The sequence below is a fragment of the Propylenella binzhouense genome (assembly GCF_009866965.1).
In the GTDB taxonomy this organism is placed as follows: domain Bacteria; phylum Pseudomonadota; class Alphaproteobacteria; order Rhizobiales; family Afifellaceae; genus Propylenella; species Propylenella binzhouense.
In genome coordinates, this window is record NZ_SPKJ01000003.1 from 1 (window position 1) to 111,371 (window position 111,371).

The following is a 111,371-nucleotide window of genomic DNA, read 5'->3' on the forward strand; positions in this document are numbered from 1 at the left end:
TAGAGCGTTACCCGACCTAATTGAATCGGGATTCCCAAATCAGCGCTGAGATGATTCAAGCTGTCTGCCGGATTGGAGGCCGGCGGACATGTCGAAAGCTTTGTCAGTCGATCTTCGGGAACGTGCGGTGGCTGCGGTGCGTGACGGCGCGACGCACCGGGAGGCGGCCAAGCGGTTCGGGGTGAGCGCTGCCAGCGTGAGCCGCTGGCAGGTTCTGGAGCGCGAGCAGGGTGACGTTCGCCCCAAGGCGCTGGGCGGCGACCGCAAGTCGGCTCGAATCGACGCGCACAAGGAAGCCGTCCTCGATGCTCTCGGCCCGGAAGCCGATCGCTCGATCGAGGAGGCTCGCCTGGTGCTGAAGGAACAGGGCCTTGTGTTCAGCTTCGGAGCGCTGCAGCGCTTCTTCAAGCGGCACGCCATCACGCGCAAAAAAAGACCGCGCACGCCGCCGAGCAGGACCGCCCCGACATCGTGAAGCGGCGGCAGGCCTGGTTCGACGGCCAGCTCGATCTCGACCCGGAGCGGCTGGTCTTCATCGATGAAACCTGGGCCTCGACGAACATGGCTCGACGGCATGGCCGATGCGCTCGCGGCGAGCGGCTCAGGGTCGGCGTGCCGCACGGGCACTGGAAGACGACGACCTTCGTCGGCGCGCTCACCCTTCGCGGCTTCATCGCCCCGTGGGTTCTCGACGGCGCCATCAACCGGGCGGCCTTCGAGACCTACGTCGCCAAGGTCCTCGTATCCGAACTCAGACCCGGCGACGTCGTCGTCATGGACAACCTGTCGAGCCACAAGGGGCCGCAGGTGCGGGAGATGATCGAAGCGGCCGGCGCCGAGTTGCGCTACCTGCCGCCCTACAGCCCCGACTTCAACCCGATCGAAAATGCCTTCTCAAAGCTCAAGGCGCTGCTCAGGAAAGCCGCCGAGCGAACCGTCACGGGCCTCTGGAGCGCAATCGGCCGCCTCATCGATCTCTTCCCACCAGCCGAATGCGCCAACTACTTCAAAGCGGCAGGGTATGATGCAACCTGATCGGATTCCGCTCTAAGCCTCATCGATCTCTTCCCACCAGCCGAATGCGCCAACTACTTCAAAGCGGCAGGGTATGATGCAACCTGATCGGATTCCGCTCTAGAATAGGCGCGAAAAGCCATTGGATGACCGTACAAGAAGACCAGAAAACCGGCCTGAGCGATCAATGTGCGGGCGGATCGCTCAAAGCGAGGACATTTCAGGGGAGCACGTCGGATGCTCGAACCGACCCGCCGCTGAGGATGGAGCGAGGTTGGCAGCATCAGCGCCGGCAGATTGCCGACAAAGCTACGGCTCGGGCTTCACAGGAGTCAGGCATCGGCCAACGCCATGGCGACTGCAGCGCGACAGTGAAGTTCCGTCGTGGAAAATGCTGGAAGAGGAGAGTCTTGCGCCGCCAAGAGGAGCGGAATCTCGGTGCAGGCCAAGGCAACGCAGTCTGCACCACGTGCGGCTAGCTCTGAGATGATCCGTTGATACGCTCTTCTCGTTTCATCAAGGAAGCGATTCTGGACCAGTTCCTGATAGATGCTCTCCTGAATAAACCGCTTCTCGTCCTCGTTCGGAATCATCGCGCCGATTCCGTTGTCTGTAAGAATTGCGGGGTAGAAATCACCCTCCATTGTCTTGCGAACCCCAAGAACAGCCGCCGTTTTAAGCCCCTTGGCCTTGATTGCCTCAGCCGTGACCTCGGCAATATGCAGAAAGGGTATGTCGAGCTTGGGCTGAAGCGCGGGTACGAAACGGTGAACATCGTTGCAGGCAATCACGATGAAATTTGCCCCGGCGGCTTGCAGAGCATGCGCCGAACGCTCGATCTGCGCACAGGCAGCCTGTTCGTCCTGCCTGTCGATAACAGCTTCGACATAGTCCTGTCGGTTCACGCTCTCCAGAACAATGCGGGCCGAGTTCACCCCGCCCGCGACGGATTGCGTGATCTCATTGATCCGCTTGTAGTATTCGGCAGTCGACAGCCAACTCAATCCACCGATCATTCCGATTTTCTTCACCGTGATCCTCCTCTTGTCGATCCGCTACCTGCAAGACCAATGGCCACATCGGATCGACATCGATCTTCCCGTGAAGGTGCCAGTCGGTGGAGTTCCCTCACGAAGCGTCCAGCAAGGCCAACCCGACGGACGCCACCAGCATGATTGCGAAAAGGACATTGGCCGCTCGTCCGATTGCGGGATTCGTCAGTACCCTTGAGAAGACCGCGCCGAAGGCGAGCCACACCGTGTTGACGATCACGATGACGAGCGCGAGCGCGGCCAGTTTGTAGACTGCATCGGCCGTGAGGTTATCCGCGACGAGGGTGTGACCCGCATAGACGGCCCCGATCGCGGCAAAGGCCTTCGGATTCGCAATAGCCAGACTGAAGCCCGGTATGAAGGCCGGCGCATGCTCCGAGCGCGGAGCGAGCGGGCCGACGGGCGCGGTGGCGATTTTCCAGGCGAGATAAAGGATATAGATCCCGGCGAGGATCGTCAGCGCCGTGAGAAGGATCGGCTGGGCAAGGACAAGGGCGGTCACGCCTGTGGCGATCATCAGCAGGACAATGGTGGTGCCTGTGATGATGCCAAGAAGGTAGCTGAGGCTGGGGCGGAAACCGAAGGCCGTGCCGAGGCCGGCAAGGCTCATGGTCGCCGGCCCAGGACTTCCCATGAGCGGAAACGCTGCAAGCCAGAGCAGAAGAAGTTCATTCGCCATAGGCGAGGCCGGTGCGGGGCGCCGCACGCTCCTGAACGAGAAGATGTCCGAGGGCGGAGAGGACGCCGAGGGCGATCGCCAGGTACCAAACCTGATCGTAGCTGGCGTAGCGATCAAAGAAGACGCCGCCGAGCCATACCCCGGCGAATCCGCCGAGCTGGTGGCTCAGGAAGACGAAGCCGAACAGGGTTCCCATGGCGCGCGGACCGAACATGGTCAAAACCAGCGCGCTTGTCAGCGGGACGGTCGACAGCCAAAGCCCGCCCATGACGAGCGCGAAGATCATGACCGAGGTCGGCGTCACCGGCAGCGAGATGAAGATGAGGATCGCGAGTGCCCGGAGCGCGTAGATTGCGGCAAGCACATAGGGTTTCGGGAATCTGGTTCCCAGATGCGAGGCGAAAAGCGTGCCGAAGATGTTGGCAAAACCGGCAAGCGCAAGTGCTTGAAGACCCAGCGCACGCAGCTCCGCCGCAGACGCTGTCGAGACACAGAAGTTCTGGACGTAGTTCGGAAGGTGCGCGGTAATGAAGGCGAGGTGAAAGCCGCAGACGAAGAACCCGGCGCTGAGCAGCGTATAGCTGGAATGCCCGAACGCCTTTCCGACTGTCTGCGTGATCGAAGCGCTGTCCGCATCTGCCGTCGTCTGGCTCACATTCGTGTGAAGAAACGGAATGCACAGCGCCATGGGGGCGAGCGCGAAGGTGATGACCAGCAGTGTCATCCGCCAATCAAGCCATTCGACCAGCCAGGATACCAGAAGCGGCAGGACGACCTGTCCGGTGGACCCCATGGCTGAGGTAATACCGAGATAGCGGCCGCGTTTTTCTTCCGGCGCGGCCCGTCCGACCACAGCCAGAACAACTCCGAACGCGGTCCCTGAAATCCCCATGCCGACCAGTACGCCAGCGCCGACATGCTGGGCCAACGGCGTGGTGCCGACAACGCAGACCAGCATGCCGGCGACATAGCAGATAAATCCGAGCCACAAGGCGCGCCGGTCGCCGAACTTGTCGGCGATGATCCCGAAGCCCGGCTGCGCAAGGCCCCAGACCAGGTTCTGAATTGCGATCGAAAGCGAGAATACCTCGATCCTGCCGTCAAACAGGTCGTTTGACAGAGGCTGGACAATGCCGCCGAAGACCGCACGCACGCCGAAGGCCAACGCAAGCACGACACTGCCGGCAAGCACGATGGTCAAGCCGCCACGATGGTCACTGCCGATTGTCGTTGAATTCGCGGTCATCTCGCGCCCGCCTTCTCACACTTCGTTGTTGAGCCGCGGTTGCGGGCTGATCCGCGCAGGGGATTGGCGTCGAAGCTAGCAGCGCCATACACTTTTTAATAACGAGTATTGCTGAAATGAGGATTTCGTTTTTGTGAAGTTATGCCGATTTTCCAATCGTGCGGGAGATAGGCTGCCTCGGGCCGTCGCTAACCGAGTACTCCTCGCTCTATCTCTGGCGTGAGAAAGACGCTTTTCGGAGGTTTCTGAGCGATGGTGGATTTGACGTCGTGACCCGGTCATTCGGTCGTTCGTCAATACGTACCTACGTCGCATTGGAGGCCCGGCGCGGCGCCGGTACGGCCCCGAAGTTTCTTTCGACGAGAGAGAGCGAGATTCCGGTGGACGCCGATCTGACGGCAGCCCTGGCAGCCGAGGGGGTGTGGTGCCGCGAGGCAGCTTCGGACCGTGGTACCGTGGCGGCGACGGTAGGGATGGACACTCGGTCTTGGCGGATGGTTCGCCTCTTGATTCGTCCTGACAACAAACAAGGGGAGGTAGGATTGCCTGTAGCCGTCCGGCACGAAAGGCTGTGGAGCCGACTGGCAAGGTTCGGGATCGCGATGAGGACAAGCGCATGTTCAGCCACATAACGCTCGGAACCAATGACATTGAACGTGCGGCCATCTTTTACGATGCAGTGCTCGCGCCGCTCGGGTTGCGACAACGCGCCATTGATCCTGACGGAGGACCGGAGGCGCGTTGCTGGATTGCTGAAGCGCGTCAATTGCCTCGCTTTTTACATCTATACGCCGTTTGACGGAGCACCAGCGACTGCGGGCAATGGAATGATGGTTGCCTTTGAAGCACCATCCAACGCGGCCGTCGACAGGGCATATGAAGCAGGGTTGTCTTCGGGCGGAGTGGATGCCGGAAAGCCGGGCCTCCGGCTGCATTATGGCGATGGATATTGCGGCGCATATCTCCGCGATCCCGATGGCAACAAAGTGCACGTCGTTCATCGGGGGGATCCGCGATGACCGATGACTCGCCGGTCCGGACGTCACGCTTCAAGGCGCTGCCGATGAAAGCGGGCCATGACGATATGTTGAGGCCAGAGGCGATGAAGCCGCGGTACCACGGTGGCGACTACCAGCTAGACCGATAGGTCAGGATCTTGAATGCGGCGGCGCCGAATAAAGCGCCAAGCAAGCCATCGATCGGGCGTCGGACCCGGAGGTAGAAACGCGAGGCGGCCTGCGTGGAGAACAGAAAGGCGTAGCCGACGAAGACCGTCACGGCAACGATAGCGCAAAGCAGAATGGCGATCATCAGGAATGCGGCGGGTGCCGTTTCGCCGACACCAACGGACAGGGTCGCCAGCCAGACCAGGGGCGCCTTGGGATTTGTCAGATGCAGCAACAGCCCCTGCGCGAAGCAACGCCTCAGGCTGCCCGTTCCTGCCGATCCTGGTGCGGCTGTCGTGCCCGCTGTGAAGGCCGAACGCCATGACCTGGCGGCGAGGAAGATCAGGTAGAGGCCTCCGGCCAGTTTCAGTGCCATGAAAAGCCCGGCGGATGCCTGGAGCGCCGCCACAAATCCCCATGCCGCGATGGAGGCCCATGCCATAGACCCCAGAACCACGCCAAAAGACAGAGCGACGGCCGGCGCGCGTCCTCTTGCCATGGCGGTTCCCAGGATCATCAGTGTCGCGGGGCCTGGGCTGGCAACACCGACAGTGAAAATCACCAGAATGGCGACGAGGTTCGGAAGATGGTCCCAAAGCGCATCAGGCGTCATGGGACGGAATTCCGGTGCCAGCCGATGCGCGTTCGGTTCGTGCCTCGATCGCGCGGAGAACTGATATCATGTCGTCTTCCGCGAACCCAAGGTCTTCGGTCTCGCTGTAGAGGGACAGGCAGGCTTCCATCAGCGGGGAGGCGATACCGGCATGACGGGCGGCCTCGACCACGAGACGGTTGTTCTTCTGCACGTCCGATATCCCCGCTTGGCGGCTGAAGTCGTGCTGCGCGAGCTTTCCGATCTTGACCCGGGAGACGTCGCTCGCCATGGGGCCCGCGTTCAGAATGTCTGAGAAAAGGCTCATGTCGAGGTCATGTCGCTCAGCGAAATGGGCAGCCTCGGCCAGGCCCGTGACCATCGTGATCAGGAAGGTGTTGATCGCGAGTTTCATGTGGAGAGCGGCGGGCACCGCGCCGCAGTCAAAGATCTCCTTGCAGACCGGGGCGAGGATCGCCCGCAGACGCGCGATATCCTCCGGCTCGCCGGCGAGCATGCCGACCAGTTGTCCGGCTTCGGCCGGCTTGCGCGAGCCCGAGACCGGCGCTTCGACGTAGCGCCCTCCGGCGGAGCGGATGTCGTCGGCTAGATGCTTCGAATAGTCGGCCGATACGGTGCCCATGGAGATGATGGTGTGGTCGGCGACGCGGGCTGCGAAGTGCTGGCTGCGACGGCAAAGCACCGCGTCGGTCGCGACATCGTTTTCCAGCATGAGGATGATCGTTTCGCATCTCGCGAACAGTTCCGCAGCGCCAGGGGCAATCGTCGCACCTGCCTGTTCCAGCGGCGCGCAACGGTCCCTTGTCCGGTTCCAGACGACAAGGGGCGTTCCCGCCCGGACAACGTTCATCGCCATAGGCGCGCCCATCGTGCCAAGACCGATGAAACCGACGGGTGAATCCGGAGGCATGTTCGCAATTCCGATTGCCGCTATCACAAGCCTACACGCCGCTCCCTCTTTGGAAAAATGAATGTTCATCGATTGTCAGTTCAAGAAAACGGGTATGTTTCCTGCCTTCTTTCCGGCAGTTGACAAGGGCCGGACCGGGTCGCAGTCTTTGCGCATTCACCCGGGGGGTCCCGACAAGGGGCTGAGATACTGATCGCCGGTCCGGCAGGTCCGCGCAGCGCAGTGACCCGATGAACCTGATCCAGTTCATACTGGCGTAGGGATGGTGCACCCGCTGCGGCCAGGGCCAAATCGCCTCGGCGCAACTCACGCAGCTCCTCTCCATTCATTACGGCGAACTGGGTCTCCTACGCATCGAGCACTGGAGGCTCCGACCGATGAAGGACCTTTCTCCCACCGTCACCACGGGACCGCTGCCCGCGTCACGTCGCGTGTGGCACCGAGGAGCGCTGCATCCCGATATCCGCGTGCCCATGCGCGAGATCGATCTGCATCCGACAGCGGGCGAACCGCCCGTCACCGTGTATGACAGTTCCGGCCCCTATACCGATCCCGGGATCGAAATCGCCATCGAACGTGGCATTTTGCGCCTTCGTGAGGCCTGGATTGACGCGCGGGGCGACACGGAGCCGTACGAAGGCCGCCATGTGAAGCCCGAGGACAACGGCTTTGCCGAGGGCACGCGTTTGACGCCGGAATTCCCGGTGTGGAACCAACCGCGGCGGGCGAAGAACGGCCGCGCCGTCACCCAGATGGCCTATGCCCGGGCCGGGATCGTCACGCCCGAAATGGAATTCGTCGCCATCCGCGAGAACCTCGGTCGGCAGGCGGCAAAGACGGCGCTCGAACGCGATGGCGAAGCCTTCGGTGCCGAAATCCCTGATTTCATCACCCCGGAATTCGTGCGCGACGAGGTGGCGAAGGGTCGTGCGATCATCCCGGCCAACATCAACCATCCCGAGGCCGAACCGATGGCGATCGGCCGCAGTTTCCTCGTCAAGATCAACGCCAATATCGGCAACTCGGCCGTGACCTCGTCGATGGCCGAGGAAGTGGAGAAGATGGTCTGGGCGATCCGCTGGGGCGCGGACACGGTGATGGACCTGTCCACCGGCCGCAACATCCACAATATCCGCGACTGGATCATCCGCAATTCCCCGGTGCCCATCGGCACGGTGCCGCTTTATCAGGCGCTGGAAAAGGTTGGCGGCGTCGCCGAGGAGCTCTCCTGGGAGGTCTTTCGCGACACGCTGATCGAGCAGGCCGAACAGGGCGTCGACTACTTCACCATCCATGCCGGCTTGAGGCTGCACATGATCCCGATGACCGTCGACCGGGTGACGGGCATCGTCTCCCGCGGCGGCTCGATCATGGCCAAATGGTGCCTGCACCACCACCGCGAAAGCTTTCTTTACGAGCATTTCGATGAGATCTGCGACATCGCCCGCGCCTATGACGTCAGCTTCTCGCTTGGTGACGGGCTGCGGCCCGGCTCCATCGCCGATGCCAATGACGAGGCGCAGTTCGCCGAACTCGAAACGCTCGGGGAGCTGACGCAGATCGCCTGGGCCAAGGATTGCCAGGTGATGATCGAAGGCCCCGGCCACGTGCCGATGCACAAGATCAAGGCCAACATGGAGAAGCAGCTCGCGGTCTGCGGCGAGGCGCCGTTCTATACCCTCGGGCCGCTGACGACCGACATCGCGCCGGGCTACGACCACATCACCTCCGGCATCGGCGCGGCGATGATCGGCTGGTTCGGCACGGCGATGCTCTGCTACGTGACGCCCAAGGAGCACCTGGGCCTGCCCGACCGCGACGACGTCAAGACGGGCGTCATCACCTACAAGATCGCGGGCCACGCCGCCGATCTCGCCAAGGGCCACCCGGCGGCGCAGATCCGTGACGATGCGCTCTCCCGGGCGCGGTTCGAATTCCGCTGGGAAGACCAGTTCAACCTTTCGCTCGATCCGGACACGGCGCGCGCGATGCACGACGAGACCTTGCCGAAGGAGGCGCACAAGGTGGCGCATTTCTGTTCGATGTGCGGGCCGAAATTCTGCTCGATGCGCATCTCTCACGACATCCGCGCAGAGGCCCAGAAGGAGGGCATGGCGGCGATGGCCGAGAAATTCCGCGAGGGCGGAGACCTCTATATGCCGCTGGAGGATGTGCGATGACCGAGGCCCCCGGACACTTGCTTGCTGCGCTCAGGGCCGAGCCGCCGCTGGTGCAATGCATCACCAATTACGTCGCCATGGACTCCATATCGGGCAGGGCGACATGAGTGCCGCCGAGGCGCGAGCGCTGATCGGGCCGGCGCTTGTATGAACGATGGGCCGATGGGGGAGCCGCGCTATCGCTCATTGGTGAAGTGCACACAACGGCTCGCGCACCGCGGCGACCGCATCCGCATCGAGCAGGGCGTGCCCGCTCGGTGCCGGCAATGGTCAGAATATTGGCGATCATGATTGACCGTCCTTCTGCTTGGCGATGTCGGCCGCCAGACGGGCAACTTTGGCGACGTCGAGGCTGAGGGCGAGACGGGCATCGTCCAGTTCATCGAGACGAAACCACTGCGCCTCGAGGGCGTCGTCGCCCGCGACGGGATCCCCCGGCAATCCAATCGCAGAAAACCGCGATCAGGACGAAATGCCGGTGAAGCCGGCCGTTTTCGTCGCGATCGAGCGCATCAACCGCCGTGAAGACGCGGCGCGCTTGCCCGCGGATCCCCCGTTTCCTCGAAGAGTTCCCGGACGGCGGCCGTTTCTATTGGCTCGCCGGCTTCGATCTTGCCGCCCGGAAACCCCCACCTGCCGGCATCCGGCGGATTGGCCCGACGCACCAGGAGAATCCTTTCTTCATGGAAGACGGCGGCAATCGTGGCGGCGACAGGATGAGTGGCTGAAACGTGTTCCGTCGTTGCGGGCATAGCGGCCCCTCTAGCGAGGCCGGCAAAGGCGCGAGGCTGTGAAACCTGTCCCTTCGCCGGCATGATCCGGATCAGGTTCAAAGGGTCACTGTGCTGCCGTTCGGCTAACAGTATCTCAGCCCCTTGGCGGGGCACCCCTCGGTAGTGCGAGCTATAACAGACGCGATCCGATGACGCAGCACCAGGTTCTTCGGTCCGTGCGCCTCAACTCGGAGCGACCAGGCCGATCGTTTCTCGACGCAGCGCCTCACACAAATCGTTCGCGGCGGGCGTCGCGTTTTGCGATCTGAGCAATCTCAGTTCGATCGCCGGGAGTCTTGGCAGGTCGAGCTCATCGTCCGCGCAAACGATATCGTCCGGCACACCATGTCCGGTACGCACGGCGATGCCCAGTTTCGAACGCAACGCACCCCAGATGCCGGGCAGGCTTGGCGTCGTTACCGCCACTCGCCAGCGCCTGTCCACCCGGTCGAGTGTTGCAAGTGTCGCCTGCCGAAACAGACAGGGATGATCGAACATCACCAGCGGAACCCTGTCATGCGCCGTCTGATCGCCAAACGCTTTGTGCATAAGCCACTGCATCGGCAGCTTGCAGAGTCGCTCTCCCTCGCCGCCGGCAACTTCCGGGAAAAAGACAATCGCGCCGTCAAGTCGTCCGGCCTGAATCTCTTCACCCAAAGTGTGGTTCGGACCGGCGCGCACCTCGACATGAACCTGAGGATGATCGTGGGCAAATGCCGACAGCGTGGCAGGCATGACGTCGTCGAAGAAGTCCTGTGGAAGGCCGAGACGCACCGTCTCCGATGTCACGGCCGCGCCCAACGCCCGTGCGGCTTCGTCATTGAGGGCAACGATCCGACGGGCATAGGCAGCCAGAGCCTCGCCGGCTTCGGTCGGAACCAGGCCTCGGCCTTTCCGGACAAAGAGTTGAGTGCCGGCCTGTTGTTCGAGCTTCTTGAGCTGCATGCTGATCGCTGATTGCGATCGTCCGAGCTCCACGGCCGCTCGTGCAAAACTGCGCAACTCGATTCCGGCCACCACCGCACGCAGGGCATCGATATCGAAGGCTGGGTTCACTTCTCGATCCCTAAAACGAAACTTCACACCTATTCGTTATTCGAAAGTGTAAGGCGCTGCTAGTCTCAACGTCAATCCCGGTCAGCGGGATTGCGCCTGCGCGATCTTCGTGCACGCACCCACTGACCTGCCACTGAGTTTTTCCTTCAGAAGCGAATAGGGTCCGGCCCGAGGGAAGGGACGGACGGATGAAGCGGAAGCGGTTCACGGAAGAGCAGATCATCGCAGTTCTGCGCGAGCACGAGGCGGGGCGAAGACGGGGACCTCGCCCGCAGGCACGGGGTCTCCAAGGCCACTGTATAATTGGCGCTCGAGGAGGAGAACACGAAGCTGAAGAAGCTCCTCGCCGAGCAGATGCTCGATGCGGCCGCACTCCGGGAGCTTCTTTCAAAAAAATGGTAGGGCCCGCCGCCAGGCGCGAAGCCGTCGCTCACCTGCAGGCCGTGATGGATCTGTCGGAGCGTCGGGCCTGCCGCATCGTCGGCGCCGATCGCAGGATGATCCGCTACCGCTTGCGCCGTCCCGACGAGGCCGGGCTCCGCGGCCGGCTGCGCGAGCTCGCCAACGAGCGCCGACGCTTCGGCTACCGTAGGCTGTTCATCCTGCTGAGGCGCGAAGGCGAACCGTCGGGCATCAACCGGATCTGCCGTCTCTATCGCGAGGAGGCCTCACTCGGCCTTGGGCTACGCCACCTCGGCCGAGTTCGCCACCACCATCGCCGCAATCGGCACCGACGCTCCGCCGGATGAAAGCTCGGCGACGGCGCCGATTGCTCATGCCGCGCCGAATGGTGCGTCAACAGCCGAGACTCCAGCCGCCGCTGGATCAAGGTTCAAGGGCAGGTCAGCAGGTCACATAGGTCAAGCTATGCTTGTGCCCAATTCAGGATCTACGGGTATCAACACGCGTCCCTTCAGAGCTCATGCCCGGCGCCGAGTGCGTCTGTCAATTCGCCCTTACGACGCCGCTTGCCATCAGCCGGTCGATCGTCTCGGCGCTCAAACCGAGCGACAGGAGGATCTCTTGCGTGTGTTCACCAGGTCTGGGCGCGCTTTTCGCCCGACCTTGCGTACGCGAAAAGCGCGGGGCGGGGGCGGGATGCGGCACGCCGGAGACGTCGACATATCCGGACCGCGCCACCATTTGCGGATGCGATCGGGCTTCGCTCATGTCGAGAACCGGCGCAAAGCAGACGTCGCTTCCCTCCAGCAGGTCGATCCATTCCTGCCGCGTTCGCTGCCGAAAAATATCTGCGAGCGCTTCTCGCGCCTCGGGCCAGGCCGACCGATCGAACTGGCTTGATAAGAACCTGGCGTCAAAGCCGATCTTCTCCTGCAGGAGACGGAAGAATTTCGGCTCGATCGACCCTATGGTGATGAATTTCCCATCGGCGGTTTCATAGACATGGTAGTAGGGCGCGCCGCCATCGACCTGGTTGCTTCCCTTCTCGCGCCAGAGCCCGGCATTGTGCATGGCGATGGCGGAGCCGAAAAGCAGGTTAGCGCCGTCCAACATGGCCGCGTCGATTATTTGACCGATTCCCGATCGGGACGTCTCCAGCAGCGCGGCGGTGATGCCCAGCGCTACCAACATACCGCCGCCGCCATAGTCGCCGACCAGGTTGAGGGGGATGACCGGTTTCTGGCCTGCCGGTCCGATCGCATCCAGCAATCCGATCAATGCTATGTAGTTGAGGTCGTGCCCGGCCGCACCGGCAAGGGGGCCGGTCTGCCCCCAGCCGGTGATCCGCAGATAATTCAGCCGCGCGTTCTTCTCGAGGCATGCATCCGGCCCGATGCCCAACCTTTCGGCGACACCCGGTCGGTAAGGATCGATCAGGGCATCGGCTGTCTCCACAAGCCTGAAGAAGCAATCGCGGCCATCATCCGATTTCAGATCAAAGACGACCGAACGCCGGCTGCGCCCGTGGACGTCGTAGCGCGCGTCCTCGAAGCGGGGCGGCTCAGTGCCGTTCGCCCTCTCGACACGAATGACGTCGGCGCCCATGTCGCCGAGCATCATCGCACCCATTGGCCCTGGTCCGAATCCAGCCAGTTCGATGATTCGAAAACCCGTCAGCGGTCCCATCCGCAGTCCTCGCAATTGTCTGGATCGCTTCGGACCTATTTGGGTTCCGGCCAGAAGGCTGGCGGCCGCTTTTCGAAGAAGGCGCGCTGGGCTTCGCGAGCTTCTTCGCTCTCGACGAAATTGGGGGAAATCAAATGAGCGTAGCGCCGCACATCACCCGCCATCTCGTCGATCTCAAGGTCGAAGACCGCCTTCAGGATGCGCACGCAAGTCGGGCTGCCGTCCAGCACGTAGTCGCACCATTTGAGAACTTCCGCCTCGTGCTGGTCAAGAGGAACGACGGCGTTGACGAGGCCCCATTCAAGCGCCTGCTGGGCGCTGATCCGCCTGCGGGTAAGCCACATCTCTCTGGCGCGCTTGGCGCCAATGACGCGAACGAGATAGCGCACCATGTAGCCATCGGCCGGACTCCCGTGCCGGGACCCGATCTGTCCGAACACCGCGTTGTCGGCCGCGATCGTCAGGTCGCATGTATAGGCGAGATGGTTGCCGCCGCCGATCGCGTAGCCGCGGACAGCCGCAATCACGGGCTTCGATGAAAAGCGTACGACATGGTTTGGCGGCACGTCGAAGAACCAGTCGGCAGTCGTTCGCTCGCCTTCCCACTTCACGTCGCCGCCGCTGCAGAATGCACGATCGCCGCTGCCCTGAAGCACGACCACGCCCACGCTTGGATCGCGGTTCGCAACGTCGACCGCGATCATCAACTCCTTCATGGTGAAGGAGGTAACCGCATTCAGCACCTGAGGACGATTGATCGTGATGCGCGCTACCGACCCGCCGATGGACCGGGTGCAGCGTTCGTAGAGGACTTCCTTCAGTTCGGGCAAGCCAACCGGCACTTCCCAATCCGACCACGTCACTTTTGCAATTTCTGCCATTTCATCTCTCCTAGATGGTCAGAAAGCCGCCATTGACCGCCAGTGTCTGCCCCGTGATGAACTCAGCCTGATCGCTGCAGAGAAACGTGACCGCATGTGAGACGTCGCTTCCCTTCCCGACCCGGCCCACCGGATAGGCGCGAACGATCTTCGCCATCATCTCCGGCGGGCGGTCACGCGCGTTCTGCATGCTTTCGGCTCCGATATCCTCAGGGGACTGCGGGACGATCATGGCCGGCGCGATGGAATTCACCGTGATGCCGAATTTGCCGACTTCCTGCGCCAATGTGCGGGCGAAGCTCAGGAGGCCACCCTTGGCGGCCGAATAGACCGCCTGGCCCCGCTGGCCGCCACGGGCGGCGTCGGACGAGATGTAGACGATGCGCCCGTATTTGCGCTCGACCATGATGGGCAGCACAAGCCGCGTGAGAGCGATCGGCACGTGAAGATTGAGCTGGAGCTCAAACTCCGTTTCCGCAGGTTTCTTTTCCATGAACGGCAGGGTGTTGACCCATCCTGCATTGCTGACCAGAAGGTCTATCCCCTTGCCCCGGGCCTTCAACGCGTCGACGGCCCGCGCCAGCGCGGCTTCGTCCATCAGATCGAAGGCGATATAGGACATCCGGTCGGGATGGACCGAGGCCGTCCGCGCTGCCTGATCGCCATCCCGGTCAAAGATGACCACGTCGGCACCGGCCTCGGCCAGCGTGATGGCGATGGAACGCCCGATGTTCGATGCACCGCCCGTTACCACGGCGGTCCGGCCGCTGAGATCTATGTTCATGGCGCGCCCCTATGCCCGCTTCTCGGCAAAATGGGCGACACCCTTGTCCATGGCGTCGGAGGCGTTGCGGTAGCGATATTGCGTCCACCGCTCGAGCCAGAGGCCTTCGCGAAGCGGCAATTCCAGCCCACGACGGACCAGTTCCTTGGTCATCGCGAGCGCCTTTGCGTCGGTTTTTGCCAAGGACCGGGCCAACTCCAGAGCCTTGTCTTCCACCTGGTCGGTGGGAACGGCGGCGCAGGCGAGTCCGTATTCCGCCGCCTGGCGCCCGGTCATCCTCGCGCCGCTGAGGAGATGATAGAGGCCCCGCGCCAGCCCGATCTTGCGGGGCAGCCGCTGCGTGCCGCCACCGCCGGCGATCAGATTGCGGCGGATGTGCTCGTCGCCCATCTCGGCGCTCTCGGAGACGACCAGCATGTCGCAGGCGAGAGCTAATTCGAGACCGCCGGCCAACGCGAAGCCCTGGATGGCGCCTACGGCCACCTGAGGCGCTGCCTCGAGCGAATTGCACAGATCGGCCAGATCATCCTGGAAAGCCAGATGGGCATGGTGGTCGGCGAGCGTTCCCTCGTTCAGCCACTTCAAATCCGCGCCCGCGCAGAAGGCTCTGCCGGTAGCCTTGACCACGATGACCTTGATCGTTTCATCGGCGGCGGTCTCGCGGACGGTCTCAAGCAGCCGCCGGGTCAGTTCGCCATCGAGGGCATTGAGCCGATCCGGCCTGTTCAGCGTCAGACACCGCACGCCGGGCGAATTGTCGTCTACGATAAGTATTTCAGAATTTGCCATTCACATCTCCTGTGGGACACGGCTCATCACCGCCCGAATCATGTCAGGTGAGCAGTCGTGCTCACGCAGCACTTCTTCGGTGTGCTCACCGAGCCGCGGCGGCAACCGGCGGATCGAAGCCGGCGAGTCGGATAGGGTCAGGGGCAGGCCCGCCATGCGCAACATGCCTTCCGTCGGGTGCTGATGCAGCGACCAGAAATTGACGCTGTTGAGATGCGGGTCGTCGACAAGATCCTTGATCGAATTGACGAATCCGATCGGGACATCGAGCCCGCCAAGCAGATCGAGCCACTCCTTGCTCGTCCGTCCTACGAGCTCCTCCTTCACCATGCTCCAGATGACGTCGGCATTCTCCTGCCGTCCCCGGAAGGTCGCGAAGCGCCGGTCGGTCAGAAGATCGTTCCGGCCTATGGCTGTGAGGAACCGCTCCCAGTGGGCGTCGGTATGAGGGAGGAACGCGAGATAGCCATCCTTCGTCCTGAACGGGCGCCGCGTGGCGTTGGCGATGGTCGGATAACCGAACCCGCCCTCGAAGGGCTCGAATGACCCGCCCCAGAGGTGCTCGATGACGTTGAAGGACGCCATGGTTTCGAACATGGGGACGTCGACGCGCTGGCCACGGCCTGTCGCGAGCTTGTGATAGAGAGCGAGGGCGACAGCATAGGCCGCATGCACGCCCGTCAGCTTGTCGGCGATGATCGCCGGTATGTATCGGGGCTCTCCGCCGATGGCCGATTGCAGCGCAGCCAATCCTGACAGGCCCTGGATAATGTCGTCATAGGCCGGCTTTCCCGCGTAGGCACCCTCGTCGGAAAAGCCCTTCACGTGGCAATAGACGATGTTCTCGTTGATCTTCCTGACGGAGTCGTAGTCGAGCTGCGAGTTCTGGGCCGCCCTGGTGCGGATCGAGTGAATGAAGACATCCGCCCCCTGGAGCAGCTTGACCAGAGCGGCGTGCCCCTCCGGCTGGCGCAGATCAAGCACCACGCTTCGCTTGTTCCGGTTGCAGGACAGGAACAGGGCGGACATCTTGTCCGAACGCCGCGGGCCTTGCACGCGGGTGACGTCGCCTTCCGGGGCCTCGACCTTTATTACGTCAGCGCCCATGTCGCCGAGATACTGGCCTGCCAACGGCCCGAGAACGATCGATGCGATCTCGACGATTTTGATGCCGGCGAGCGGACCAGTCATTTCAGAAGGACTCTCCCTGTGTGGGGGATGCGAGCTCGCATCCGCATATTAAATCCGAAACTGGATGCAAAACGGATCTTTGTCAACTTGCAATGCGCTTTCGCATAACCCCCTGATATCAATGACTTAGGCGTAGCGACGGCTGCGGGACCATCGCCTCCATCGTCGCTTTCGGCCGATTTTACACGCGACAGATATTTACACAAATGCGCTCCCTGTGTAGAACGATATGCAAGAAGAAATGAACCGCAGACCAATTGCGGGCCGCGGGTTCAGGCGGTTGCGTCGCATCCCTCGTCGGGGTGCGGGGGAGGTTGTTGATGGACGGTTTGTCGACCCTGCCCGGGTTCGGGCGCGCGCGCATGACGTTCGGAGGGCGACCCGTCGACGCGCCGACGACATTCGGCGTCGTCAATCCCGCCACCGGCATCGAATTCACCTCCGTGCCCGACTGCTCGCCGGAGCAGTTGGAGGAGTGCATCGGCACGGCGTTGTCCGGTTTTGCGACCTGGAGCCGTCGGCCCATCGCTGAACGGCGTCACGCACTCAGGCGCATGGCGGACATACTGAGCGAGAACGCGGATTTTCTGGCTACCCTCGTCACCCTGGAGCAGGGCAAGCCACTGCCGGCCTCGGCGCGCGAGATCGCGGACACGGCCGCAAGCCTCCGGGCAGCCGCGGAAATAGAACTCGACGATGAAATCATCCAGGACGACGACCGTTATCGCGTGCGCGTGCAATATCGGCCGCTCGGTCCGGTGGCGATCATCACGCCCTGGAACTATCCGGTCTTTCTGATGGGAATGCCGCTGGGGCCAGCCTTGCTGGCTGGCAACAGCGTGATCGTGAAGCCGTCTCCCTTCACGCCGGTAGCCACGCTCGAAGCATGCCGCCTGATGTCGGCGGCGCTGCCGGAAGGTGTGCTCAGCGCCGTCTCGGGCGGCAATGATCTCGGTTCACGGCTGACCTCCCATCCCGGCATCCGCAAGATCAGCTTCACCGGCTCCGTCGCGACGGGGCGCAAGGTCGCGCACGCCGCGGTCTCAGACTTCAAGCGCTTCACGCTCGAACTGGGCGGCAACGACGCGGCTATCCTGCTCGACGATGTCGATCTTTCGCTGGTGGGGAAGGGCGTCTTCTGGGGCGCATTTACCAATTGCGGCCAGATCTGCGCAGGCATCAAGCGGCTCTTCGTGCCCGATCAGCTTCATGATGCCGTCGTTGACGAACTGGTCGCGCGCACCGCCCGCGTGAGGATCGGCGACGGTATGGTTGCGGGTATGCACCTGGGTCCGATCAACAACGAGCCCCAGTTGCGGCGCGTGGCGGAACTGGTCGATGACGCGATCGCCCAGGGCGCGAAGGTTGTCACCGGCGCTGCCGGTACGAACGGGCCGGGCTACTTCTATCCCCTGACGATCCTGACGGATTGCACCGACGATATGCGCATCGTGCGGGAAGAGCAGTTTGGCCCGGTGCTGCCCATTCTTCGCTACCAGTCCGTGGACGAAGCCGTCACCCGGGCGAATGCCACCGAGTTCGGCCTCAGCGGCTCCGTATGGGGCAGGGACATAGCGCGCGCGGAAGATGTCGCCGGGCGACTCGATTGCGGCACCGCCTACGTCAACGCTCACCTGGCCCTCGAGCCCCACATCCCCTTTGGTGGACACAAGGCCAGCGGAATTGGCGTTTCCAACGGGCGCTGGGGTCTTGCCGAATTCACGAACCTCACAGTGAGACAGACCGCGCGCTAGTGGCCGGTTTGCATCCCCGACAAGATCAAGGACGCTCCATGGACATCGACGGCAAGGTTATCCTGATCACGGGAGCGGCGCGCGGGATAGGCCAGGCTTGCGCGCAGATATTCGCGGCAGCCGGCGCGAAGGTGGTGGCGGCCGACCTCAACGATTGCGCGGAGACCGTCGCGCTGGGAAGGGACGGGCCGGGCAGCATCATTGCGGCGCACCTTGACGTGACCGATGCGCAGTCCGCGCAGGAAGCGGTGGCCGTTGCGGTCTCGCATTTCAGCCGCCTCGACGCGCTCGTCAACAATGCAGCGCTCTATGGCGGCCTGAAGAGCAGCCGGTTCGAGAACCTTAGAGAGGCGGACTGGGATGCGGCGATGACGGTCAACGTCAAGGGCATCTGGAACTGCTGCAAGGCGGCAGTACCCGAAATGCGCAAGGCCGGTGGCGGAAGCATCATCAACATCTCGTCGATGTCGGCCACCTACGGCACGCCGTTCATGCTGCATTATGTGACATCGAAATCCGCCGTCCTCGGCATGACGCGCGGCCTGGCCCGCGAGCTGGGCCGCGACAACATCCGTGTGAACACCGTCGCGCCAACTGCGGTGACGACCGAAGGCACCAAGGAATTCTTCGGCGACAAGTCCGACCGCGCGCTGGAGCAGGTCAAGACGATCCAGGCGCTGCAGGGAAATCTCGATCCGAGCGACCTCGCCGGCACGATTGGCTGGCTCATTGGCGACGGCAGCAGGTTCGTCACCGGGCAGACGATCTCGGTCGACGGGGGAGCGGTCATGCTGTGACGAGCGCGGGAGGGAGGAGGCCCATGCGAGACATTTCAATCCAGTCGGCGGCATGTCGGTGCGGGCTGTGTTCCGGCGAGGCTGCCTCATGCTGAAGTCTGGTCCCTCGTCGGGAGAGCTTGGAGGCAGCGCACCTGTCGCGGCGGCGCGGGCGGGCCTGGAGGTGGCCAACGCGCAGATATTCTACGACAGCCATGTCGAGGCGGTCCGCGACATCTCTTTCGCCGTTCCGCCCGGCCAGATCGTATGTCTTCTGGGTTCGAACGGGGCTGGAAAGTCCACGACGCTCAAAGCCATCTCGGGCATCCTGTTCCCGGAGAAGGGCATGCTGGTGAGCGGCTCGATCACCTATGACGGCCGCCGCATCGACCGGGTGGAAGCGGACGAAGTCGTTCGGGGCGGTGTGGTTCTGGTGCCGGAAGGCAGGCGTCTTTTCATCAACCTCACTGTCGAGGAGAACCTGCTTGTCGGGGGCATATCCCGCAGCGCGGCAGACCGGCGCGCTCAACTCGAGCGCGTATACGATCAGTTTCCCGAACTGCCAGAGCACCGGCACCGCATTTCCGGTTACCTGTCCGGCGGTCAGCAACAGATGGTCGCCATCGGCAGGGCTCTGATGTCGAATCCCACCCTCCTCATGCTCGACGAGCCCTCCCTTGGCCTCGCGCCGAAGATCGTGGACTCGATTTTCGAGGCGATCGTGCAGCTTCGCAGCAACGACATGAGCGTCCTGCTTGTCGAGCAGAATGCTCATCTGGCTTTGAGCGTCGCCGACTTCGGCTACGTGATGGAGCGCGGGCGCATCGTCTTCGACGGCTCTGCCAATGACCTGATGGAGAGCCCTGAAATACAGGAGTTCTACCTGGGAATGAACGCCTCGAAGCAGCGGAAGTCGCTTCGCCACGTCAAGCATTATAAACGCCGCAAGAGGTGGCTGTCGTGACCGCTTCTCTGCTCCGTGTGGCGGGCCTGACGAAACGGTTCGGCGGACTCGTCGCAGTCGATCAGGCCTCCTTCGACGTCGCCCCTGGCGAAATCGTCAGCGTCATCGGACCGAACGGCGCAGGCAAGACCACGCTCTTCAACCTGATCTGCCGTCTCTATTCGGCGGATGCCGGGTCTGTTGATTTCGACGGGAAGAACTTGCTCGCATATCGCGCGGATCAACTGGCAGGAATCGGTATCAGCCGGACGTTCCAGAACCTGGCGTTGTTCGAACACGGCACGGTGGTCGAGAACATGCTCGTCGGCATGCACTCCCGGCTGAAGTCCGGCGTTCTCGCCGGGGCTTTCTATTGGGGCCCCTGTCAAAACGAAGAGATCGAGGCCCGCAAGGAAGTGGAGCGCATCATCGAGTTTCTCGAGATCGAGGAAATCCGCTCGCAGCCCGTCTCGATGCTTTCCTATGGATTGCGCAAGCGCGTCGAACTCGGTCGGGCATTGGGGACGCAACCCCGCTTGCTCATGCTCGATGAAATGGTCTCCGGAATGAACCAGGAGGAGACCGAGGACATCGCCCGCTTCATCCTCGACCTGCGCGATGAATTCGGCATCGCCGTCCTGATGATCGAACATGACATGAACGTCGTCATGGACATCTCGGACAAGGTCTACGTGTTGAACTTCGGCGTTCCGATCGCGTCGGGCACGCCGGCCGAAGTCTCCTCCAACCCTGCGGTTATCGACGCCTATCTTGGAAAGTCGGCAGCATGAACGCTGAACTCTACAAAACGGCGGTCGAGACGTCGTTCCCGGCGCGCCTGGCCCATTGGGCGCAGACCACGCCGGATCATGTGGCGTTCCGGGAGAAGGACCAGGGTATCTGGAAGCCAACGACGTGGCGCGAATACGAGCGGCGGGTGCAGCGTTTCGCCAGGGGCCTGCAGGCGCTCGGACTGAAGAAGGGCGACCGCGTCGCCATTGCGAGCGAGGACACGCCGGAATGGCTTATCAGCGACCTCGCGACAGAGACGATAGGAGGCGTCGTCGTCGGCATATATCCGACCAATCCTTCCTATGAACTCGGCTACATCGTACGGCATTCGGAATGCCGTCTCATAGTGTGTGGCGACCAGGAACAGGTCGACAAGGTCCTCGATCTGCCCGCCGGCCCGGATGGCGTCCCGACAATCGAACATATCGTCTGTGTCGATATGAAGGGGATGCGCCAGGCGACGGACCCGCGCATCATTTCCTTCGATGCCGTCTGCGAGATGGCGGACGCGGTCCCCGAGGACCAACTGCGCGAGTGGTGGCGCAACTGCCTGGCTGAGATCTCGCCCGGCGATGTGAACGTCATTGTCTACACATCGGGGACCACCGGCCCTCCCAAAGGAGCGCAGGGAACGCATCGCGGCGCGCTCTACACGGCCCACGTCGCCGTCGAGAAGCTCGGCCTCAACCAGAGCAACTACACCGTGCTCTGCTACTTGCCGCTTTGCCACCTGGCGGAGCGGATATTCTCCATCGCCATGCATCTGAGAACCGGCGGAGTCGTGAACTTTGCCGAATCGATCGACACCGTCCATATCGACCTCCGCGAGATCGCACCCACGGTCTTCCTCGGCGTGCCGAGAATCTGGGAGAAGATGCAGCAATCGGTGCTGGTCAAGTCGCAGCTCTCACCGCCCCTGGTGCGGTGGTGCTTCGACCGCATATTCGCTCGCGCCTATGCCCGGCTCGAAAAGCGCTATGCGCGGCCGCAACCATCCGGCGCGCCGGGCAAGATGGGAGCCTTCGAAGCGCTCGAGTATTTCGTGATGTGGCTGACAATGTTCAGGCCGATCGCCCGCTATCTCGGTATCAGCCACACCCGGGTCAGAATGTGCGGCGCCGCTCCGGTGTCTCCCGAGACGCTCAAGTTCTTCCAGATCCTCGGCCTGCCGGTCCGGCAGGTCTACGGGCTGACCGAAAGCGGCGGACTGACATTCATGCAGGATGACAGCGCCTGCATGAACGGATGCGTCGGCATTCCGCTGCCGGGCTTTTCGTTCAAGCTTGCCGATGACGGGGAAGTATTGATCAAGGGGCCGTCGGTGTTCGCCGGATACCTGAAAGACCCGGAAGCAACCGCGCGGACCTTCGATCCCGAACAATGGCTGAGAAGCGGCGATATCGCTGAATTCGCCACCGAAAAGGAAATCCGCATCATCGACCGCAAGAAGGAAATCATCATTACAAGCGGCGGCAAGAACATCGCTCCGTCGGAGATCGAGAACGCACTGCGCGAGTCAATCTATATCAAGGAAGCGATCATCGTCGGCGATGGCCGGAAGTTCCTGTCGGCACTGATCGTTCTCGACATCGATACGGTCGGACACTGGGCGCAGCAGAACCAGATCCCGTACACCACCTACAGGTCGCTGGCCGTCCATCCAGAAGTGCGCAAGCTGATCACCAAGGACGTCGATCGCGCAAACAAGCGTTTCGCGCGCGTCGAGAATATCCGCAAGTTCGAAATTCTGCAGAAGGAGCTCGATCACGACGATGGTGAACTGACGGCCACTCAGAAGGTCAAGCGAACCATCATCGAGAAGAAGTTCGCCGAAGAAATCGCGCGCATATACGACGAGGTTTCGGCATGAGCTACTTTTGGACTTTGCTGATCTACGGCGTATTAGTCGGGGCGCTGTACGGCCTGGTGGCTATCGCCTTCGCCCTGATCTACAAGGTCAGTCGGGTCATCAATTTCGCCCAAGGCGAGATGATGATGCTCGTGGCCTATATTGCCTATTCGATTGCGCTGGTCACCGACGGCAATTTGTACATTCAGATCGCGACGATCATCGCCGCGTCGGTCGTGATCGGGGCTATCATTGAGAGGGTGATCGTCAGGCCGATGCTCGGCCGGTCGACCTTCTCGATCGTGATGCTCACCATCGCGCTCGCCGTTTTCGTGCGCGCCTTCGTCGGCTTGTTCTGGGACACGGACTCGCATCGCTACCCGATCGCGGTCGGCGGAGAGATGGTGTCGATCTTCGGCGTCACCTTCCTGGTCTCGCAACTCGTGCTGCTGGCGATCTTCTTTGCGACCTGCATCGGGCTGTGGGCATTCCTCAAATACACGATTGCCGGCATCGCCATGCGCGCCACCGCCTCCGATCCCGCGGTCACGATGCTGATGGGCATCTCGGTCAAGCGCCTCTACTCCATTGCCTGGGTGATCTCTGCGGTCATCTCCGGCATGGCCGGCGTTCTCTATGCGAACATCTATCACGTCGGTCCGAGCATCGGATCGATCGGGACGAGGGCCTTTCCCGCAGCCATCCTCGGCGGGCTGGACTCCGTGCTCGGGGCAGGAATCGGCGGCATCATCATCGGGGTCGTGGAGAACCTGGCCGGGGGTTACATCGGCTCGGGCTACAAGGAGATCGCCGGCTTTGTCGTCGTGCTGATCGTCCTCATGTTCCGTCCCTACGGTCTGTTCGGCGAACGTCAAATCGAGCGCGTGTGATGCGTACCAGAACCTTCAAGCAAACCTATGGCGAACTGACGCGTCTGCTGCCCTATTCCAGCAGCTGGACCTGGTATGTCGCGCTGTTGGCCGCACTGATTGCGCTACCCCTGGTCGGACCGACCTATGTCAGCACCTTCGTGCTGCTGATACTCTCGGCGGCCGTCGGCGCGATCGGGCTCAACATCGTGACCGGCAGCGCCGGGCTGATCTCGCTCGGCCATGCCGGCTTCCTCGCGATCGGCGCCTATACAACGGCAATTCTCACGACCGACTACGGGTTCGACCTGATCCCCACTCTCGTCATCGCGGGCCTGGTCTCCGCAGCGTCGAGCCTCTTGGTGGGGATCCCGTCGCTGCGCCTGAAAGGGCTCTATCTGGCGATTACCACGCTGGCGTTCTCGATCATCGTCACGCAGCTGATCGTTGAGGCCGAATGGCTGACCGGCGGCTCGATCGGCAAGGCCGTCACGCGAACCACCGTGTTCGGCTATCCAGTGCGGTCCACGATCTCCATCTACTATATCGCGCTCGGCGTGCTCGTGCTGACGATATTCGGTGCGCTCAACCTGCTGCGCAGCCGGGTCGGCCGAGCGTGGATGGCGATACGCGACTATGACACGGCTGCGCGGATGATGGGCATCAACCTGGTGCAGTACAAGCTTTTCGCATTCGCAGTCAGCGCGTTCCTGACCGGTGTCGCCGGAGGTCTTTCCGCGCTCTACGTCCGCTATATCAACATCGACGGATTTACACTCATCGTCAGCGTGGAAGCTGTGGCGATGATCCTGGTTGGCGGGCTCGGAAGCGTCAGGGGCGCGATCCTCGGCGCCATCATTATAACGATTCTTCCGGATGTCAGCCGCTGGCTGATGAACACGATGTTCCGGTCGGTATTCGTACTGCCGGCCGCGAACTCGCAGGAGATCAAGGGCATAATATACGCCGTCATGATCATCCTGTTCTTGCGCTACGAGCCGGACGGTCTCGCGGCCCGATGGGCGGTGATCAAACGGTTCTGGTCCGAATGGCCTCTCGGCAAGGCAAGAGGCTAGCCAGAATAGCATGAAACAGAGGGAGGAAAGGTTATGAATAGAATTGCATGCAAAATTGCGCTAGGTGTTGCATGTACCCTGATGTGGGTTCTGCCGGCCGCGGCGGCTGATCCTGGCATCAAGGACGACGAGATCGTGGTCGGCGCCATCATGCCCTTCACCGGGCCGGCAGGCGCGCTCGGCTACGGCGCGTTCCTGGGCGAGCGCATAGCCATAGAGGAGGCGAATGCCGCAGGCGGCGTCAACGGCCGCAAGATCACGGTCATCGCCGAAGACGACGAGTACGTACCGGCCCGGACGGTGCAAGCCTTCAACAAACTGATGGAGGTCGATCAGATCTTCGCGCTGATCGCCGGTTCCGGCAGTTCGCACTGGCTGGCCATCATGCCAACCCTCGAGGCGGAGGGCATCCCGAACATCAATCCCCTGCTGGCCAGCATGAAGCCCTTCGAGGCCGGACCGACGACCCATTTCGGCATCGGCACCAGCTACCGTGACGGGGCCAATGAGGTCATGGAAATCATGGCCAAGCGCAATCCCAACCTCAAATGGGCCTCCATCGTCCAGGAGGATGAATCGGGGATCGATCGCGAGGTCGGTTTCAACGAGGCGGCGAAGAATCTCGGCCTCGAGGTCGTTGCACAGATGCGCGTAAACAGGACACAGACCGATTTTTCGGCCGAAGTCCTGCGTATGCAGCAGGCCGGCGCGACCGGCGTCTTTATCGGCGGCTTGCCGACGCTCGACGCGGGTGTCCTGAAGGAGATCCGCAAGCTCGACATGAAGGCCAAGGTCGCGACGCTGTGGCTCAGCCACAATGAGGCGTCGCTGAACCTTCTGCGCGAAGATGCGGGAGATCTCGTCCTCTACGATTTCGTCCCATCCATGACTGACCCGAAGCTCGACCATTTCCACGCTCTCGCCAAGGCGCATCTCTCGACAGAGGATCAGGGGCGGATCAACCGCTATTCGGTCACCGGCTATGCCACGATGAAGGCATTCATCGAGGCGATGAACCGTTGCGGACGTGATCTGAGCCGTGCCTGTGCGCTCGCGGAACTCAACAAACTGACAGACTTCGACACGGGTGTGATGGGCAAGATTACCTGGAGGCCCGATTCACATCTCGCCCCGGTCGCGGGCGCGCCTCTGGTAATCGACGCCAAGGCCGGGCGGTTCGTGCCGCTTGCCGCCGACTGATCGACGTCCATCTGTTCTGGAGAAATTTCCAATGAACATGACGAGAGCAATCGCAGTCATGGCCCTTTTGGGCGCCCTCGGCCTGCCGTCCGCGTCCCTTGCCGAATCCGGGGTCACCGATACCGAGGTCGTCCTCGGCGCCAGCCTGGCGTTCACTGGCGGGCCCGGCGCGCTCGCCTACGCCGGACTGCTCGGCGAGCGTATCGCCGTAGCGGAAGCCAATGCTGCCGGCGGGATTAGCGGACGGCAGATCCGCATCATCGCCGAGGACGATGGATATGTGCCGGCCCGGACCGTCCAGGCGGTCAACAAGCTGATCGAGCAGGATGACGTCTTCGCAATCACGGAGGCGTCGAGCAGTTCCAACTGGCTTGCCATCCTTCCCATGCTCGAGGAGCAGGGCATACCGTCGATCAATCCGCTCATGGCCAGTCTCGAGCCTATCAAGGCCGGACCAAGGACACATTTCTCGATTGGCATCGGTTATCGCGACGGCGCGCACGACCTCATGAAGGCCTTGCTAGCGAAGTATCTCGACAGGAAATGGGCGTCGATCACCCGGGAGGATGAAACGGGCATCGATCACGAGCGCGGCTTCCTGTCGGCGCTCAAAGAAGCCGGGCAAGCGCCGGTGCTCACCCAGCGTTTCCGCTCCGGCCAGACCGATTTCTCGGTGGAGGTGCTCAAGGCGAGGGAAGCGGGCGCGACAGCCCTGTTCGTGGGGGTGCTTCCGTCCGACGTGGCGACGATGATGTCGGAGGCAGACAAACTAGGCATGGATGCCATATTTGCGACACTCTGGATCAGCCACTTGAAGCCGATGCTGGATCTCGTCGGCGCCAATGGCGACCGGCTTCATTTGTATGATTACGTGCCGTCCCTGGAGGACGATTCGCTCGCGGACTTCCGGGCACTTGCCGCGAAGCATCTGTCGCAGGAAGACGTTGCGAAGATGAATCGGTACTCCATCACCGGTTACGCGACGATGAAGGTGTTCATCGAAGCGATGCGTCAATGCGGCAAGGACCTCACTCGCGCGTGCGCGATCGCGAAGCTGGAAGCGATGAAGGACTTCGAAACCGGCCTGACCCAGCCCGTTAGCTTCAGCCCGGACAATCACCTCGCGACCACCAAGGGCGCGCCGCTCGTCATCCGCGACGGCAAATTCGTTCCCTTGCCAAACTGAGAAGGCACCCTCCTTGGCTGCCCGCCGGCCACTTCCGGCGGACAGCCGCATTTTGTCTGCCCGGGACATGGCCTGAGAGGGTGCGGAAGTCGCGGAAGTCGCCCGACAAGCCGAGACCTGACACTACATGCTACATTGTTGTGGACAATGTTCTCATATTTGAGGTATGTATGGCGCAGATGCCTGACAAAAGGGAAGCGGCGCAATGAGCGACAACGCCACGGGGAGCCTGGACGGGTACGACATCTTTTCGGAAGGTTATCGGAACAGACCGGCCGACTATTGGGGCGACCTTGCGCAAAGCCGCTGCCCGATCTCCCGCACCGAGAAATGGGGCGGCTCGTGGATGCTGGTCCGGTATCAGGACGTCTATGACGTCATCCAGAACCCGGACACCTACTCTTCCCGCGCGGTAGAGGTAGCCGGAGAAATACCGGCGCCTGGTCGCGGCCTGATGATGCCGCCGATCACCTCTGCCGTACCTGAGCACGCCGACCACAGAGCGCTTATCGATCCCCTGCTGTCACCAGCCGCGGTGAAGGTGATGGAGCCCTTCATCCGGGAAACCGCAGCGCAACTCGCGGCCGATCTCGCTGCGAAGGGAGGCGGAGATGCCGCCGCTGAGTTCGCCAGACCGCTGGCCCTCTCGGTTCTAACCCGGATCATGGATCTGCCGCGGGACATGCAGGGCCAGTTTGTCGACTGGGCGACGCGCATCCTGCGTCTCGGCCCCACCGACCAGGCGCTACGGCGCGACACTCTTCTGGAGGTCATGGCGTTCCTCGAAGAGATGATCGCCGCCCGTCGCGGGCAGGGTGGCAGCGACGCCATCAGTGTGATGGCGGACGCCACGATCGACGGCGAGCCAATCGACCGAAAGCACATGCTGGGCACTCTTCTGGAACTTGTGATCGCGGGCGCGGACACCACCTGGAGCACGATAGGCGCGAGCCTGCTCCACCTGGCGTCCAGCCCCGAGGACCGTGCCAGGCTCGTTGCCGATCCCACCCTCATCAAATCGGCGGTGGAGGAATTCCTACGTGCCTTTGCGCCCGTGACGGTCGCGCGCATATCGACCACGGATGTGGAGGTTCATGGCCGGTGCATCCACGCAAATGACCGCGTGATCATGCCCCTGGCAGCAGCCAATCGCGATCCGGAGGTCTTCGAAGACCCCGACGTGGTCAAAATCGACAGGCGCCGCAATCGTCACATGGCCTTCGGCACTGGAACGCACAGATGCGCCGGTGCGCACCTGGCCCGGGCCGAACTCAATATTGCGATCGAAGAATGGCTGAAGGTGATTCCGGAATTCGAGCTTGTGGGGCCCGATGTCGAATGGGCGCAAGGGCAGGTCCGGGGACCCGAAAGCATCGTGTTCAAGGTGTCCGCATAGCATAGCCACATGATGCGGCCGACGAACGGAGTTGTTGGCCCAGTGGTCCGGTAACGTGGTTGACGATGACATGACAGATCAGATCAGCACTCGGTTACATGTCGTTGATGACATCGCGGACGGGGTACGGCTTTACGACTTCAGGCCGATGCCTGGCGCAACCTTGCCGGCATTTTCTCCGGGTTCGCATATCGATGTCGTTCTTGGGCCGGAACTCGTTCGCAGCTATTCGCTGTGCAACCTCGACGAGAGCGGGGGCCGTTATGTCATTGCCATTAGGAGGCAAGATGACGGCAAAGGCGGTTCGGTGACTGCTCACCGGACATTGCAGGTGGGGGACGAGGTCCGGATTCGTCCTCCGCGTAACAATTTCCAATTGATCGAGAATGCCGAGCACTCGGTGTTTATCGCCGGGGGAATCGGAATCACGCCGATCTTTGCGATGATACAACGGCTCGAGAAGCTGAAGCGATCGTGGGAGCTTCACTATTCTTCCCCAACGCGTCGACGGGCAGCCTTCCTGGCCGAGTTCGAAGCATTGGAGGAGAAGGAAGGGGGGCGCGTCCACTTCCATTCCGACGACGAACATGGCGGATCGATCATGGATCTGAGGCCCATCCTTGGCACGTATCGAGCCGGTTCGCATTATTACTGCTGTGGCCCGTCGGGCATGATCGAGACATTCGAGTCTCTGACCGGAGGCTTTCCTGCCGGCAGCGCGCACCTGGAGCGTTTTTCGAGCGATGTGCCGCTGTCGACCGCCGGCAGCTTCGAGGTGGAGTTCCGTCGCCTTGGAAAAAGTGTCCGGGTGCATGAAGGCGAGACGATCTTGCAGGCGGCCATCAACGCCGGTGCCGATGTGGCGTTCTCCTGCGAAGAGGGAGTATGCGGGTCCTGCGAAACGGCCGTGATCGAAGGCATTCCGGATCATCAGGACCTCGTGCTTTCGAAGCACGAACGGGAAGCAAACAGAAAAATGATGATCTGCTGCTCCCGTTCCAAGACGCCGAAGCTGGTATTGGACCTTTGAGCGGGATAAGGCGCTACAGGGCTGGCCGGGACCCTGGCGAAGTTGAGGTGCCTGCCAGCCTCGAACCAGTCGAAATCCTGCCTGGCGTCCTGTGGTTGCGGGTCGATCAGCCATTCGCGCTGGACCACGTCAATTGCTATCTCGTCGAGGATTACGGGGGATGGACTCTCGTCGACACGGGCATCGGCGGTGAGATCGGATCCCGGCAATGGGATGCATTGCTCAACGGACCGCTGCGTGGAACCAGGATCACCCGCATTCTGACGACCCACGCCCACCCTGACCATATTGGCGCCGCGGGCTGGCTCTCCAGGCGTTTCGACGCGGTCATCTACTCGAACGCCGACGAGCTCAACAGGCTACGCCACATGTTGAGATCGTTCGACCCGGCCGAGGCGAGCCGCAACGCCGCGTTCTATCGCATGCATGGACTGGCGGGCGAGGCAGCAGATGCCCTGTCCCTGCAGGACCACCGGTATGCCGCCTTCGTGGATGAATTGCCCGCAGACATCCGGCATTTGACCTCGTCCGAGGTCCTCGACATAGGCGGGCGCCAGTTCGCCGTCATCATCGGACGCGGGCATTCGCCATGCGGCATGCTCTATCGCTCGCTGGACGGGACAGTCTGCTTCAGCGGCGATCAGATTCTGAGCAGCATCACGCCGCTGATCGGCGTATGGGCTGAGAACGCCGACGAAAACCCGCTCGACGACTATCTATCCTTCCTCGCGTCGGTTCCGGTTCAGATTTCGGACGCGGCTCTGGTCCTGGGCGGACATCAGATGCCCTTCAAGGATGCCGCCGCGCGCGCCCTGTCGATCCGTCGGCATCACGAGGAAAGATGCGCAATCATAAGAAGCTTCTGCGGTGATGAAGGCAGAAGCGTCGGCGACATCATCCCGGTTCTCTTTCCCAAGGCGAAGGGCGAAATGTCTATCGGATTTGCCTTTGGCGAGGTCCTCGCGCATATGCACTACCTTGCCGCACGCGGGGAACTCGACACCGGGCGCGCAGGAGACTGGGCCATCCAATTCACGCGGACCAATCCCTGAGCCCAAGTGCCAATTCCATGCGCTGAGATAGAGCGGCGGCGCATTCGGCTCGGGGAAGGTTTTTGATGGCTGTCGCGGAAGAGATCCAGGAACAGAGCGACGAAGAAGGGGCCCCGGCCGCGTCTGCGACATCCGTCAGCGCGAAAGCACTGCTCTTCACGATTCTGGGCGAATATGTGTTTCCCGAACAGCGCCCGGTATGGACAGCAACGATCCTCAAGGCGCTGACCGCCCTCGGCGTATCCGAAAAAGCGGGGCGGCAGGCTATCAATCGCGCCAACGCGTCCGGCTGGATCGAGGGGCATCGCGAAGGTCGCCGCGTCGCCTGGCAGCTGACGGGGCGCATCCAGCAATCCATGCGCGAAGGATTGGAGCGCGTGAAGTCGATCGGGCAGGAACCTCAGCCCTGGGACGAGCGCTGGATGGTCTTGTATCTCAGCCTGCCCGAATCGCATCGCGGCGTGCGATCCAGGCTCTATAAGGCGCTGAGATGGGCGGGATTCGGAACGCCGACGCCCGGGCTGTGGATCAACCCTCATTCGCGGCGCCTGGACGAGACAAGGCGGATACTCGAACGATTTGGAGTCAGCGATCGCGCTTATGTTTTCTCCGCCCATTCGCTCGAGGCGGGCCAGGATCTGGAGACGATCGTGCGATCCGCTTGGGATCACGACGAGATCCTCGCCATCTATCACCGCCTGCTGGAGCGCTTCGGGAGAATAGATCCCGGCACCGACCGGGACATGTTCGCCGCTCATTTCGCCCTTGTCCATGAATGGCAGCAAATTCCATTCATCGATCCAGCGCTGCCGAAGGAGCTTCTTTTCGATGACCGGCGGGCTCAGCAGGCCGCCCGCCAGCTGGAAGCCCTGAAGGAAAGCAGCGGCAGGCAAGCGCGCCGATACTGGAGGAACCTGATGCTGACGGTCGATGCCCGGTAGAGGTGTCTCCGAGAAGCATATGCCCGTTGGCGGCGCCAGCCTCGATCGCTCGTCCGCGCTTCCTCCATCGTCCAAGCCCGTCGCGGTGCAGCACGCGATCCCCCCGTCAACCGTTGCGGAGGCGGCGATGCGCCAATTATTGTGAGGACTGTATGCGCATATCGGAGTGCCGTTTTCATGCAGTGTGCACCAACTAGCGCTGAACGCCTGCGAAGAGTCGGAGCAGCACATGCTTAAGGGCGCCCGAAGACCAGTAAAGGGACGCTCGCCGAAGGCGAGCAGCTTGGCAGCGCCCTCGGTCTATGACCAGCTCAAGGCCGAGATTCTGGACAGGCACTTGAAGCCTGGCGTCAAGCTAACCCATCAAGGGCTGGCCGAGATGCTGGGCGTGTCGCGCACGCCCGTGCGTGAGGCGCTGGAGAGATTGTTCCAGGAGGGATACGTCATCCGGATTCCCCGGCGCGGCTTCTTCGTCGCGGAAATCGGCGTGGATGAGGTGATACATCTCTATCAGACCCGCGAAGCACTTGAGGTCTACCAGATCGAGCGCCTTGTCGAGAAGGGATTGAGCAGGCGGGAATTCGCCGAACTGAAGGCTATCAACGCACGCTATGGCAATCTCATTGATGCCAATCTGACGTATGAGCGGCTTCGCGTCGATCGCGACTTCCATGTGCGCCTGGCGTCGCTGACCGGGAACGCCTACCTGGTCGCGTCGCTCGAGGCCATCTTCGAAAAGGTCATCCTCAAGCGCCGTCTGGAAGGCGTCTCCGATCCGACGGGAAGGGGGCCGTACGAGGATCATCTCAGGCTGCTCGACGCCCTGGAGAAGGGTGACGGGGCCGCCATCTCGATCTTGCGGGCCCATATTCGCGGCGCCTGCGACAGGCTCATCCTGCATCTGCAAAGCTTCGAGATTCCGGGCGGGCGCCGAGATTCCGGCCTGTCGCCGGGAAAGCGCGTCTCGACACGGTGACGAGACGTCAATTGAAGCGATAGATCCGCCGTCCGTCGGCCGCCGCCTCGCAGATCGCCTCTCCGAGAGTGACAAGGTGGTTGATATGGGCAAGGGTCTCGCCCAGCGCCAACCGCCCCTGTCCTTTGCCTCGCGCCGTCGGAAAGAGGAGGTTCGAGATCTCGAACGCCGTGGCCGGAACTCGCATCAACTCCAACGTCGCCGCGAGACGCCTCTGATGGTGCTCGACCATGGCATGGATTCGATGATGCAGCCCGTAAAACGGACTGCCATGCCCCGGAAGAACCAGCAGATCGTCGGGTAACGCCAGCAGATTCTGGAGCGACGCCAGGAAATCGCCCAACGGGTTTTCCTCCGGCGCCCAATGGAACACCGAAACAAGAGGCGTGATACTCGGCAGTACCTGGTCGCCGGCTATGATGATCCGCCGCGCCTCATTGTAGAAGCAGGCATGCTCGTCGGCATGGCCACGCGTCACGATCACCCGCCATTCCTCTCCGTCGAGAGTGATGCTCTGGCCGTCCCGAATGCGCCGGATCGCGCCCGGGAGGCGTCCCAGATAGCGCGCCACCCTCGTCCTCTCGGTCGCGAATGCTTCTTCCATTTCAGGGCCACAACCCGCGATGCGCAGGAATCGAGCGAGTTCAACCGGACGCTCGCCGTGATTGCCAAGGCGAAGACAGGCCGATTGCCATTCGACGAGGGTGGAGGTGAAGCCTGCCTGGAAGGTGTCGCACAAGAAGCCCGCTGCCCCGACATGGTCGGTGTGACCGTGCGTGGCAATGATCCGATGGACCGGAGCGTTGCCGATCACCTCCTCCGCGATGCGATTCCAGGATAGGCCGGTTTCGCTGTCGTTGATGCCGCAGTCGACGATGCTCCAGCCGCCGCTGTCGGCCATCAACCAGCAGTTCACGTGGCTGAGCGCGAAGGGTAGGGGCATCCGGACCCATCCGATCCCTGGCGCGACCTCCTGAACCTTGCCTGGCGAAGGTATTCCGGCGAATGCCGTTTGTATTCGATTTATACTTGCATTCATCTCGATCCACACAGGCCCGCCGAAGGGTCGCGATCGGCCGCCCGGTCAGTCTTTTCGTTCGTGAAGGATGCGGCATTGAAGCGGGGAGTGCAAGGCCTTGTGTTGTGCAGAATTGCATGCAATATTGCCTGAAACCACACATGCAGAGACCGATATGACCAATTTGCCCACGACGCTTCTCGACAGTTCCAAGCAGGCGCCCGGCTTGTCGGACGAGCAGGTTGAAGCAGCGAAGCGGCTGATTGGAGTCTGGATGCGCCGCGACGTGCATACGCCGGCCATCTACGAGCCGATCTCCCTGCACGACATCCGGCGCTGGGCGCATTACAGCGTGGGCGACGACAACCCTCTGTTCTCCAGCGCGGACTACGCGAAGCGAACGCGGTGGGGCACGAACGTCGCGCCGCCGACCTTCCTCTACTCGATCGATTCCGGCATCGTGGCGCCGGGGCTTCCGGGCGTGCAGTGGATTTTCGCCGGTGGAACCTGGGAGAACTACAAGCCCGTCAAGGTGAACGACACCATTTCGGCGCGGGCGCGCCTGGTCGACGTGAAGGAAAAATCCGGCCGCGCGGTGTCGCGTTTCGTCAGCCAGGTCGGCGAAGTCCTGTATACGAACCAGGCCGGCGAACTGGTGTCGAAGTACAATGGCGAGATCTTCAGGATTCCCCGGGCGCGGAGCGGGTCGGGCTTGCGCTATACGGCGGAAAAGAACTCGGCCGAGGTGCCGAGATATTCCGCCGAGCAGCTCGAGGAGATCGCGCACGCCTACCGCACGGAGTTCCGCCGCGGCAGCGACGTCCTGTATTTTGAGGATGTCACAGTCGGAGAGCGGCTCCCCGTTCTTTACAAGGGGCCGCTGACGCTGGTGGACATCGTCGGATTCTATGCCGGGCGCAGGACGGTCTACAGCGTGCTCAAGCTCGCCTTCGAAGAGCGCGACCGGCATCCGAACAACGTCTACTACCACCCCCAGACCAATGTTCCATGCCATCCGGCGGCGGGCCATTTCGACATCGACATAGCCCGCGAGGTGGGCATGCCGGGCGCCTATGACCAAGGCTGGCAACGGATGAACTGGGCGGGTCACCTGTTGACGAACTGGGCGGGCGACGCCGGGTTCGTCAGCCGCCTGGAGGGCCGCGTCACCAAGCCGAACCTTGTCGGCGACCTTACCAAGTTGACCGGCGAAGTCACCGGCCGCGAGATCGTCGGCGACGTTGCGGTGGTCAAGATCAAGTGGTGGGGAGAAAACCAAAAAGGGATTCAGAACTGCAGCGGAACAGCTGAAGTTCAGGTGCCCTCCCGCAATGTCAAGGTAACATCATGAGCTCTGCTGCATTCGGTCCTCTTGCCGGCCTCAAGGTTCTGGATTTCACCCATGGAGTCGCCGGCCCGTATTGCACGATGGTGCTGGCCGACCTCGGCTGCGAGGTCATCAAGATCGAAAAGCCCGACCGCGGCGATCCAACGCGCTACATGAACGTGTCCGACCGTTTCGACACGGAAATCCCGAAGGTGGGCGGCGACTATTTTCTCTCCATCAACCGGAACAAGAAAAGCGTCGGCATCGACATGAAATCGCCAGCGGGCGTCGAGCTCTGCAAGGAGCTTGCACAATGGGCGGATGTGGCGGTGCAGAATTTCAGGCCGGGCGTGATGAAGCGCCTCGGACTCGGCTTCGAACAGCTTTCCGAGATCAACCCCCGTTTGATCTATGCGAACATCTCCGCCTACAGCGATGGGCCCCTCAGCGACAAGCCCGGTATGGATGTGGCCGTGCAGGCACGATCGGGCGTCATGAAGATCACCGGGCAGACTGGTTCGACAGACCCGTTGCGGCCGGGCGTATCGCTCGCCGACTTCGGCGGCGGCATCTACCTTACCACTGCCGTTCTCGCGGCGCTCTACGAGCGTGAACGTTCCGGAAAGGGGCAGGAAGTATCGGTGTCGCTGCTGGATGCCACCATGAGCATGCTGGTGAACTATTCGGTTGCGGTCATGGATGGCGGGGCCGAGCTGGGGCCAATGGGGTCCGGGCATCCGCAACTCGTCCCCTACCAGGCTTTTCCGACGTCGGACGGTCATGTCGTCATCAGCGCCGGCACCAACAAGATCTACCGTGAATTGTGTGCGGCCCTCGGCCGGCCCGAACTGGGCGAGGATGAGCGGTTCGTCACCAATCAGTCCCGCGTGAAGAACCGCTCGACCCTGGTCCCGGAGATCTCCGCTGTCACCTCCAGGAAGTCCACAGCGGAATGGATCGAGATTTTCGAGCGAGGCGGCGTGCCGTGCGCGCCGGTCAACAGTCTTGCCAGTGCCTTTGCCGAGCTTGATCACGGCCCTGGCGGCATGGTGCAGGAAATGGTGCATCCGGGTGCCGGAAAGCTCCATCTGCTAGGTGTTCCGTTCCGTTTCAGCCGTTCGCCTGGAAAGCTCGTGTCCCCGCCTCCGATGCTGGCGGAGCATACGACCCACGTGCTGCAGACCGTTCTCGGGCGGAGCGAGGGCGCCATTGACGACCTGCGGCGGCAACGCGTCGTGGGCTAGGTTCCTCGGTGATCGGATCCCGCATGCCGGTCCCGAGAAGGCAAAGGCGCCCGGCCTGATCATCGCGGCACGATGCAGCAAGCCGGGGACGGCGCGCTCGCAGCAGCTCCCGGCGTGTGACCGGGGATATGTTCCGATCATGGGTCCGATCCCTGGGCCAGAATCCGCAATGCATGCGGCGAGCCGTTCGGCGGGTCGTTCGGCCGGCCCCGGGCCAGCCCTTTGAAGGCCGTTTGCGAGGGGGTTGCGGCCAGTCAATCTCTGATGAATTCGCTGATAAAAATACCTCATATGAGGTGTTGATGGTATTGATTTCGTCAAATATGGGTGCGATCGTAAAGCCTATCTGCGCTCCGTAGCCGCCCGCGTGCCCTGTCTCGATCGGATAACGGGCAAGCAGATCGCACCGGTAACGAGCGGCCAGATCTACTGGGGCGCCGTGCCGTTTGTCTGCATACAGCTGATCATGGTGATACTGACCCTCTCTTTTCCGCAGATGGTGATGCACTACAAAAGCGAGGCGGCGAACCCCGGCAGCATCGAGATGATGATTCCGGACCTGCCGGAGTTCGAAGTCGAGTTGAAGTGACAGGCGCCCAGGCAAGGCCATCGTAGCGAGCGGACAACCTCCAGGGGTATAGATCTTGACGAGTTCCAGCCCTGCAACGAACTGGTCCGCCGAAACACATGTGCTGGATCGCCTTTTTCGCGCCCGGTCGGTCGCCCTGGTAGGCGTCTCGTCAGATCCGGCGAAACTCACAGGCGCGCCGCTGCGAAACCTTTTGAAGACGGGCTATCAGGGCGCGATCTATCCCGTCAATCCGCGGTACGAACGTATCGGCGACCTGCGCTGCTTCGGAAGCATCGAGGATTTGCCGGAGGCGCCGGACGCGGCGCTCATCATGCTCGGGGCCAAGCAAGTTCCTCAAGCGATCGAGGATTGCGGGCGGAAGGGCACGCAGGCGGCGATCGTGCTGAGCTCCGGGTTCGAGGAAACGACAGAAGGTGCGGCTCTCGCGCGGCAACTCGCGACAGCGGCTGCCGCCAATCGCGTGGCCGTCATCGGCCCCAATTGCGAAGGCATCTGGTCAGTGCGCAACCGCATGGTGTTGACGTTCGGATCGGCTGCCAACCGGGAACAATTGCACCACGCGCCGCTCGCCGTAGTCTCGCAAAGCGGCGCTATCGCAGGGGCCATCAGCCGGCATGTGCAGGATTCCGGATTCGGCTGTTCATATGTCGCGAGCGTGGGAAACGAGACCTGCCTCGACGCGGTAGATGTCATCGAATGGCTGCTCCAGCAGGACGACGTCAAAGTCATCGCGCTCTTTCTCGAAGGGTTGAAGCGGGGGCACAGGCTGGTCGAGGTAGCGAACCAGGCCAGGCGCCGCGGCATCCAGATCGTCGCTTTGAAATCGGGCAACACGGCACTGGGCAGGATCGCCGCTGGCTCTCATACCGGCAAGATCGCCTCGGCCGAAGCGATCTATCGTGACGTGTTCAGGCAGTGCGGCATCATTCAGGTTGAAGGGATCAACGAACTCCTCGAAGCCTCGGAGATATTGACAAGCCTGCGTCGGCCTCGCCGCGCGTCAGGCGCGAGTCCCGGGGTGGCCGTTTTCAGCATTCCGGGTGGCACTCGCGCACTGACCGTCGATCTCTGCGAGAAACACAACGTGCCGCTGGCGACCTTCGATACCGCCACGGAGAAAGGCTTAGCGGACCTTCTCCCGAGCTTTTCGCGGGCCGCCAATCCGACCGACCTCACCGGCCAGGTGCTAAGCGACCCGGATCTGTTCAGGAATACGCTGGCCATGGTCGCAACTGATCCGAATTGCGAAGCTTTATTGGTGCAGTTCGCCAATCGGGGCCCGGCGGATTTTCGCGAGAATTTCGACCGTATGGCGGCCGTGGCCGAGGATCTTGAGATGCCTGTCGTGGCGTCCTTCCTGGGCGACCTGCTGCCGGCGCATGAACGGCGAGCCGCCATGGAAAAAGGCGTCCTGCCGGTGCGGGAACCGGCCGATGCTGTCCGTCAACTGGGGTGGCTTTACGAAACGGCGCGTAACGCCGAAGCAAGTCGTCCCACGCGTCCGAGAAAGGTCATGCCGGGGCTGCCGGGAGGACTGGGATCGCTATCCTGGCCAACCCTCGTCAACCTGCTTGAGGCAGCCGGAATTGAAGTTCCCCGAACCGCCCTGCTGACCGGCAGGGTCGAACCCCTAGCTCTTGCCGGCCTCGCCTTTCCCCTGGTCGTCAAGGTCTTGCCCGAGCACGCAGACCACAAGACCGAACTCGGCCTGGTGGAAGTCGGCCTGCATTCCTTCGAAGTGGTCGAAGAAGCGGCAAACCGGCTGCGCAAGGCGCTCGGAAACCCCGATGCTCCGCTCTTGATCCAAGAGATGGTGAGAGGTGTGGAAGTCGTGCTCTCGGCGATTGCCGATCCCGATTTTGGGCCGATGCTGGCGGTGGGAACCGGCGGCACCGGCGTCGAGCTCTGGGGCGACCTTGCCTATCTCCCGCTACCGACAGACGAGGCGGCGGTGACGAGTTGCCTGGAGCGGCTGAAGCTGGGCAGGCTTCTCAAGGGCTTCAGAGGCCGACCGCCGGCGGATGTCGAGGCTCTGGTGAGAGCCTCCGTCCGGCTCGGCGACTTGATGCTGTCGTTAGACGGTAAGGTCATGCAGATCGAGATCAATCCGCTTTTCGTACTGCCTGCGGGCAGCGGCGTGGTCGCCGCGGATATTCTGGTTCGCGACCGCCAACCGGACTGACAGAGGGGGAAGGCGATGGCAGAAGCCGTCATGAACGAATTTGCGACGTTCGCCGCATCAGCCGACAACCGCACGTTTCCTCCGCTTGCCCGCAGCCGTGCCGTGGACGCGATCATCGACTGCATCGGCTGCATGCTGGCCGGCGTGGATGAACCGTGCGCGAAAAACCTGCGCGACATCATGTCGTTCGGCCAGCGCGCCGCCACCTTGTCCTTTGTGCCCGGCGCTGGCTACACGGCGGCGCCGGAGGCGGCACTGTGCAACGGAACCGCCGCGCACGCCCTTGACTATGACGATACCAATCATCCGGCCTATGCGCATCCGAGCGCCGTGCTCGTTCCGGCATTGCTGGCGATTTCGCCTCTGGCAAATGCCAGCGGAGCTGACATCGTCTCGTCCTACATCGTCGGCTTCGACCTGATCGGAAAGCTCGGTCGTGTCTTGAACACGGGCCACTACGCCAAGGGCTGGCACAGCACGAACACTTTCGGCGCCGTCGCAGCCGCTCTCGCCTGTGCGCGCCTGCTTTCCCTGCCGGCCGAAAAGATCAGCATCGCCATGGGGATCGCGGCCTCTGGCGCAAGCGGCATTCGCGCGAATTTCGGCACTATGGTCAAACCCCTTCACGCCGGCCTGGCCGCGCAGACGGGCGTGCGCGCGGCGCTGCTGGCGCGCGCCGGCTATGATGCGGCGGAAGATGCATTCATGGGAAAGGCGGGCTATCTGACCGCCTTCCGGGGCGAAGAGGAAGCTCAGCCCGTCTTCCTATCCATGCCAGGCGAACCGCTCGAGATCCTGACCGATTACGGCCTGGCACTCAAACCCTATCCGAGTTGCGGCGCGACCCACCCCGGGATTGAAGCCGGGATCATGCTCAATCGGCAGCTTTTTCCGCACGGCTATGCACCCGGAGACATAAGGCGGATCCGGATCGGCGTTGCGCGCATGGCCCTGAACCCGCTCATCCATCACGTGACGAAAACGCCGTTGCAAGGCAAGTTCTGTCTCGAGTATTGCGTGGCCGCTGCCCTGGTGGACGGCAAGGTTGACCTGTCGACCTTCAGCCCAGAGAAGATCGCTGATCAGGAGATACAGGCTGTGGCCGGCAATACGACGATGGTCGTGGACGAGCGCGTCGCCGAAAGTCCTGAATTTTCCACGGTCGTTCTGGTGGAAACCAATGCCGGCCGCGTCGAGGAGATCCTGGTGCCGCTGGCGAAGGGAAAACCCGAGCGCTGGATGAGCCGAGCTGAGCGGCTGGAGAAATTCCGGGACTGCATCTCATATGCGCACAGAACCGTTCCTAACGATCTTTTCGAACGGTTCGAAACGATGGATTCGGATATTCCGGTTGAAGCGCTCATCTCGACTTTGCGCAATCATCCCGCGCCTCGGCCAAATACAGCTCACGACGAAAGACGTCTCGCCCTGTAGACATTCGAGTTTGCCGGCCGGCCGAGTTCGCCGGAGATGAAGGCAACCGCATCCAGCAATTTCGAAAGGTTCACGTCGGTCCGCATGCCCAGACCGTCGAGCATGTAGACGACGGCCTCTGTCGCGACGTTGCCGCTCGCGCCCTTGGCATAGGGGCAGCCTCCGAGCCCGCCTGCCGCTGCATCGATCGTCTGGACGCCGTCCTCGATGACGGCAAGCAGGTTGGCGAGCGCCTGGCCGTACGTGTCGTGGAAATGGGCGGCGATGCACTCGATGGGCACGACCCCTGACACCGCGCGCACAAGATCGCGCGCCTTCTTCGGTGTCCCTGTGCCGATAGTGTCGCCAAGCGAAATCTCGTAGCAGCCGAGTGCCGCCAGCGCCGCCGCGACCTTCACCACGTCCCCGGGAGGCACCTGGCCCTGAGATGGGCAGCCAAGCACGCAGGACACATATCCCCGCACCCTGATGCCGGCCGCATGCGCCCGTTCCGCGACCGGACGGAAGCGGTCTATCGATTCGGCGATAGAACAGTTGATGTTCTTTTGCGAGAAGGCTTCGGAGGCTGAGGTGAAGATCGCGATTTCGCGTGCTCCGGCCGCAAGCGCGGCATCAAGTCCCTTCTCGTTCGGCACGAGGACAGGGAAGTTGACACCATCGCGGATGCCGAGTGCCGTCAGCACGACGTCCGTGCCCGCCATCTGTGGCACCCATCTGGGCGATACGAAGCTGCCGACCTCGATCGTTTTCAGCCCGGCGGCGAGCAACTTCTCCACGAAGGCGATGCGCACCTGCGGCGAGACCAGAGCCGCTTCGTTCTGCAGTCCGTCGCGTGGCCCGACTTCGACGATCCTGATCGTCCCCGTCATGGGTCGATCCCGTCGGCCTCGAATTCCACGAGTTCCACGCCTTCCTGCACGAAGTCTCCGGCGCCGCAGCGCAACGCAATCAGCGTACCATCGGCGGGCGCATGCAATGTGTGCTCCATCTTCATCGCCTCCATGATCAGCAGCGGCTCTCCGCGCTTGAGCCTGTCGCCGGGGGCGGCCAGGATCTGGCGAACCGAGCCTGGCATGGGCGCGCGCAGATGCCCCGCATCTGCGATGACCGTGCTCTCGCCGGCGAAGGGATCAGCGAATCCCAGCCTGCGGCTGCCCCGTGCGGTGGAGATGTCAACTTCGCGACCGAGCCAGACCCCGGAGACCACCTCCTTGCCGTCCCCGTAAAAGACATCCAGCCGGCCATCGAGTCTCGGATTTACGCGGAACGGACGAGTTCCCGAAGCCGTCTCCAGACTCAGGCCCGCGCGCTCGTAGGTCAGCGTAACCTCGGCATCGTCGAAGCAGAGCTTGCGGCGGCGGCGGCCCACCATCATCCAGCCGTCCGAAGTATCCCAAGGCGACGTGGCGCTCCGATTTTCCGCGGCGAGCACGGCGGCCGCAGCCGCCGCCAGATCGCGGTCGTCGATCCGGGCTTCTCCATGGCCGAGAAGCCGTGGAAGCTCGCGCTCTATGAACCCGGTATCCATCTTGCCCGCGCGGACGTCCGGATGCGCGGCCAAGGCCTTGAGGAAGCTTACGTTGGTTTTGACGCCCGCGACCTGGAAGCCGGCGAGCGCAGCCTCCAGCCGGTCCAGCGCCTGAAGCCGGTCGGAGCCGCTGACGATAAGCTTCGCCAGCATCGGATCGTAATGCGGGGTGACCGTATCGCCCTCGCGAAAGCCGCTGTCGATCCGGATCCCGTTGCCGACCGGCGGCTGGCGCCACCGTTCGATCCTGCCGATCGAGGGAAGGAAGCCGCTCTGGGGGTCCTCGGCGTAGATGCGGACCTCGAATGCGTGACCGGACCGCGTGATCTCGTCTTGTCCCAGGGGCAATTCCTCGCCAAAGGCGACGCGCAGCTGCCACTCCACGAGATCGAGCCCGGTGATCGCCTCCGTCACCGGATGCTCCACCTGGAGGCGGGTGTTCATCTCGATGAAATAAAACCCGTCATCATTCGCGACGAACTCGACCGTCCCGGCACCCGTATAGCCGACAGCCGCGCCTGCGGCGCGCGCCGCCGAGCAGACGCGCTCGCGCTCCTGCTCCGACAGCGACGAGGACGGTGCTTCCTCCACCACCTTCTGATGTCGGCGTTGTAGTGTGCACTCCCGTTCGAACAGGGACACGATATTGCCGTGGGTGTCACCGAAGATCTGCACCTCGATGTGGCGCGGCCGCGCGATGAACTTCTCGATCAGAACATGGTCGTCGCCGAAGGCGGCCTTCGCCTCGCGCTTTGCGGCCGTGAGGGCCGCCGCGAAACCGGCCGCATCCTCTCCCAGGCGCATGCCCTTGCCCCCACCGCCGGCAGAGGCTTTGACGAGCACCGGAAAGCCGATGCGCTCCGCCTCCGCGGCGAGCTTGTCCGTGCCCTGTTCCGCGCCGTGATAGCCCGGTACGAGCGGCACGCCCGATCCTTCCATCAAGACCTTGGCTGCCGACTTGGAGGCCATGGCGCGGATCGCCTCCACGGGCGGTCCGACGAAAATGATGCCAGCCTCGTGGCAGGCTGCCGCAAAGCTCTCGTTCTCGGAGAGGAAACCGTAGCCCGGATGGATCGCCTCGGCCCCGGTGCGCTGTGCGACTTCGATGATCCGGTCGATCCTCAGATAGCTTTCAGCTGCCGACGCGGGGCCGATCAGCACAGCCTCGTCCGCCATTGATACGTGCTGCGAATCGGCGTCGGCCTCGGAGAAGATGGCCACGGTGTGCAAGCCCATGCGTCGCGCCGTACGAATGATGCGGCAGGCGATCTCGCCGCGGTTCGCAATCAGAAGCTTCGTGAACCGCCGTTCGAAGCGTTGCGGTTTGGCTGGCATCACTCTTCGCCCCCGCAATCCCAGGCGGCGCGGCGTCGCGAGAGGAAGGCATCCAGCCCCTCCTTCGCCTCTTCACGCGCGCGAACCGCGGAGATCCGTACCGCCGTCATCTCGATCATCGCGGCGTCGATCGGCCGATGGCCGATATCGCTCACGAGCCGCTTGGCCTCGCGACGGGCGGCCGGCGCTCCCTTCCCGAGCGCTTGGACGATCTCTGCGACGCGGCGTTCGAGCGCGTCGGGTTCGACGGCCTCATGAACGAGGCCGATCGCCTGTGCCGTATGTGCTCCAAAGATTTCGGCGGTCTGGAAATAGCGTCGTGCCTGTCTCGGACCGATCGCGGCCATGACGTAGGGTCCGATCGCCGATGGGATCAGGCCGAGCTTCACTTCGGACAACGCGAACTTCGCCGCGGTCGAGGCAATGGCGATGTCGCAGCACGCGACGAGACCGACACCGCCGCCGTAAGCGGGTCCCTGCACGGCCGCTATCGTGGGCTTTGGGAATTCGTCGAGCACCCGCATGAGCTCGGCCAGCTTGCGTGCGTCTTCCAGATTCTCGTCCTCGCTGGCAGCGGCAGCGCGCTTCATCCATCCGAGCTCTGCTCCGGCACTGAAGCTTGGCCCTTCGGCCGCCAGGATCAGAATCCGCGCGGCCGGTTCGGCCTCAAGCTCCCGCAGTGCGGCCGTAAGGTCCGCGATCAGCCTGTCGTCGAAAGCGTTGTGCCTGTGCGGACGGGTAAGCGTCACCCGAGCTACGCCCTTTTCGATGTCGATACGGAACTGGTTCATGGGGCTACATCCTGAACACGCCGAACCTTGTCGGCTCGATTGGAGCGTTGCGACCGGCACTGAGCGCCAGTGCGAGTATCCGCCGCGTATCGGCCGGGTCGATCACACCGTCGTCCCAGAGCCGCGCCGTGGAGTAATAGGGGTGGCCCTGCTGCTCGTACTGTTCGCGGATCGGGGCGCGGAAAGCTTCCTCGTCCTCGGCGCTCCACACGCCACCCTTCGCTTCGATCGCTTCGCGCCGCAGCAGCGACAGCACGCTGGCAGCCTGCTCGCCGCCCATGACAGAGATGCGGGCATTCGGCCACATCCAAAGGAAGCGCGGCGAATAGGCTCTGCCGCACATGCCGTAGTTGCCGGCGCCGTAGCTCCCCCCGACAACGACCGTATATTTCGGCACATTAGTCGTGGAGACGGCGGTCACCAGCTTGGCGCCATCCTTGGCGATGCCGCCGGCCTCGTACCTCTTCCCGACCATGAAACCGGTGATGTTCTGCAGGAAGACCAGAGGAATCTCCCGCTGGCTGCACAGCTCGATGAAGTGGGCGCCCTTCTGCGCGCTTTCGCTGAACAGGATGCCGTTGTTGGCGACGATCCCGACCGGATGGCCCCAGATATGGGCGAAACCACACACCAGCGTCGCGCCGTAGCGCGCCTTGAACTCGTCGAACTCCGATGCGTCGACGATGCGGGCGATGATGTCACGGATGTCGAAAGGCTTGCGCTGGTCCACGGGAACGATGCCGTAGAGCTCTTCCGCCGGGTATAGCGGTTCGCGCGCTGGAATGAGGCCGCGCGCCGACTTCTCCGGATGACCCAGACCCGCGATGATCCGGCGGGCGATGCCGATGGCATGGGCGTCGTCGGTCGCATGGTGATCCGCGACACCCGACTGCCGCGTGTGGACATCCGCACCGCCGAGTTCCTCCGCGGTCACCACTTCGCCGGTCGCCGCCTTGACCAGGGGCGGCCCGCCCAGGAAGATCGTGCCCTGGTTGTGGACGATGATGCTCTCGTCACACATCGCCGGCACGTAGGCCCCACCTGCCGTGCAGGAGCCCATGACGATGGCGATCTGTGGGATGCCGGCCGCCGACATCCGCGACTGGTTGTAGAAGATGCGGCCAAAATTCCGCTCATCGGGAAAGATCTCGTCCTGCAACGGCAGGAATGCGCCCCCGGAATCCACCATGTAGATGCACGGCAACCGGTTCTGCATGGCGACATCCTGCGCCCGGAGATGCTTCTTCACCGTCAGCGGATAGTAGGCGCCACCTTTTACCGTCGCATCGTTGGCGACGATCATGCACTCCCGGCCGCTGACCCGACCGATGCCGGTGACGATGCCGGCGCTCGGTACCTCGTCGCCATAGAGGCCGAAGGCGGCCATGGCTCCTAGCTCCAGGAAGGGCGAACCCGGATCGACGAGGAGGTCGATGCGATCGCGGGCGAGGAGCTTGCCGCGCGATACGTGCCTGGCCCGGGCCTCCTCGCTGCCGCCACGGCCGATTCCTTCGAGTCGCGAATGGAAATCCTCGACGAGCGCACGCATTGACGCCGTGTTCGAAGAGAAGAAGGGGAGGCGGGGATCCACCCCGTTCGCAAGCACTGCCATACCCATTCCTCCCGTCGATGGCATCGTGTTCCGCCATTGTCTTCGCAGCCGAAGACCTGCGCAATAAAGAAACGGTTGGCCGGTTCATTATGAGTTGCGTTTTGAATGTCAAGCGTGCAGGTCGTATGCACCAAGCCAAACGGCGAACGGCAGGAGAGGGCCTAATGGTGCGACCCGTAGGTTCCGATGGCGTGCGGACGGAAGCCGCAATACGTGACGCTGCGATCCATCTCATCGCCGCCAAGGGGTTCGAGGCTGTCACCCTGCGCGGAATCGCGAAGCAGGTCGGCATCCAGGCAAGCTCGCTGTACCGCTATTACCCAAGCAAGAGCGAACTCCTCATGACGATCATTACCGCCCATATGGAGGATCTCCTCGAGCGATGGGCTGAGGCGGAGCCGGCTGGCGGCAGTGCTCTGGAACGTCTCGATGCGTTCATCGAATTCCATGTGAGCTATCATTCCTCCAAGCCGACGGAGGTCTTCATTGCCAACATGGAGATGCGCGCCCTTGCGGCGGAGGACCGGAAGACTGTCGTGGCGATGCGCAAGCGCTACGAGGCCATCCTGCTCCAGATCCTCCTCGACGGCGTCGAGGAAGGGGTGTTTTCCGTGCCGGATGCGCGGGTCGCCACCTTTGCCATCCTCGCAATGTTGACCGGGCTTACCGTCTGGTATCAGGAGGGAGGGCGACTATCGAAAGACGAATTGGTCGCCTGTTATTCCAAGCTCGTGACGACGGGTCTGAGCAGCGTCGCTTGACGTTCCACCGTCGCTGTACGGCATATACGAACAGCAAAATGAGGTGGGACGTCAGGCCAGACGACGTCCCTGAAGCACTGCAAGTCAGTAACCTGAGAATGATAAACTCGGGCGACCGTTAGATTTCTTGAATCAGCCAGTTCGCCCTCTGTGCTTGTGGGTAGGATCGAGGCTGTCAGCGGATCCGACTCGCCGGAAAGGATGCAGGCTATTCGTCCTGCTTCACGAATTCGCCGTCCTGCATGATGAACGGCATGTGGCGTCCCTGCTCGGTAAGCAGGCGCAGATCGCCCACCGGGTCGCCGTCGACCACGATCAGATCCGCTCGCGCTCCTGGCTCCAGAATCCCGATCTCGCCTTCCATCTCGAGCAGTTCCGCCGCGACAACCGTGGCGGAGCGGATCACCTCGATTGCCGGTAGCACTTCCGCGCGCAGCAGGAATTCGTGCGATTGGTGGCGGTGCATGACGCCCATGAGATCGGTGCCGAAGGCCATCGGCACGCCCGCGGCCGCGAGGATGTCCAGCGCCTCCTTGCCCCTGGCGAGCACAGTCTCCACCTTCGCGATGGCATGGTCGGGAATGCCGACCTCGCGGCCTTCGGTCTTGTTGGCCCAGAAGATCACCATGGTCGGGCAGGCATAGGCGCCCTTTTCCTTCATCAGCCGGGCGGTTTGCGGCTCGATCAGGCTGGCGTGCTCGATCGAGCGGACGCCGAGGCGAACCGCGCGCTCGATGGATTCGTCGGTATAGAGATGGGCGGCGACATAGGTGTGCGCCTTTTCCGCCTCCTCGACGATTGCGGCGATCTCGTCCTCGGCAAAACCAAGAAATTCGATGCGGTCGGTCGGCGAGGAGACGCCGCCATTGGCCATGATCTTGATGTAGTCGGCGCCCTTGCGGATCTCGTCTCGCGCTGCCTGCCGGCACTCGGCGATGCCGTCGCAGATTCGCCCCAGGGCACCCAGGCGGTCGGCCTGCACGTGGGCGGGCGTCGTGTCGTAGCGGCCGCGGAAATCGGCGTGGCCGCCGGTCTGCGACAGGGCCTTCCCGCCGATCACGAGGCGCGGACCGGCGATCAGACCGGATTTCTGGGCCTCGACCAGCGCATATGTCGCGCCGCCGGCATCGCGCACGGTCGTGAAGCCTCGATGGAGCATGCCTTGCATGATCTTCGCCGCGTGCAGCGCCACCAGCGCATCCGGCATAAGCCCGTTCAGGCCCAGATTGGTCATGGCCGCGCAGACATGCACGTGGCAGTCGATCAATCCCGGCATCAACGTTCGGCCCTTCAGGTCGATGGTGCGGGCGCTCTGAGATTTGATCGGGCGGTCGGAAATCTCCGCGAGGCGGTCGCCGGAAACCCGCAGATGGTGGTCCGGGAGGCCGTCCTCGGTGCGGCCGTCGAGAAGCCGCGCATTCGCGAAGATGATGTCCGCCATGTCGTTGATCGCCTCCTTTCGAATTCAGGCCCGAACCGTGCCGATAAAACGCTGTACCAGGATCAGGAGCACGCTGATGATCGATACCTGCAGCGTCGCCGCCGCCGCGATGGTCGGATCGTTGTTCCATTCCATCTCGGCGAGGATGCGGATCGGCAGGGTGGTCGTGTCGCCGGCAGAGAGGAACAGCGCGATGTTCACATCGCTGAAGGAAACGATGAAGGCGAAGACCGCCCCTGACAGCATGCTGGAGCGCAGCAGGGGCAGGGTCGCCATCATGAACGCGCGTGCCGGCGGCGCGCCGAGGTTGCGTGCGGCCTCCTCAATCCTCGGGTCGATCCCGCCTATGCCGGCGAGTACGGCGCGGATCACATAGGGCGTGCAGATCACGACATGGCCGATCCCGAGCGTCACCAGGGTCAGCGGGACATTGGCGCGCGCGAACAGCAGGAACAGCGCCACGCCCAGCAATATCTGCGGGAACACGACCGGTGTCAGGAAGAAGACCTCGAGCGCCGAGCGTCCGAGGAATCGGCCCCTGGTCAAACCCACGGCCGCCAGGGTGCCGACTACGAGCGAAGCCGCGGCCACGGTCAGCGCGAGCGGAAGGCTGGTCAGGAAAAGCGCGTTCAGAAGAGGCCCGGCATGAAGCAGGTTGGAGAACCAGTGGAGGGTCAGGCCGCGTGGCGGAAATTCGTAGGTCGCCGACTCGCCGAGTGCGATCAGCACTACCACCGTCATCGGCAGCAACATGAAGCACAGGACGGCAGCGGCCGGCACCAGGAAGAGCCGGCGGAGCGGCGAGAAGCGGCGGTCAGACATCGGTCGCTCTCCGCGAAGCGCGCAGGGCCGCGAAGATCAGGACGCTGAGCAGCACCAGCAGGGCGATCGAAAAGGCGGCCGCCGCCGGCCAGTCGAAGGCGACCAGCACGTCGTCGTAGATCTGCTGGGCGATCATCCGCACCGCGTGGCCGCCCATGATCGCCGGCACCACATAGGCGCTCGAGGATATGCCGAAGCACAGCAGAGCCCCTGAGGTCAGGCCGGAGGCGCTGAGCGGCAGTATTACCAGCCGGAAGGTCTGGAATGGAGTGGCCCCGAGATTGGCGGCCGCCTCCTCGACGGCGGGAGAAATGCGATCGAGCGCGGGGACCAGCGAGAACACCATGAAGGGCAGGGCGAACTCCACCAGGCCGACGACGACCGATGGCTCGGTGTTTAGCAGGGTCTGCACCTCGATGCCGAGCTTCTGAAGCATCCGGACAGCAGGACCGCCGCGCCCGAGCAGGATGAACCAGCCGAACACCTTGACCACCACGCTGGTCATCAGCGGCACCATGACCAGGCAGGTCAGCACTGTGCGCGCCAGCGGCTGCGAGCGGACGATCACATAGGCCAGGGGATAGGCCAGCGTCGCCCCGATGAGCGTCGCGATGGCCGCGAGGCGGACGGTGTCGAAGATGATGTCGAGATAGAAGCCCTCGAAGACGCGCTGATAGTTTGCCATCGTCAGCCCGACGCCGCCGATCGACGTCACCGACTGGTTTCTCGCGCTGATCTCGACCAGCCCGGCGATCGGGACGACGAGAAAGGCAAGCAGCAGCAGCAGGTAGGGAACGAAAAGCAATCCGGTTCTCGCCCGCATCCGCTCAGGCCCTTACGAAGGTGGCGCCGGGGCCGGTGATGGTTAGCGCGACGCGGCCGTCGAAGCTGCGGTCGGCGTGCGCGACGATAGGCGGGGCGTCGGATTGGGCGCCATCGAGGCGTACGAATATCTCGGTCCTGTCGCCGCCGTAGGAATGGCCGATGGCGGTGCCCGTGAGGCACGAGCCGGAGACGGTATCCTCCCCGCCGATGCTCAGGCTCTCCGGCCGGATGCTCAGCCAATGCCGGCCGCTCTGGCGCGGGTCGGCATCGGCGGCGATGACGATTCGCTGGTCCTCGTTCAGCCGCACCGACCACATGCCGTCGCCCGCCGGCTCGATTTCACTGATTTCCAGGAGATTGGAGGAGCCGATGAAATCGGCGATGAAGCGGGTGTCCGGCCGGTCGTAGATCTCTCGCGGCGAGCCCATCTGCTCGATTCTGCCCTCGGAGAGGACCACGATCTTGTCGGACATGGCGAGCGCTTCGTCCTGGTCGTGGGTCACGTGGACGAAGGTCATGTTGAGGTCCTGCTGCATGGCGCGAAGCTCGCGCCTCATGTGGAGCCGCAGCTTGGCGTCGAGGCTCGACAGCGGTTCGTCGAGCAGCATGATTTCGGGGCGCAGCACCAGGGCGCGCGCGATTGCCACCCGCTGCTGCTGGCCGCCCGACAATTGCGCCGGATAGCGGTCGGCGAGATGCGAGAGGCCGACGAGTTCGAGGGTCTCGCCGACCCGGCGCGCCGTCTCTTCCTTGCCGGTCCTGCGCAGCCGCAGCCCGAAGGCGACGTTGCGCGCGACGGTCAGATGCGGGAACAGCGCGAAGCTCTGAAACACCAGGCCCACGCGCCGGCGATGCGGCGCTTCCCGCGAGACGTCCTTGCCGTTCAGCTCGATCCTGCCGCCGTTCACCGGCTCGAAACCGGCGATGCAGCGCAGCAGGGTCGATTTTCCGCAGCCGGAAGGACCGAGCAGGGAGATGAACTCCCCCTGCTCGGCGGAGAAGCTGACTGGGCCGATCACCGTGGCGTTGCCATAGTCTCTGGTGACGTCGACCAGATTGAGGATGGGCCGAGTCATTGCGATGCTTTCCTTCGTCAGCCGAGGATCTCGCGGTTCCACCGTTCGAGCGCGGCGCTGCGGCTGGCGTGAATCTTGCCCCAGTCGAGCTTCACGACCTTTTCCAGGGCCGATTCAGGAACGGCATAGTGCTCCATCTCGGGCGGCAGCTTCACCGTGCGGTTCGACGGGGGGTAGCGGAAGATCCGCGTCATGTTGAGCTGGAGTTCGCCGTCGAGGGTGGCATTCACGAAGTGATTGGCCTCTTTGGCGAAACCCGTGCCCTTGGGTACGATGAAGCCATTGTGGGGCTGCAGGCTGGCGTCCACATACGCCATGGCAAGCGGCACGCCGGATTCCTGCAGGGCGAAGGTCCGGCCGTTCCAGTAAGGCATCATCACGATGGTCTCGTCGGAATACGCCTTGATCGCCTGCTCCTGGTTCTTGATCAGGAGCGCTCCGTTCTTCTTGAAGAGGTCGGAGATCGCCTCGACCGCCGGGTCGATATTGTCCTCGTCGCCACCCAGATGCTTGTTGATGGCGTGTAGCCACATCAGGCCATAATACCCGAAGTCCGGCACGCCGATCTTGCCCTTGAGCGACGCCGCCCATAAGTCGTCCCAGCTCGTCGGCGCCGACGCCAGCTTGGTGTTGTAGGTGATCGAGATGAACGGCACTGTCATCGCTGACGCCCAGTGCTTGAGGCCGTTACGTTCCGGCTGATGGGCGGTGGGGAAGACGTCCTTGTAGTTGGTGACGATGTCGAGATCGAGGTCCTGCAGGACGCCAGCGTCGGCGGCCATGTAGTGCTCGATATCGAGGAAGTCGGCCGTCGAGAACGGCGGGTTGTCGGGCTGCGCGAGCAGGCGCGAGATCATCGCCGGGTAGGGTGCGTCGAGGTAACTGGGCTCGGCGGCCAGCGTGCCCGACTGGATCAGTGACGGGACGAAGGACTTCTTGATGCCGTCTCCCCAGCTTCCTCCGAGGGTGCCAACAGTGAACTGGCTGTCGGCCCAGGCCGCACGGGGCGCGACGGCGCCCATCATGGCCAGACTGGCCGCGCCATATTTCAGAACCGCGCGGCGGGTGGGATTCGATAGGTCGCTCATGATGATCTCCTTGGCTGCGTGTCGGGGAGCCGGCACCGGTTTCAGACATTCATGGGTGAATCGACGAGGGGCTTCAGTTCGTTGGGGGCAAGGACCTGTTTGACGAAGAGCTGCTGGTGCGGCTCGTAGAAATTCCAGAGCGCGCGCAGCGACTTCAGCGGCGCTTCGTCCCAGTCGATGCGGAGATCGACGAGGGGCCAGGCTTCGCGGTCGGCGATGAGGAGGCCGGCGGAACGGATCGGTTTCGTCTCGCCGCCGGCTTCGTATCCGGCATCGACGGCGGCCAGCAGCCGTTCGGCGAAAGACATTCCGGACGCGCCTTCATAGGCCTCAACCATGATCTGCGGAATGTCAGCGCTGGCGATGAAATTGCCGGTCGAGACGCAGGCGTTTCCGACAAAGCCGGTATTGATGTTGGTGATCTCGGGGCCGGTATAGAATGCCGCGCGTCCATGCCGGTCGACGGCGGCGAACTGACGCTCGCCGGGATGGTCGTTGGCCAAGGCGAGCACCTTCACCGTTTCCTGCGCCGAGCAGCCTTGCGACAACAGATCGAGCCCGATCGGGCCGGCGCGGGTATCCGTGCGGTGCTGTGTCGTCACGGCGCCGACGCCGGCGCGGACCCAAGGGCAGCGGTTGGCGACGGCCACTGCGGAAGAGGTGAGGGCGATCCCGAACATGCCGGTTTCCGGGTCTCGGGCGATGAGAGAGAAGGTCACAGTGCCGCTTTCCATTGGTATTGTAGCGCTACAATCGCAAAGGAAATTGCTTTGTCAACTGGCCTTCAGCACTATTTTAGCGATACAATGCCGAACTACTAAATTTGCGCATTTCTTGTGCAATGCGTGATCAAGTATTAGGCGGAGAGAAAGAGATGGGGAGCGAACAGAAGCGCCGCGGTTCCGGCATCACCATGAGCGATGTTGCCCGCGCCGTAGGCGTGTCCGCCATGACGGTATCCAACACGTTCCGCAATCCCGACATCGTGCAGCCGGAGACGCGCAAGCGGGTTCTGGCGATCGCCTCGAAACTCGGTTACGTGCCGAACTCCATCGCCGGCAACCTGACTTCGGGACAGAGCCGGGTGATCGCCGTCGTGACGCCGTCGATCCGCAACTCCAATTTCGCCGACATGATCATCTGTCTCGAGCGCGCGCTTACGCGCGCGGGCTATCATCTGATCATCTCCATGGTCGAAACCGATGAAAAGGAGTTGCCGGCGATGACCGCCCTGGTGGGAAGGCGCGTCGACGGCATCGTCATCGCCGGTAACATACTCACCGAAAGCGCCCGGGAACTCCTGCGCAAGACGACGATCCCCGTTGTCGAGACCTGGAACATCAACGGCCCCGCCATCGACATGGTGGCCGGATTCTCGGAGCGCGACGCGGGCGAGAGCGCGACGCGCCTGCTGATCGAATCTGGATGCCGTCGCATCGGCCTGCTTTGCGTCGATAACCCGCTGCACAGCCGGTACGGCGAGCGCCAACGCGGTTTCGAGGACGCTCTGAAGCGCGCCGGACTGGACAGCGGGCTCGTCGTCAGAATTGCCGACAAGAGCGGCTATGGTGGGGGCGCGACTGGAATTGCCGACCTCATCGACCGCGCGGCGGATCTCGATGGGGTGTTCTGCATGACCGACGTGCTAGCGGTGGGGGCGCTCTTCGAGTGCCAGCGCCGCGGCATCCAGGTTCCCTCGGACCTGTCGATCGTCGGGTTCGGCGATTACGAGATAGCCAAGCAGATCCCGCCCGGCCTGACCACGGTCCATTCGCCCGGCGACCGCATAGGCGAGGTGGCCGCCGAGCTCATCCTCGCCCGCCTGAACGGCGATCCCGGCGTAAACCGCCGTGTCGACACGGGCTTTCATCTGGTGCGGCGCGGCTCGGCATAGAGCCTTCGCCGGCAATCCTTTCCCAGTGACGAAATCATACCGGTTCGGCACGCCGCAGCGTGCCCCTGCTTCAGCCTTTTGCCGCGTGGGCAACGGTGCCGTCCACGGCCTCGACCAGGCGCGTGGCGCAGGCCTCGCACGATATCAGGGGAGGCCGAAGCCGGTCGGCAGCGCCATGTTGACCACGTGCCGGTGCTCAAGTTCGTCAATCCCATCGGCGTCGGAACCTGGGAGACGACGGCCTGGCCGATTCCGAACGTTTCCCAGACCACGACGGTGCAGTCCCGCCCGGACGGATCGTTCGGCCGGGTCGTCACCACCACCGGGCGGGGCATGCCGGGCATCGCGGAGGCGATCTCCGGCACGTGCATCGTCCAGGCGGTGACGGCCGACCGCTTCACCCTGGAGATGACGCCGCAGCACCGGCCTCCGGCGACTGCGTCCTACCGCCGGGTGGACGAGGAGACCTTGACGGACACCACGAGCGGCACCCGGTCGCGCCGCGCGGTGAGGCGCCGCGCCTTGATCCGCCCGCCCCGAGGCGGGGGTCGTCGTCCTGCCGGGCCTCGGGCGCAGGTCGAATTCCGAGGCGTCGAGGGGTGGCCGCGCGCCATTGCCTTCCATCCGCGACGGCGGAATAGTGCGGCCTCCCGCCCGCGGCATGTCTTCCACGGACCTCCCATGAAGATCGCCATTCTCGACGACTACCAGAATGTCGCGTTGCAGGCGGCCGACTGGTCCGAGGTGCTGGCCTCCGCCGAGGTGACGGTTTTCGACCGGCCGATCCCGATGGCGGAAGCCGCCGGCGCGCTCGCGCCGTTCGACGCGATCTGCACCATCCGCGAACGGATGCCGATCCCGCGCGCGCTCCTCGAGGCGCTGCCGAACCTGAAGCTCGTCTGCATCACGGGGAAATATCACCGCACGCTCGACGCCCGCGCGGCCGCGGAGCGGAACATCTGCATCACCTATACTGAATCGCTCGGCACTGATCACAGGTCGACCTCGGAGCTCGCCTGGGGCCTCATCCTTGCGCTTGCCCGCCACATCCCGACGGAGGCCGAGGCGATGCGGAAGGGCGGCTGGCAGAACTCCGTGGGCATCACGCTCGCCGGCCGCACCCTCGGGCTCGTCGGCCTCGGGCGGCAGGGGAGCTACATGGTTCCGACCGCACGGGCGCTCGGCATGGAGGTGATCGCCTGGAGCCCGAATCTCACGGCCGAGAAGGCGGCGCAGAAGGGCGCCCGGCGGGTGGAGAAGGAGGAGCTCTTCGCCCGGAGCGACGTGGTGAGCCTTCACCTCGTGCTTTCGGAGCGCAGTCGCGGCATTGTCGGCGCGGCAGAGCTCGGCCTGATGAAGCCGACCGCCCTTCTCGTCAACACCGCGCGCGGTCCGATCGTCGACGAGCCGAGCCTCGTCGCGGCGCTAAAGGAGAAGCGGATCGCCGGTGCGGGCCTTGATGTCTACGACGTCGAGCCGCTGCCCGACGACCATCCGCTGCGCACGCTCCCCAATGCGATCCTGATGCCGCATCTCGGCTATAATGTCTGGGAGTTCTTCCAGACCGCGTTCGGCGACGTCGTCGCGAACATCCTTGCCTATCGAAGCGGACGCCCGATCCGCGTGCTCGACCCGGACCGGAACGCCAGTTCGCCCTGATGTCAGGCCGGTTCGGGGCGGAGCCGCGCCGCGATCAGATCGGCCGGAACTCGCGGCCCTGCCGCAGGCAGATCTCGTCGAGCCGGAGCGGTTCGCCGATCGGCGCCTTCATGTTCTTCCGCACGATGGCGTATTCCGACGTGACCGTAACGCTCTCGATCAGCCTGGGGCGGGCCGCGCAGGCCATCGAAAGCTCGAAGACGAAATTACTCATCGCTGGCTGGTCGCGCCAGAGGCTGGTGGTCTGCCAGGAGCCCGCCCAGTGCGCCCAGCCCCAGTCCTCGATCACGTAGAACCCGCCGGGGCGCAGGTGCGGAAAGGCGATCTCGAACGCCCGCCGGGTCGGCGCGTAGAGATGCGAGGCGTCGTCGATGATGAGGTCGATCGGCCCTTCGAACTCGGATGCGATGATCGCCGCGAGCTTCGCCTCGTCGTCCTGGGAGGTCTCATAGTGGATCGAGATCCGCCGGCCGAGCGGATGCGACGCGCGGACCGCGTCGAAGCCGGGCCTCGGCGCCGAAATGTCGACGCCGACGAGCTTCTCGGGCGCGAAGATCGCGGCGAGCAGAAGCGCGGAGCCTCCCTCCCAGACGCCGAGGTCGAGAATCTGCCGGCACGCGCGTCCCCGATAGAGGTTCACGTAGCGTTGGAAGAAGGCGCGCGGCTTGAGGACGATGACCTCGTCCGTCGTGGTCTGGTGCTTCTCGTACTCGGCCGTCACCACCCGGAACTTCAATCCCTCCATGACCGCCTCGAGTGGGGTGGCGGGGTCCCAGGCGCGAAGCCGTTCGAATGGTTCCATGGAGGCGCTCGATGGCGGAAGAGGAGTGATCTGCGGCGTTCCGGCCGCTGCCGCGAGCCGATCCGGCAGCCGCCGCGGCGAGGCTGTTGCGGAGTCTAGAGGGCGGTCCAGCCGCCGTCGATCGAAAGCGGCGCGCCGGTGATCTGTGCGGCGGCATCCGAACAGAGAAAGACGGTCATGGCGCCGATCGCCGAGGCCTCGACGAACTGCTTGGTCGGTTGGCGCTCCAGCATGACCTCCCGGATGACCTCCTCGCGTCCCATGTCGTGCGCCTTCATCTGGTCCGCGATCTGGCCCTCCACGAGCGGCGTGCGCACATAGCCGGGGCAGATGGCGTTGCAGGTGATCTGCGTCTCGGCGAGTTCGAGGGCAACCGTCTTGGTGAGGCCGAGAAGCCCGTGCTTCGCGGCGACATAGGCCGCCTTGAAGGGCGAGGCCGTCAGCCCGTGCGCGGAGGCGATGTTCACGATGCGGCCCCAGCCCGCCTCGCGCATGCCCGGCACGGCGGCGCGGATCGTGTGGAAGGCGGAGGAGAGGTTGATCGCGATGATCGCGTCCCAGCGCTCGGGCGGGAAGTCCTCGATCCGCGCCACATGCTGGACGCCGGCATTGTTGACGAGGACCTGGACGGGCCCGAACGCCGCGGCGGCGGCCGCGACGAGGGAGGCGCAGTCCTCGGGACGCGCCATGTCGGCGCGGCAGTAGATCGCGCCGACGCCGTGCGTCGCGGCGATCCGGTCCGCCAGCGCGCGGTCCTCGGCGGAATCGGTGAAGGAATTGAGGACGAGGTTCGCCCCCTCGGCGGCCAGCGCCTCGGCGATTGCGAGCCCGATCCCCGAGGTGGACCCCGTCACGACCGCGGTCTTGCCCCTCAGCATCGCCGATGTCCTCCGTCCGTCATGCTCCGCTTCTATCTATTGCAACGCAGCGAGGAACGCTATCATCCCGGCGCTTCCGGGTCGCCGCGCCGCGCCGCGTTGACTTCGCGCGTCCGGTTCGCCACCTCATCGCCATGAACGAGGTCCTGATGAACCTGTCCGATGCCCCCTCCGGGCCGAGCCCCCGCCGCCTCACGGTGCCGGTCGATGTCGGCGGCGTGACGGTCGGCGGCGGCGCTCCGATCGTCGTCCAGTCGATGACGAACACCGACACCGCCGACGTGGAGGCGACGGTCCGGCAGGTGGCGGCGCTCGCGCGCGCGGGCTCGGAGATCGTGCGCATCACGGTCGACCGCGACGAGGCGGCTGCCGCCGTGCCGCACATCAGGGACCGGCTCGCGCGGATGCGGGTCGACGTGCCGCTCGTGGGCGACTTCCACTATATCGGCCACAAGCTCCTCGCCGACCATCCGGCCTGCGCGGAGGCGCTCGCCAAGTACCGGATCAACCCGGGCAATGTCGGCTTCCGCGAGAAGAAGGACCGGCAGTTCGCGGCGATCGTGGAGACGGCGATCCGGAACGGGAAGCCGGTTCGGATCGGGGTCAACTGGGGCTCGCTCGACCAGGCGCTGCTGACGCGGCTCATGGACGAGAACGCCGCCTCGGTGGCGCCGATCTCCGCCGCCGCCGTCATGCGCGAGGCGATCGTGCAGTCGGCCATCCTCTCCGCGGAGATGGCCGAGGGGCTCGGTCTGCCGCGGGACCGCATCATCCTTTCCGCCAAGGTGAGCCAGGTTCAGGACCTCATCACGGTCTACCGCATGCTGGCGGCGCGCACCGACCATGCCCTCCATCTCGGGCTCACCGAGGCCGGCATGGGTTCGAAGGGGATCGTCGCCTCCTCCGCGGCGATGGGCATCCTGCTCCAGGACGGGATCGGCGACACGATCCGCGCCTCGCTCACCCCGGAGCCTGGCGGCGACCGCACGCTCGAGGTGAAGGTCGCGCAGGAACTCCTCCAGACGATGGGCTTCCGCGCCTTCGTGCCCGTCGTCGCCGCCTGCCCGGGCTGCGGCCGCACGACCTCGACGCTCTTCCAGGAACTCGCCAAGGAAATCCAGGACAATATCGCCGAGCGCATGCCGGTCTGGCGCGAGATCTATCCGGGCGTCGAAAGCATGCAGGTCGCCGTGATGGGCTGCATCGTGAACGGTCCGGGGGAATCGAAGCACGCCGATATCGGCATCTCGCTGCCGGGCACCGGCGAATCGCCCGCCGCCCCGGTCTTCATCGACGGCGTGAAGGCCATGACGCTGCGCGGCCCGACCATCGCGCGCGACTTCAAGGCGCTGGTCGAGGAATATGTCGAGAAGCGCTTCGGCGCGGCCAAGCGCGACGATGCCGCCTGAGGCGGGAGCGCGCGCCGCCCGGCTTCTCTCCGTCATCGAGGCCGAGATCGTGCCGCTGACCCGCGCCGGGGTGGCGGCAGGCAACAAGATCTTCGGGGCGGCGGTCCTGCGCAAGGCCGACCTGTCGCTGGTCGTCGCCGGCACCAACCGCGAGACTGCCAATCCGCTCTGGCACGGCGAGATCGCGACGCTCGACGCCTTCTTCGCGCTTCCGCAATCAAGCCGGCCGGCACCGGGGGACTGCGTCTTCCTCTCCACGCACGAGCCCTGTCCGCTCTGCCTTTCCGCCATCACCTGGGCCGGCTTCGACAATTTCACCTATCTCTTCGGCTATGCGGATACGCGCGACGCCTTTGCGATCCCGCACGATCTCAGGATCCTCGAGGAGGTGTTCGGGGTGCGGGACGGCGCGTACCGGCGGCAAAACGCCTATTGGACCGCCAGCTCCATCGCCGACCTCGTCGGGAACGCGCCCGAGCCGGAGCGACGCGGCCTGAATGCGCGCGTGGCCGCGCTCGCGCACGTCTATTCCGTGCTGTCGGAGGCCTATCACGCCGGGAAGGGCGCCGCCGGGATCCCGCTCGACTGAGCCTCGCCGCTTCAGGCCGCGACCGCCCGCCCGCGGGAAGCCGCCGGCCGCAGCGCCCCGTGGCGCCAGGCGTAGAGCCCGAGCCCGATCAGCGGCGTGAAGATGTCGGTGTAGAAGATCACGCCCGCATTGCCCGGGGCGAAATTGCCTGCCGTGACCATCTGGTAGACGTGCCCGCCGGCCGCGCCCCAGAGGAAGAAGGCGGGGCCGAGGATCGCGGCGAGCCGCATGCCCGCGCTGCCGCGGAAGGCGAGGAGGCCGACCACCGCGAAGCCGAGGCTCGCGAACCCGACCTCCGCCTGGAACGGGCTGTCCTCCCAGCCGATGAACCGGGCCGTCATCGCGCCGAAGAAGACGTGCATGACGAAATTGTAGAAGAAGGAGACGAAGATCGAGAAGAGGAGGTAGTAGGCGAGGAACGCCTCCGGGACGCGCTCCGGCCCGCCCCGCCTTCCCAGGGCGAGCGCGACGAACGCGGCCGCGAAGCCGAGGATCAGCACCGTCAGCGTGAAATTCTCCAGCGCCAGCCGGATCACCGTCTCCATCGTCGGGCTGCTCCCCTCGCTTCCGGAACCCGTCTATCATTGTCCGGCCATGCTAAGGACTCTTGAAGGAGCGGGCGCCCCTCCGGCGCGCCTCGTCCGTACCCTCGACGACGTCGACGCCGGTCTGGCGCATTTGACGGCGTCCGATCCGCGTCTCGCAGCCGTCCTCGAAACCGCAGGCGAGGTGCCGCTGCGGCGCCGGGCCGGCGGCTTCGAAGGGCTGGCGGCGATCATCACGGCCCAGCAGATCTCCGATGCCGCCGCCGACGCGATCTGGAGACGCGTCAGCGCCCTCGTCGCCCCGTTCACGCCGGAAGGCTTCCTTGCCGCGGATCCGGAGGCGCTCAAGGGCGCGGGGCTGTCGCGCCCCAAGGTCCGGACGCTCACCGCCATATCGGCCGCCTGCCGCGACGGCTTCGATCTCGATGCGCTCGAGGCGATGCCGGCGGAGGAGGCGGTGGCGGCCATGGTGGTCCATCCCGGGATCGGCCGCTGGACGGCGGAGATCTACCTGCTCTTCTGCCTCGGCCATCCGGACATCTTCCCGGCGGGGGACCTCGCGCTGCAGAACGCGGTCTGCGACGCCTTCGGCCTCGACAACCGTCCGAACGAGAAGGCGCTGCGTGCCATCGCCGAGCCGTGGTCGCCCTGGCGGGGCGTCGCGGCGCGGCTCTTCTGGTCGTATTATCGCGCCAGGCGCCAGAGGCCGTTGCGGGTCGTGCCCGACCTGCCTTAGCTAGCCGTCATGTTGGACGGACCCCGTATCGCCCCCGCCGCCGGCGGCGCAGCCCGCAGCCTCGTCGTGTTCCTGCACGGCTACGGCGCCGACGGAAACGACCTGATCGCCATCGGCCGGGAATGGTCGCGGGCGCTGCCTCACACGGCCTTCGCCGCGCCGCACGCCCCGCAGCCCTGCGCCGGCGCGCCGATGGGGCGGCAATGGTTTCCGCTCACCATGCGCGATCCGCACGAATATGCGCGCGGCGTGGCGGCGGCGCGTCCCGCGCTCGACGCCTTTCTCGATTCCGAGCTCGCGCGCCACGGGCTCGGCGACCGTTCGCTCGCTCTGGTCGGCTTCAGCCAGGGCACGATGATGGCGCTCCATGTCGGCCCGCAGCGGCGCGAGAGGATCGCCGGGATCGTCGGCTATTCGGGGCTCCTCGCCGACCCGCGCGCGCTCATGGCGGACGGCGTCAACAAGCCGCCGGTCTTTCTCCTTCACGGTGACCAGGACGATCTCATCCCCGTCGCCGCGCTCTTCGGCGCGGCCCAGGGCCTCGCGCAGGCGGAGATCCCGGTCGAGTGGCACGTCTCGCTCGGCCTGCCGCACGGGATCGATCCGGACGGCATCGCCTTCGGCGCCGGGTTCCTGCGGAACGTTCTGCCGCGCTGAGCCGCGGCCGACATGCGGCGCCTTGCCACGCCGACCACGGGCGAGGATCGGGCCCGCAGACCCGGAACCCGGGATTCCTCCCGGCGCGGCGCCGCCACGTGCTTCGGCTTCACAACACTGACATAGCCGCTGTAGACTATGGCCGGGTTCGGAGTGGAATCATGCCGACAGGCGAAACCCGAAAACCGGAATGACGATACACGTATCACCCGATGCGCATCCGGCCCTCGTGCTGAACGCCGACTACCGCCCGCTGAGCTATTATCCTCTGTCCCTCTGGTCGTGGCAGGACGCCGTCAAGGCGGTGTTCCTCGACCGCGTCAACATCGTCTCGGAATACGACTTCCAGGTCCGAAGTCCGCGCTTCGAGATGCGCCTGCCGAGCGTGGTCTCGCTGAAGCACTACATCAAGCCGAGCCGCAATCCCGCCTTCACCCGCTTCAACGTCTTTCTCCGCGATCGCTTCCAGTGCCAGTATTGCGGCTCGCCGGACGACCTGACCTTCGACCATCTGGTCCCGCGCTCCCGCGGCGGGCAGACCACCTGGGACAACGTCGTCACCGCCTGCTCGCCATGCAATCTCCGGAAGGGCAACAAGGCCTGCCAGGACATCGGCATGTGGCCGACGCAGCCGCCCTTCGAGCCGACCGTCCACGATCTCCACAACAACGGACGGCAGTTCCCGCCCAACTATCTGCATGAGAGCTGGCTCGACTATCTCTACTGGGACGCCGAGCTCGAGCCGTAGAGCCGCCTGAAGGCGAGCGCCGCGCCCGCGACGAGGAGGGCGGAGACGATGGCGTTCCAGCCCGCGAAGGAAAGGCCGAGAAGCCGCCAGGTCGCTTCGGTGCAGCTCGGGCCGTGCACGCCCGCCTGCAAGCTCTGGAGCATCGCGCCCGCGCTTCCCGGCACGCCGCCGGCCGGCGCGCAGCTCGCCGGGCCCGCCCAGAAGCCCCACTCGACCCCGGAATGGTAGATTGCGAGGCCGAAGCCGTAGAGCATCAGGCCCGCGAAGAGCGCGAGGAGGAGGCCGGCGAGCCAGCGGGGCGCGGCAAGGGCGATCGAGAGCCACGCTGCGAACGCGACCGGTACGCCGACATAATAGGGCCAGCGCTGCTCCAGGCAGAGCGCGCAGGGCTCGTATCCGCCGATATGCTCGAAGCCGAGTGCGCCGAGAATGGTCGCCGCGGAGACAAGGAGCAATACGAGCGCGATGGCCGAGGGGCTGTTGCGGAGGCGCGCGGCGGCGGGAAAGAGGGATTCGGTCAGAGCACGAACCTCACGAGGGCGAAGCCGCCGATGAGAAGCACGAGCGATACGGTGAAAACAAGGCCGAGCCGCTCTTCGATGAACCGCCGGACGGGCGGGCCGAACCAATAGAGGAGGGCGGCGACGGCGAAGAAGCGGAGACCGCGGGCGACGACGCTGGCGGCGAGAAAGACGGGGAGGGAAAGCTTCGTCGCGCCCGAGGCGATCGTGATCACCTTGAAGGGGAACGGCGTCACGCCCGCGAAGAGGACCGCCCAGGCGCCCCAGGCATTGTAGCTCGCCGCGAATTCGTGGAATGCCTCGCTGTAGCCGTAGAAGGCCAGGATCGGCATTGCGACGAGCTCGAAGAGGAGCGCGCCGACGAGATAGCCGGCGAGACCGCCCACGACCGAGGCAATCGTGCAGACGGTGGCGTACCACCACGCCTTGGCGCGATTGGCGAGAACCATCGGCACGAGCAGCGTGTCCGGGGGGATCGGGAAGACCGAGCTCTCGATGAAGGCGACGGTCGCGAGCGCCGCCGTGGCGCCGCGGCTCGCCGCCAGTCGCATCGTCCATTCGTAGAGAGCGCGCAGCATGGTGTCCCGGCGGCGGATGTCGCCCGCCTCTAGCCTGTTCGGCGCGCCCGCGCCAGCGCGGGCGAGAGGGCGGCGCACGCGAGGCGGAGCCGCCCGGCCCCGGACCCTTTCGGCGGTTGACGGCAGGGCGGCCGAACGTATGATCCGCCGGCCCGAGACGGCCCAGTGGCGGAATGGTGGACGCGGCACACTCGAAAAGTGGTCTGTCCACCGTTCCACAGAGATCACGGCGAGCTGAAAAGCTGTAGGAAGCGAGGGGGGGTAGCCAGGTAGGAAATCTGCGGTCGAGGAAGCCTCAAAAGCGTCAGGTGCAGGATGGGTGCAGAGCGCGGAGGCCGGAATCGGCGGCAATGTGCGGGCGTGGCGGAATTGGTAGACGCAGCGGACTCAAAATCCGCCGTCCTCACGGATATGTCGGTTCGAGTCCGACCGCCCGCACCACTTTATTTTCTGGGCAAAATCAAGGACTTACGGCAGGTTCGTCAAAGATTTTGTAGCAGAATTTGTAGCTGGTTTTGGAGCACGGCCGATCCGCATGGGCGTGCTGAGGGCGGTTGAGGATCGCTCGCATGTGGTTGCTGAACTTCGTAGGCGTATGCGCGAGCTTTGTCGGCTCAGTCGTGTTGGCGGTAAACGAACTTGGCCGGCTTCGGCAATTGGAGATTCGGCGGATCGAACGCAACCGAATGCGGCTGCTTAGGATCGCTGAGAGCTTAGAGAGCGCGTATGCGAGCGCTCGACAGGCGAAGCTTGCGGGAAAACCAGGACGTGACTTAAACGCCTTCAGTGCGCTCATGGCTAAGCGTTTGAACGTTGAGGGAAGAATACACAATCGGCTTCGCAAGACATACGGGTTGCCGACGCGCGGTATTGCGTGGCCAGAGTGGCAACTGCAGCCGGAATTGATCAATTTCAGCTTCAATGAAATTTTTCAGGCCATCAGTGAGCGCCCCTTCGACCAGAACGTTGCCATGGCACGTTGGCGAAAATGGGGATTCGGTCTGCTAACCATCGGCTTTGGCTGTCAGTTCGTGTTGGCGATTCTGCAGCTTTTTCAGTAGTGCGTTGCGCCGGCCCTCAGTGGCCGGCGCACGGACAGGCGACATGGTCTTGCTGGGCGTCAACGCTCGTCAGGTCGCCCGTCCGATCTGGTCAGGCTTCGGGAGCCTCCACTGGGATTTCGATGATCTCGATCTCTTCAATGAAAACGGGATCGAGGACACACTCGGCTTCGTCGCGGCCGTTGAAGTAGGCGAGCACGACGCTCTTGTGCACTTCCGTCGCCGCCAGGATCGCGCGCGTCACCCTCACGTTCCTGATCTCGCCGGTGGGGGTCTCGCGATCCTGAAGGATTCCAAAGCGAGACCAACGCCGCGCGAACCACTCGGCCTTTTCACGGCTAAGGGTCCAGGACAGGCCGTTGAGGATGAAAGCCTCGGGATCGTCATCGTCGGCGCAGGACACGCCGCGCCACACCTTCACGACTTCGGGGAGCTGATCGTAAACGGCCCGATCCTCGGGCGACATGCAGGATCCTCGATCCGGGTGCTCTGCGCGCCATAGATCGAGCCAGTCTTCGGTCGAGCGGTGAAGTCCTTCCTCGTGCTGCCAAAGGTCGGCGACGGAAGGCCAATAGCCGACAGGGTGAAGGTCTAGATCGGGCATTTCTTCTCCGGTGCGTCTGGTGCTGCCTATAGCGGGAAAGCGGCGGCTCTACCGGGGGTGCGACGGGCTGTCGCAGGGCGGGCCGGTAGAGCGAAGATCAGGCCGGCGGGTCTCAGGCGGCCTCGGGGCGAGGAAGAGCCGTAGCGGCGCGCTCTGCGGCTTCAACGTCCGCCCGGATCGTGTCGGGCCACACGTCCGCGTGCTCGCCGAGGGCGATGATGATGCTGTCCTCGTCGACCGTGCCGGAGAAGGGCGAGGGCTTCGCGGCGAGGGCAGCGGCAACGATCGCGGCGAAGACAGGGGCCGGGAGATAGGTCGACATTCGGAATCCTTACGTGTTTTCAGGAAGTTAGCGCCGGAAGGTTTGTTGATGGCGCAGACTCCTTTTGAGTCATGCGGAACCGCATTGCAAGCAGTTTCGTTAGAAGCGGACGTTTTTCGCGGAAGTAAGTCAGTATTGACTTGTCGCGTTGCCTTCGTCCGCTCGGATATGATCTCATTCCGGCGCTGTTCATAGAGGCGCTTAGCTTCCTCGCGGAGAGCGTTGTCTGCGGATAGAAGCCGCGAGCCAAGCATCTTCCTGGTGCGGCCGAGGGTCTTCTCGGTGTAGCGAACCCATCCGTCCGGGTCGTGTTGCTCGCGGATGTCGGCTTGGTGCTCGCGGCCTGCCTTCGTCCAGGTTCCGCCGACGCGCTTGAGAGCGTCTTCGATCCGGGGAAGCTCATTGTCGTTCGCAGCGATCCCGCCGTGAATGTGAAGCCGGCCGCTGCACGTTGCCTCCGGGATGATCCACAGGTGCACGGGACGCTCAAGGGCAGCCTCGAGGGTGCGCTTGAGGCGCTTGAAGATCGCAGCGGAGAACGAACCCGAAGCGAGCGCCTTCCTGGTCACGTCCGCGTCGAGGTTGAGGGAGAGCGCATAGGGCGCGCCGAAGGACGTAAGGGCGCGGTTCAGAAACGTGCCGCGGAGGATTTCGGTTGAGCGTTTCCAGTCCGGGGGAAGGCGGTGGTCGCGGATCGTGAGCGTGTTCTCAGGTTCGGACGTAGGGGTGTTGCGCGTGAGGGTCTTGGGCGTAGACGTGTTGCGCGTGAGGGTGTGAGAGGGGTTGGAGGGGGTGTTCGGAGGGGTGTTCGTTTCGGCCACTAAAGACGATCCCGACACGCTCGCGGCGGACGTGCTCGAAACCCTAGGAATCATGCCGCTTCTGCGATCCCGCGACGCGCTCGTGCGGGGGAGGCTTCGTCCTTTTCGGCCCACCGGCTTGCAGGTCGTTTCGGAGGCCGGGCCGCTCGTTCCGAGCTCCGCGTCAAGCTCGGCATCGGTGAGCTCGTCGGCCGGCTTGTGCTCGGGAGCCATCGCCTTCGCCGCAGGCCGGCTGTTGTCGTTCCCAAGCCGCGCGAGCATGCTTTCGATCTCGGCGGCCGGGATCGGCGCGAGCGGATCGCTCTCGATCGGGCGCGCCATGCAGATTTCATCAAGCTCGGCGAGGAAGCCGTCGAGGTCGTCTTCGGTCTCCGTTTCGGTTGTTACCGGTTGCACGGCCTCACCGGATTTGCTATATTCAGTTCGCAAGCAGTTGATCCTTTTGTGTGTGGGCCGCCCTTCTCCTTCGGGGCGGCCCTTTTTCTTCGCCTAGTTCCTTTCGATCCTGTCGCAACGATCCCGTGATCTGGCGCGCGTGTCTTCGGCGTCAGGTCGTGCGGCGTTTCTTGTAAGGGGAAGCCACACACACAATTCTCCCGTCGATTGACAACGGGGCCGATGGACACGAGCGCCCGAATGAGATCGGGTCGCGTCCTCTGTGTGGTGTGGCCTATAGGTTAGCGCAGCCTGCGGGCGCGGATCAACTGGAAACGATCCGCGGGGCGCTAGTTTCTATTTCGGATTTACGTAATGACGAACAAAAATCCACTAGGAGGCACGAGGCGACGGAAGAACCTCGTCAGGTAGGTCGGGCCATCCGAGGGCCGTCTTCCGTCGCCTGGGCCGAATATGGGGGCCGCCTGAGTCAGCGGCGGCCGTAGAGAAGGTTGCCAGGGCGCATCTGTTTGTGAAGCTCCTCGGCAACGAGGCCGCGAACGGTCTTGTCCATGCGCGCCGCGAGATCGTCGCCGAGCTTCTTGTCCGCGTCGGGTCCGCGCGATCCGCCTTCCACCCTTACGTCGATCCGCGGGGCGATCGTGATGTTCTGATCGCCGCCACGCGGCGCGGAGAGCGCAGGCGAGCGGATCGCGGGTGCCGAGCCGACAAAGCCGCCGGCCGCGAAGGCCGGGACGTTGCCGCTGTTGATCGCGTCGAGAAGTGCCCGGTTCCGCCTCGTGGCCTTGGCGTTGACGACGAACTCGCCATTCGAGAGCTGGGCCGGCACGCTGTCGGACGTGCCAGTGCCGGGGCCGGTGACGTAGCCGCCGCTCGCAAGCGGGATCGGCGCGCCCGTCATCACGGTCGCAAGTGCCTGTCCGACGGCCTTCCCCTTGCCGCCGCCTCCGCCGGCCGAGAGGCTGCCGGGGCTCGGGAAGACGGCGTTGAGCGCCAAGTCGATAAGCCGATCGGTCAGCCGGGAGACGGCGTTCGCGAGCGCATCGGCGAGGCTGGCGCCGTGCGCCAAGTCCTTCAAAAATCCCCCGAGGCTGTCCTTCCCCAAGCTGTTGAGCTCGGCCGCGGCTTCGTTCGCGGCCTGTTGCGCTGCCTCGGTCGCCTTCAAGGCTTCCTGCTTGGCGTAGAGCTGGCGCACCTCGGCCGCGATCGCCTGTCCGGCCGCAGACGAGGCCGAGACGCCCGCCTGTTGAAGCGCATTGTAGACGGCTTGCTCTTCGGCCGTGCGGCTGAGCTGGTCCTGCTCGAAACGGAGCGACGCGACGAGCTCCGCCACGGCCTGTTGCTGCTCGCGTGCGGCCTGTGCGGTCTTAGCGCGCCACAAGGCTTCCACCTCGGCCGTGATGCGCTGTCCGTCCGCGCTCTCCGCGGTGACGCCCGCCTCTTTGAGCCGGCGGTTGATCTCGACTTCCTTCGTGGTCGCGGAGAGGGCGTCGCGTTCGCTGCGGAGGGCCTCAACAACGCGCTCGATCGCCTGCCGCTGACGCTCTGCCGCCTGGGCGGCTTCGTCGCGGGCGCGGGCGTCGGCGGCCGAGGTGTCGGGGTCCCCCATTGCGGGCGCGCCGCGGAGGTTCGCCGGCTCGATATGCCACGCTTCGTTTGCGAGGGGGAATGCGAGGCCGAACTGCGCTGCAAAGGTGTGCGCCCACTCGCGGGCCGCCTCGTCGGCGAACTTGAGATCGGCGGCCTCGCCGAGATTGTGAAAGCTCTTGCCGGGAGGCGCGACCCAGCGACGTGCCTCGGCCTCGCTGCCGTATTTCGCGACGGCCTGCGCGAAGAGCTCGGCCTGCCGCTCCACGGATCGCCTGCCGCTCGTCACCTCGATCGCGTGCCCGGCCTCTTTCGCCGCGTCGATGAAGCGCTGCAAAGCGGTGCCGAACTGCGCGTCGAGATCGGCGAGCTTGCCGGTGAGCGCGGGTGCGGCCGTCGCGCCGCCGGTGCCGGCATAGCGGGTTTGCGCGAGGTGCGCCTCGTGCCGGCGGAGCTCGTCGAGATACGACGCCGAACTCGCCATCGCGTCCGCGATCGCCTGGGCGGCCGAGACGCCACTCTTGCCGGTGAGATCGAGCGAGCCGCGGAGCTTGTCGACTTCCGCGCGGAGGCGGAGGATCTGGCCTTCCGTGTTCTCGATCGAGCCACGCGGAATGAGATCGCCGCGGGCCTGGGCTTCGCGGAGAGAAGTCAGGCGCTTCTCGAGGCGGCCGATCGAGGTCTCGAGGCGCTCGATCTTCTCGCCGGCTTCCTGCGAAGCCTGGGCGAGGCCGGGGCCTTCCCGGCTGAGGCGGTTCCAGGCGGTTGTCGCGGCGTCGACGATCCCCTTGCCGCTGTCCAGCTCGTCGTTGAGCGCGCCGAGGAACTTGAACAGGTCATCATCGGCGATCGTCTTGAGATCACGCGCGAAGGTGGCGACGGCCTCACTCGCGCGCACGAGGAGCGGCGCCAAACTGACGAGCGCCTCGTTCAGGTTCGTGTCGATCACCTGGGAAAGGACGCCGAGCCGCGTCTCAAGGGCCTCCGCCTTCGTGAGGAGCTGATCGTCGACGATGAGGCCGAGCTCGCGGGCGCGGCGGGCGAAGTCGTCCAGGGCCGCGGAGCCGCCTCCGAAGATGCGCACGAGGTCAACGCCCGCGTCGCCGAAGACGGCCGCGCTGAGCGCCGCGCGATCGGATGCGGTCGCGGTGCGCTGGATTGCGTCCGCGACGGCTCGGAGGCGCTCTTCCTGCGTCTTCGCGTTGACGATCACCTTGAGGAGCTCGGGGTTGAGAACCTTGAGCTTCTCGGCGATCTCGCCGTGTCCGGTCGCCGCCATGCCGGCGTTCCGCGCGAAGCTGAGGAGCGCCGAGTTGAGGGATTCCTGCGAGACGCTGGCCTCGGTCGCGGCGAATCCGAGCGACTGATAGAAGGCCGAGCCGAGGCCGGCGGTGCGGGCGGTCTTGGCGATCTTGTCGAAATCGCTGATCGCCGAGCGCGCCTTGCCGATCGCGCCCGCGAAGCTGGCGATGCCGGCGAGCACGCCGCCGGCCGCGAAGGACGCCGCGAACCCGGTAAGGCTGCGGCCGGCGTTGAGCGCCGAGGCCGAGACGGACGAAAGGTGCGCGTCGAGACGCTTCGACGCCTTCGCGCCGCGATCCTCGATCGCCTGCCAGTTCTTCGAGGCGGTGCGGTTCGCCTTCGCGAAGTTCTTCTCAAATTGCGTGATCCTCGCCTCAAGTGCGACGATCAAGCGTTCTGTGTCTTTATCGGCCATCGGTCTTTCACCAAACTAGATCAGAGACGGAAATGCTCGAATCGTCATAGATCGAGCGGTGATGTTCTCCGGCTGCGGCGCGCGCGACTGCCATAGCTGCGGCAACTGCGCCGTCGATTCGGTCTTTCGACTTCCCCTTGTGGAACGCCTTGTTGCCGGCCTTGTCGGTCTCAACCGCGATGTTGTCGAAGTTCCAGCGGAGCACGGGATGGCCGCCATGCTGGAACTGCCGGCCGACAATCGCCCGCTCAAGTTCCTTGATGGCGGGCGCCATCGTCACCCATCCCTGCCGCATCTCGACGGCCGGAAAGCCATCGTCGAGGAGGTTGTTGAGCATGTTGCGCGCGAGGTGCGGGTCGAAGGCGATTTCGCGCACGTCGAAGCGGTCGCAGAGATCGCGGATCGTGTCCTCGACGGCGCGGAAGTCGACCACGTTTCCGGGCGTCGGGGTTATGAAGCCTTCGTCCGCCCATTGCGGATAAGGCACGCCATCGCGATCGGCGCGGGCGCGGAGGTTGTCCGCCGGGCAGAAGAACCACGGATGCACCACGTAGCCGCCGGCCTCGGTGCGCCACGCGGCGACGATCACGGTGAGGTCGGAATTGGAGCTGAGGTCGACCGCGAGCCAGCACGGTTCGCCGATGAGCTCCTCGAGGTCGACCGAAGCCGCGCCCTCGTCATAGATGCTCATGTCGACGAAAGGCTCGGCCGAGTGATCGAGCCAGATGTTGAGATGAAGCTGCCGGAAGGCGTCGCGGTCGCCGGGGCGGTTCTCCGCCTCACGGGCGAGCTGGCGCAGTCCTTCGATGTCGGGATAGCCGTGCACGAGTCCGGGGTTCACATGATGCCAGAGCCGTTCGTCACGCCAATCCGCATCGCGGTCGGCCTCGAAGAGGATCGGGAGCGTGCTCGGGTCTTCGATCTCGCCGCGCGCGACCTTCCGGGCGTAGTCGACGATATCGTGCGCGACGTTCTCCTGCCCGCGGCCGGCGGTCGTGGCGACGATGAGGAGCGAGCCGGGAACCTTGACGAGGCCGGTTCGCAACACGTCCCATAGGTCGCGCTTTTTCCAGGCGTGAAGCTCGTCGGCGAGCACGAAAACCGGGGTCCGGCCGTGCTGCGTGCCGGCATCGGCGGAGATCGCTTCCAGGAAGGAACCGGCCTTGCTGTAGGTAAGCCGGTTGCGGAAGTCCTGCACCGCGACGGCCGAGCTCACGCGCTTGTCGGCGCGCACGATCCCGAGCGCCTCCGCATAGCCGAGGCGGGCTTGCTTCCGGTCGGCCGCGGCGAAGAGGTTCTCGCCGCCCGGAACCTTCTCGGGGCCGATCGTATGCAGGAGGGCCAGGGCCGCCGCGAGGCTGGTCTTCCGATTCCCGCGCGGGAGGAGGAGCACGACGTTGCGCACGATCCGGCGGCCGGTCGCGTCGCACGGACCATAGATGCGGCGCACGACCCGCTCTTGCCAGGGGTCGAGCTGGAACGCTCGGCCGGGCGCGCGGCTCTTAGGGTGCTTGAGCCGCCGAAGGAACTCGACGGCGCGCTCCCCGTAGCCGAGCGGATCGGGAATCTCCGATCCGTCAAAGAGCCAGCGGGGAGAGGTCGTCGTCATCGTCGTCGTTACGAACCGAGGGCCGGGAGCGGGAGACCGGCGTGAGGCCGAGCTCGGCCGCGAGCTGGCGTGCGGTCTGTGTCGCCTTGTCCTGCATGCGAAAAAGAGCGGGGTCGACCGTGCCGGCCGCACGGATCATGCGTTCGATCTCGCGGACGCGGCCGATGCTCACACAGTAATTCTCGACGCTGCCCATGTCGGCATCAGTGATCACGCGGCGCTCGATCAGGAGCGGCATGATGCGCTTCCACTCGGCCTTGGCGTCTTTCGAGAGCCAAGTCGGCGGGCGCGGCGCCGATGCCAGGGCATCGCGGTCGCTCACGATCGAGGCGGGCTTCCGTCCCTTCACGGCGTCGGACCTTTCGTCGTGGTGGTGATTTCCAGTCCGCGCCGCCGGCCGAGCTCGCGAACCTCGACGATGTTGCGCGCCTCGCCGGCATAGATCAGGCGATCGGTCGGGACGATCGAGGCGAAGCGGGTGCGAAAGGTCGTGCGCGACTCGCCATCGTCGGCCGTAGCGCCGTCGACGATCTCGGCGCGAAGCGTGGCGATCGTGGTCCAGGTCGACGCCTCGCGGCCGTAGCCGTCGATCGCGACGGTTGCCCGTTCGATGATGACGAGGCGGTCGAGCTTGCCGGCGCGGATCATGCCAGCCGCTCCGTAAGGGCCTCGATCGTCACGACGCCATGCCCGAACTCGCCGGCCGGATCGCGCATGAACCGCGCCGAGGCGAGCGTTAGGTCGACGAGCCGGTGTCCGTCGAGGATCCAGGAATCAGCCGCGTCGAGGGCCTCGCGAACGGCCTCGGCGATCACCTTCACGTCGACGAGCGCGCTTTCGCGGGTCCAGACATGCACGTCCAACACGACGTTGACGTGCCGGCGATCGAGGGTGAGCCCGGCGGGGCTCGTGCTTCCGATGCCGATCAGGATGCTCGGGAACGTCTCGGGTCGGCCGCGGTCGACGATCGCCGATGCCGCGACGAGCGCCGTCACGCCCGGATCGGCGACGAGCCGGGAGCGGATGGCGGCCTGCAAAGCGAGCGCGGGGTCAGTCATTGCGCCAGTGCTCCCGCACGGCCTTGCCGACCGCCCGCTTGATCCTGCCTGTGATGCGCTTCTTGTTGAGCCTGTAGCTGGGCCAGAAATATGCCTGCGCCGGTGCGTTCGCGGTGCCATACTCGACGAGGTGCGCGTATCTCACCTCGCTGTTTCCGGCCGTCACGAGCGCCTCGAGCTCGCCCGCGACGCGCGAGCCGCCGGGCTGGCTGTAGGGCGGCGTCGTGCCGCCGGGCGGCGTGACAGCGATCGAGTCGCGGAGATCGCCCTCGTCGACGGGCGCCAGGCGCTTCATGCGGTCGGCGAGCTCCTCGGCGCTCTTGATCAGCGCCGGCTTCACAGCTTCCTTCGCGGCCTCGGGGATCGCCGCGAGCCGCTTCTCGAGGCGTGCAAGGCCGGGGTTCTTCCGTCGCGCCACCTCAGAATCCCCATGCGCGATGCGCCGCGAGCAAGTCGTGCACCCCTTTCGGGAACGGCTCGGCGCCCTCCCGGTCTTCATAGAGCGCCGCCACGAGCTGCCGGATCGCTTCGCCGATCTCGGGCGGAAGCGGATCGTAGTCGGCGAGGTCTTTGCCGACATAGAGCGCGATCCAGCTCTCCGCCGTCTCGATCTTGGCGGTGATCAGGTCGTCATCGGCGTCATCGGTGATGTTGAGATGCGCCTTCACGGCTGCGAGATCAGAGATCATGACACGGAAACTCCATTTTGGGCCGATCTTGCGCGAGGCTCCCTGCGCCGGTCCCCGTGTATTCTTGGAAGTTCTTCACATCCCCCGGCTTCTTCTTCCGCCTCGGCTTGACCGGTGTCGTGAGTGCGCGTTCGGCGCTCCAACCCTGCCGGTGGCGATAGTGAAGCTGTGTGAGGCCGATCCCGGTTTCACGCGACCAAGCCGGAAGGGGGAGCGTGCGGCCGTTGAAGGTGAAGGTTCTGTGTTCGCTGCGGCCGAGGCCACGGCCGGTCATCACACCATCGCGTGCCTCGGCCTCCGCGATGCGGTCCAGGGCCTCGCGGTGGATACGGACGGGATCGAGACCGGCGGCCTCACATACCTCGCGGAAGTCGGTGGCGTTCCCCTTGAACCAATCGCGCGCGCGCGCCGTCGCAAGAACTTCGGTCGAGGCAACGGGATTCGCCGTGGCGTCGGTGATCGCTTGCAAGAGCACGGCAGCCCAAAGTGCGCGCATGCGGAGAGCTTCGTCATCCATACTCATTCCTCGAGGGTGAAGGACTGCGTGAACGTCGCCGTCACCTTTCGCAGACCGACCGAGAGGCGCTCGTCGTTCCATTCCTCGGCCGTCCACTTGCGGATCGCGGCCTCGCCGGGGAGCGCGTAGAGGAACGGCGTGGTGCCGCCGTGCGCCTCGAGGAAGGCGAGAATCTCGTCGGCCTGGGCTGCCGTGAGAACTTCCCAGGTGAGGTTCATGATGCGGCGCTGGTGGTTGAGACCGTCCTTCGACGCCTGGGTGTAGCCGTCGCCGAACTCCGCCTTGAGGATGCGGGGCTTGATGTTGGAGACGAGGCCGGGCGAAGGGGCGATCGGCGGATCGAAGGTGTAGAGGCTCAATCTTCGATGATCCGCACGAGCTCAAGAACACCGGGCTGCAACAGGAGAACCCTGTAGTCAGGACCAACGATCTGTTTGACCTGCTCTTTGATTTCGCGGCGATAAACCGCGTCCGCGACATTCGACTTGAGGATGATGAGCTTCGGCATGGATCAGTTCTCTCGTTTCTCTTGCGCCTGCTTGGCGCGGGAATGGCAAGGGGTGCAGAGCGGCTGCCAGTTTGACCGGCGCCAAAAGAGCTTCATGTCGCCGCGGTGCGGGGTGATGTGGTCGACGACGGTCGCGGGTGCGCCGCAGCGCTCACAAGTCGGATGCGCGGCGAGATAGGCCGCGCGCTCACGCTGCCACTTGCTGTCATAGCCGCGCTCGCGGGCGCTCGGCCGGTTCTGATCGTGCCGGGCCTTCCGTTCCCGGTCGGCCGCAAGCATGTGCTGACAGCGGGAGCCGGGAGCGACGGCGCAGCCGCACGTGCGGATCGAGGGGGCGCGGGTCGGCATTAGGCGGCCGTCCTCTTCTCGCGCTTCACCTTCTTGGTGCCGATCGAGGCGAAGGCCGTGCGGAATTTCTGGTCCAGGTCGCCGGGAGCCTGGGGCTTGTCCGGGGTGCCGCCGAAGAGGGCGGCGAGGAGCTCCATACGGCCCTCATAGGCCGCCATGATCTCCGCCGGGGTTGCCTGCCATGCCTCGGCCGGGGTCCAGCCGAGCGCGCCCGTGGCGAGCACGAAGAGCTTCTCGTGATGCTCGCGGAAGGTTGTCGAGGCCGCCTTGTGCTTTGCCTCCGCGTCCGGGTCCGCGTCCGGGTCAATACCGGCGAGGGCATAGACAAGCCGGGCGAGCGGCTCGGTGATCGAACCCGCGAGCATGACGAGCGGGCCGTTCGCGAGCCGCTTGAGGGTGGCGGGGATCGTCGAGGGGCGGTCAGCCGTCTCGGCGATCATGTCGGCGATCACAGAAAGCCGGCAATCCACAACGGCCCGAAGCAAAGCATCGAAGCCGCCGTGTCGGCGTTCCAGGCGATATGCGGCGCGAAGTGTCGGGCGAAGGTGAAGAACTTCGCCGTGAACGCTGATCGTGATCTCGTCATCTCCGAGCCGCATCTCATTTCACCTTGCCCTAAACGCCCGCCTCGGCCTCGACTTCCAGAATCTCGGAGTCGATCGAGAGCGAATAGGTGCGCTTCACCACGTCCGAGCCGCTGCCGAACGAATGCTTGTAGGACATAACGCGCGCGCGGAAGTAGAAGGTGGTCGGCGTGCCGGTCGCGTCCGGCTTGTCGTTCATCTCGACCTTGATGTTGTAAGCATCGTCGGCCGCGACGGCCGCGTTCATCGCCTGGGCGCCCGCGTCGGACGGGTCGTAGATCACGACGATATCGTGCGTTCCCGCGTCGCGCGGTCCTTTGAGCTTGCGGCGGCGGGCGTCGCCGATCGTGGTGACGGTGATTTCTTCGGCGCTGTCGCCGAACTCGCCGAGATCCTCGACGTCCTTCACCTCGACGAAGGTATCGGCCTCGTAGGCGGCGAGGTTAGCCGCCGCCGCGGTCGTGCCGATGTAGAACTTCGACTTTGCAGTCGTGCTTGCCATTCTCTTGAATCCTTTCGGAGCGGGTCGCGGCTCTCAGGCCGCGCCCGTCAGTTCATCGGTTGATGGGGATCAGGCCGCGCACTGCAGCTTGACGAAGCGGTCCGGGTGCGTGACGTCCGCGCCGACGCGGCGACGGGCGTGGAACCGAACCTGTCCCTTCGTGGCGAGGCTGTAGGGATCGCGGAGCACGCTGAGCGCGACACGATCCACGATGCGGAAGCCCTGGAGGTCGCCGAAGAGGATCGGGAAGGCGTCCGCCTCGATATCGTCCATGTCGACGGCCTCGACGATCGGCCGGCCGAGAAGGGTCGACGGCGCACCCTGAGAGATCGGATCGAGCACGAGATAGCGCCCGTCGCCGTCCTTCCACTTGCGCACGGTGCCGAGCGTGTTGCGGTTCATCAGCCAGATGCCGCGCTGCGCGTGCGCGGTCGGGAGGCTGTGATAGAGGCCGATCAGCACGTCCGCGGGGTTCGTGGTCGGGAAGCCGCCGGCCGCGCCCGTGGTGACGCTCGTGATGCCCGAGGCGACCATGAGTCCCTTCGGCTGGCCGGAGCCGGTTCCGTTCACGAACGCCGCGCCCTCGGTCTTGCCGAAAGACTCGGCAAAGTCGGCCATCAGCTCGCCCTCGAGGCCGTAGGAATTGTCCTCGAGGAGCTGCGTCGAGATATCGGTGAAGGTCGCGAGCTCGTGCGGGGTGAGCGTGATCTGCTCGAAAGCCGGCTCGGATGCGGTGCGGTCGGCGGTCTCGGCAACCCACGTCGCCGCGGTGCTCGCGGTGCGGCGGGGGAACTTCACTTCGCCGGCCGTGATGTTCATGACGCGGGCGTAGGCCCGGATCGGGCTGTATTCGACGAGGAGCTTGATGAGCTCGGAAGCGAACTGCTCCGGGGCGAGGTAGCCGCCGGCCGCGTCATTGGCCGCGACGAGGCTCTTGATCTCCTCGGCGCCCATGCGTTCCACGCCGCGGCGGGCGAACTGCACGAATGCCTTCGTCTCGAGGCCGTTGTCGTTCTGCGCCTGCATGTCGGCCGTCATGCCGGGCCGGTTGAGGCGCGCCTCGAGGCGGTCCAGCCGGTCGGTGAGCTTGCCGAAGCCCTTCACGCTGTCGGCGAGCTGATCCATCTTCGTCTCGAGCGCCGTGAGGGCCGGCGCGGCTTCATCTTCCATATCATTTCCCTGGTCTGCGGCCGCGCCTGCGGCCTTCGCTTCGGTGATCCGGGCGCGGGGATGCGCCGGAACTGCCACGACGCTGATCTCCGCGAGATCAAGGGCCGTGATCGTGCGGCCGCCACCTCGGCGAGCCGCAGATTTCTTCGTCGAGAAGCCGATCGACAAACCGCGGATGGCGCCTTCGCGGATCAGAGCGCGCACCTCGCGCGCACGCTCGACTTCGGCGATCAGCAACCGGCCGCGCACCTCGAGGCCGCGGTCGGTTTCCTCGACGTGATCCCACACACCGACGGCCTGGGCCTGATCGTGCGCGAAGAGCATGGGGAGCGGGCCGGCGGTCCCGGCGAATGCGCCCTTTTCGATCACGTCGCCCACACGATCCGGCGAGCCGAAGGGCCAAGCGATGCCGGTGATCTCGCCAGCCTCGTCGACGCTGAGGGCGGCTTTGATCTCGAGGTGCTCGTTCATGCGCCGAACTCGCGCACGACGTTCGCGACGGTGATCGTGTCGCCGCCGTTCACGTCGCCGTATCGGGCGATGAGGTCGGCCTTGATCGCGATCGGGTCCGCCGCCGCGGCGATGAGGGTGGAATAGCCGATGACATGCGACGCGATCAGCACGAGCTCAACCGTCTCGCCGGTGTCGGCGATCGTGGCCGTGATCTCCTCACCCGGCGCGGCGTCGAGATCGCCGCGGTGAAGCACGTCGAAGGGCGTCGGGTCGGCCGGGAGCTCGGCCTCGAGAAGGCGGATCATGCAGGGTCCCCATGCAGATAGGCGGTGAGCTCGGCGTCCTCGGCCGCGAGCACGTCGCCCACGTCTTGGGGCGCGCCGAAGAACACGGTTTCGAGGATCGCGACGGCGAGCTCGTGCGCCTCGACGAGCGGTCGGACGGCCGTGTAGGTCGTGACGAGGGCCGCGGCCGTCTCGGGATCGAGGCCGCCGCCGATCAGCGCGAGGCGGATCACGGCGACGATCTCGGCGTGCTTGAAGTCGCCGGCAAAAATTCGCCGGCAAAGGCCGCCGATGCCCGATCCGGTGATGCGCTCGAGCTCGGCGATGAGCGGCGGGGTGAGCGCGAAGACGTGTTCGAGGTCGGCGTAGAAGCGGCGAAGGGTCGGGGCGTCAGGCATCGGCCGGTGCTCCGGTGTTCGTGTTGGACGTGGTGTAGGGAGAGGCGAGCGTGTCGCCGTCCGGGTGTGCCGGGAGGTTCTCCCAGCGGCGAACCTCATTGGCGGTGACGGAACCGGACGCCCGGAGCTTGGTGTAGGCTTCCGCGCGCGTCTTCGTGTCGCCGCGGAGAAGATCGTCCACGACGAACTCGACGCTGTAGGTGTCGCGTTCCTCGGGCGTGAGAAGAACCCGCCGATAGGCCGCCTCCCAGGCGCGAAGCCAGGGCAGGAGCGTGTAGGTGACGAGCTGGCGCCCCATTTCCTCGCTGTTGCCCCAGGTCGCGCGGCTGTAGTCGGCCAGGAAAACGGGCGGAACGCGGAAAGCGCGGGCGATCTCGCCGAGCTGGAACTGCCGCATCTCCGCGAATTGCGCGTCGACACTGGTCAGGGCGAGCGACTGAAAGCTCGCGCCGCCATCGAGCACGGCCGTCGAGCCGCTCTTGTCGCCGCCGTGAGCGGCCTGCCATGCGGTCTTTGCCCGCGTCGCGCCCTCGGCCGACAAATTGCCGGGGAAGCTCACAATGCCTGAAGGCCGTGCGCCATTGGCGAAGAGCCGCGCGGCGTGCTGCTCAAGCGTCAAAGCGAGGCCGATTGCCTCCCTCGCGGTCGCGATCGGGGCGACGCCGCCGGGGGCCGGAAGGTGCAGGACGGTGCGGCGGTCGAGGTCGCGGTGTCCGCGGCCCTCGGTCACGCGATAGACCGGCTCGCCCGTTGCCATGTCGGCGAGCACTTGGACGCGCGTCGGATCGAGGCGGAGGAGCTCGACGACGCGGCCGTTGACGATGTTCGCGAACGCGAAGCCGCCGCCGTGAAGCAAGGCGTCCCTGGTAAGGGCTTCGCGGAACTGCGCGGCGCTCGTCCAGTCGTTCGCGTCATCATGGATCAGCGCATAAGCGGGGTGCGACGGATCGGGCTCTTTCCCGCCGTCTTCGCTTCGCATGAAGACTTTCGCGGGGAGCGTTCCGCAAGTGGAAGAGATCAACCCGACCGCTGCCGCCACGGCAGGAACGCGAACGGCAGTGGTCGGGTTGACACTCGGGCCGGCGATGGAAGGGGAAACCCCGAAGAGCTCCATCAACGCGGCGTCGGGACTGGCGAGCGTCGCCGCTTTCGCTTCAAGCCCGAGAAGCGACCGAACACGATTACTGAGATCGGCGAATGCCAAAGCTGCGTCCTGCCAGCCATTTTTGACTGACACTATTCTAGCGCAGACTAGGACGATATGCCTAGGGTAAAATTCCTATAGACGCGAAAATTCTTGCCGGGAGTCAGGTTTCCTCACTCAAGCCAAGGCTGAGAGATCGAGGCCGTCGTAGTAGAGCCGGTCAATCCCCTGCTTGAGCGCCTCGACCGAAACGTCATGCTCGTATGTCGCGCCCGCGGAACTGTCGGCGTGCCCGCATAGCTGGTCGCGGATGCTCTTCTCGACGCCTGCTAGGGCAAGTCCGGTCTTGAAGGTGTGGCGGAACGAATAGAAGTCCTTCCCGCGTTCCTTCACGCCCACCTTCGGCAGGTAGGTGTTGTTGACGCGCTTCGGCAGGTATTTCGGGAAGTGCTGGTTGAGGGTAGGGGGCCGCCCCTCGGCCTCCGCCTTCGCGTCGGCGTAACGCTTCGCGCGCATGCCCTGGTCATACCATTCGGGGAACAGATGCGTCGCGCCGGCCTTGCGGAGCTCGGCAACCCGTTCCGCAAGGCCGAGCTCGACGAGGGTCCGGTGAACCGGGATCGTGCGCCGGGAGCCGGCGTTCTTCGTCTCCTCCTCGACGGTGAAGGCGAGCACGCCGCGCACATGGCGCACGCTGTCGAGTCGCATCTGCGCGAGCTCTGACGGTCGCGTGCCGGCGAAAAGCGAGATGAGCATCGCCCACTCGGTTTCACCTAGCGCCTTGCCTGGGGCGAAGGCGGGCGGGCCGAAGATCGCGGAAAGATCGCCGGGCGTGAACGGGACGCGCGGCGGTTTCGACTTGTCCTTCTTGTAGCGGACTTGGACGCCCGAGGCTGGATTGTCCGGGATGATGTCGTTGCCGGCGCACCATGCGAAAATGGCATGCAGACGTTGCAGCCACTTGTCCGCCACGGTGCGCGCGGTGAGCGTCGGGAAGGGGGTCGGGCGCTGCTTGTTGGCCTCGATCGCCTCCGGGAGCGTGAGGCCGGGGAACCGCTTCGATGCGTTCGTAGGCGTGTCGAGAAGCGCGTTCTTGTAGGCGTTCACGTCGCGTCTCGTGATCGCGTAAACGGGCCGAGGGCCGCCGAGGAACTCGTTGAACATGCGGGTCGAGACGATGTGCTCGTGCTGCATGGCCGGGCTCGGGGCGCGCTCTTTCAGGAACTTGGGGAGGAGATCGTCGAGCGTAAGCAGGCTCTCGTCGGACACGATGCGGGCCGCATGGGGGTCGGTCGCCTCGGGCTTCTCGGCCGGCTGTGTGAAGATCGGATGCGTCGGCGTGCCGGTGAAGTCGCCTTCATCGCGCTCGGCGGTGCGCGCGAGGGATTCCAGCTCGGCGGTCGCGAGAGTTCGGGCGTGCGATCGCCACTCGGAACTGCCGGGCTCAAGCCGGTCTGTGCCCTGGTCCGCGAACTTCCTCATGATCCAGCCGACCGTGGCTTGTATCTCCTGATCCGGCGCCGCGCCGGCGATCACTCGCCGAAGCCGGGCGACGTAGCCCTCGTCAATTCCGTCCATCGCCGCGAAGCGCGGATCGCTGTCGCGAATCTCGGCGTCAAACGCGGTCTGGTCGGCATAGTGCTGTAGCGCCATGTCGCGCGCAGAGAGCCGCCGGCCGCGCCTGGGGCGCGGAACGTCCTGCTTGGACGGCTGTCGGCGCGCGGCGTCAATCTGAGCCTTGAGGCGTGCCACAGCCGCGGCGTGCTTGCCCGAGCGGATCGCCGTCATGCGGTCGGTGCCGATCAGTTCCAGGAGCTCCCGCTTCCCGAGAATCGGTCTGACATCGGCCGGAACGGTCACGCGCGCATATATCTGTCCGTTGCGGTCCAGGAGGTTCTTGACGGCGGTCATTGGAGCCTGATTTTGGGTTCGACGAAAAATGGCCAAAACTTTTTGTAGCAAATTTTGTAGCAGATTTTGGAGCCTAGTCCATTGGAAAAGCTGAAAGTTTCGGAATGACAGTGACTTGGGTTTTGTAGCGTGCGGGGTCCGACCGCCCGCACCACCACCCTGACTGGCCTTTCCAAGGTTGGGGTCGAGGGTTCGATTCGCTTCGCTTGGTCAATTCGCTGCCGTTGGCAGACTCTGTTGGCGAGAGGCCGCTTCGGCTCGCGTGCGGGCTGCCGGTACCGGAGTGGGTCCTCCAGGGCTCGATGGTCTGCTCCCCGACAATCGCGGCCCTACACCGCCGCGGAGAGCGGGCGCCTCGCCGGTGCCTATTCGCTCATCATGCGGATCATCGCGTCCGGCGCGCCCTGGCGCTTCGACTTGTCGAGCCAGAAGCGTCCCTCCAGCGCGTTGAAATCGCCGAGCCAGAATTCGTAATAGGCCTTCGTCGATGGCAGGTTGAAGCTGTAGATTTCCTTCGTCTGGGAATATTTCACAGTCCAACACGACGCGTAGAAGCAGAATCTGGCGTTATTGCCCTGCAGCAGCTCGATCGACGAATGGTTGTCCGGATCCACCCATTTGCGGTTCTCCGGCGTCCAGATCCAGCTGCCGGACCATTTCAGCGTAAACTGGGCAAGATGGATTTGCGCATCACCGGAACCTCCGGGCGCAGGCTGCAAGCCTGTCGTGGAAGCCAGCGCGAGCATGGCCATTGTCAGAAGTGTCTGCATAATCCGCCTCTTTGATCGGTTGGGTGCGGAAAGCCATGACCATCGAAGGGTGCGCAGGCCCGGCCGGTCACGTCATGGAACAGTCATGGGGTCAAGACGGCGACCGGCAAGAACACCGTGCCGGTCGCCGATCCTGTCGGATCGAGCCCGTTAGTAGCCCTCACTGACCAGGGTGCCGTTGTCGTTGTGGATGCCCGGCCGCATGTTCTCCCCTCACGCGCCGGCGGCGCTAGCCGCCATTGGCCGCGACGCACTCGTTGAGGCGCTTGTAGGCCTTGGCGGTCGAATTGTTGAACTTGACGGTCCCTGTCTTCTGCTTGCCGCCGAAGGAAGCGGTCCAGGTATAGCCGCGGTTCTTGACGATCTTTTCCATCAAGTATCGGTCGACGCCGGAGATGACGAGACGCCCGCCTTGCCCGCCCGAATAGATCTGCACGAGTTCGTTGTCTCCGCCGATATTGATGTTGCCCTCTTCCTCATGCCCCTTGGCCAGCCCATTGGACGAGGTGCTGACATAAGTGTTGCCGTTGGTGCTTATCGACATCAGATGCAGGTTCTGGAAGATCGCACGGCAGTTGATGGCGCCGCCCTTCACGTCCTGCTGGGTGAACCTCCAGCCATCGAATCCCTGTCCGTAGGGCTCTTCCCCGGCATGGGCTGCGCCCGCCATCAGGAGCGCCGCGATGCTGGCGCCGATGAAGATCTTCATTCGCACGTCCCTCTCCCTCTTTCGATCTGGATCTCTGATGGATAAGTGCGTTTCAGCGCAGGCCCTCGGTCCGCATTGGCGGAGGCTTGCACCGGATGGCTGGCTACTGGACTGCCGCCCAGCCCCCGTCGGCCTGCCTCTTCAGCAGCGTGACGGTATTGGGGTCGATGTCCTGGTAGATGTCCGCGCTGAGGTCGAACAGAAAGGCAAATTCGCCCAGCACGCGCCAGAATCGAACGACGCCATCGCCCTCGCTGAACGAACCGCAAAGCGGCGGGGTCGGCTCCTGCCGCTGCCGTTCGTACATCGGATCGGCGGACGTGATGTCGAAGACGTAGCCGTCGGGCGACGTCGCCGGATCGGCCTTTCGGATGGCGCATTTGCGGCCCCGCAATTCCGCCTCCGCACCCTGGCGGGAGCGCATGTCGAGATCGCGCTTGATATTGTTGGGGTCGATCCAGTTGAACCAGACCAGCGGCCGCGGATCGCTGACATCCGGCTTCTCGCCGTAGGCTGCGTTGAGCGCCGAGCGGACGACCATGAGCTGTGCCCACTGCGCGCCACCGGCATATTCCAGTTGTGCCGTGACCCCCTTGCAGCGCAGCGCACGGTAGAGCAGCGCATCCTCGACGACCTGCACCTCGTTGACGACCCATTCGCATTCCGGATCGGGCAGGTAGTCGCCATAGGTCGGCGTGCCGGTCAGATAGTTGACGGCGCGGCCGGCACAGATGCCGGTGAATGGCAGGCGCGGCCCGTCATCGGGGCAGCTCGGGTCGCCCGGCATCCCGCCATTGCCTGCTTCGGTCTGCTGCGCCGGTTTCGGCTCCGCCACCGCAACCGCGCCGCCGCCCCTGCGCTGGACGCATTCCTCGATCTTCGTGGCGACCGCCGCGGTGCCGATCAGCCGATGCCTGATCGATGCGCCGCCAGTATCAACGACCATGGTGTTGCCGTTGCGGATCTTGTCGAGCTCCTGCATTCCGAGCCACAACAAGGCCCAGCCGCCGCCTGCCGAACCGCTGATCGGCCGGCTGTCGCCGTCGACGTCGAGATAGCCGTTCCAGTCCGGCCGGACATCCGCGGCGACCGCGACCTGCCACTGCATGCCGTCCCAGCCCATACGCCAGATCGTGCCACGGTCGTCCGTCTCACCGGCGCAATAGGCGAAGTTGCCTGCGACGGTTGCGGCGACGACGCGCCACCCGCGGGCGGTGCCGTAATTGGTCTCCTCGGCTTCAGGCACCCCGCCGATGTCGTAGCCGCCATAGTCGTTCGTCCCGGAATTGCCGGCGTTCTGAAGCCCGTGGCTGCGCGCGCATTCCTCCACCATCTGGATCGCCGCGCCAGAGCCTCTCAGCGCATATATCGGACCCTCCGGATCCAGATTGAGGTTGATGCTGCGAGCCGATCTCATGGCGTCGACCACGTCTTGTCCAACCGGGGCGACGGCAACGTTCTCGACCTGCTCGAACGTCGCTTCGAACGACTTGCGATCTATAAGGATTGACGTCGTCGTCCTGTCGTCAATCCGATAGTCCGTCCACAGCTCCCAGTCGCGGCCGTTCAGAACGATGCTGAAGAACTGTCCGAAATCCCGCTGAAGCCTGTTGTTGGTCATGTTGGCCCGGCAGGAAGACGGGATGTGTTCTTCAGTCAGGATAGTCCAAGGCCCGGAACGGCCGTATTCCTGCGTCTGGGCCTGTGCGGCAAGATTGCTGCCGAAAAGGCACGCGGCGGCGCTCGCTGCAGACATGAAGCATTTCAGGGAAGTCTTCATTCTTGACGTGCCCCCTATACCGTTTTTTTGGAAATGGAAGTTATCGTTCGCGTAGCGCGCGCGAGTCGTGCGCGCGGGCGCGTCGCCTCGCCTCGCCTGAAACGCGCGGTGACCTGAATCTCCAGAGATGAATGAAGCTGAACAGCCGAAGGCCGAAGCAATGACGGTCAGCCGAAGTCGTCATCGGCTGCCGGCAATCACGACCGACGATTTCGCGCTGCCCGAACGCGTTCGAGATCCCACCAATTCCCCCAATTGACGTTAGGACAGCAACACTGCCGCTGGCAACCTTGATGGCCGCCTTCAAATTGAAATAAATTAAAAAGATCGTTTGTGCGCGCAGCAAACAACGGCCGACCTCGACTCTGCGCAGGCGCCCCGGCAGCACCACGAGCCGAGGCGGCTTTGGCAGCGATGTGTCTTCCGGACCTGTTCCCGCTGGGCCCACTCGGCGAAGACGTGCTCAGGGCCCGCCGGCCGGACCTTTCGGGGGGCACCGCCGCGGGTCTTCCGTGATATAGCGGACGCTCCGGCCGACGAATCCGACAGCCAGTGTTCGACCTCACGCTGCAGATCGTTCTCTTCCGTCTCGCGGGCCTCCTCGCGATCGCGGGAGTCCATGGCGCCGCGCTGGCCGGTTCCGCACGCCTTCTGGGCGATCCCGGTCCCGCCTATGACGGCCGGCTGACCCTCAATCCCCTTCCGCATCTCGATTTCGTGGGCGGCATCGGCCTCGCCTTCTTCCGGCTCGGCTGGGTCAAGCCGGTCGCGATCGACCCGGCGATGCTGAAGGCCGGCCGGGCCGGGCTCGCTCTGGCCGCGCTCGCCGGGCTTGCCGCGGTCCTTCTGCTCGCGATCGCGCTCCGCGCGGCGCGGCAGCCGCTCCTCATGGCCTCGACCGGCAATCTCGCGCTCGGCGGCGTCGCCCTCCTCGACATTGCGGCCGATCTCTGCCGATGGTTCGTCATCTTCAATCTCATCCCGGTCCCCCCGCTTACGGGCGGGCTGTTCCTCCAGGCGGTGGCTCCGCGCGCGACCGCCCTGCTGGCGCGCTACCGGGCGGGCGTCATCGCAGCGCTCGCCGCCTTCGTCGCGAGCGGTTGGGCATTCCGCGTCCTGCATCCGGGGAACGATCTCCTCGCCGCGCTCTTCGGCTAAGTCGGCCCGGCACAGGAGCGCGTTCGACGTGAGCGCGGTGCCGCTGTCGCGCTCGGATTTGCGCCTTGGACCTGAGCTCGGCTTCGTTCCTCGCCAGCGCAATCCGATTGAACAATGCGGGCTTCCGCCTGCTTCGGACCAAACCGAATGAACAGGTTCTCTCGATGCTCGACTTTATTTCTAGGAACCACGAACTGCTCAACCTGGCCGCAAACTGGGTCATGGTTGCGATTTGGGTGGCCTATCTTCAAATCTTCTTGCTGAGCTTCCGACGGCAGACGCTGCCGAAACTTGTGATCAACCGTGCGGCCGGATCCTCGCTCGACGCCTCATGCTTCGTGAGCAACATGAGCTCGGAGGCAATCTACATCGAAAGCGTCATCGTCGAAATTGAAGCCGGTGAAGACAAGCTCGCCTGCGCCGTGACGGACGACCTCCCCATCATCGAGAACAACGCCGAAAACAGAGATCCCAAACTGCGGACGTATCAGGGGGCACTTTCTCCTGCGCAGTATACTTCGCTGGGCAAGTTCGATGATCTGATTGGAATGGTGGCCGGCCAGACCGGGCAAGACCATGATCAGCTGAAATCCGCCGGCGATTCGATCGCCGTTGAGATCACGATCGTTGCCGACTACGCGTCCGAAAGCCTGCTGATTGGCGCCAGCCGCAAGTTCCGCGCGCGTTGGCAGGGGGATCGTTGGAAGCTGAGCGCTGAAACCCCAGGCACTCACCAGATCAGATCGCGCCGCGAGCGAAGGCGCCTCTACGATACCATTGCTGAGATGGGCTAAGTCGAATTGCGCTTTGGCCGCGCTCGCGGGGCTTGCCGCGGTCCTTCTGCTCGCGATCGCGCTCCGCGGCAGCCGCTCCCCATGGCCTCGACCGGCAATCTCGCGCTCGGCGGCCCGCGGTCTTCGGCTAGCCGGGGGCCGGCCCGATAAAGGCTGCCGATCCGCCGAGATAGCGCCGGAGGATCGCCGCCTCGCGTCCGTCCTCGGCCATGCGCGACAGAGCCGCCCCGATCGCGCGCTTCAGCGTGAGATCGCCTTTCCAGAGCCCGAAGGTCACCGGATGGCGCTCGAGCCCGCCGCCGAGCCATTCCGTGCGCCATTGATGCTTGCCCGCGAGCCAGGCCGCGAGCAGAGCCTCCGTGATTCCGATCTCGAACCGCCCCTCCTCGATGCCGGCGGCGAGCGCTTCGGGGGTGCCGACGAGAACAGTCCGGATCCCGAGCGACCGGATGAGGCTCGACAGGGCGATCCGGTCGAGGCCGGAAGCGCCGACCAGCACGCCGGCGGTCCGGCCGGCGAGATCGCCCGGCCGCTCCTTGCCCAGCACGGCCCAGCCGGTCTCGGCGATCGGCCGCGTCACGTCGAGGAAGCCGCGCGTCGTCGGCGAATCCAGGATGCCGCCCGCGAGCACCTGGCACTGCGCCCGCGTGAGCCGCCATCCGCGCGGGTTGAAGTCCCGGCCCATCGCGGCGACATGCGTGAGCGAGAGCTCGACGCCGAGCTCGGCGGCGACTGATTTGAGAAGATCGACGTCGATGCCCGGCTCGGCCGGATCGCCGGTGACGAGCGGGGGATAGGAAGCCGGCACGCAGACGCGCAGCGTGCCGGCCTCTTCCACCTCCGCAAGCGAGGTGTCGGGCGGCAGCAGGTAGACGGAAGCAAGCAGGAGCGCGATGACGAGAACGAGGCCGTAATCCCGCCAGAGCCGGCCCGCGGCCATGCGCATCAGGCCCTCCGGAACTCGAGCAGCGCAATGGCGAAGAACACGACGGCCATGGCGACGAGGATGATCGGTCCGAGCCGCGGATCGAACTGGTGGAAATGGATCAGCGCGCCCCGGAGCGCGTCGACCGCATAGGTGATCGGATTGGCCTCGACGATCGTGACGAGCCATTCCGGATACCTGACGCGCGCCTGCGCGCCAGTCAGCGCCGGATCGAGGGGGAAGATCGAGGAGGAGGTGAAATAGAGCGGCAGGATCACGACGTTGGAGAAGACGCCGAACCCTTCGAAGCTGCGGATCCGGTTCGCGATGATGACGCCGAGGGAGGTGAGGCCGAAAGCCAGCAGGAACATGAGGCCGACCGCCTTCAGGATGTCGAGCGGCGCGAGCGCCACGTCGACAAAGCGGGCGAGGGCGAGCACGAGACAGCCGTGGAGCATCGCCACGGTCGTTCCGCCGAGCACCTTTCCGAGCAGGACGGCCCAGCGCGGCAAGGGCGAGACGAGCACCTCCCGCAGGAACCCGAACTCGCGATCCCAGATCACTGATACGGCCGATTGCACCGACGTGTAGAGGATGTTGAGCGCGATCACGGCCGGAAAGATGAACTGGAGATAGGTGTAGGGGACGACGAAGCGGACCTCGCCGTAGATCTCGCCGCGGAAATACGGATTGAGCCCGATCCCCATGATCAGGACCCAGAGCAGCGGGCGGCTGACCCCGCCGATGAGCTGGCCCTTGTCGCGGATCGCCCGCTTCACCTCGCGCAGCCAGATCGCGTAGAGACCGACGAGGATCTGCGGGACGATTGCGCGCTTCCGGTCGTCCGGGCGGCCCGTGCGAGGTTCGGCCGCCGTCATCGCGTGTGCTCTCCGCCGCGCCGGCCGAAGGCGTAGGTGCGCTCCCGGGGCGCTGCGGCCTGGTCGCGCAGCTCGCGCCCGGTCAGCGACAGGAAGACCGTCTCGAGGCTCGGTTCGCTGCGTGCCATACGCTGGATGCGGGCGCCATGGCGCGCCAGGAAGCGGTCGACGAACGCGTCCGTGGCGGGCTTGAAGAGGAGCGCGCCGTCCGGCGTCTCCGCTGCCGCACCGAAATCATCCCGGATCATGGTCTCGGCTTCGGCGTCGCGGGGCCAGACCTTCAGCACCGCCTCCCCGTGCGCCGCCTTGAGCCCGGCCGGGCTGTCGAGCGCGAGGATGCTGCCGTGATCGATGATGCAGACGCGGTCGCAGCCCTCGACCTCCTCGATGTAGTGCGTGGTGACGATCACGGTCAGGCTCCGTTCCGACCGCAGGCGCTCCAGATAGCCCCAGATGCGGCCGCGGGACTGGGCGTCGAGCCCGACGGTCGGCTCGTCGAGGATCAGCACGCGCGCATCATGGATGAGTGTGCGGGCGATCTCGAGCCTTCGCTTCATGCCGGAGGAGAGCGTCCGCACGAAGCGCTCGCGCCAGTCGGCGAGCTCGACCACGTCCAGCATCTCCTCGATGCGGCGCCGGCGGAGCTTCCGGGGCACGCCATAGACCATGCCGTGGAAGTCGAGATTTTCATAGACGGTGAGCCGATCGTCGAGGCTCGGCTCCTGGAACACGACGCCGAGGCGGCGGCGTGCCTCGACGGGCTCCCGCACGACGTCGTGGCCTTCGATCTGCGCGCGCCCGCCGTCCGGCCTGAGGATCGTCGCGAGAATGTGGACGAGGGTGCTCTTGCCGGCGCCGTTCGGCCCGAGCAGCGCGAAGAACTGGCCTGGCTCGACATCGAAGGAGACAACGTCAAGTGCCAGCACGCGGCCATACCGCTTGCTGATCGCTTCCACCCGGACCGATGCCGCCTTTGCAGGGCTCACGAGATGCCTCCCCGGGCCCCGGCTCGGCCGGGTCGCGGACGCTCGGAATGCTTCAAGGCGAGGTCTCGATTGTCCCGGGGAAATGGTGTCTGGCGAGGATGGCGGCAAGCGTGCCGTCTGCGGCGAGCGATCCGATCGCCTGGTCCAGGCTGCTCCGCAGGAAGGTTTCGTTCGCGAGCATCGCGGCGCCGACGCCGAGCGTGGCGACCGGCAGGGGCGAGGGCGAGATCAGCCGCAGGCCGGCATAGGCCGGATCGGCCTGCTGGATGGCCCACACCGCCGGCCCCCAGACGAGCGCGGCCGCGACCGTGCCGCCTTTCAGCGCCTGCAGCGCCGCCTCGTTGTTCGCCATCGGGAATCGGCGCCAGCGCGCACCGGCCGGCATGGACTCGCGATATTTGATGAAGGCGAAGTCGGCCGTGGTGCCGATCGCCGATCCGATCGCCTTGTCGAGGGGAATGTCGGAGAGGGCGTTCCAGTCGGGGTCCTGCACCGCGAGCACATAGGCGGCGTCATAATAGGGCCGGCTGAGGGCGAGCCAGCGCGGATAGCCTCCCGGGATCAGCTTGAACCCGAAATAGATGTCGCAGTCCTTGAGGAAATGCCGATAGAGACTGTCCCAGCCGGCGGTGACGATCGGATCGCTCACGATCTTCGGCTCGGGCGTCAGCAGCAGGGCGGAGGCGATGGCGTCGGCTATGTCCTGCGCGATGCGCCATTCCGGGTCGCGCGGATCGAGGCAGAAGCGGAGCGTGCCCTTGTCCTCGTGCGTTCCGTATTTGAAATCCTCGGGAACGAAGGGCGTCTGCTGTGCGGAGGCGGGGAGCGCGGCCGTGGCGGCGCAGATCAGGGCCGCGACGAGGATGCCTGCATAGCGCCGAATACCTGCCGGGACGCACATCACGATGCCCGATTCTGAAGGCCCGCCCCGGCCGGGCGGGCCCGCTTCGATGGAAGGCGTCCGGGGCGAGGGTCGCCCGCCCCGGACAATGTCGAGCTCACTGCGTCTGCGACGGCAGGGCGAAGACCCAGAGTGCCGAGCCGCCGTCCGGATTCGTGATTTCCGGCGTCAGCGTGGCCCAGGACCGGGCGGCGCTCGATCCGTTGCCGACGGCCACGGCCACATATTGCTTGCCGTCGACCTCGTAGGTGATCGGGAACGAGTTCACCGCATTGTTGGTGCGGATCTGCCAGAGCACGTCGCCGGTGGTGTCGTCGAAGGCCCGGAACCAGCGGTCCCAGCTGCCGCCGAAGACGAGCCCGCCGCCGGTCGGCAGCACCGCGCTCGTCATCGGCGAGCGCTGACGGTGCGACCACATCGTGGACTGGTCCGTCAGCTTCACGGCGTCGACGCGCCCGATATTGCCGTCGCTGTTCGGGACCGGGACGCGGGCGAAGGTCGCGCGGCCGCCGCCCGTATAGACCTGGCCCTGGTCGAGTGGCTGCGGGGTCGTGTTGGAGCAGAACTCGTTGAGCGGCAGGTAGAGCGCCTGCGTCTTCGGGCTGTAGGCGGTCGCCGGCCAGCCGCGGCCGCCCGGATCGGCCGGGCAGTTGACGGTGGTCTGGCCGATATGCGGGATGGCCGCCTCGTTGATCGTCTTCTTGCCGGTTTTGGAATCGATGCCGGAGACGACGTTCTGCGGGACGGTCTCGGTCGCCCAGAGCCACTCCCCGTTGGTGCGGTCGATCGCCTCGATGATGCCGAGCTTGCCGGTGGTGACGAGGAGCTTCCGGTCGGCGCCGTTCACCGGCAGGTCGACCAGGATGCGCTCGTAGACGTAGTCGAGGTCCCAGGTGTCGTCCTCGAGGTACTGGTGGTACCACTTCAGTTCGCCCGTCTTGGGATCGATGGCGAGCGTGGAATCGGAATAGAGCGATTCGTGCCCGTGGCCCTCTTCGTGCGGGCGCGTGCCGCGCATCTCGGCGATCCAGGGATAGGGCTGGCCCACGCCCTGGAACACGAGATTCTGGTCCGGATCGTAGCTGCCCGAGATCCAGGCCGAAGCGCCGAACCGGCTGTCGAGCGGAAGGCCGTTCCAGCTGTCGCCGCCCTTCGGATCGTCGGGCCGCGCGATCGTGTAGACCCGCCAGAGCTCCTTGCCGGATTGCGGATCGTTGCCGGTCACGAAGCAGCCGCCGGGCTCGGCATTGCCGCAGCCTGTCATGCCCTGCACGATCACGCCGTTCGCCACGAAGGGCCCGCCCGTATAGCGCCAGCCCTTCGACCAGTCGGCCGTCTGATTGTCCCAGACGAGCTGGCCGGTCTTGGCATCGAGCGCGATGATGTGGGCGTCGGAGGTCGCGACGATCAGCTTGTCCTGATAGATCGCGATGTTGCGCTTGGCGAGGTTGTTGCCGCCGGCGGCGACGAGGTCTTCCGGCAGGTCGCGCCTGTATTCCCAAATGAGGTCGCCGGTCGCGGCGTTGAGCGCCTGCACCTTGTCGCCGTAATTGAAGATGAAGAGCACGCCGTCATGCACGAGCGGCGTGGTTTCGGTTGCCCCGCTCGTCAGCGACCACGACCAGGCGAGCTGCAGATTCTTGACGTTCTCCTTGTTGATCTGGTCGAGCGGGCTGTAGCCCCAGCCGTTATACGTGCGGCGCCACATGAGCCAGTCGCCGTCGTCCGGCTTCTTGAGCATGTCGTCCGTCACCGGCCGCATTTTCTCGGCCGGATTGGCCATCTGGCCGTCCTGCGCCTGGGCGCTGGAGAGCGGCGCCGCCAGAAGCGGCGTCACAATCATGGCCGACGCGAGCAACCGAAAAGGGATCATGGGCTCTCTCCCTAGCCACTCTTTTGCGGATTCGATGGGTGGCTGTGAACTCTGAGGAACAGGTGCGTCACCGGGCTCGTTCGTGTATGCATCTGAATGCTCGGTAAGGCAGGCTTATAATGATCCCCGCAATGAAGGTCGTCAATGACGTGCCTGGCTGTCGGGGACGAGCGGGGCGCCCAATCGGAGCGGTCGTGGAGAGGCGGCCGCATCCTGTCACAGGCCGGCCCGCCCGGCGCTAAGATTATGAAAGGTCGTGATAATGTTGAAGAAGAGGCTCCTTCGGGAATTGTGCGCGCTCGGTCTTTCCCTCTTCGCCTTGTCGGCGACCGGCGGAGCGGCGCTGTCCGAGATCAAAGGCATGCCCTCTCTCGATGCGACGAAGCCGCTCGGGCAGCCGGCCACGCCGAAGGCGACCGACTCGGATGCCACGCGGCCGCCGAGTTTCACCGAAGCCCAGGTCGAGCGCGGCCAGCAGGCCTTCCTGAAGAACTGCGCCGATTGTCACGGCGATCAGCTCAACAACGGCGAATTCGGCGGCGCGCCGCTGGTCGGCTCCTATTTCGACGACCATTGGGGCGAGCTTACCGTCGACGCGCTTTATGGCTACATCATCTCGGCGATGCCGCCGGACCGGCCCGGCCGCCTCAGCCCGCAGGTCTATGCCGACATCGTGGCGTTCATTCTGGACAAGAACGGCTACAAGGCCGGGGGCCAGGAACTGCCGGGAGATCTGGCGGCGCTCGGCGCGATGACGCTCGAGCGCTGACGGAGCGATACCGGGTGCCAGGCCTCCCGCCAGAGCGCGCCCGGTCGGAACTTCCCGCTCCGGATCAAGTGGGCAGCATCCGACCGCGCGGTGGCTGAAGTGCTCGGCCCTGTTCCGGGATCCGCCTTAGGGCCAGGGGCCGATCGGTCAGTCCGGCGGCCGGCCCGCGAAGCTCTCCATCACCTCCGCGACGAGCGCGTTCTCCTCGCCGGAATAGCGCGGCGAAAAGTGGAAGGGCTCGAGGCGGCGGACGCCGGCGCGGCGGGCGAGGGCGCCCGCCTGCCAGGTGGTGAGGTGCGCGCGATCCGCCGCGATTGCGGCATCGGCATGCCGGAAGGGCGCCTCGATGAAGAGGAGTCCGGCCCCGCGGACGAGCGCCTCGATCGCGGCCGCGTTCGCCGGCGTGAAGGCCGCGTCCGTGACGTAGCCGATCTTCTGTCCTGGCGTCAGCGTCGCGAGATCCATGGCCCGGAGCTCCGCGAGCGTCAGCCGGCGGGCGACGGTGCGGCCGTCCCGCCTTCCTTCGATTTCGATGGTACGATCGCCGCATGCGTTCCCGGCGAGCGCGGCCTTGAAGGTCCGGAGCCAGGGCCCGACCGGCAGGCCGCTCGCATCCAGCCGAGCCTTCCAGTTATTGACGTGGACCGGCTCCTGGAGCGCGAAGGCGAGGCAGGGCGTATGGTGCTCCAGGATCGCGGCACGGACTTCCAGGTTGCTGTCCCGCAGCAGGAGGCCGTCGGCCATGCTCGGGACCTCGGAGCCCTCGCGCAGGAATCTCCGCTTCAGGCGGAACCTGCAGCGCTCGGCGCGGGAAGCCGACAAGAGCTCCGTCACCTCGAACACGAGGTCCGCCTCGATGCGCTCCGTCAGGTCTCAGGTATAGCCGGCGAGCTTGTGGCCGATCCTGTCGGCGATGCCGGCCGGCCCGTGGATGCGGATATGCGCCGGCCGCCCGACCAGGACGCGGAGCAGGCGGTCGAAGCCGATCAGGTGATCGATGTGACCATGAGAAATGAAGACGTCGCTCACGCGCAGCAGGCGGCGCGGCTCGAGCGCCTGGATGTCGCCGATGTCGAGAAGGACGGCGCGGCGCTCGAACTGGAAATCCACGTAGAGTGCCGGGTCGCCCGTCCGGCCGTTGACGAGGATCGGGTGGAGCATCGGTCGCATGGCTTCAGGCTAGCGGGCCGCGGCGGAATCCGACAGGCGGCGATCGGAGAACCCGCGGCGGGACAATTCGCCACCCGGATCCGGAGAACCCGCGGGCCCATCTTGCGTTGATCTCCTCGACGATGTCTGGAATCGGCATGAGCCTCCTCTCCAATTCCTCCTCCGGGCTCGAAACCATGGAGCCGAGCGACCCCGCCGCGTCGAACACCGCGCCGGCGCGGTCCGGCGGCACGCGCGCGGCGGCGGCGGCAAGCTTCTCGATCGCGACCTACAACATCCATTCCTGCGTCGGGCTCGACGGCCGCCGCGAGCCGGAGCGTGTCGCCGAGGTCCTCCACGAGCTCGATGCCGACGTGGTCGCGCTCCAGGAGGTCGATTCCCGCCGGCTCAAGACGCACGGGCACTGGATCGACCAGTTCGCCTATCTCGCCGAACTGACCGGCTACGAGGCCGTGCCCGGCCCGAACGTCGTGGATCATTCCGGCTCGTTCGGGAACGTGCTCCTCAGCCGGTTTCCCGTCCGGCGGACCCGCGCCGTCGACCTCACCTTCAGTACCTGGCGCGAGCCGCGCGGGGCGATCGACGCCGAGCTCGCGCTCGGCAGCCGCAGGCTCCGCGTCGTGGCGACGCATCTCGGCCTCACCCTGCGCGAACGGAACGCGCAGGTCGCGCAGCTGATGGACGTCCTCCTGGCGGAGGGCGACGAGACCGCCCCCTGCGTGCTGCTCGGCGACCTCAACGAATGGCGGCCCCGCGGCGGCAGCCTCCGCCCGCTCATGGGCGAGCTCGAGGGCTCTCCCCAGCGGGCGACCTTTCCGACCTGGCGGCCGCTCCTGCCGCTCGACCGGATCTTCGCCCGCAACGCCTGGTTCGAGCATGTCGAGGCGCATCGCTCGGCCCGTTCCCGGATCGCCTCCGACCACCTTCCCCTGAAGGCGATCTGCCGATGGACGGACTAGCCGACGCGCGGAGCGGCGGCTCCGGCCCCGCCGCATCCGACGGGGGAGCCATCCCGGCCGGCGCCGCGGCCGGCCACGCCTCCGCCGTGCAACCGATCCTGGAGCCCGGCCGGAACTGCTGGCGGATCGAGCGGGCCGACCGCATCGCGCTGCTCGTCGACGCGATCAGCTATTTCGGTGCGGCGAAGGCGGCCATGCGCAAGGCGCGCCGTTCCGTCATGCTGATCGGATGGGACTACGACCCGCGCATCCGCCTCGAGCCCCACAGGGAGGACGCCGCCCAGCCGGACGTCCTCGGCGATCTCCTCGACTGGCTGGTGGCGAACCGGCCCGGGCTCGAGGTCAGGGTCCTTCGGTGGGACATGCCGCTTCCGATGGCGCTCGCCAAGTACCCCAAGATCGCGCTCAGGATCCGGGACTGGATGACGAGCGTGCGATTGAAGCTGAAGCTCGACGGAACCCATCCGGCCGGCGCGTCGCACCATCAGAAGCTCCTCGTCGTCGACCATTCGATCGCCTTCTGCGGCGGCATCGACTTCGGCTGCGAGCGCTGGGACCGTCCCGGCCACGTTGCCGACGACCCCTGCCGCGTCGATCCCGACGGGGCGCCCTATCCGCCCCGCCACGACGTCGCCATGGCGGTGACCGGGCCGATCGTGGCCGCGCTTTCCGAGGTCGCGCGGGAGCGCTGGCGGCGCGCGACAGGGGAGGCCGTCGCGCCGCTCGATTGCAGCCACGATTGCTGGCCGGACGACCTGGAGATCAATATCAGGAACGGCCGGGTCGGCATCGCCCGCACCGAGCCGGAATGGTATGCGGCGCCCTCCGTCCGGGAGAGCGGCGCACTCTTCGTCGACATGATCGCCGCGGCCCGGCGCAGCATCATTCTCGAGAATCAGTACTTCACCGGCGATGCCATCGTGGGCGCACTGGCCGCGCGGCTTTCGGAGCCGGACGGCCCGGAGATCGTGGTAATCAACCCGGCCCATAGCCCGGGCCGCTTCGAGCGCATGGCGATGGACACCGTTCGCACGGTGCAGGTCGAGCGCATGCGGCGCGCCGACCGGTACGGACGGTTCAGGATCTACAGCCCGTTCAACGCGGCCGGCCAGGCGGTGATCATCCATTCCAAGGTTGCGGTGATCGACGACCGGCTGCTGCGCATCGGCACGTCGAACATCAGCAACAGGTCGATCGGCTTCGACACCGAATGCGACCTCGCGATCGAAAGCCGTCCGGGCGAACCGGGCGCGGCCGAAGCCCGGGAGACGATCAGGGCGTTCGCCGTCCGGCTCCTCGCCGAGCATTGCGGCGTCGAACCGGACGCCTTCGCGGCGGCCTATCGCGAGACGGGCCGTCTCGCCGCGGCGATCGACAGCTTCGCCGAGGGCAAGCGGCTTCGGCCCATGCCGGAATCCAGGCCGAGCGCCTTCTCGCGCTGGGCGGCGCGGAACCACCTCTTCGATCCGGTCGATTCCGGCGAGGCATGGTGGCTCCTCCGCCGCCCTTGGCGGCCGCGCCGGCCATCGGGAGGGCCCCGGCTGCGCTCGGGTGCGGCCTGAACGCGTCGCGGCGCGCTTCCGGCGGCCGGTCAGTCCGGCGAGCCGCCCCGGTTGGGCCTGAGCGGGCGGTGCTCCGGCTCGCCCGCGCCGGCCTCCTCGTCCGCCATCGCGGTCGCCGCGGCGACGCGGTGCGCGACGGGCTCGCTGCTCCCGCCTTCGAAGATCGGCGTATCCGTCTCGCGTGCCTCGGCTTCGTCCTGGTTCGACCCCGGGGCGGACGGGCGGCGGACCTCGTTCGGCGCGGTAAGCCGCGACCGGCGGCTCAGGGGCGCTTCGTCTCTCTCGGCCATGGCGTCCTCTCGCAATCTCGGGGCTAACGGTCGCCGGCGCCGCTGCGTTCCGGTCGAGCTGGCTTGTCGAGCCGGAAGGTCAGCCCGTCCCAAAGCGCGAAGTCGCATGTGCCGCGGCGGACGAGATCGAGGCCGCAGGAGACGGCGGCCCGGGCGAGATCCTCCGCATCGAGGGCGGGATCGTTCCGGTAGGAATGGTTGACGATCAGGAGCGTGCCGCCGGGCCGCAGCACGCGGGCTGCTTCGGCAACGTGCCTGGCGGCGAGATCGCCGCCGGCGAGCACCAGGTAGGGGAAGCTGTCCACGGCAAGCACGAGATCGAAGCGTTCGCCCGGAAATGCGCCAAGGTCGCGGCCCTCCGTCACCGCAAGCGCGACATTCTCAAGGCCCGCGCAGGCCCGGCGCGCCGCCGCGATCATCTGTCCGGAGACGTCGATGCCGGTGACGGAGCGGACATGCGCCGCGAGAGCCTTCGCGATGCGGCCCGGCCCGCAGCCGAGATCCAGGACCTCGGTTTCGGTACGGAGGAGGGACCAGCGCCCGAGCGCCGCGACGATCTCCCCGGTCAGGCGGTCGAGGAGAGCGTCGTCTCCGAGGGCGTAGAGCGCCGCGCCCGCGCCGGGCGAGAGCAGGGCCACCCGGTCGAACACCGCCGTCCAATATCCTATGCCGTCCGCCCCGGCGGCCGGAGCGGCGTCGTGCCTCGCTTCGGCAAGTACCGACCGGATGGTGCGCCAGGCATCCGGATGGGCGCGGTGCAGCCGCTCCGCTTCGGCGATCCGAGCGCGCGCCTCTGCTGCGAGCCTCTCTCCGGCGAGCGCGACGAAGGCTCTATCGACCAGGTCCGGACGGTCTGCCTCCGAAAGGAGCCGCATCAGCACGACGTTCGGCGGCAGCGTGCCCGCGACCAGCGCCCGGAGAGGCTCCGCGAAGGGAGGCGGCAGATCCGCCAGCGGGTCAAGCGGCCCGGCCATCATGCGCCACGCCGGAGAATGCGGTGGCGGTTCCAGCGGTCGCTTGCCCCCCAATCGTATTTGTAGGCCTCGCCGCCGCGCAGGAAGTGGAACTCCCCTGCGCCCTCGCGCACGGCCTCCGCGATGGCGTGGCCGAGCAGGATCGTGCCGGGACTTTCATGCCCGAACTCCGGGTCGAAGCCGCCGAGATAGGCATAGGCGCGGCCATGCGGACCCTGGAACCCGTAATAGGCCCCGGCGACCGCTCCTCCGATCTCGACCGTGAAGAGCCGCGCGACGCCCTGCGCGACGAGCGGAGGCAGGGCGCAGCGATGCAGGATCCTCACCGCCGGATCGGCGAGCACGCCCGGCTCGTTCCGCTCGCGCCAGCGCTTCTCGTGAAGGGCGAAGAGACGGTCGAGAAAGTCCTCCGCGCTGCCGGCACCCGCGGCTGCCACCCGAACCGTTCCGCGTCGTCCGGCACGGTGGAGCGCCATGCGGAGCTTCCGAAGCTTGCGCGGAGGGACCGCTTCCTCGATGGCGCCGGCGAGCGTCAGCACGGGGCAGGGCTCGGATCGCTCGTTCGATTCAGCATATCCCGAGGGGGTGGGCAGGCGCAGGGCGGCTGCGCCCAGCGGCAGATCCGGCAGGTGCCATTCGGCGATTGCGGAACGGGCGATATGTGCGGAGATCGCGGCAAGCGCCTCCGTTGCGGCGGCGGGATCGGCGAGGACGTCCAGATAGTCGCTGACCGAGATCCCGATCGGGAGCGCGCGGCCGGTCGCGGCCTCGAGGTAGAACGGGGCGAGCGCGACGAGGGCGTCGCCGGATCGGACGGCGAGCGCATGGAGCCGTCCCGGACCGAAGGCGCGCCACCAGGCGAGGAGCCAGGCCGGAGTCTGGAAGGGGGTCGCATGCGCGGTCCGCCGCCAGAGGTCCCACCAGTCCGGCGACAGGCGCTCGAGCGCGGCTTCCTCTTCGATCACCTCCAGCCGGAGCGCGCTCACATCGTCCTCCCGGCCGGTGCCTCCGCACCCGCTCCGGCGATCTGCCGGTACATGGCGAGATAGGCCTCGATCATGCGGTCCATGGAAAAACGGCGTGCCGCCTTCCGGCAGGTCTCCGCGGAAATCGCACGGCACTTCGCGATCGCCGCCGCGAGTTCGGCTTCGTCGCGGACGAGATAGCCGGTGCGGCCGTCTTCGACCGTTTCGCGCAGCGCGCCGCGGTCGAACGCGACGACCGGCGTCCCGCAGGCGAGCGCCTCGCGCGCGACGAGCGAGCTCGTCTCCGCGGCCAGAGAGGGCAGAAGGAGACAGCGTGCCGCCGAAAGAAGCCGCCGCTTCCGCGTGAAGCCGAGCGGGCCCAGAAAGCGGCAGGTCGGGCCGAGACGGGGCCGGACGGCATCCTCGAAATAGCGCAGATGGTCGGGATAGGCGAAGACCCGGCCGCCGATGAGGAGCGGCAGCCGGGCCGCGGCGGCCGCCTCGATCGCCAGGTGGACGCCCTTCTCCGGACAGATGCGACCCAGGAAGAGGGCGAAATCCCGCTTCCTCAGGCGCGTCTCGAAGAGCGCGTCCGGCACGCCGTTCTCGATCGGCTGGAGGAGGCGCAGCCCGGGCGGGCAGGCTTCGTGCTGCGTACGGGAGACGCAATGGAGGAAGGTGGCGGGGCGTGCCGGCCGGAGAGCCTCGGGCGCGTACCAGCCCGGCGGAAGGTGGAGCGTCGCGAGCACGGGCACGTCGCCGCCCGGGAGGTAGCGATGGAAGTCGATGCCGTGAAGGTGGACGACGTCGACGGGCTCCTGTGCCAGGACCGCCGCCAGCGCGTCCTGCGTCCTCGACCGGCCGGCTTCGCGTGCCTCATCCCCGAGGGGGCCGCGGACCGCGGGAACGGCCACCAGCCTGCCGCACACTTGCGAGCCCTGCTGCGCGACGACGATCGAACGATGCCCGCGCCGCACGAGGCCGGCATCGATCGCGGCGACGATCTGTTCGGCGCCGCCCACGGCGTCCGGTCCGACCGGTGCGAAGGGATAGGCGACGCTGAGGACCGTGAGCGCCATGGCCGGACCTCGACGGCGCGCCGGCGTCTCAGGAGGTCGTGGCCAGTGCAGCCCGTCGCGTCGGGGCGCTCGAGCCGGCGTAGCGCCGGATCATCGCGGCGCAGAATTCGGCGAATTCCTCCTTCGCCTGCGGCGCGCTCGTATGATGCGGCGCGATGCCGCGATGCTCCGGCGTGAAGCAGAACGTGACCGTCACCTCGAAATCATCGAGGGCTTCCATCTGCCGGTCGAACCAGCGGAGGGCGTCGGGCCGGAAGCTGTCGGCCCAGGAGAGTCCGGTCCGCAAATGGCGGACGCCGAGCCGCTTCATCCAGAGGACGGCATCGTCCAGCCGGTGGTCCTCGAAATGGAACCACTGGCAGATGCCGAGATCCGGGGTCAACTCGGCGAAGCTCTCGGCGGCGGGCTTCGGCGAGCCGTCCTCGCGCAGGAGCCCCATGTAGAAATGGCGGTAGTAGGAGGAGCCCTCGGCCTCCTTGTGCCGCGTCGTCGCCTCCCAGGCGCGCGGCAGGTCGTAGAGGCTGTACCAGTGGATCCGCGGGACGATCCGCGTCAGGAGCTCCGCCGTCCGGCGCAGGCCCCAGTCCTGGACCTCCTCGGCGCCGAAGGTGGAGACCCCGACCTCGGTCACCCAGATCGGAAGCGCCGTGACGGCCCGGATCTCCGCGATCTTGGCCGGCCATTCGTGGATCTGCCAGAGGTTCCAGTCGAGCGGGAATCCGTGCACCGCCAGCACGTCGACATGGTCCAGCACGCCGTAGCCCGCGAGCCGCGTGACGAACATCGGATCGATCGGCGACATGCCGCCGAGGACGCGGGGCAGGCGGGGGTTCTCGGCCCGGATCGCCTCGCCGGCCGCCTTCGCCATGTCCGCGAAGAGGATCCATTCCGGGTCGATCTCGGGGTCCCAGTGCGACTTGTTGTTGGGCTCGTTCCAGATCATCGCCGCTTCGATCATGCCTGCGGTCCTCCGGCGGGATAGACCGGCCCGGCGCCGTAGGGACGTTCCACCCGGCGGCAGAGGAAGACCTCGTCCTCCGGATGGTCGACGATGGCGAAGCCCGCGCTCCTCAGCATCGCCTCGGAGCAGGCCCGGTTGGGAATCCACCAGTTGGTCGGGTCGTTGGCGTAATGGTGCTCGACGAAGTGAAGCTTCGGATAGCCGGGGCTGTCGAAATGATCCTCGCTCCAGAACGGATAGTCGCGGTCGACCGGATCGGAGTCCTTGCTGCCGCGCTGCATGGACTGAAAGAGCACGAGGTCGCGCGCGACGTGCTCGTGAATGAGGTCGAGCGCGAGGAGCGGATGGCGGAGATGATAGAGGACGCCCATGAAGATCACGATGTCGAACCTCTCGCCGAGCGCGCCGACATCATAGACGGAGAGCTTGCGGAACTCGATGTCGAGGCCGAGCACCTCGGTGGCGAAGCGCGCCTGGGCGAGATAGTCGTCGTCGAAATCGATGCCGAGGACGCGCGCCGCGCCGCGCCGCTTCATCTCGATCGAGTAGAAGCCGCCGTTGCAGCCGATGTCGAGCACGGTGCGGCCGGTCAGGTCGCGCGGCAGCGCGTCCGCGAAGAGCCGCCACTTCACGCTCGGATAGTCGCCGAGGAAATGGTCCGGGGCCGTGGACACGCCGTTGAGGTCGATATTGTGGAACCACGGCCCGAGCGCGTCGGCCCTCCTGCGGATCTCCTCCCGCGACAATTCCGCTGTCGTGGACACCAATGGGCCTACTCCCGCTTGCCTGCCTCGATGAAATGGATGGCGCTGCCGGCCGGCCAGCCGAGCTCGACATGGAGGCCGCCGGCGAGGGGGCCGGTGGAATCGGCCTCGCTCAGGAGGCCGATCGCCGAACGGTAGCCGTTGAGCGTGCCGACATCGACATAGGAGCGGCCGGCCGGGACCCCGCAGGCCTCGCCGCCCGCCGCGATATAGGCGTTGACCAGCGTGCCGATATATTCGTCGCTCCGGCCGCGCGCGACCCAGAGCGCGTCGAGATCGTGGAGGACGCGCCCGGGCATGGTGAAGGCGCCCCAGATCCAGTGCGACGCGGCGCCGGGCCTTTTCACCTGGATCTCGCGGACCATGCCGGCCTCGTCGAGGACAACGGCGTCGAAGAGCTCGGGCCGTTCGACCGGGAAGAGCAGGAAGGCGAGCCTGTCGCGCGGCAGCGCGGCGAGCCCGTCCTCCGGAAACCAGATCGTGTCGGGAAGCCCGACCACGACCGGCTCGTCCGGCTGGACGAGCGGGCTCGCCCGGAAGATGGCGTCGCAGAGGCCGCTCGCCTGCGGCTGGACGACATAGGCGACCGTGACGCCGCGATAGCCGGCGCCGTAATATTCCATGATGTCGGACTTGCCCGGCGAGATGACGAAGCAGATCTTCTCGGCGCCGCCGCGGATCATCCGCTCGACGAGGTACTCGCTCACCGCGCAGGGCCGTTCGATGCCGTGGTCGAGCCGGCTTCCGACGGGAAGCAGCTCCTTGGAGAACGCCAGCGGCTGGATGCGGCTGCCGCGGCCGGCGGCCGGAACGATTCCCCACATGTCAGGCCTCCGCCGGGATGGGCGCCGCCTGCGCGCCCGCCGCCCATGCCTGTTCCGCGAGGCGCTCGAATTCGGCCGCGCGCCGGTCCGAGGTGTGCTCCGAGAGGACCCGCTCGCGGGCCCGCCCGGCGATCCGCCGGAGTTCGGCATCCCCGAGATCGAGCGCGGCGAGGGTATCCTCCGTTTCGTCCGCGACGAGAATCTCCTCGCCAGGTGCGAAGAAGGCGTCGAGCCCGTCCCAGCGGTCGGAAAGGACGGGCGTACCGCAGGCGGCCGCCTCGAAGAGCCGGCCCGACGGGCACCAGCCCATCGCCGCCATTGCGCTGCGCGTGATGTTGAGGGTCAGCCGGGACGAGGAGAAGAAGGCGGGATGCTCCGCGGGCGGCATGTGGCGGACGAAGAAGATGTTTTCCGACCAGGGGAATTCCTGCGGGTACTGCGCCCCGCCGATGAGGAAGCGGGTGTCGGGGCGGCGGCGCGCCGGCTCGATGAAGAGGCGGTCGAGCGCCGCCTGGCGGTCGGCCGCGTAGGTGCCGAGATAGGAGAGGGAGGCGGCGAGCCGGCGGACGGCGGCAGTCGGCCGGTGCACTTCGGGGTCGACGTGGCCGTAGAGCGGCGCGACGTTCCGGGCGCCGAGCGTCCGCGCGAGCTCGCCGAGGGCCTCGCCGCCGGTATAGCTCATCACGAGGTCGAACCCCGCCAGGCCGCCCTCGCCGATATAATCGGGCCGCTCGCCGGATTTCAGCCTGGCGAGCGTCACGGGCGTGTCGAGGTCGTAGAAGACGCGAAGCGCCGAGGGGGCGGCGAGCACCAGCTCGGTCGCCGCCACGCCGTCCGGGCAATAGGAGGTCACGACGGCGACGTCGGCGCCGGCGATCTCGCGCTCGGCGCGGGCGCGGATCCCTGCCCAGTCCGGATAGAGGACGAGCGTCGCGCCGGGGATCTCATGGCAGTCGCGCGTCGCAGCGTAATAGGGCACGTCGCGTTCGAAGAAGGCCACCTGGTGGCCGCGCCGTGCGAGCGCCCGGCAGAGCCCCCGCCAGAGCGTGGCGTGGCCGTTGCCCCAGGAGGAGGATACGGTCAGTCCGAACACGACGATCCGCATCTCGGTCCCCGTCTCACCCTGCCGGCACTTCGTTGACCGAGAGCACCTTGCCGCCCCAGTCGCCGACCACGAGCGCGCTCAGCGATGCGGGGCTGATCTCGAAGCGGAGGAGATTGTCGAGGGGGAGCCCGAGATAATGGGCGAGCGCGGCGCGGATGACGTCGCCATGGCTGACCACGACGACCGCCAGGCCGGTATAGGCGGCGCGCAGCCGTTCGAGCGCGGCGACCGCGCGATGCTGCACCTCGTGGATGCTCTCGCCGCCGGGCGGGCGGGCGCGCGAGCGCGCCTCGTTCCACAGCCGGCATTCCGGATCGTCGCGCAGGCTTTCGAAGCTGCGGCCGGTCCAGGCGCCGAAATCGACCTCGGTGAAGGCGTCGTCGGTCGCCGGCGGCACGCCGAGCGCCTCGCCGATGATTGCCGCCGTCTCGGCGGCGCGCTCGATCGGGCTGGTGACGATCGCCGCGACCGGGTCGCGCTTCAGCCGGTGCGCCAGGCGGCGCGCCTGCTCCGTGCCGTGCTCGGCGAGCCCGATCCCGGCCCGCCGGCCGCTCAGCACCCGTCCGAGATCGCCGTGGGCGGCGTGCCGCACGAGGAACAACGTCGCCGTCACGCCTTGCCGCCCTTCGGCTCGTCGCCCCGGACGAAGCGCAGGGTGCGCTCGCGCGCCTCGTGATCGGTGAACTGCTCCGGCGGAGACTTCATGAAATAGCTCGACGGACCTGCGAGGGCGCCGCCGATCCCGCGGTCCAGCCCGAGCTTGGCGCAGCGCACCGCGTCGATCACGATTCCGGCGGAATTGGGCGAATCCCAGACTTCGAGCTTCAGCTCCATGTTGAGCGGCACGCCGCCGAAGGCGGTGCCCTCCATGCGGATATAGGCCCATTTGCGGTCGGTCAGCCACGGGACGAAGTCGCTCGGCCCGATATGGACGTCGCCGGCGGGCAGCGGCACGTCGAGCTGGCTGGTGACGGCCTGGGTCTTCGAGATCTTCTTCGATTCCAGCCGCTCCCGCTCCAGCATGTTCTGAAAGTCGGAATTTCCGCCGAAGTTCAGCTGGTAGGTGCGGTCGAGACGGACCCCGCGCTCGCGCATGAGGTTGGCAAGCACGCGGTGGACGATGGTGGCGCCGACCTGGCTCTTGATGTCGTCGCCGATGATCGGAAGCCGGCGCTCCTCGAACCGCTTCCGCCAGGCCGGGTCGGAGGCGATGAAGACGGGGATGCAGTTCACGAAGGCGCAGCCCACCTCCAGCGCGCGCTCCGCATACCATTCCGTCGCCCGCTGCGAGCCTACCGGAAGGTAGGACACGAGCACATTGGTGCGGGTCCGCTCGAGCACCTCCGCGACGTCGGCGGTCGGCTCGTCGGATTCCTCGATCTCCTCGCGCAGATAGCGGCCGAGCCCGTCGAGCGTCTTGCCGCGCTCCACGCGGACGCCCGTCGGCTTGACCTCCGCGAAGCAGTGCGTGTTGTTGGGCGGCGCGAAGATCGCCTCCGCGACGTCGCGCCCGACCTTTTTCGCATTCACGTCGAATGCCGACGCGATCTCGATGTCGCTGATGCCGTAGCCGCCGAGTTCCGGGCTCATCAGGCCCGGAACCGGTTCGTTCCCTTTCGCCTCCCGGTAGTAGCCGAGCCCCTGAACGAAGGCGGACGCGCAATTCCCGACCCCGACAATGCCGACGCGAACCGATTCAGACGCCAAGTTCCAATCCCCCCGCTGCGATTGCACGGCATATACGCACATCCAGACTTAGGCCGGTTTCGTCGTGAGGGAATGTGCGTTCCGGATCGGACATCGGGCGAGCCATTCCGCGCAGGTCGTGACAGCGGCCCGGCACGCGCCGAACCCGTATCGCGCTCAACGTGGTGTGGAAGCGCGGGTTCCAGAGTTGAAGGAACTTTCTTCGTCGGCTTTCGATGGCCTGGCGCGGACGCGGGCGGACCGGCCCGTCCTTCAGGCCGGCGGCTTCGACGCCTTCGCCCAGGCGCGCAGCCATTCCGCCACGCTCCAGGCCTGCGATATGCAGCCGCGCGGCGTGAAGGGCGGATCGCCGTCGAAGATCTCGCTGATCGTGCCGACGCCCGCCTCCGACAGGTGGCTGGAATAGGCCATGAGCAGGTCCCGGACCTCGGGGGCCGCAGCGGGATCGATGCGGAGCCAGGCATCGACATAGGGGCCGATCAGCCAGCCCCAGACCGTGCCCTGGTGATAGGCCGCGTCGCGGGCGCGAAGATCGCCGAAATAGCGCGGCTTGTAATCCTTGTTCGCCCGGTCGAGCGAACGGAGGCCGAAGGGCGTCAGGAGACGGTCCCGGACTGTCGCGAACACGGGACGCCAGCGCTCCTCGTCCAGGACGGGATGGGGCAGCGCAATCGCGAAGATCTGGTTCGGGCGACAGGCGGGATCGTCTCCGTCCTCGCCGTCGACCACGTCGTAGAGGTGGCCGAGCGCATCGGACCAGAACCGGCGATTGAACGCCTCGCGGGTGCGCTGCGCATGCGCCTTCAGCCCATCCGCACGGTCGAACTCGCCGGCGCGCCGGAGCCAGTCCTCCGTCAGACAGAGGGCGTTGTACCAGAGCGCGTTGATCTCCACGGCCTTGCCGCGGCGGGGGGTGACGACCCAGTCCTCCACCTTCGCGTCCATCCAGGTGAGCTGGTAGCCCTCTTCGCCCTGCCGCAGCAGCCCGTCCTCCGGATCGACGCCGATGCCGAAGCGGGTGCCGTGCAGATGGCGGTCGAGGATGCCCTCGAGCTTCGGGAGGACGGCCTCGAGCGTGGACCAGTCCCCGGTGATGCGGAGGTAGCGCTCGAGGGCGTGGAAGAGCCAGAGCGTCGCATCGGCGGTGTGATAGAGCCCTTGCGTCTCGCCCTCGGGGAACATGTTCGGGATGAGCCCATCACGGATGTAATGGGCGAAGGTCCTGAGAATGCAGCCCGCCTCGCGATGGCGGCCGGTCGCGAGCGTCAGGCCTTCGAGCGAGATCATCGTGTCCCGGCCCCAGTCCGTGAACCAGTGGTAGCCGGCTATCACGGTGCGCGCCTCGTCGCCCTCCGCCCGCGCCCGCGCCTTGTCGGCGAGGCGGCCGACCGGGTCGATGACGAACGAATCGGCGGCGAGAACGAGCTCCGCCGCCAGGCCCTCGTGAAGAACGGGATCGGCGATCGTGATGAGGTGGCGCCGCCGCTGCCGCTCGAATCCGAGGCTGTCCCTGCCGCTCAGCGCCAGCACGGCGTGCCAGGGATCGGTCGACGCGCAGAACGCGACCTGACCGGCATCGGGTGCCGCCGACAGGATCCCCGGGCTCCACAGCGTGCCGATCGAGGCATGGCCGCGCTCCGCTTCCACCGTGTAGCGGAATTCCGCGCTCTCCCCGCCCTCGAGCTCGAACACGGCTTCCCGGCCGAGGAGGCGGATCCTGAGCGGAGGGATGTCGTCCTGCGTCTCGATCTCGTAGAGCGATCCCAGCGCGCGCAGGACCGGCACGGCCCGGCGCGTGCTCTCGACCGCGCCTTCGATCGGCCTGGACCCGAGCCAGGGTCGGAGGAGCAGGCGGCAGCCGGCCGGTCCCTCGAGATCGTAGAGGACGTCGACCGTGTTCTGCAGGTGGCGCATCCCGATCCGCTTCGTGACGACCACGTCGCCGATCTCGTAGCGCCAGACGGGCAATCCGAGCTCCAGCCGGAACGTGCTCGGCAGGCAGCCCCCCTCCGCACGGCCGAGCTCGACCCGCCGGCCGTCGGGGAGCTGCAATTGTTCCGCGAGCGTCGTCAGCACGACCGTGCGGCCGTAGGGGGCGGGCAGCGCCGAAACCAGGAGGCCGTGATACCGGCGGGTGATCTCGCCGAGCAGTCCGGCCGACGAATAGCCGCCGAGCCCGTTCGCGACGAGATATTCCCGGTCGGACGCCCGCCCGAGGTCGGCCCCCTCGATGATGCGGATCGGATCAGGATTCGACATGCGCGGGTCCCATCAGAATTGCCGCTTCGGCCGGCATGCGCCAGCCCCGGTCGCTCTCGACGGGCGGCGTGCCGGCTCCGCCGTAGCGAGGATCTTCGCTGGACCAGACGATCTGCCACCGCGAACCCGCCGGCGGCGCGACAAGGGGTTCGGCGATGGAATCCCGGTTCACCTGGCTGCCGAGATTGACGACGAGCAGGCGATCTTCTCCGGTCGCCCCGAAGAAGCGCAGAACGAATGCCTGCTTGTCAACCACGGCGCCGTCGAGCCGCGTCCCGGGCGCCGTAAGGACGGGATCGCTTCGCCGCAGCGAGATGAGGTCGCGATGGAGCGCGACTGCCGAGCTGTTCCGCTCGGACTCGCTCCAGTCGAGCTTGCAGGACTCGAAGGTCTCGGGGGCCGCCGGGTCGGGCAGGGTCCCCTCCGAATCGGGCGCGGCGAGGCTCGCGAACTGCCGGACGAAGTCGAGCCGGCCCGAGCGGATTCGCTCGCCGAGCTCCCCGCCGAAATCGGCGAAGTACAGAAACGGCTTCGAGCTGCAGAAATGTGCGCCCTGAAAGAGGAGCGGCGTGCCGGGCAGGAGGAGCTGGAGAGCGGTGAGGGCGCGGAACCGGCCCGGGCTCGTCATCTGGTGGAGCCGGTGGCCGCGGCCCTGGTTGGCGAGCTGGTCGTGGTTTTCCAGATAGTCGATGAACCGCCGGCGCGGGATGTCGAAGGCGGGACTTCCCCGGCCCTTGTCCTGCCAGGAATAGCGCTGCCCCTGAAACAGGTAGCCATATTTCGCGGCGGAGACGAGCTCCTGCGGCGTGCCCTGATGGTCGGTGAAATACGCCTCGCGCCGGCCGGTCGCCGCAACCAGCGCGGAATGGTGGAAGTCGTCGTTCCAGAGTGCGTCGAAGCCGGAACCGTTCTCGGCGGGAGGCCGCATCAGGCTTGCCTGCTGGGGCTCGTTCTCGCCGAGCACGAGGACCCGCCGCCCGCCGGCCGCATCCCGGCAGGCTCGCGACACCAGGGAGAGGATGTGCTCGCCGGAACCGTCGTGGAACGCCTGCGTCGCGTCGATCCGCAGCCCGTCGAGGTGGTACTCCCCGATGAGGCAGCGCACGTTCGCGAGCACGAATTCCCGCACCCCCTCGGAGCCCGGCCGATCGAAATTCAGCGCGGCGCCCCATTCCGAATCGATCTCCCTGTTCCACCAGGTCCTTGCGAACCGGTGGTGTGAGCCGCCTTCGGGACCGAAATGATTGTAGACCACGTCGAGCACCACGCCGACGCCCTGCCGGTGGGCCTCGTCCACGAAGCGCCGGAAGTCCTCCGGCGTGCCGTAATTGTGGTTCGGCGCGAAGAGCGCGACGCCGTCATAGCCCCAGCCGAACCGGCCCGGATGGTCGGCGACCGGCATGATCTCCAGCGCGGTGATGCCGACGTCCCGGAAATCGCGGAGCCGCTCCGCCGCGGCACGCCAGGTGCCCTCGGGCGTGAGCGTGCCGACATGGATCTCGCAGAGCACCTGGCCTTCGAGTTGAAGCCCCGGCCAGGCGTCGTCCGTCCATGCAAACGCCGGATCGACGACCACCGACCAGCCTTCCGGCCCGTCGGGCTGCCAGCGCGAGGCTGGATCCGGCGCGATCTCGCACTCGCCCGGAAAGCTGAATCCGTAGCGTGCCCCCGGGCGGATGCCCCGTACGAAGCCGGAGAAATGGCCTGAGGCTTCGCGCGCGAGCGGATGGGTTCCGCCGTTCATGAGGGTGACGGCGACCCGCTCGCGGGAGGGCGCCCACACGCGGAACGAGGTGCCGTCCTGCCCAGGCTCGGCGCCGATCGGCAGGCGCCGCGGTGGATGGTCAGAATCTCGGGGGAGGAGCCCGGAAGGCGCGCCGCTCGTCATCGGCGGTCTAACGGAGCCCGCGGGGCGGGGTTCCGGCCGGAACCGTGGGATCGCGGCGAACATTCTCGCAGCAACCGCCCTCCGGCCGGGGAGACGAAAATGCATATCGACAGATTTCGCGAAATGTACGTGGCAGAGCTCCAGGAGGCGCGCAGCGTCGAGGCGATGCTCGCCGCCGCACTCGGCAAGATGGCCGAGGCGGCGAGCGACGAGGAACTGAGGAAGGCGTTCAGGACCCACCGCGAGGAAACGGTCGCGCATGGCGCGCAGGTCGAGACCATCCTGAAGCGGCTGAAGGCGGGTCCGCTGGAGCACAAGGACCAGGCGATGCAGTCCATCGTCCGCGAGGCGGAGAAGATGATGGGGATCACGGAGCCGGGACCGCTCCGCGACGCCGCGCTCATCGCCTCGGCGCAGCGCGTGGAGCATTACGAGATCGCCCTCTACGGGACGCTGGCGACCTATGCGAGCTCGCTCGGGCTCGAGGAGGATGCGCGCCAGCTCGGCGACATTCTCGAGGACGAGAAGGCAACCGACGAGGAACTCTCCGACATCGCGGAGGGGATCGTGAACCCGTCGGCGATCGAGGCAGGCTGAGACGGCGGTCCCTCCGGCCGCCGAGTCTCGCGGCCGCTTGCATCGGCCGGCCGATTCCGTTCATGTCGCGGCATGAACGGTGATCGGCGCTATCCCTCCGGCGCGGACTATCCGCGCGACATGCTCGGCTACGGCCGCAGCCCGCCCGATCCGCGCTGGCCGGGCGGGGCGCACATCGCCGTGCAGTTCGTGATCAACTACGAGGAGGGCGGCGAGAACAACGTGCTCCACGGCGACGCCGCCTCGGAGGCGTTCCTCTCCGAGATCGTCGGCGCCCAGCCCTGGCCTGGCCAGCGGCACTGGAACATGGAGACGATCTACGAATATGGCGCGCGCGCCGGCTTCTGGCGGCTCCATCGCCTGTTCACCGCGCGCGCGATCCCGGTCACCGTCTACGGCGTGGCGACCGCGCTGATGCGCTCGCCCGAACAGGTCGCGGCCATGAAGGAGGCCGGCTGGGAGATCGCCTCGCACGGCCTGAAGTGGATCGAATACAAGGACTACGACAAGGAGGCCGAGCGCGCCGACATGCGCGAGGCGATCCGCCTTCATGCGGCCGTCACCGGCGAGCGGCCGCTCGGCTGGTATACCGGCAGGGCCTCGATGCACTCGGTGCCGCTGGTGATGGAGGAGGGCGGTTTCCTCTACACGGCCGATTCCTATGCCGACGAGCTGCCGTACTGGCTCGCCGGTCCGAATGGCGCGCAACTCGTCGTCCCCTACACGCTCGACGCCAACGACATGCGTTTCGCGACGCCGCAGGGCTTCAATTCCGGCGACCAGTTCTTCGCCTATCTCCGCGACAGCTTCGACATGCTCTATCGCGAAGGCCGCGAGGGCGCGCCGAAGATGCTCTCGGTCGGACTTCACTGCCGGCTCGCCGGCCGTCCGGGCCGCGCCGCCGCGCTTGAGCGCTTCCTCGATTACGTCGCCGGGCACGACCGGGTGTGGCTGGCGCGGCGGATCGACATCGCCCGCCACTGGCACGAGCACCACCCGTTCCGGCAGCCGGCGTGAGGCTCCCGGATTTCCGCGCCGGCGAGGCCGCGGCGGCGCTGATGGCGCGGCTCGATGCGCTCGCCCGCTTCAGCGACGAGGAGGGTCATCTCGCCCGCACCTTCCTCTCGCCCGCCCACCGGTGCGCGGCGGACCGCGTGAAGGCCTGGATGGAAGAGGCCGGCATGACGGCGCGCATCGACGCGATCGGCAATGTCGTCGGACGCTATGAGGGGCGCAGGCCCGGCGCGCCGGCGCTCCTGATCGGTTCGCATCTCGATACGGTCCGCCGGGCCGGGCGCTATGACGGCTCCTTCGGGGTCCTCACGGCGGTGGCGGCGGTCGCGGAGCTTTCCGCCCGCGGCATGCGGTTCGAAACGGCGGTCGAGGTGATCGCGTTCGGCGACGAGGAGGGCGTGCGCTTTCCGACGACGCTCTCCGGTTCGCGGGCGATTGCCGGCACATTCGATGCCGCTGCGCTCGATCTCGTGGACGATCGCGGCATTACGCTCCGCGACGCGCTCGCCGCCTTCGGCTGCGATCCGGCAGCGATCGGCGCGGTGGCGCGCCGGCCCGAGGATATCCTCGGCTATGTCGAGGTCCATATCGAGCAGGGCCCGGTGCTCGAGCGCGAGGGGCTTGCGGTCGGCGTGGTGACCGCCATCGCCGGCGCGAGCCGTGCCGCAATCGATGTCGCCGGCGAGGCGGGTCACGCCGGCACGGTGCCGATGGGGCTCAGGCGGGATGCGCTCGCCGCCGCGGCCGAGATGGTGCTTGCCGTGGAATCGACCGGCCGCTCCGCGCCGGATCTCGTCGCGACCGTCGGACGGCTCGTCGCCGAGCCCGGCGCTGTCAACGTCATTCCGGGTCGCGCCGCTTTCACCGTCGATCTGCGCCATCCCGAGGACGCCGTCCGCGAGGCCGCAATCGCGGCGCTCGAGGGGCGGATCCGCGAAATTGCGACCCGGCGCGGCGTGCGGGCCGAAATCCGGCCGACCCATGCGGCGCGCGCAACGCGATGCGACCCGGGAATGATTGCGGCGCTCTCCCGGGCCGTGGCCGAGGCAGGCCTGCCCGTCCGGCTCCTGCCGAGCGGGGCCGGGCACGACGCGATGGCGGTCGCCGCGCTCTGTCCGGTCGGCATGCTGTTCGTGCGCTGCGCCGGCGGCGTGAGCCATGATCCCGCCGAAGCGGTCGATCAGGCGGATGCCGGCGCCGCGCTCGACGTCCTTCTCCGATTCCTCCTCAACGTCCTCCACGCAGGAGCTGTCCGATGAGCGCCGCAGCCGAATCGATCGCCGCCTATCTCGACGCCTGGCACGCCGAGATGGAGGCGTTCCTGGCCGATCTCGTCCGTGTGCCCTCCGACAATCCGCCGGGCGATTGCGCCCCCCATGCCGAACACACCGCGAAGGCGCTGACGGCGCTCGGCTTCGAGGTCGAGCGGCATGTCGTGCCGGAGGATCTCGTCCTGAGCCACGGCATGGTCTCCTGCACGAATCTGGTCGTCCGGCGCGTGTTCGGCCCCGGGCCGGTCATCGCCCTCAATGCCCATGGCGACGTCGTGCCGCCCGGCGAGGGCTGGACCGAGGACCCCTACGGCGCTGCCGTGCGTGACGGCTGGATGTACGGCCGGGGCGTCGCGGTGTCCAAGTCCGACATCGCGACCTACGCCTATGCTCTCCTGGCGC

Annotated in this window: 111 protein-coding genes, 1 tRNA gene, 4 pseudogenes and 2 riboswitches (1 of these 118 running past the window's edge); of the genes and pseudogenes, 45 read left to right on the forward strand and 71 right to left on the reverse strand. The window is 65.5% G+C overall.

The annotated features are described in order from the left end of the window. Positions 1-88: 88 nt before the first annotated feature. Positions 89-1,035 (forward strand): IS630 family transposase gene (locus tag E4O86_RS01455; protein ID WP_246206101.1). Its coding sequence is split into 2 segments (ribosomal slippage): positions 89-425 and positions 425-1,035, totalling 948 coding nucleotides; the frame shifts between segments, so codons are not numbered across the junction. A 311-nt stretch (positions 1,036-1,346) separates the two neighbouring features. On the opposite strand, the gene E4O86_RS01460 is transcribed toward E4O86_RS01455, so the two are convergent. The 3 genes from E4O86_RS01460 to E4O86_RS01470 form a co-directional block, all read right to left on the reverse strand. Continuing rightward, positions 1,347-2,045: an amino acid racemase gene (locus E4O86_RS01460; protein WP_161138746.1), complete on the reverse strand. Its 699-nt coding sequence runs from the start codon at positions 2,043-2,045 to the stop codon at positions 1,347-1,349. 97 nt (positions 2,046-2,142) lie between these two features. After that, on the reverse strand, positions 2,143-2,745 hold the full coding sequence (locus E4O86_RS01465) for a LysE family translocator (protein WP_161138747.1): 603 nt from the start codon (positions 2,743-2,745) through the stop codon (positions 2,143-2,145). Beyond that, the gene (locus E4O86_RS01470) at positions 2,735-3,991 is read right to left on the reverse strand and encodes an MFS transporter (RefSeq protein WP_161138748.1); all 1,257 of its coding nucleotides are present in this window, start codon (positions 3,989-3,991) and stop codon (positions 2,735-2,737) included. Before E4O86_RS01470 ends, E4O86_RS01465 begins: the two co-directional genes overlap by 11 nt. A gap of 158 nt (positions 3,992-4,149) precedes the next feature. Between E4O86_RS01470 and E4O86_RS24000 the strand changes: the two genes are divergently transcribed. Both E4O86_RS24000 and E4O86_RS01480 read left to right on the forward strand, forming a co-directional pair. After that, on the forward strand, positions 4,150-4,623 hold the full coding sequence (locus tag E4O86_RS24000; RefSeq protein ID WP_161138749.1) for a DUF4865 family protein: 474 nt from the start codon (positions 4,150-4,152) through the stop codon (positions 4,621-4,623). Further along, positions 4,608-5,010: pseudogene (locus tag E4O86_RS01480) on the forward strand (VOC family protein). The gene E4O86_RS24000 and the pseudogene E4O86_RS01480 overlap by 16 nt, the downstream one beginning before the upstream one ends. A gap of 109 nt (positions 5,011-5,119) precedes the next feature. Here E4O86_RS01480 and E4O86_RS01485 read toward each other — a convergent pair. Together E4O86_RS01485 and E4O86_RS01490 are read right to left on the reverse strand one after the other, a co-directional pair. Beyond that, positions 5,120-5,770: a LysE family translocator gene (locus E4O86_RS01485; protein WP_161138750.1), complete on the reverse strand. Its 651-nt coding sequence runs from the start codon at positions 5,768-5,770 to the stop codon at positions 5,120-5,122. Further along, the gene (locus E4O86_RS01490) at positions 5,760-6,680 is read right to left on the reverse strand and encodes an NAD(P)-dependent oxidoreductase (protein ID WP_161138867.1); all 921 of its coding nucleotides are present in this window, start codon (positions 6,678-6,680) and stop codon (positions 5,760-5,762) included. The genes E4O86_RS01485 and E4O86_RS01490 overlap by 11 nt, the downstream gene beginning before the upstream one ends. A 151-nt stretch (positions 6,681-6,831) precedes the next feature. After that, positions 6,832-6,961, forward strand: a riboswitch (TPP riboswitch). A gap of 96 nt (positions 6,962-7,057) precedes the next feature. Here E4O86_RS01490 and thiC point away from each other — a divergent pair. Further along, on the forward strand, positions 7,058-8,860 hold the full coding sequence (gene thiC, locus E4O86_RS01495; protein WP_161138751.1) for a phosphomethylpyrimidine synthase ThiC: 1,803 nt from the start codon (positions 7,058-7,060) through the stop codon (positions 8,858-8,860). A gap of 291 nt (positions 8,861-9,151) precedes the next feature. After that, positions 9,152-9,385 (forward strand): hypothetical protein, encoded by a 234-nt coding sequence (locus E4O86_RS23090; RefSeq protein ID WP_205520601.1) that lies wholly within the window; start codon positions 9,152-9,154, stop codon positions 9,383-9,385. Here E4O86_RS23090 and E4O86_RS23095 read toward each other — a convergent pair. Together E4O86_RS23095 and E4O86_RS01505 are read right to left on the reverse strand one after the other, a co-directional pair. After that, entirely contained in the window at positions 9,373-9,675 is a 303-nt protein-coding gene (locus E4O86_RS23095; protein ID WP_343039064.1) for an NUDIX domain-containing protein, read from the reverse strand. The two genes, E4O86_RS23090 and E4O86_RS23095, sit on opposite strands and share 13 nt — an antisense overlap. Further along, positions 9,643-9,761: riboswitch (TPP riboswitch) on the reverse strand. It overlaps the preceding gene by 33 nt. A gap of 55 nt (positions 9,762-9,816) precedes the next feature. Beyond that, the gene (locus E4O86_RS01505; RefSeq protein ID WP_205520605.1) at positions 9,817-10,689 is read right to left on the reverse strand and encodes a LysR substrate-binding domain-containing protein; all 873 of its coding nucleotides are present in this window, start codon (positions 10,687-10,689) and stop codon (positions 9,817-9,819) included. 188 nt (positions 10,690-10,877) lie between these two features. Here E4O86_RS01505 and E4O86_RS01510 point away from each other — a divergent pair. Further along, positions 10,878-11,435, forward strand: a pseudogene (locus E4O86_RS01510) (transposase); the annotation flags it as partial. A 199-nt stretch (positions 11,436-11,634) separates the two neighbouring features. On the opposite strand, the gene E4O86_RS01515 reads toward E4O86_RS01510, so the two are convergent. The 5 genes from E4O86_RS01515 to E4O86_RS01535 are packed head-to-tail and all read right to left on the reverse strand — an operon-like array spanning position 11,635 to position 16,422. Then, a complete protein-coding gene (locus E4O86_RS01515; RefSeq protein WP_161138752.1) occupies positions 11,635-12,777 on the reverse strand; it encodes a CaiB/BaiF CoA transferase family protein in 1,143 nt (380 codons plus the stop codon). Between the two features lie 35 nt (positions 12,778-12,812). Further along, positions 12,813-13,658 carry an enoyl-CoA hydratase-related protein gene (locus tag E4O86_RS01520; protein WP_161138753.1) on the reverse strand — a complete coding sequence of 282 codons (846 nt, stop codon included), beginning with the start codon at positions 13,656-13,658 and terminating at the stop codon, positions 12,813-12,815. A 10-nt stretch (positions 13,659-13,668) separates the two neighbouring features. Further along, positions 13,669-14,442 carry an SDR family NAD(P)-dependent oxidoreductase gene (locus E4O86_RS01525; protein ID WP_161138754.1) on the reverse strand — a complete coding sequence of 258 codons (774 nt, stop codon included), beginning with the start codon at positions 14,440-14,442 and terminating at the stop codon, positions 13,669-13,671. 9 nt (positions 14,443-14,451) lie between these two features. Then, positions 14,452-15,231: an enoyl-CoA hydratase/isomerase family protein gene (locus tag E4O86_RS01530; protein WP_161138755.1), complete on the reverse strand. Its 780-nt coding sequence runs from the start codon at positions 15,229-15,231 to the stop codon at positions 14,452-14,454. Further along, complete coding sequence (locus tag E4O86_RS01535; protein WP_161138756.1) at positions 15,232-16,422, reverse strand: CaiB/BaiF CoA transferase family protein; 1,191 nt, start codon at positions 16,420-16,422, stop codon at positions 15,232-15,234. Positions 16,423-16,742: 320 nt separating this feature from the next. Here E4O86_RS01535 and E4O86_RS01540 point away from each other — a divergent pair, with 320 nt between their 5' ends. The 14 genes from E4O86_RS01540 (at position 16,743) to E4O86_RS01605 (ending at position 32,262) form a co-directional block, all read left to right on the forward strand. Then, entirely contained in the window at positions 16,743-18,176 is a 1,434-nt protein-coding gene (locus E4O86_RS01540; RefSeq protein WP_205520606.1) for an aldehyde dehydrogenase family protein, read from the forward strand. 38 nt (positions 18,177-18,214) lie between these two features. After that, on the forward strand, positions 18,215-18,973 hold the full coding sequence (locus tag E4O86_RS01545) for an SDR family NAD(P)-dependent oxidoreductase (RefSeq protein WP_161138757.1): 759 nt from the start codon (positions 18,215-18,217) through the stop codon (positions 18,971-18,973). Positions 18,974-19,061: 88 nt separating this feature from the next. After that, entirely contained in the window at positions 19,062-19,916 is an 855-nt protein-coding gene (locus tag E4O86_RS01550; protein WP_161138758.1) for an ABC transporter ATP-binding protein, read from the forward strand. Further along, positions 19,913-20,686: an ATP-binding cassette domain-containing protein gene (locus tag E4O86_RS01555; protein ID WP_161138759.1), complete on the forward strand. Its 774-nt coding sequence runs from the start codon at positions 19,913-19,915 to the stop codon at positions 20,684-20,686. Before E4O86_RS01550 ends, E4O86_RS01555 begins: the two co-directional genes overlap by 4 nt. Next, entirely contained in the window at positions 20,683-22,557 is a 1,875-nt protein-coding gene (locus E4O86_RS01560; RefSeq protein ID WP_161138760.1) for an AMP-dependent synthetase/ligase, read from the forward strand. The genes E4O86_RS01555 and E4O86_RS01560 overlap by 4 nt, the downstream gene beginning before the upstream one ends. Continuing rightward, the gene (locus tag E4O86_RS01565; protein WP_161138761.1) at positions 22,554-23,426 is read left to right on the forward strand and encodes a branched-chain amino acid ABC transporter permease; all 873 of its coding nucleotides are present in this window, start codon (positions 22,554-22,556) and stop codon (positions 23,424-23,426) included. Before E4O86_RS01560 ends, E4O86_RS01565 begins: the two co-directional genes overlap by 4 nt. Continuing rightward, positions 23,426-24,481, forward strand: coding sequence for a branched-chain amino acid ABC transporter permease (locus tag E4O86_RS01570; RefSeq protein ID WP_161138762.1), 1,056 nt, complete (start codon positions 23,426-23,428; stop codon positions 24,479-24,481). The genes E4O86_RS01565 and E4O86_RS01570 overlap by 1 nt, the downstream gene beginning before the upstream one ends. Positions 24,482-24,562: 81 nt before the next feature. Further along, positions 24,563-25,681: an ABC transporter substrate-binding protein gene (locus E4O86_RS01575; RefSeq protein ID WP_161138763.1), complete on the forward strand. Its 1,119-nt coding sequence runs from the start codon at positions 24,563-24,565 to the stop codon at positions 25,679-25,681. Between the two features lie 31 nt (positions 25,682-25,712). Next, the gene (locus E4O86_RS01580; RefSeq protein WP_161138764.1) at positions 25,713-26,867 is read left to right on the forward strand and encodes an ABC transporter substrate-binding protein; all 1,155 of its coding nucleotides are present in this window, start codon (positions 25,713-25,715) and stop codon (positions 26,865-26,867) included. Positions 26,868-27,072: 205 nt separating this feature from the next. Further along, positions 27,073-28,263 (forward strand): cytochrome P450, encoded by a 1,191-nt coding sequence (locus tag E4O86_RS01585; RefSeq protein WP_161138765.1) that lies wholly within the window; start codon positions 27,073-27,075, stop codon positions 28,261-28,263. Positions 28,264-28,333: 70 nt separating this feature from the next. Then, positions 28,334-29,293 (forward strand): PDR/VanB family oxidoreductase, encoded by a 960-nt coding sequence (locus E4O86_RS01590; protein ID WP_161138766.1) that lies wholly within the window; start codon positions 28,334-28,336, stop codon positions 29,291-29,293. Positions 29,294-29,340: 47 nt separating this feature from the next. Continuing rightward, a complete protein-coding gene (locus tag E4O86_RS01595; RefSeq protein WP_161138767.1) occupies positions 29,341-30,345 on the forward strand; it encodes an MBL fold metallo-hydrolase in 1,005 nt (334 codons plus the stop codon). Between the two features lie 65 nt (positions 30,346-30,410). After that, positions 30,411-31,286 carry a PaaX family transcriptional regulator gene (locus E4O86_RS01600; RefSeq protein WP_161138768.1) on the forward strand — a complete coding sequence of 292 codons (876 nt, stop codon included), beginning with the start codon at positions 30,411-30,413 and terminating at the stop codon, positions 31,284-31,286. A 283-nt stretch (positions 31,287-31,569) separates the two neighbouring features. Then, on the forward strand, positions 31,570-32,262 hold the full coding sequence (locus E4O86_RS01605; protein ID WP_161138769.1) for a GntR family transcriptional regulator: 693 nt from the start codon (positions 31,570-31,572) through the stop codon (positions 32,260-32,262). A 7-nt stretch (positions 32,263-32,269) separates the two neighbouring features. Here the strand turns inward: E4O86_RS01605 and E4O86_RS01610 are convergent, their stop codons facing one another. Further along, entirely contained in the window at positions 32,270-33,205 is a 936-nt protein-coding gene (locus E4O86_RS01610) for an MBL fold metallo-hydrolase (protein WP_161138770.1), read from the reverse strand. Positions 33,206-33,455: 250 nt separating this feature from the next. On the opposite strand from E4O86_RS01610, the gene E4O86_RS01615 reads away from it, so the two are divergent. The 5 genes and pseudogenes from E4O86_RS01615 to E4O86_RS01635 all read left to right on the forward strand — a co-directional run bounded on the left by E4O86_RS01615 (position 33,456) and on the right by E4O86_RS01635 (position 40,059). Continuing rightward, positions 33,456-34,631 (forward strand): FAS1-like dehydratase domain-containing protein, encoded by a 1,176-nt coding sequence (locus tag E4O86_RS01615; protein WP_161138771.1) that lies wholly within the window; start codon positions 33,456-33,458, stop codon positions 34,629-34,631. After that, positions 34,628-35,851, forward strand: a complete 1,224-nt coding sequence (locus E4O86_RS01620) for a CaiB/BaiF CoA transferase family protein (RefSeq protein WP_161138772.1) — start codon at positions 34,628-34,630, stop codon at positions 35,849-35,851. The genes E4O86_RS01615 and E4O86_RS01620 overlap by 4 nt, the downstream gene beginning before the upstream one ends. A 343-nt stretch (positions 35,852-36,194) precedes the next feature. Then, positions 36,195-36,416 (forward strand): annotated as a pseudogene (locus E4O86_RS01625) (C4-dicarboxylate ABC transporter); the annotation flags it as partial. 79 nt (positions 36,417-36,495) lie between these two features. After that, the gene (locus E4O86_RS01630) at positions 36,496-38,625 is read left to right on the forward strand and encodes an acetate--CoA ligase family protein (RefSeq protein WP_161138773.1); all 2,130 of its coding nucleotides are present in this window, start codon (positions 36,496-36,498) and stop codon (positions 38,623-38,625) included. A gap of 15 nt (positions 38,626-38,640) precedes the next feature. Beyond that, positions 38,641-40,059: an MmgE/PrpD family protein gene (locus tag E4O86_RS01635; RefSeq protein WP_161138774.1), complete on the forward strand. Its 1,419-nt coding sequence runs from the start codon at positions 38,641-38,643 to the stop codon at positions 40,057-40,059. On the opposite strand, the gene E4O86_RS01640 is transcribed toward E4O86_RS01635, so the two are convergent. Genes E4O86_RS01640 through E4O86_RS01655 form a run of 4 tightly spaced genes read right to left on the reverse strand, consistent with a single transcriptional unit; the run spans position 40,032 to position 45,325 of the window. Next, positions 40,032-40,928, reverse strand: a complete 897-nt coding sequence (locus E4O86_RS01640) for a hydroxymethylglutaryl-CoA lyase (RefSeq protein WP_161138775.1) — start codon at positions 40,926-40,928, stop codon at positions 40,032-40,034. The two genes, E4O86_RS01635 and E4O86_RS01640, sit on opposite strands and share 28 nt — an antisense overlap. Next, on the reverse strand, positions 40,925-42,922 hold the full coding sequence (locus E4O86_RS01645; RefSeq protein ID WP_161138776.1) for an acetyl/propionyl/methylcrotonyl-CoA carboxylase subunit alpha: 1,998 nt from the start codon (positions 42,920-42,922) through the stop codon (positions 40,925-40,927). Before E4O86_RS01645 ends, E4O86_RS01640 begins: the two co-directional genes overlap by 4 nt. Next, the gene (locus E4O86_RS01650) at positions 42,922-43,713 is read right to left on the reverse strand and encodes an enoyl-CoA hydratase-related protein (protein WP_161138777.1); all 792 of its coding nucleotides are present in this window, start codon (positions 43,711-43,713) and stop codon (positions 42,922-42,924) included. The genes E4O86_RS01645 and E4O86_RS01650 overlap by 1 nt, the downstream gene beginning before the upstream one ends. A 4-nt stretch (positions 43,714-43,717) precedes the next feature. Beyond that, entirely contained in the window at positions 43,718-45,325 is a 1,608-nt protein-coding gene (locus tag E4O86_RS01655) for a carboxyl transferase domain-containing protein (RefSeq protein ID WP_161138778.1), read from the reverse strand. A gap of 164 nt (positions 45,326-45,489) precedes the next feature. Between E4O86_RS01655 and E4O86_RS01660 the strand changes: the two genes are divergently transcribed. Next, the gene (locus tag E4O86_RS01660) at positions 45,490-46,086 is read left to right on the forward strand and encodes a TetR/AcrR family transcriptional regulator (protein WP_161138779.1); all 597 of its coding nucleotides are present in this window, start codon (positions 45,490-45,492) and stop codon (positions 46,084-46,086) included. A 208-nt stretch (positions 46,087-46,294) separates the two neighbouring features. Here the strand turns inward: E4O86_RS01660 and E4O86_RS01665 are convergent, their stop codons facing one another. The 6 genes from E4O86_RS01665 to E4O86_RS01690 are packed head-to-tail and all read right to left on the reverse strand — an operon-like array spanning position 46,295 to position 52,072. Continuing rightward, entirely contained in the window at positions 46,295-47,527 is a 1,233-nt protein-coding gene (locus E4O86_RS01665) for a metal-dependent hydrolase family protein (RefSeq protein ID WP_161138780.1), read from the reverse strand. 24 nt (positions 47,528-47,551) lie between these two features. After that, positions 47,552-48,349, reverse strand: coding sequence for an ABC transporter permease (locus E4O86_RS01670; RefSeq protein ID WP_161138781.1), 798 nt, complete (start codon positions 48,347-48,349; stop codon positions 47,552-47,554). After that, positions 48,342-49,154 carry an ABC transporter permease gene (locus tag E4O86_RS01675; RefSeq protein WP_161138782.1) on the reverse strand — a complete coding sequence of 271 codons (813 nt, stop codon included), beginning with the start codon at positions 49,152-49,154 and terminating at the stop codon, positions 48,342-48,344. Before E4O86_RS01675 ends, E4O86_RS01670 begins: the two co-directional genes overlap by 8 nt. A 22-nt stretch (positions 49,155-49,176) precedes the next feature. Next, a complete protein-coding gene (locus tag E4O86_RS01680) occupies positions 49,177-50,250 on the reverse strand; it encodes an ABC transporter ATP-binding protein (RefSeq protein ID WP_161138783.1) in 1,074 nt (357 codons plus the stop codon). Positions 50,251-50,267: 17 nt separating this feature from the next. Then, positions 50,268-51,338 carry an extracellular solute-binding protein gene (locus tag E4O86_RS01685; protein ID WP_161138784.1) on the reverse strand — a complete coding sequence of 357 codons (1,071 nt, stop codon included), beginning with the start codon at positions 51,336-51,338 and terminating at the stop codon, positions 50,268-50,270. A gap of 41 nt (positions 51,339-51,379) precedes the next feature. Then, a complete protein-coding gene (locus E4O86_RS01690) occupies positions 51,380-52,072 on the reverse strand; it encodes a DUF1028 domain-containing protein (protein ID WP_281351509.1) in 693 nt (230 codons plus the stop codon). 140 nt (positions 52,073-52,212) lie between these two features. Between E4O86_RS01690 and E4O86_RS01695 the strand changes: the two genes are divergently transcribed. Beyond that, on the forward strand, positions 52,213-53,232 hold the full coding sequence (locus E4O86_RS01695; protein WP_161138786.1) for a LacI family DNA-binding transcriptional regulator: 1,020 nt from the start codon (positions 52,213-52,215) through the stop codon (positions 53,230-53,232). A gap of 186 nt (positions 53,233-53,418) precedes the next feature. Then, entirely contained in the window at positions 53,419-54,891 is a 1,473-nt protein-coding gene (locus E4O86_RS01700) for a D-2-hydroxyacid dehydrogenase family protein (RefSeq protein WP_343039065.1), read from the forward strand. A gap of 34 nt (positions 54,892-54,925) precedes the next feature. Here the strand turns inward: E4O86_RS01700 and E4O86_RS01705 are convergent, their stop codons facing one another. Together E4O86_RS01705 and E4O86_RS01710 are read right to left on the reverse strand one after the other, a co-directional pair. Beyond that, positions 54,926-55,693 (reverse strand): class I SAM-dependent methyltransferase, encoded by a 768-nt coding sequence (locus tag E4O86_RS01705; protein WP_161138787.1) that lies wholly within the window; start codon positions 55,691-55,693, stop codon positions 54,926-54,928. Positions 55,694-55,788: 95 nt separating this feature from the next. Then, positions 55,789-56,571: a 3-hydroxybutyrate dehydrogenase gene (locus tag E4O86_RS01710; protein ID WP_161138788.1), complete on the reverse strand. Its 783-nt coding sequence runs from the start codon at positions 56,569-56,571 to the stop codon at positions 55,789-55,791. A gap of 149 nt (positions 56,572-56,720) precedes the next feature. Here E4O86_RS01710 and ispG point away from each other — a divergent pair, with 149 nt between their 5' ends. Beyond that, positions 56,721-57,980, forward strand: coding sequence for a flavodoxin-dependent (E)-4-hydroxy-3-methylbut-2-enyl-diphosphate synthase (gene ispG, locus E4O86_RS01715; RefSeq protein ID WP_161138789.1), 1,260 nt, complete (start codon positions 56,721-56,723; stop codon positions 57,978-57,980). Further along, positions 57,970-58,569 carry a tRNA-specific adenosine deaminase gene (locus E4O86_RS01720; protein ID WP_161138790.1) on the forward strand — a complete coding sequence of 200 codons (600 nt, stop codon included), beginning with the start codon at positions 57,970-57,972 and terminating at the stop codon, positions 58,567-58,569. Before ispG ends, E4O86_RS01720 begins: the two co-directional genes overlap by 11 nt. A gap of 11 nt (positions 58,570-58,580) precedes the next feature. Here the strand turns inward: E4O86_RS01720 and E4O86_RS01725 are convergent, their stop codons facing one another. Continuing rightward, positions 58,581-59,114, reverse strand: coding sequence for a DUF6790 family protein (locus tag E4O86_RS01725; protein WP_161138791.1), 534 nt, complete (start codon positions 59,112-59,114; stop codon positions 58,581-58,583). Positions 59,115-59,163: 49 nt separating this feature from the next. Between E4O86_RS01725 and E4O86_RS01730 the strand changes: the two genes are divergently transcribed. The 3 genes from E4O86_RS01730 (at position 59,164) to E4O86_RS01740 (ending at position 61,255) form a co-directional block, all read left to right on the forward strand. Then, entirely contained in the window at positions 59,164-59,850 is a 687-nt protein-coding gene (locus tag E4O86_RS01730) for a DNA-3-methyladenine glycosylase family protein (RefSeq protein ID WP_161138792.1), read from the forward strand. Between the two features lie 9 nt (positions 59,851-59,859). Beyond that, positions 59,860-60,507 carry an alpha/beta hydrolase gene (locus E4O86_RS01735; RefSeq protein ID WP_161138793.1) on the forward strand — a complete coding sequence of 216 codons (648 nt, stop codon included), beginning with the start codon at positions 59,860-59,862 and terminating at the stop codon, positions 60,505-60,507. A gap of 190 nt (positions 60,508-60,697) precedes the next feature. Continuing rightward, positions 60,698-61,255: an HNH endonuclease gene (locus tag E4O86_RS01740; RefSeq protein ID WP_161138794.1), complete on the forward strand. Its 558-nt coding sequence runs from the start codon at positions 60,698-60,700 to the stop codon at positions 61,253-61,255. Here E4O86_RS01740 and E4O86_RS01745 read toward each other — a convergent pair. Both E4O86_RS01745 and E4O86_RS01750 read right to left on the reverse strand, forming a co-directional pair. Continuing rightward, positions 61,228-61,776 carry a disulfide bond formation protein B gene (locus E4O86_RS01745; protein WP_205520627.1) on the reverse strand — a complete coding sequence of 183 codons (549 nt, stop codon included), beginning with the start codon at positions 61,774-61,776 and terminating at the stop codon, positions 61,228-61,230. The two genes, E4O86_RS01740 and E4O86_RS01745, sit on opposite strands and share 28 nt — an antisense overlap. Further along, the gene (locus E4O86_RS01750; RefSeq protein ID WP_161138795.1) at positions 61,773-62,354 is read right to left on the reverse strand and encodes a YqaA family protein; all 582 of its coding nucleotides are present in this window, start codon (positions 62,352-62,354) and stop codon (positions 61,773-61,775) included. The genes E4O86_RS01745 and E4O86_RS01750 overlap by 4 nt, the downstream gene beginning before the upstream one ends. 354 nt (positions 62,355-62,708) lie before the next feature. Here E4O86_RS01750 and E4O86_RS01755 point away from each other — a divergent pair. Next, positions 62,709-62,795 (forward strand) — tRNA-Leu (locus E4O86_RS01755). A gap of 128 nt (positions 62,796-62,923) precedes the next feature. Continuing rightward, positions 62,924-63,415: a hypothetical protein gene (locus E4O86_RS01760; protein ID WP_161138796.1), complete on the forward strand. Its 492-nt coding sequence runs from the start codon at positions 62,924-62,926 to the stop codon at positions 63,413-63,415. A 91-nt stretch (positions 63,416-63,506) separates the two neighbouring features. Here E4O86_RS01760 and E4O86_RS01765 read toward each other — a convergent pair whose 3' ends face one another. From E4O86_RS01765 to E4O86_RS01875, 23 genes are all read right to left on the reverse strand, one after another. Beyond that, the gene (locus E4O86_RS01765) at positions 63,507-64,019 is read right to left on the reverse strand and encodes a hypothetical protein (protein ID WP_161138797.1); all 513 of its coding nucleotides are present in this window, start codon (positions 64,017-64,019) and stop codon (positions 63,507-63,509) included. A gap of 48 nt (positions 64,020-64,067) precedes the next feature. Then, complete coding sequence (locus tag E4O86_RS01770) at positions 64,068-65,591, reverse strand: hypothetical protein (RefSeq protein WP_161138798.1); 1,524 nt, start codon at positions 65,589-65,591, stop codon at positions 64,068-64,070. Positions 65,592-66,027: 436 nt separating this feature from the next. After that, the gene (locus E4O86_RS01775; protein WP_161138799.1) at positions 66,028-68,838 is read right to left on the reverse strand and encodes a D-alanyl-D-alanine carboxypeptidase family protein; all 2,811 of its coding nucleotides are present in this window, start codon (positions 68,836-68,838) and stop codon (positions 66,028-66,030) included. 31 nt (positions 68,839-68,869) lie between these two features. Next, positions 68,870-70,471: a terminase large subunit gene (locus E4O86_RS01780; RefSeq protein ID WP_161138800.1), complete on the reverse strand. Its 1,602-nt coding sequence runs from the start codon at positions 70,469-70,471 to the stop codon at positions 68,870-68,872. Next, the gene (locus tag E4O86_RS01785) at positions 70,440-70,820 is read right to left on the reverse strand and encodes a phage terminase small subunit P27 family (protein WP_161138801.1); all 381 of its coding nucleotides are present in this window, start codon (positions 70,818-70,820) and stop codon (positions 70,440-70,442) included. The genes E4O86_RS01780 and E4O86_RS01785 overlap by 32 nt, the downstream gene beginning before the upstream one ends. Continuing rightward, positions 70,817-71,119, reverse strand: coding sequence for a head-tail adaptor protein (locus E4O86_RS01790; RefSeq protein ID WP_161138802.1), 303 nt, complete (start codon positions 71,117-71,119; stop codon positions 70,817-70,819). The genes E4O86_RS01785 and E4O86_RS01790 overlap by 4 nt, the downstream gene beginning before the upstream one ends. Next, positions 71,116-71,529: a DUF3168 domain-containing protein gene (locus E4O86_RS01795; protein WP_161138803.1), complete on the reverse strand. Its 414-nt coding sequence runs from the start codon at positions 71,527-71,529 to the stop codon at positions 71,116-71,118. Before E4O86_RS01795 ends, E4O86_RS01790 begins: the two co-directional genes overlap by 4 nt. Continuing rightward, the gene (locus tag E4O86_RS01800; RefSeq protein ID WP_343039066.1) at positions 71,522-71,947 is read right to left on the reverse strand and encodes an HK97-gp10 family putative phage morphogenesis protein; all 426 of its coding nucleotides are present in this window, start codon (positions 71,945-71,947) and stop codon (positions 71,522-71,524) included. Before E4O86_RS01800 ends, E4O86_RS01795 begins: the two co-directional genes overlap by 8 nt. Position 71,948: 1 nt before the next feature. Then, complete coding sequence (locus E4O86_RS01805; RefSeq protein ID WP_161138805.1) at positions 71,949-72,218, reverse strand: head-tail connector protein; 270 nt, start codon at positions 72,216-72,218, stop codon at positions 71,949-71,951. Next, positions 72,208-72,735: a hypothetical protein gene (locus E4O86_RS01810; RefSeq protein ID WP_161138806.1), complete on the reverse strand. Its 528-nt coding sequence runs from the start codon at positions 72,733-72,735 to the stop codon at positions 72,208-72,210. Before E4O86_RS01810 ends, E4O86_RS01805 begins: the two co-directional genes overlap by 11 nt. Positions 72,736-72,737: 2 nt before the next feature. After that, positions 72,738-73,094, reverse strand: a complete 357-nt coding sequence (locus E4O86_RS01815; RefSeq protein WP_161138807.1) for a phage tail protein — start codon at positions 73,092-73,094, stop codon at positions 72,738-72,740. Next, a complete protein-coding gene (locus E4O86_RS01820; RefSeq protein ID WP_161138808.1) occupies positions 73,091-73,243 on the reverse strand; it encodes a hypothetical protein in 153 nt (50 codons plus the stop codon). The genes E4O86_RS01815 and E4O86_RS01820 overlap by 4 nt, the downstream gene beginning before the upstream one ends. Positions 73,244-73,246: 3 nt before the next feature. Then, positions 73,247-73,522 carry an HNH endonuclease signature motif containing protein gene (locus tag E4O86_RS01825; protein WP_343039067.1) on the reverse strand — a complete coding sequence of 92 codons (276 nt, stop codon included), beginning with the start codon at positions 73,520-73,522 and terminating at the stop codon, positions 73,247-73,249. Positions 73,523-73,590: 68 nt separating this feature from the next. Then, entirely contained in the window at positions 73,591-74,043 is a 453-nt protein-coding gene (locus E4O86_RS01830; protein ID WP_343039068.1) for a phage tail assembly chaperone, read from the reverse strand. A gap of 163 nt (positions 74,044-74,206) precedes the next feature. After that, entirely contained in the window at positions 74,207-74,677 is a 471-nt protein-coding gene (locus E4O86_RS01835) for a hypothetical protein (protein ID WP_161138811.1), read from the reverse strand. A 69-nt stretch (positions 74,678-74,746) separates the two neighbouring features. Beyond that, positions 74,747-76,318 carry a phage major capsid protein gene (locus E4O86_RS01840; RefSeq protein ID WP_161138812.1) on the reverse strand — a complete coding sequence of 524 codons (1,572 nt, stop codon included), beginning with the start codon at positions 76,316-76,318 and terminating at the stop codon, positions 74,747-74,749. Further along, positions 76,315-76,605 carry a hypothetical protein gene (locus E4O86_RS01845; protein ID WP_161138813.1) on the reverse strand — a complete coding sequence of 97 codons (291 nt, stop codon included), beginning with the start codon at positions 76,603-76,605 and terminating at the stop codon, positions 76,315-76,317. Before E4O86_RS01845 ends, E4O86_RS01840 begins: the two co-directional genes overlap by 4 nt. Further along, the gene (locus tag E4O86_RS01850; RefSeq protein ID WP_161138814.1) at positions 76,602-76,982 is read right to left on the reverse strand and encodes a gene transfer agent family protein; all 381 of its coding nucleotides are present in this window, start codon (positions 76,980-76,982) and stop codon (positions 76,602-76,604) included. The genes E4O86_RS01845 and E4O86_RS01850 overlap by 4 nt, the downstream gene beginning before the upstream one ends. Continuing rightward, positions 76,975-78,096, reverse strand: coding sequence for a phage portal protein (locus E4O86_RS01855; protein WP_161138873.1), 1,122 nt, complete (start codon positions 78,094-78,096; stop codon positions 76,975-76,977). The genes E4O86_RS01850 and E4O86_RS01855 overlap by 8 nt, the downstream gene beginning before the upstream one ends. 207 nt (positions 78,097-78,303) lie before the next feature. Continuing rightward, a complete protein-coding gene (locus tag E4O86_RS01860; RefSeq protein WP_161138815.1) occupies positions 78,304-79,986 on the reverse strand; it encodes a site-specific integrase in 1,683 nt (560 codons plus the stop codon). 416 nt (positions 79,987-80,402) lie between these two features. Further along, a complete protein-coding gene (locus E4O86_RS01865) occupies positions 80,403-80,807 on the reverse strand; it encodes a hypothetical protein (protein WP_161138816.1) in 405 nt (134 codons plus the stop codon). A 229-nt stretch (positions 80,808-81,036) separates the two neighbouring features. Further along, complete coding sequence (locus tag E4O86_RS01870) at positions 81,037-81,516, reverse strand: hypothetical protein (RefSeq protein WP_161138817.1); 480 nt, start codon at positions 81,514-81,516, stop codon at positions 81,037-81,039. A 103-nt stretch (positions 81,517-81,619) separates the two neighbouring features. Beyond that, the gene (locus E4O86_RS01875) at positions 81,620-83,296 is read right to left on the reverse strand and encodes a hypothetical protein (protein WP_161138818.1); all 1,677 of its coding nucleotides are present in this window, start codon (positions 83,294-83,296) and stop codon (positions 81,620-81,622) included. Positions 83,297-83,423: 127 nt separating this feature from the next. Here E4O86_RS01875 and E4O86_RS23735 point away from each other — a divergent pair, with 127 nt between their 5' ends. From E4O86_RS23735 to E4O86_RS01885, 3 genes are all read left to right on the forward strand, one after another. Then, a complete protein-coding gene (locus tag E4O86_RS23735) occupies positions 83,424-83,555 on the forward strand; it encodes a hypothetical protein (RefSeq protein ID WP_281351510.1) in 132 nt (43 codons plus the stop codon). A 293-nt stretch (positions 83,556-83,848) separates the two neighbouring features. Beyond that, positions 83,849-84,454 carry a zinc metalloprotease gene (locus E4O86_RS01880; RefSeq protein ID WP_161138819.1) on the forward strand — a complete coding sequence of 202 codons (606 nt, stop codon included), beginning with the start codon at positions 83,849-83,851 and terminating at the stop codon, positions 84,452-84,454. Between the two features lie 65 nt (positions 84,455-84,519). Further along, positions 84,520-85,248: a hypothetical protein gene (locus E4O86_RS01885; protein WP_161138820.1), complete on the forward strand. Its 729-nt coding sequence runs from the start codon at positions 84,520-84,522 to the stop codon at positions 85,246-85,248. A gap of 127 nt (positions 85,249-85,375) precedes the next feature. Here the strand turns inward: E4O86_RS01885 and E4O86_RS01890 are convergent, their stop codons facing one another. The 5 genes from E4O86_RS01890 to E4O86_RS01910 form a co-directional block, all read right to left on the reverse strand. Beyond that, a complete protein-coding gene (locus tag E4O86_RS01890) occupies positions 85,376-86,194 on the reverse strand; it encodes a substrate-binding periplasmic protein (protein ID WP_161138821.1) in 819 nt (272 codons plus the stop codon). Then, positions 86,194-87,051, reverse strand: a complete 858-nt coding sequence (locus E4O86_RS01895) for an ABC transporter permease (protein ID WP_161138822.1) — start codon at positions 87,049-87,051, stop codon at positions 86,194-86,196. Before E4O86_RS01895 ends, E4O86_RS01890 begins: the two co-directional genes overlap by 1 nt. Further along, complete coding sequence (locus tag E4O86_RS01900) at positions 87,048-88,037, reverse strand: ATP-binding cassette domain-containing protein (protein WP_161138823.1); 990 nt, start codon at positions 88,035-88,037, stop codon at positions 87,048-87,050. Before E4O86_RS01900 ends, E4O86_RS01895 begins: the two co-directional genes overlap by 4 nt. A 52-nt stretch (positions 88,038-88,089) precedes the next feature. Continuing rightward, complete coding sequence (locus E4O86_RS01905; protein ID WP_161138824.1) at positions 88,090-88,938, reverse strand: substrate-binding periplasmic protein; 849 nt, start codon at positions 88,936-88,938, stop codon at positions 88,090-88,092. A gap of 97 nt (positions 88,939-89,035) precedes the next feature. Next, positions 89,036-90,811 carry a pyrroloquinoline quinone-dependent dehydrogenase gene (locus E4O86_RS01910; protein ID WP_161138825.1) on the reverse strand — a complete coding sequence of 592 codons (1,776 nt, stop codon included), beginning with the start codon at positions 90,809-90,811 and terminating at the stop codon, positions 89,036-89,038. A 319-nt stretch (positions 90,812-91,130) separates the two neighbouring features. On the opposite strand from E4O86_RS01910, the gene E4O86_RS01915 reads away from it, so the two are divergent. Further along, a complete protein-coding gene (locus E4O86_RS01915) occupies positions 91,131-91,580 on the forward strand; it encodes a c-type cytochrome (protein ID WP_161138826.1) in 450 nt (149 codons plus the stop codon). 147 nt (positions 91,581-91,727) lie between these two features. Here the strand turns inward: E4O86_RS01915 and E4O86_RS23890 are convergent, their stop codons facing one another. Next, entirely contained in the window at positions 91,728-92,423 is a 696-nt protein-coding gene (locus E4O86_RS23890) for an MBL fold metallo-hydrolase (RefSeq protein WP_205520610.1), read from the reverse strand. Positions 92,424-92,453: 30 nt separating this feature from the next. Next, entirely contained in the window at positions 92,454-92,750 is a 297-nt protein-coding gene (locus E4O86_RS23100) for an MBL fold metallo-hydrolase (protein ID WP_205520612.1), read from the reverse strand. Between the two features lie 137 nt (positions 92,751-92,887). Between E4O86_RS23100 and E4O86_RS01925 the strand changes: the two genes are divergently transcribed. Further along, the gene (locus E4O86_RS01925) at positions 92,888-93,709 is read left to right on the forward strand and encodes an endonuclease/exonuclease/phosphatase family protein (RefSeq protein ID WP_161138827.1); all 822 of its coding nucleotides are present in this window, start codon (positions 92,888-92,890) and stop codon (positions 93,707-93,709) included. Further along, on the forward strand, positions 93,697-95,271 hold the full coding sequence (locus E4O86_RS01930) for a phospholipase D-like domain-containing protein (RefSeq protein ID WP_161138828.1): 1,575 nt from the start codon (positions 93,697-93,699) through the stop codon (positions 95,269-95,271). The genes E4O86_RS01925 and E4O86_RS01930 overlap by 13 nt, the downstream gene beginning before the upstream one ends. A 29-nt stretch (positions 95,272-95,300) precedes the next feature. Here E4O86_RS01930 and E4O86_RS01935 read toward each other — a convergent pair whose 3' ends face one another. Genes E4O86_RS01935 through treZ form a run of 13 tightly spaced genes read right to left on the reverse strand, consistent with a single transcriptional unit; the run spans position 95,301 to position 108,192 of the window. Continuing rightward, positions 95,301-95,561, reverse strand: coding sequence for a hypothetical protein (locus E4O86_RS01935; protein WP_161138829.1), 261 nt, complete (start codon positions 95,559-95,561; stop codon positions 95,301-95,303). A gap of 23 nt (positions 95,562-95,584) precedes the next feature. Continuing rightward, a complete protein-coding gene (locus tag E4O86_RS01940; RefSeq protein ID WP_161138830.1) occupies positions 95,585-96,535 on the reverse strand; it encodes a class I SAM-dependent DNA methyltransferase in 951 nt (316 codons plus the stop codon). Further along, positions 96,535-97,521, reverse strand: coding sequence for a GNAT family N-acetyltransferase (locus tag E4O86_RS01945; RefSeq protein ID WP_161138831.1), 987 nt, complete (start codon positions 97,519-97,521; stop codon positions 96,535-96,537). Before E4O86_RS01945 ends, E4O86_RS01940 begins: the two co-directional genes overlap by 1 nt. Then, a complete protein-coding gene (locus tag E4O86_RS01950; protein ID WP_161138832.1) occupies positions 97,518-98,579 on the reverse strand; it encodes a glycosyltransferase family 4 protein in 1,062 nt (353 codons plus the stop codon). Before E4O86_RS01950 ends, E4O86_RS01945 begins: the two co-directional genes overlap by 4 nt. 28 nt (positions 98,580-98,607) lie before the next feature. Next, a complete protein-coding gene (locus E4O86_RS01955) occupies positions 98,608-99,537 on the reverse strand; it encodes a glycoside hydrolase 5 family protein (protein WP_161138833.1) in 930 nt (309 codons plus the stop codon). After that, entirely contained in the window at positions 99,534-100,304 is a 771-nt protein-coding gene (locus tag E4O86_RS01960; protein WP_161138834.1) for a TIGR04290 family methyltransferase, read from the reverse strand. The genes E4O86_RS01955 and E4O86_RS01960 overlap by 4 nt, the downstream gene beginning before the upstream one ends. A gap of 8 nt (positions 100,305-100,312) precedes the next feature. Next, the gene (locus E4O86_RS01965; RefSeq protein ID WP_161138835.1) at positions 100,313-101,128 is read right to left on the reverse strand and encodes a sugar phosphate nucleotidyltransferase; all 816 of its coding nucleotides are present in this window, start codon (positions 101,126-101,128) and stop codon (positions 100,313-100,315) included. Position 101,129: 1 nt separating this feature from the next. Next, positions 101,130-102,233 (reverse strand): CgeB family protein, encoded by a 1,104-nt coding sequence (locus E4O86_RS01970; protein WP_161138836.1) that lies wholly within the window; start codon positions 102,231-102,233, stop codon positions 101,130-101,132. A 13-nt stretch (positions 102,234-102,246) separates the two neighbouring features. After that, positions 102,247-102,846, reverse strand: a complete 600-nt coding sequence (locus E4O86_RS01975; protein WP_161138837.1) for a histidine phosphatase family protein — start codon at positions 102,844-102,846, stop codon at positions 102,247-102,249. Further along, a complete protein-coding gene (locus E4O86_RS01980; protein WP_161138838.1) occupies positions 102,843-103,940 on the reverse strand; it encodes an inositol-3-phosphate synthase in 1,098 nt (365 codons plus the stop codon). Before E4O86_RS01980 ends, E4O86_RS01975 begins: the two co-directional genes overlap by 4 nt. After that, positions 103,930-104,235, reverse strand: coding sequence for a hypothetical protein (locus tag E4O86_RS23105; RefSeq protein WP_205520614.1), 306 nt, complete (start codon positions 104,233-104,235; stop codon positions 103,930-103,932). The genes E4O86_RS01980 and E4O86_RS23105 overlap by 11 nt, the downstream gene beginning before the upstream one ends. Beyond that, positions 104,193-106,199 carry an amylo-alpha-1,6-glucosidase gene (locus tag E4O86_RS01985; protein WP_161138839.1) on the reverse strand — a complete coding sequence of 669 codons (2,007 nt, stop codon included), beginning with the start codon at positions 106,197-106,199 and terminating at the stop codon, positions 104,193-104,195. Before E4O86_RS01985 ends, E4O86_RS23105 begins: the two co-directional genes overlap by 43 nt. Further along, a complete protein-coding gene (gene treZ, locus E4O86_RS01990) occupies positions 106,186-108,192 on the reverse strand; it encodes a malto-oligosyltrehalose trehalohydrolase (protein WP_343039069.1) in 2,007 nt (668 codons plus the stop codon). The genes E4O86_RS01985 and treZ overlap by 14 nt, the downstream gene beginning before the upstream one ends. On the opposite strand from treZ, the gene E4O86_RS01995 reads away from it, so the two are divergent. The 4 genes and pseudogenes from E4O86_RS01995 to E4O86_RS02010 form a co-directional block, all read left to right on the forward strand. After that, on the forward strand, positions 108,187-108,684 hold the full coding sequence (locus E4O86_RS01995) for a YciE/YciF ferroxidase family protein (RefSeq protein WP_161138841.1): 498 nt from the start codon (positions 108,187-108,189) through the stop codon (positions 108,682-108,684). The genes treZ and E4O86_RS01995 overlap by 6 nt on opposite strands. Before the next feature lie 72 nt (positions 108,685-108,756). Then, positions 108,757-109,683: pseudogene (puuE, locus tag E4O86_RS02000) on the forward strand (allantoinase PuuE); the annotation flags it as partial. 14 nt (positions 109,684-109,697) lie between these two features. Further along, positions 109,698-110,957: an allantoate amidohydrolase gene (locus E4O86_RS02005; protein WP_343039070.1), complete on the forward strand. Its 1,260-nt coding sequence runs from the start codon at positions 109,698-109,700 to the stop codon at positions 110,955-110,957. Further along, positions 110,954-111,371, forward strand: partial view of a M20/M25/M40 family metallo-hydrolase gene (locus E4O86_RS02010; protein ID WP_161138843.1) — the 5' end (the start) only. 848 nt of this gene lie beyond the right edge of the window; the window shows 418 of its 1,266 coding nt (coding positions 1-418); the start codon lies at positions 110,954-110,956; the stop codon falls past the right edge of the window. The genes E4O86_RS02005 and E4O86_RS02010 overlap by 4 nt, the downstream gene beginning before the upstream one ends.

What these genes read in the sequence shown, in the direction of transcription:
- E4O86_RS01650 (WP_161138777.1), bottom strand. Translation starts at nt 43,713, where the DNA reads ATGAACCAGTTCCGTATCGACATCGAAAAGGGCGTAGCTCGGGTGACG.
- E4O86_RS01550 (WP_161138758.1), top strand. Translation starts at nt 19,062, where the DNA reads ATGCTGAAGTCTGGTCCCTCGTCGGGAGAGCTTGGAGGCAGCGCACCT.
- E4O86_RS01820 (WP_161138808.1), bottom strand. Translation starts at nt 73,243, where the DNA reads ATGCCGAAGCTCATCATCCTCAAGTCGAATGTCGCGGACGCGGTTTAT.
- E4O86_RS01760 (WP_161138796.1), top strand. Translation starts at nt 62,924, where the DNA reads ATGTGGTTGCTGAACTTCGTAGGCGTATGCGCGAGCTTTGTCGGCTCA.
- E4O86_RS01925 (WP_161138827.1), top strand. Translation starts at nt 92,888, where the DNA reads ATGAGCCTCCTCTCCAATTCCTCCTCCGGGCTCGAAACCATGGAGCCG.
- E4O86_RS01640 (WP_161138775.1), bottom strand. Translation starts at nt 40,928, where the DNA reads ATGACGGGGACGATCAGGATCGTCGAAGTCGGGCCACGCGACGGACTG.
- E4O86_RS01850 (WP_161138814.1), bottom strand. Translation starts at nt 76,982, where the DNA reads ATGCCTGACGCCCCGACCCTTCGCCGCTTCTACGCCGACCTCGAACAC.
- E4O86_RS01695 (WP_161138786.1), top strand. Translation starts at nt 52,213, where the DNA reads ATGGGGAGCGAACAGAAGCGCCGCGGTTCCGGCATCACCATGAGCGAT.
- E4O86_RS01620 (WP_161138772.1), top strand. Translation starts at nt 34,628, where the DNA reads ATGAGCTCTGCTGCATTCGGTCCTCTTGCCGGCCTCAAGGTTCTGGAT.
- E4O86_RS01795 (WP_161138803.1), bottom strand. Translation starts at nt 71,529, where the DNA reads ATGACTGACCCCGCGCTCGCTTTGCAGGCCGCCATCCGCTCCCGGCTC.
- E4O86_RS01895 (WP_161138822.1), bottom strand. Translation starts at nt 87,051, where the DNA reads ATGACGGCGGCCGAACCTCGCACGGGCCGCCCGGACGACCGGAAGCGC.
- E4O86_RS01465 (WP_161138747.1), bottom strand. Translation starts at nt 2,745, where the DNA reads ATGGCGAATGAACTTCTTCTGCTCTGGCTTGCAGCGTTTCCGCTCATG.
- E4O86_RS01995 (WP_161138841.1), top strand. Translation starts at nt 108,187, where the DNA reads ATGCATATCGACAGATTTCGCGAAATGTACGTGGCAGAGCTCCAGGAG.
- E4O86_RS01875 (WP_161138818.1), bottom strand. Translation starts at nt 83,296, where the DNA reads ATGAAGACTTCCCTGAAATGCTTCATGTCTGCAGCGAGCGCCGCCGCG.
- E4O86_RS01660 (WP_161138779.1), top strand. Translation starts at nt 45,490, where the DNA reads ATGGTGCGACCCGTAGGTTCCGATGGCGTGCGGACGGAAGCCGCAATA.
- E4O86_RS01740 (WP_161138794.1), top strand. Translation starts at nt 60,698, where the DNA reads ATGACGATACACGTATCACCCGATGCGCATCCGGCCCTCGTGCTGAAC.
- E4O86_RS01685 (WP_161138784.1), bottom strand. Translation starts at nt 51,338, where the DNA reads ATGAGCGACCTATCGAATCCCACCCGCCGCGCGGTTCTGAAATATGGC.
- E4O86_RS01710 (WP_161138788.1), bottom strand. Translation starts at nt 56,571, where the DNA reads ATGCTGAGGGGCAAGACCGCGGTCGTGACGGGGTCCACCTCGGGGATC.
- E4O86_RS01520 (WP_161138753.1), bottom strand. Translation starts at nt 13,658, where the DNA reads ATGGCAGAAATTGCAAAAGTGACGTGGTCGGATTGGGAAGTGCCGGTT.
- E4O86_RS01585 (WP_161138765.1), top strand. Translation starts at nt 27,073, where the DNA reads ATGAGCGACAACGCCACGGGGAGCCTGGACGGGTACGACATCTTTTCG.
- E4O86_RS01530 (WP_161138755.1), bottom strand. Translation starts at nt 15,231, where the DNA reads ATGGCAAATTCTGAAATACTTATCGTAGACGACAATTCGCCCGGCGTG.
- E4O86_RS01590 (WP_161138766.1), top strand. Translation starts at nt 28,334, where the DNA reads ATGACAGATCAGATCAGCACTCGGTTACATGTCGTTGATGACATCGCG.
- E4O86_RS01805 (WP_161138805.1), bottom strand. Translation starts at nt 72,218, where the DNA reads ATGATCTCTGATCTCGCAGCCGTGAAGGCGCATCTCAACATCACCGAT.
- E4O86_RS01855 (WP_161138873.1), bottom strand. Translation starts at nt 78,096, where the DNA reads ATGGAGCTCTTCGGGGTTTCCCCTTCCATCGCCGGCCCGAGTGTCAAC.
- E4O86_RS01970 (WP_161138836.1), bottom strand. Translation starts at nt 102,233, where the DNA reads ATGCGGATCGTCGTGTTCGGACTGACCGTATCCTCCTCCTGGGGCAAC.
- E4O86_RS01570 (WP_161138762.1), top strand. Translation starts at nt 23,426, where the DNA reads ATGCGTACCAGAACCTTCAAGCAAACCTATGGCGAACTGACGCGTCTG.
- E4O86_RS01565 (WP_161138761.1), top strand. Translation starts at nt 22,554, where the DNA reads ATGAGCTACTTTTGGACTTTGCTGATCTACGGCGTATTAGTCGGGGCG.
- E4O86_RS01950 (WP_161138832.1), bottom strand. Translation starts at nt 98,579, where the DNA reads ATGGCGCTCACGGTCCTCAGCGTCGCCTATCCCTTCGCACCGGTCGGA.
- E4O86_RS01935 (WP_161138829.1), bottom strand. Translation starts at nt 95,561, where the DNA reads ATGGCCGAGAGAGACGAAGCGCCCCTGAGCCGCCGGTCGCGGCTTACC.
- E4O86_RS01705 (WP_161138787.1), bottom strand. Translation starts at nt 55,693, where the DNA reads ATGGAACCATTCGAACGGCTTCGCGCCTGGGACCCCGCCACCCCACTC.
- E4O86_RS01790 (WP_161138802.1), bottom strand. Translation starts at nt 71,119, where the DNA reads ATGATCCGCGCCGGCAAGCTCGACCGCCTCGTCATCATCGAACGGGCA.
- E4O86_RS01955 (WP_161138833.1), bottom strand. Translation starts at nt 99,537, where the DNA reads ATGATCGAAGCGGCGATGATCTGGAACGAGCCCAACAACAAGTCGCAC.
- E4O86_RS01870 (WP_161138817.1), bottom strand. Translation starts at nt 81,516, where the DNA reads ATGAAGATCTTCATCGGCGCCAGCATCGCGGCGCTCCTGATGGCGGGC.
- E4O86_RS01985 (WP_161138839.1), bottom strand. Translation starts at nt 106,199, where the DNA reads ATGTCGAATCCTGATCCGATCCGCATCATCGAGGGGGCCGACCTCGGG.
- E4O86_RS01835 (WP_161138811.1), bottom strand. Translation starts at nt 74,677, where the DNA reads ATGGCAAGCACGACTGCAAAGTCGAAGTTCTACATCGGCACGACCGCG.
- E4O86_RS01865 (WP_161138816.1), bottom strand. Translation starts at nt 80,807, where the DNA reads ATGCAGACACTTCTGACAATGGCCATGCTCGCGCTGGCTTCCACGACA.
- thiC (WP_161138751.1), top strand. Translation starts at nt 7,058, where the DNA reads ATGAAGGACCTTTCTCCCACCGTCACCACGGGACCGCTGCCCGCGTCA.
- E4O86_RS01690 (WP_281351509.1), bottom strand. Translation starts at nt 52,072, where the DNA reads ATGGAAAGCGGCACTGTGACCTTCTCTCTCATCGCCCGAGACCCGGAA.
- E4O86_RS01515 (WP_161138752.1), bottom strand. Translation starts at nt 12,777, where the DNA reads ATGGGACCGCTGACGGGTTTTCGAATCATCGAACTGGCTGGATTCGGA.
- E4O86_RS01930 (WP_161138828.1), top strand. Translation starts at nt 93,697, where the DNA reads ATGGACGGACTAGCCGACGCGCGGAGCGGCGGCTCCGGCCCCGCCGCA.
- E4O86_RS01635 (WP_161138774.1), top strand. Translation starts at nt 38,641, where the DNA reads ATGGCAGAAGCCGTCATGAACGAATTTGCGACGTTCGCCGCATCAGCC.
- E4O86_RS01535 (WP_161138756.1), bottom strand. Translation starts at nt 16,422, where the DNA reads ATGACTGGTCCGCTCGCCGGCATCAAAATCGTCGAGATCGCATCGATC.
- ispG (WP_161138789.1), top strand. Translation starts at nt 56,721, where the DNA reads ATGAACCTGTCCGATGCCCCCTCCGGGCCGAGCCCCCGCCGCCTCACG.
- E4O86_RS01485 (WP_161138750.1), bottom strand. Translation starts at nt 5,770, where the DNA reads ATGACGCCTGATGCGCTTTGGGACCATCTTCCGAACCTCGTCGCCATT.
- E4O86_RS23100 (WP_205520612.1), bottom strand. Translation starts at nt 92,750, where the DNA reads ATGCGACCGATGCTCCACCCGATCCTCGTCAACGGCCGGACGGGCGAC.
- E4O86_RS01610 (WP_161138770.1), bottom strand. Translation starts at nt 33,205, where the DNA reads ATGCCCCTACCCTTCGCGCTCAGCCACGTGAACTGCTGGTTGATGGCC.
- E4O86_RS01680 (WP_161138783.1), bottom strand. Translation starts at nt 50,250, where the DNA reads ATGACTCGGCCCATCCTCAATCTGGTCGACGTCACCAGAGACTATGGC.
- E4O86_RS01545 (WP_161138757.1), top strand. Translation starts at nt 18,215, where the DNA reads ATGGACATCGACGGCAAGGTTATCCTGATCACGGGAGCGGCGCGCGGG.
- E4O86_RS01655 (WP_161138778.1), bottom strand. Translation starts at nt 45,325, where the DNA reads ATGGCAGTGCTTGCGAACGGGGTGGATCCCCGCCTCCCCTTCTTCTCT.
- E4O86_RS01525 (WP_161138754.1), bottom strand. Translation starts at nt 14,442, where the DNA reads ATGAACATAGATCTCAGCGGCCGGACCGCCGTGGTAACGGGCGGTGCA.
- E4O86_RS01810 (WP_161138806.1), bottom strand. Translation starts at nt 72,735, where the DNA reads ATGGATGACGAAGCTCTCCGCATGCGCGCACTTTGGGCTGCCGTGCTC.
- E4O86_RS01910 (WP_161138825.1), bottom strand. Translation starts at nt 90,811, where the DNA reads ATGATCCCTTTTCGGTTGCTCGCGTCGGCCATGATTGTGACGCCGCTT.
- E4O86_RS01780 (WP_161138800.1), bottom strand. Translation starts at nt 70,471, where the DNA reads ATGACGACGACCTCTCCCCGCTGGCTCTTTGACGGATCGGAGATTCCC.
- E4O86_RS23735 (WP_281351510.1), top strand. Translation starts at nt 83,424, where the DNA reads ATGAATGAAGCTGAACAGCCGAAGGCCGAAGCAATGACGGTCAGCCGA.
- E4O86_RS01905 (WP_161138824.1), bottom strand. Translation starts at nt 88,938, where the DNA reads ATGTGCGTCCCGGCAGGTATTCGGCGCTATGCAGGCATCCTCGTCGCG.
- treZ (WP_343039069.1), bottom strand. Translation starts at nt 108,192, where the DNA reads ATGCATTTTCGTCTCCCCGGCCGGAGGGCGGTTGCTGCGAGAATGTTC.
- E4O86_RS01750 (WP_161138795.1), bottom strand. Translation starts at nt 62,354, where the DNA reads ATGCTGCGCGCTCTCTACGAATGGACGATGCGACTGGCGGCGAGCCGC.
- E4O86_RS01840 (WP_161138812.1), bottom strand. Translation starts at nt 76,318, where the DNA reads ATGAACGAGCACCTCGAGATCAAAGCCGCCCTCAGCGTCGACGAGGCT.
- E4O86_RS01580 (WP_161138764.1), top strand. Translation starts at nt 25,713, where the DNA reads ATGAACATGACGAGAGCAATCGCAGTCATGGCCCTTTTGGGCGCCCTC.
- E4O86_RS01825 (WP_343039067.1), bottom strand. Translation starts at nt 73,522, where the DNA reads ATGCTTGCGGCCGACCGGGAACGGAAGGCCCGGCACGATCAGAACCGG.
- E4O86_RS01730 (WP_161138792.1), top strand. Translation starts at nt 59,164, where the DNA reads ATGCTAAGGACTCTTGAAGGAGCGGGCGCCCCTCCGGCGCGCCTCGTC.
- E4O86_RS01670 (WP_161138781.1), bottom strand. Translation starts at nt 48,349, where the DNA reads ATGTCTGACCGCCGCTTCTCGCCGCTCCGCCGGCTCTTCCTGGTGCCG.
- E4O86_RS01720 (WP_161138790.1), top strand. Translation starts at nt 57,970, where the DNA reads ATGCCGCCTGAGGCGGGAGCGCGCGCCGCCCGGCTTCTCTCCGTCATC.
- E4O86_RS01540 (WP_205520606.1), top strand. Translation starts at nt 16,743, where the DNA reads ATGGACGGTTTGTCGACCCTGCCCGGGTTCGGGCGCGCGCGCATGACG.
- E4O86_RS01845 (WP_161138813.1), bottom strand. Translation starts at nt 76,605, where the DNA reads ATGATCCGCCTTCTCGAGGCCGAGCTCCCGGCCGACCCGACGCCCTTC.
- E4O86_RS01470 (WP_161138748.1), bottom strand. Translation starts at nt 3,991, where the DNA reads ATGACCGCGAATTCAACGACAATCGGCAGTGACCATCGTGGCGGCTTG.
- E4O86_RS01490 (WP_161138867.1), bottom strand. Translation starts at nt 6,680, where the DNA reads ATGCCTCCGGATTCACCCGTCGGTTTCATCGGTCTTGGCACGATGGGC.
- E4O86_RS23095 (WP_343039064.1), bottom strand. Translation starts at nt 9,675, where the DNA reads ATGCCGGCGAAGGGACAGGTTTCACAGCCTCGCGCCTTTGCCGGCCTC.
- E4O86_RS01645 (WP_161138776.1), bottom strand. Translation starts at nt 42,922, where the DNA reads ATGCCAGCCAAACCGCAACGCTTCGAACGGCGGTTCACGAAGCTTCTG.
- E4O86_RS01600 (WP_161138768.1), top strand. Translation starts at nt 30,411, where the DNA reads ATGGCTGTCGCGGAAGAGATCCAGGAACAGAGCGACGAAGAAGGGGCC.
- E4O86_RS01765 (WP_161138797.1), bottom strand. Translation starts at nt 64,019, where the DNA reads ATGCCCGATCTAGACCTTCACCCTGTCGGCTATTGGCCTTCCGTCGCC.
- E4O86_RS01560 (WP_161138760.1), top strand. Translation starts at nt 20,683, where the DNA reads ATGAACGCTGAACTCTACAAAACGGCGGTCGAGACGTCGTTCCCGGCG.
- E4O86_RS01615 (WP_161138771.1), top strand. Translation starts at nt 33,456, where the DNA reads ATGACCAATTTGCCCACGACGCTTCTCGACAGTTCCAAGCAGGCGCCC.
- E4O86_RS01965 (WP_161138835.1), bottom strand. Translation starts at nt 101,128, where the DNA reads ATGTGGGGAATCGTTCCGGCCGCCGGCCGCGGCAGCCGCATCCAGCCG.
- E4O86_RS01940 (WP_161138830.1), bottom strand. Translation starts at nt 96,535, where the DNA reads ATGGCCGGGCCGCTTGACCCGCTGGCGGATCTGCCGCCTCCCTTCGCG.
- E4O86_RS01890 (WP_161138821.1), bottom strand. Translation starts at nt 86,194, where the DNA reads ATGCGCATGGCCGCGGGCCGGCTCTGGCGGGATTACGGCCTCGTTCTC.
- E4O86_RS01725 (WP_161138791.1), bottom strand. Translation starts at nt 59,114, where the DNA reads ATGGAGACGGTGATCCGGCTGGCGCTGGAGAATTTCACGCTGACGGTG.
- E4O86_RS01665 (WP_161138780.1), bottom strand. Translation starts at nt 47,527, where the DNA reads ATGGCGGACATCATCTTCGCGAATGCGCGGCTTCTCGACGGCCGCACC.
- E4O86_RS01575 (WP_161138763.1), top strand. Translation starts at nt 24,563, where the DNA reads ATGTGGGTTCTGCCGGCCGCGGCGGCTGATCCTGGCATCAAGGACGAC.
- E4O86_RS01735 (WP_161138793.1), top strand. Translation starts at nt 59,860, where the DNA reads ATGTTGGACGGACCCCGTATCGCCCCCGCCGCCGGCGGCGCAGCCCGC.
- E4O86_RS23105 (WP_205520614.1), bottom strand. Translation starts at nt 104,235, where the DNA reads ATGGCTGCGCGCCTGGGCGAAGGCGTCGAAGCCGCCGGCCTGAAGGAC.